Below are 115,343 nucleotides of genomic sequence, written 5' to 3' on the forward strand. Positions count from 1 at the left end.
GAGGTTCCCAGTAAAATGATTGGCAACCTGGTGATGGAACAGCTTAAAAAGCTCGATAAAGTCGCCTACGTCCGTTTCGCATCGGTCTATCGCAGCTTTGAGGATATCCGCGAATTTGGCGAAGAGATCGCCCGCTTACAGGATTAACCATGCAGGATGAAATCTACATGGCGCGAGCGCTAAAACTGGCGCAGCGCGGGCGTTTTACCACTCACCCTAACCCCAGCGTCGGCTGCGTTATCGTCAATCAGGGCGACATCGTCGGCGAAGGGTTTCACCTTCGCGCGGGCGAGCCTCATGCCGAAGTGCACGCGCTGCGTATGGCCGGGGAGCGGGCGCGCGGCGCAACGGCATACGTGACGCTGGAGCCATGCAGTCATCACGGCCGCACGCCGCCCTGCTGCGAAGCGCTGATTGCCGCAGGCGTCGCCCGGGTAGTCACGGCGATGCAGGACCCCAACCCGCAGGTGGCGGGCGCGGCCTCTACCGTTTGCAGCAGGAAGGGATAGCCGTCAGCCACGGGCTGATGATGGCGGAGGCCGAAGCGCTGAACAAAGGCTTCCTCAAGCGTATGCGCACCGGTTTTCCCTACGTACAGCTCAAGCTGGGGGCCTCGCTTGACGGGCGCACGGCGATGGCCAGCGGCGAAAGCCAGTGGATCACCTCCCCGCAGGCGCGGCGGGACGTGCAGCGTCTGCGTGCCCAAAGCCACGCTATTTTAACCAGCAGCGCCACCGTGCTGGCGGATAACCCGAAACTGACCGTGCGGCGCAGCGAATTGAACGACGACGTTAACGCCGTCTACCCCGAAGAGAACCTGCGCCAGCCGGTGCGTATCGTGGTGGACAGCCAGAATCGCGTCACGCCGACGCATGCGCTGGTACAGCAGCCCGGGGAGACCTGGTTTGCCCGTACCCGTGCCGACGAACGGCGCTGGCCTGAATCGGTGCGCGAGCTTATCGTGCCGGAGCACAAAGGGCGGGCCGATCTGGTCACGCTGATGATGCTGTTGGGCAAACAGCAGATTAACAGTATCTGGGTGGAAGCGGGCGCCAGCCTTGCGGGCGCGCTGCTGCAGGCCGGGCTGGTGGATGAGCTGGTCGTCTACCTGGCGCCGAAATTACTCGGCGCGGATGCCAGAGGGTTGTGCATTCTGCCGGGGCTTGAGGCGCTGGCCGATGCGCCCTCTTTTAAATTCAATGAGATACGGCAGGTTGGGCCGGATCTCTGTCTGCATCTTACCCACGCGTAGTCTCTGCTGTAAAAGGGAAGCAGCGCGTAGAATAATATGATAAAATCCGCCCCCCTGCGGGGGCCGAACTGAACCTGTGAAGGAATAGTATGAACATTATTGAAGCAAACGTTGCAGCCCCTGACGCTCGCGTCGCGATTACCATCGCCCGTTTCAACAACTTTATCAACGACAGCCTGCTTGATGGCGCAGTTGATGCCCTGAAACGTATCGGTCAGGTAAAAGACGACAACATCACCGTCGTCTGGGTGCCGGGCGCCTACGAACTGCCGCTGGCCGCTGGCGCGCTTGCCAAAACCGGCAAGTACGATGCTGTTGTCGCGCTGGGCACGGTTATCCGTGGCGGCACCGCGCATTTTGAATATGTTGCGGGCGGTGCCAGCAATGGCCTGGCGCACGTTGCCCAGGACAGTGAAATTCCGGTCGCTTTTGGTGTGCTGACTACCGAAAGCATCGAACAAGCCATCGAACGCGCTGGCACCAAAGCGGGTAACAAAGGTGCGGAAGCCGCACTGACCGCGCTTGAAATGATTAATGTATTGAAAGCCATTAAAGGCTGATTTTTGTAAGGGGAATTCCGTGAAACCTGCTGCTCGTCGCCGCGCCCGTGAGTGTGCCGTCCAGGCGCTTTACTCCTGGCAGTTGTCCCAGAACGACATCGCTGATGTTGAATACCAGTTCCTGGCGGAACAGGACGTCAAAGATGTCGACGTTCTGTACTTCCGTGAACTGCTGAGCGGGGTGGCGACTAACAGCGCGTATCTCGACGGCCTGATGAAGCCGTACCTGTCCCGTCAGCTTGAAGAGCTGGGCCAGGTCGAAAAAGCGGTGCTGCGTATTGCGCTGTTTGAACTGTCCAAACGTGATGATGTGCCTTACAAAGTTGCGATTAACGAAGCGATCGAACTGGCGAAAACCTTCGGCGCAGAAGACAGCCATAAATTTGTCAACGGCGTGCTTGATAAAGCCGCCCCCGCGATCCGCCCCCACAAAAAATGATCCGTAAGCCGGAGCCGGGCGCGTTTAGGACGCGCTCGATCCGGCTTTTTTCTTTTCTTTGCTGAGGCATAACGTATGGCATGCGGCGAATTCTCTCTGATTGCCCGTTATTTTGATCGGGTAACAAGTTCGCGTCGTGATGTGGAAACCGGCATCGGCGATGACTGCGCGCTACTCAATATTCCTGAAAAGCAGACGCTGGCTATCAGTACCGATACGCTGGTTTCGGGCATTCACTTTCTTCCTGATATCGATCCCGCCGATCTGGCGTACAAAGCGCTGGCGGTTAACGTGAGCGATCTGGCGGCGATGGGCGCCGATCCCGCGTGGCTGACGCTGGCGTTAACGCTGCCGGAAGTCGACGAAGACTGGCTTAAGGCATTCAGCGACAGCCTGTTTGAGCAGCTGGAATATTACGATATGCAGCTTATCGGCGGCGATACCACCCGTGGCCCGCTGTCGATGACGCTGGGTATTCATGGCTATGTACCGAACGGACGGGCGTTAAAGCGCAGCGGCGCGAAGCCGGGCGACTGGATCTATGTCACCGGTACGCCAGGCGACAGCGCCGCCGGGCTGGCTATTTTACAGCATCGACTGCGCGTGGCCGATCCGGCTGATGCCGGTTATCTGGTGAAGCGCCATGTACGCCCGACGCCGCGTATTTTGCATGGTCAGGCGCTCAGAAGCCTTGCCAGCGCTGCTATCGATCTTTCTGACGGGCTGATTTCCGATCTGGGGCATATTGTGAACGCCAGCGGCTGCGGCGCGCGTATCGATCTGGACCTGCTGCCGTACTCCGCTGAGATGGCGCGGCACGTGGAGCCGGAGCAGGCGCTGCGCTGGGCGCTTTCCGGCGGCGAGGATTATGAACTCTGTTTTACCGTACCGGAGCTGAACCGGGGGGCGCTGGATGTCGCTATCGCTCACCTGGGCGCGTCGGTGACCTGTATCGGCCAGATGAGCGCCGATGTGGACGGGCTTAGCTTTAGCCGCGACGGTAAACCGGTAGCTCTGGACTTAAAAGGATATGACCATTTTGCCGCGCTCTAAAGATATCGCCAAAAGCCGCCTGAAAATGAGCAACCCCTGGCATCTGCTGGCGACGGGGTTCGGCAGTGGCTTAAGCCCTGTCGTTCCCGGTACGATGGGTTCGCTGGCGTCGATTCCCTTCTGGTATGCGATGACCTTTTTACCCTGGCAGCTCTATTCGCTGGTGGTGATGCTGGGCATCAGCCTCGGGGTTTATCTCTGCCATCAGACGGCGAAAGATATGGGCGTGCACGACCACGGCAGTATCGTCTGGGATGAATTTATCGGCATGTGGATAACCCTGATGGCGCTGCCCACCAACGACTGGCAGTGGGTCGCCGCCGGGTTTGTGATTTTCCGTATCCTTGATATGTGGAAGCCGTGGCCTATCCGCTGGTTCGACCGTAACGTGCATGGCGGTATGGGGATTATGGTGGACGATATCGTCGCCGGAGTTATTTCAGCGGGCGTGCTCTATTTTATTGGTCATCACTGGCCGATAGGCATTATTTAATCCCGGATGCGCTGCGCTTCTCCGGACTGATAGTCATGGCAGCGCATCCGGTTACGTGCCTTATTTAAAGCCGACTACCGGGTGCGGCTTATAGGGCGTTTCCAGTTCGGCGAGCTGTTCCGGTTTGAGCGTCAGGTCTACCGCCTGTAACAACTCATCAAGCTGCTCTTCACGGGATGCGCCAATAATCGGCGCGGCAACGCCCGGTTTGCTCAGCAGCCAGGCCAGCGCCACCTGAGCGCGGGTGGCGTCAAGCTCTTCGGCGACGCCGCCTAACCGTTCTGCAATCTGCGCGTCGTTTTCGTCGCTGTCGTTATAGAGCTTTTTGCCCACTTCGTCCGAGACCAGCCGCGCGGTGGTTTCCCCCCACGGGCGGGTCAGGCGTCCGCGCGCCAGCGGGCTCCAGGGGATCACCGCCACGCCCTCTTTGTAACACAGCGGCAGCATCTCCTGCTCCTCTTCACGGTAGATGAGGTTGTAATGGTTTTGCATGGTGACGAAGGGGGCCCAGCCATTCTGTTCCTGTAGCGCCAGCGCCTGAGCAAACTGGTGCGCATGCATGGATGATGCGCCGATATAGCGCGCCTTACCGGCTTTCACCACGTCGTTCAGCGCCTCCAGCGTCTCTTCAATCGGCGTGTTGTAGTCCCAGCGGTGAATCTGCAACAAATCTACGTAGTCCATACCCAGACGTTGCAGGCTGTCATCAATAGAGCGCATGATCTGAGCGCGGGAGAGGCCCTCGGTCAACGTGCCGGAGGGATAGTAGACTTTGGTGGCAACAACAACATCTTCCCGGCGGGCAAAGTCACGGAGCGCGCGGCCGACAATCTCTTCACTGCTGCCGTCGGAATAGCTGTTGGCGGTGTCGAAGAAGTTAATGCCGCCGTTGAGCGCGTGCTGAATAAGCAGACGGCTGCTCTCTTCCGGCAGCGTCCATGCGTGGTTGCCCCGGTCAGGCTCGCCAAAGGTCATACAACCCAGGCAAAGGCGGGAAACTTTAAGGTCTGTTTTTCCTAACGTGTTGTATTGCATGGGTCCACTCCTGCTTATGATTAAAAACGTGACTCTTAATCATAGCAGGAGGGAAAGGGGAGGTTATGCGAGCCAGCCCCGGATCTTCGCCTCGATGCCGGTAGCATCAAACCCCAGATCGGCACGGGCTTCTTCCTGAGTCCCCTGCGGAATGAAGAAGTCAGGCAGGCCGAGGTTGAGCACCGGCACCGGCTTGCGACTGGCCATCAGCACCTCGTTAACGCCGCTGCCCGCGCCGCCGATAATCGCGTTCTCCTCCAGCGTGACCAGCGACGTATGCCGTGCCGCCAGGTCGAGGATCAGCGCCTCATCCAGCGGCTTAGCGAAGCGCATATCCACCAGCGTAGCATTGAGCGCTTCTGCCGCTTTGGCCGCTTCCGGTAGCAGGGTACCGAAGTTCAGGATCGCTACTTTTTCACCTTCGCGTTTCACCACCCCTTTGCCAATCGGCAGGGAGGCCAGCGGCTCAAGCGGTACGCCCAGCGCGTTGCCGCGCGGGTAACGCACCGCGCTCGGACCGTCCTGGTAGTGATAGCCGGTGTAGAGCATCTGGCGGCATTCATTCTCGTCGCTGGGGGTCATGATGACCATGCCCGGGATGCAGCGTAGATAGGAGATATCAAACGCCCCCTGATGGGTCTGACCATCCGCGCCGACGATCCCGGCGCGGTCGATAGCGAACAGCACCGGCAGCTTCTGAATCGCCACGTCATGGATCACCTGATCGTAGGCGCGCTGCAGGAAAGTCGAGTAGATTGCCACCACCGGCTTATAACCGCCAATCGCCAGCCCGGCGGCAAAGGTTACCGCGTGCTGTTCGGCAATCGCCACGTCAAAGTATTGATCGGGGTATTTTTTGGAAAACGCCACCATCCCGGAGCCTTCGCGCATCGCCGGGGTGATTGCCATCAGCTTGTTGTCGCTGGCGGCAGTTTCGCACAGCCAGTCGCCGAAAATTTTAGAGTAGCTGGGCATACCGCCGCTGCTTTTCGGCAGGCAGCCGCTGGTAGGATCGAATTTCGGCACCGCATGGAAAGTGATAGGGTCTTTTTCCGCAGGCTCGTAGCCGCGCCCTTTTTTGGTCATGATATGCAGGAACTGCGGGCCTTTCAGACCGCGCATATTCTTGAGGGTATGCACCAGCCCCAGCACGTCATGGCCGTCAACCGGGCCGATATAGTTAAAGCCCAGCTCTTCAAACAGCGTGCCCGGCACGACCATGCCTTTGATGTGCTCCTCGGTACGCTTGATAAGCTCTTTGATGGGCGGCACGTTGGAGAGGACTTTTTTGCCGCCTTCACGCAGGGTGGAGTAGAGCTTGCCGGAAAGCAGCTGCGCCAGGTGATTATTGAGCGCGCCGACGTTCTCGGAAATCGACATCTCATTATCGTTAAGCACCACCAGCATATCGGGGCGAATATCCCCGGCGTGGTTCATTGCTTCAAAGGCCATCCCGGCGGTGATCGCGCCGTCGCCAATCACGCAGACGGTGCGGCGCTGTTTGCCTTCTTTCGCCGCCGCTACCGCAACACCTATCCCGGCGCTGATGGAGGTCGAAGAGTGGCCCACGCTCAGCACGTCATATTCGCTTTCTCCGCGCCACGGGAACGGGTGCAGGCCATCCTTCTGCCGGATGGTATCTATCCGGTCGCGGCGACCGGTGAGAATTTTGTGCGGGTATGCCTGGTGGCCCACGTCCCAGATCAGCTGATCGAACGGGGTGTTGTAGACATAATGCAGCGCTACGGTCAGCTCCACCGTGCCAAGCCCGGAGGCGAAGTGGCCGCTGGAACGACTCACGCTGTCGAGCAGATAGCGGCGCAGTTCGTCACACAGCTTCGGCAGGTTTTCCCTGGGCAACAGGCGCAAATCCTGAGTGGAATCGACCAGCGCCAGCGTCGGGTATTTGGCTATATCAAAACTCATCAGAGACTCATCGTGCTTATCATAGTTTTTGCCGCAGAGGCTTTTCCACGCCTCTGCAAACCAAACTAATCAGCATCATTGTTAGTTTATTTATCACGCTGGATTATGTAGTTCGCCAGTGCTTCCAGTGCCGTCGTATCCAGTGATTGCGCAGCCAGTTGATCGAGTGAGTGACGTGCGTCGGCAATCAGATCGCGGGCTTTTGTTCGGGCTTGCTCAAGACCCAGCAAAGCAGGATAGGTACTTTTGCCGAGCTGCTGATCGGCCCCCTGACGTTTGCCAAGCGTTGCAGTATCGCCGACAACATCCAGTATGTCATCCTGTACCTGGAATGCTAGGCCAATACTTTGCGCATATCGGTCGAGTACCGGCAACCACTGGCGGCCAGCCTCGCCAGCGCTCAGCGCGCCCATTCTTACCGCTGCCAGAATCAGCGCGCCGGTCTTGTGGCGGTGGATGCGTTCAAGCGCCTGTAAATCCACCTGCTGACCTTCGGCGGCGAGATCAAGCGCCTGGCCGCCGCACATGCCTGCCGCGCCGCTGGCCATCGCCAGTTCGCGGATCATCGCGAGACGGTCTTCGGCGGCCACATCGGACATCGGCGCATCGCTAAGGATAGTAAACGCCAGCGTTTGCAGCGCGTCGCCCGCGAGAATTGCGTTCGCTTCGCCAAATTTAACGTGGCATGTCGGCAGGCCGCGACGCAGATCGTCATCGTCCATCGCCGGCAGGTCGTCATGAATAAGCGAATAAGCGTGAATGCACTCCACTGCCGCTGCGGGGGCGTCCAGCGTCTCCTGGCTTACGCCGAACATGCCGCCGGTGGCGTAGACCAGAAACGGGCGCAGACGTTTACCGCCTAATAGTGTGCCGTATTGCATCGCCTCGACCAGCGGAGTGTTCTGAAAGGGAAGGGGAGCGATAAAGCGCCGCAGGGCATCGTTGGCCTGTTCGACGCAGGCCTGTAGCTGTTGGTTGAAATCCATTTATTCGTTATCCGGCGTGAACGGCGTAAGCGGCGCCTCGTCATTGTCCGACAGCAAAATTTGTACGCGCTGCTCCGCCTGCTGGAGTTTCACCTGCCCCTGGCGCGCCAGCTGCACGCCGCGTTCGAACTCGTTGAGCGCCTCTTCAAGAGGCAGGTCGCCGCTTTCCAGGCGGGTAACAATCTTTTCCAGCTCGTTGAGCGATGTTTCGAAGCTGGCGGGTACGTCGTTTTTCTTTGGCATAGTGAATGTCTGACTCTTATTGAAACTGGCTACGTTATGGTAGCGAAGTCGCGGCGCTTAGCAAATAACGCGCAATGGTCATGCAAAGTGCACAGGAAATCCGCGATGGTGGTATACTTGCGCGCCTGGATGCAGCCGCGAAGCATGTTGAATGATTTTGTGACTATGGGCTGCAGTACTCTTTTCCATTATCAGCCCTCCCGGGCTCATCAACGAACCATTGCCGCCATGAAGTTTATCATTAAATTGTTCCCGGAAATCACCATCAAAAGCCAATCTGTGCGTTTGCGCTTTATTAAAATTCTTACCGGGAATATTCGCAACGTCCTCAAAAATCACGATGAGACGCTTGCCGTTGTCCGCCACTGGGACCATATCGAAGTCCGCGCGAAAGATGAGAATCAGCGCCTGGCCATTCGCGACGCCCTGACCCGCATTCCGGGGATTCACCATATTCTGGAAGTGGAAGATGTGCCTTTCACCTCCCTGCACGACATCTTCGAAAAAGCGCTGGCGCAGTACCGCGAGCAGATCGAGGGTAAAACGTTTTGCGTACGCGTTAAACGTCGCGGCAAACATGAGTTTAGTTCGATTGAAGTAGAACGCTACGTGGGCGGCGGCCTGAATCAGCATGTTGAATCGGCGCGCGTGAAGCTGACGCACCCGGACGTCACGGTCAATCTGGAGATTGAAGATGACCGTCTGCTGCTGGTGAAGGGACGTTACGAAGGTATCGGCGGCTTCCCTATCGGCACCCAGGAAGATGTGCTGTCGCTCATCTCCGGCGGTTTCGACTCCGGTGTCTCCAGCTATATGCTGATGCGTCGCGGCTGCCGCGTGCACTACTGCTTCTTTAACCTCGGTGGCGCGGCCCATGAAATCGGCGTGCGCCAGGTTGCGCACTATCTGTGGAACCGCTTTGGCAGCTCGCACCGTGTGCGTTTCGTCGCCATCAACTTTGAGCCGGTGGTAGGCGAAATCCTCGAAAAGGTGGACGACGGCCAGATGGGCGTGGTGCTTAAGCGCATGATGGTGCGCGCAGCGTCAAAAGTGGCTGAACGCTACGGCGTGCAGGCGCTGGTGACCGGCGAGGCGCTGGGCCAGGTCTCCAGCCAGACGCTGACCAACCTGCGTCTGATCGACAATGTCTCCGACACCCTGATTCTGCGCCCGCTTATCTCTCACGATAAAGAGCACATCATCAACCTGGCGCGTGAGATCGGCACCGAAGATTTTGCCCGCACGATGCCGGAATATTGCGGTGTGATTTCAAAAAGCCCAACGGTGAAAGCCGTGAAGGCCAGAATTGAAGCCGAAGAGGAAAACTTCGATTTCGCCATTCTCGACCGGGTGGTAGAAGAGGCGTCCAATATCGATATTCGTGATATCGCCGCCCAGACCAGTGAAACGGTCGTGGAAGTTGAAACGGTAAGCGGTTTTGGCCCCAACGATGTGATCCTGGATATTCGTTCTATCGACGAGCAGGACGACAAGCCGCTGGCGGTAGAGGGCATCGACGTGGTGTCGCTGCCGTTCTATAAGCTGAGCACTAAGTTTGGCGACCTCGACCAGAACAAAACCTGGCTGCTGTGGTGCGAGCGTGGGGTGATGAGCCGCCTGCAGGCGCTCTATCTGCGCGAACAGGGGTTCAGCAATGTGAAGGTGTACCGGCCTTAAATAAAACTCAACAAGGATGTTGTACACATGGAAAATGCAACTGCGCACGCACGTGAAGATAACGTGCGTTTTTCAATTAGCGTACCCGCGAACTCGCTCTCTTTTGCCGATTATTTACGGGGATCGCGTTTAACGCGGTCGGCAATGGCCGAACGCCGTCGCCTGGGCCGATTACCGCTGTTTATTATTACGGTATTCGTTGCGTGGCTGCTGCTTGCTTTGCTGGTGTCATTCTATAACGGCAAATATCAGCTGCGTATTATAGGGTGGGCGTCAGATGGTCAAAAAGATGACTACCTCTTTTTTCTCTACAATACCGAAGCCTTATCCCTGCTGGTAGCCTGCTATATTGCGGGGGCCGTAATGGTAAGAATATCAGCGACCCGGCATCTCAAACGCTGGGCACGCCTGTTGTATACAACAAATGACGCCATTCGACATGGGTATCTCCTTGAACTGACGGACCGCGGAATAAAATGCATTCATGCTGATAATTGCTCAACTCTATTTTTAGCATGGAGCAAAGTGACAGCCCTGCACAGTGGCGATAACCATGACTATATCATCATGGAAGCATCAGGATTCTTATGGATCCCGGTTACGTTACCGGACTACCCGCGAGAGGAAATTAGCGCGTTTATCAAACAACATCTGTAGAGATTATAGCGGCGGGCGCGATGCCCGCCGCATGGTTTAGCCTTCGTAATAGTTATAAATGCCCGCCGCCATCACCAGCTGCGAGGCGACTTCATGCGCTTTTTCCCGCCCGACCAGCAGGTCGATAATCTTCAAGCCGAAGTCGATGGCCGTGCCCGGCCCCTGGCTGGTCAGCAGGTTGACGCGGGGGTCCCAGACAACCCGTTTGTCCTGCCACTGTTCCGGCGGAATACCCTCTTTCAGCGCCGGGAAGCCGGTCATGTTGCCGATGGGAAACAGATCGTGCGGCACCAGCACGGTGGCCGCCGCCGCGCAGATGGCGGCTACGATGCGCCCGGAGAGGTGAAACTGGCGCACGGTCTCTACCAGCAGGGGGCTGTCGCGGAAACACTCCGCGCCTTTTACGCCGCCGGGCAGCACAATGACGTCATAATCGCCGTCGGCCACTTCCACCAGCGGCGCGTCCGCCAGCAGCCTGACGCCGCGCGAACAGGTTATCGTCAGATTGCCATCGCTGGCGACGCTGGCGGTGGTCACGTTGATACCGCCGCGCACCAGCAGGTCGATGGTGGTGACTGCTTCGGTCTCTTCGCTACCAGGGGCGAGACAAACCAGAGCCGAGACGCTCATACTCACTCTCCTTACGTTTTACTAAATCAAACAGACGGGCGTTTTCCGGCGCGGCGATGCCGTGGGCGCGGGCGCGCCGCAGCAGATAGCCGGTAATATAGTCACATTCGGTGTGACGCAGAGCGCGGATGTCCTGCAGCATAGAGGAGACATTATCCGCTGTGTTATCAATAACCTGATAAATGTAGTCCAGCAAATCTTCCACTGAAATATGGTAGCCTTCCCGTTCAATGACCGCCGCCACTTCCTGAGTGATTAACCTGATCTCCGCCGGAAAATCACGCAGTTCGCCGTTTTTACAGTTGTGCAGGGCGGTAAGGGGATTGATAACGCAGTTGACCGCCAGCTTGCGCCATAGCGCCGGGTGGATAGTGTTGTGCCAGGCGACATCCGGCAGCACTTCCTGCAGGCTGTCGGCAAGATAGCTGAAATCGCCGTCCTGCTGCCGCGCCGGGCCGATATGGGTTATCCCGCTGGCGACGTGAACAATCACGTTGCCATCGCGGCGGGCTGCGTGTGTCGTCGTGCCAATCAGCAAAGGCTGTGGCAGCGATTTAAGCTCATCAATGGTGCCCATGCCGTTATGGATAAGTAAAATCGGCGTAGAAGCGGGAAGCGTGGCGCAAAGCGTTTTGACGGCATCGGAAACCTGCCATGCTTTAAGCGTTACCAGCAGTAAATCACTGCTGGCCAGGAATTCAGGGTCGTTGGCCGTCAGCGATTCATTAAAAATGGAGCCATCTTCTTCAACAAGATTCACGCTGCAAAAGGGCTGCGCAATCCGCAGCCAGCCCTGTACCTCGTGGCCATGCTTGCACAGAGCGGTCAACCACAGTTGCCCCAGCGCGCCGCATCCGAGTACGGTAATTTTCATTATTCCTCCTCACCTGCAACTGCGCCAGGCGTGACTGGATTCAGTATAGCGCCGTTGGCGGCGCACCTGACCATTACAAGTTGAGTTATGCTTGGTTGCGGGTATTATGCATCGCAATACACAGTGAGGGAGAAGAAAAGATGCCATCTTTTGATATTGTTTCCGAGGTTGATCTGCAGGAAGTCCGCAACGCCGTTGAAAACGCAAGCCGTGAAGTGGAGTCCCGCTTCGATTTTCGCAACGTTGAAGCCACTTTTGAGCTCAACGAGCCGAATAAAACAATCAAAGTGCTCAGCGAGTCGGATTTTCAGGTCAATCAACTGTTGGATATTTTGCGCGCGAAGCTGTTAAAACGGGGTATCGAAGGCACGTCTATTGATGTTCCTGAGACATTCGTCCACAGCGGCAAAACCTGGTTTGTTGAAGCAAAACTTAAGCAGGGAATCGACGGGGCGATTGCGAAGAAAATCGTCAAGCTGATTAAAGACAGCAAGCTGAAGGTGCAGGCGCAGATTCAGGGGGAAGAGATTCGCGTAACGGGTAAATCCCGTGACGATCTGCAGTCGGTCATGGCGCTGGTGCGCGGCGGTAATCTTGGGCAGCCGTTCCAGTTCAAGAACTTCCGCGATTAACAGACGTCCCGGATAAGGCAGCGCCACATCCGGGAACTCTGGCGCTCTTTACGCCTCATTAATCACCTGTTCGACGGCGAAGCGGTTTGTCACTTTGCTGTCGATTTTCACATAGACGCTGCGCTCATCGGCAACGACCAGCGCTTCACTTACCCCTTCGGCTGCCAGCAGGCGCTGGCGCAGGGAGGCGTCCGGGGCCACATCTTCAGGCAAGGCGATGCGCAGGCTGCTGACGTAGGGCGGCTCCTGCATGGTGCTGGCGACCAGTAGCCAGACCATCGACAATAGCGCGCCTGCCAGAAAGACGGTTTGCGAATCAAAAAAGCCGTCGACCCAGCCGCCAAGCGAGCCGCCGATCGCCACGCCAAGAAACTGGCTGGTGGAGTAGATTCCCATCGCCGTGCCCTTATAGCCCGCCGGGGCCTCTTTACTGATAAGCGAGGGAAGCAGCGCCTCCATCAGGTTAAAGGCGAGGAAGAAAAGTTGTACCCCCAGCACCAGTTCCCAGAAGTGCGGCCCCGCGCCCCACAGGACGATCTCCGCAATTAACAGCAAGGCGACGCAGAAGAGGAAAACACGCTTCATGCGGCGTTTCACTTCGGCGTAAATAATAAACGGCACTACCGAAACAAACGACACCAGCATCGTAACCAGATAGATCTTCCAGTGGTCGGCGGCGGCGAAACCGGCGGCCTCAAGCTGGCCGGGCAGCGCGACAAAGGTCGACATCAGCAAAATGTGCAGGCACATAATGCCGAAGTTAAGTTTGAGCAGTTTGGGGCTGGCGAGTACCTTGCTAAAGCAGCCCTTCACCATGCCGGACTCGCGGTTCAGAACGTGATGAGGGCTATCAGGCACCACCCACAGCGTGAGGGCGATACCCGCCGTGGCCAGCGCGGCAATCATCCAGAACAGCGCATGCAGCCCCAGCTTATGGGTGATAATCGGCCCCAGTACCATCGCGATAGCAAAGGTAATGCCGAAGCTGACGCCGATAAAGGCCATCGCTTTGGTGCGGTTCTGCTCGCGGGTTAAATCAGAGAGAAGCGCCATTACCGCGGCGGCAATCGCCCCGGAACCCTGTAACGCACGGCCCAGAATGATGCCCCAGATCGAGTCGGAAAGGGCGGCGATAATGCTGCCCGCCACAAAGATAACCAGCCCGCCGACGATCAGCGGCTTACGCCCGACGCGGTCAGACAGCAGGCCAAACGGAATCTGAAAAATCGCCTGCGCCAGGCCGTAAATACCAATTGCCAGGCCAATCAGCGCCTCGCTGGCGCCCTGTAGCGCCATGCCGTACGTGGTCAGAACGGGCAGGACCATAAACATGCCGAGCATGCGCAAGGAGAAAACAGTCCCTAAACCCCAGGTTGCGCGCAACTCCCCTGGCGTCATTTTGTAATCGTTCATCACCACCTCAGTCATTATGCAGGCCATAGTTTAGGCGGGGTGATAAGCGGGGTAAACAGATGTTTGTTTAGGAGATATTACGAAGGTGTAAATTGTTATTGATTGTCCGCCAGCAAGGGGCGGATGCCGCCTTGCTGGCTGTGGGTTATGCTTCGACGCGCAGACCGTAGGTTTTGAATTTCTCCAGCACAATGGCGATCTCTTCATCAGAGAGAACCGGCACCGGGTCGACCACCGCGAGCGTGGTCAGATAGAGCTTCGCCAGCACCTCCACCTCTTGCGCCAGCCACAGCGCTTTTTCCAGCGTCGACTCGCAGGTAATCATACCGTGATGCTGCAGTAAAATCGCTTTCCGGTCGCGTATGGTCGCGGCAACATGTTCAGACAACGCCTTGCTGCCAAAGGTCGCATAGGGCGCGCAGGGGATAGAGTTGCCTCCGGCGGCGGCAATCATGTAGTGAATGGCGGGTATAGCGCGGTTAAGAATAGAGACCGCCGTCGCATGTACCGCGTGGTTATGTACCACCGCCCTGGCATCGGACCGGGCTTGATAGACCGCCTGGTGAAAGCGCCATTCGCTGGAGGGCAGCTTACCCTCCTCATGGCGGCCCTGCGCGTCGACAAACACAATCTGGCTTTCGGTGAGCTTTTCATAAGGCACGCCGGTGGGGGTTATCAACATGCCGTCCTGGTAACGGACGCTGATATTCCCGGCTGTGCCCTGGTTAAGCCCGAGGCGAGTCATCTCCAGACAGGTTTCGATGATCTCCTGGGCAATCTGCGATCGTTCCATTTTTTCTCCGGTTTCGTAGGGCAAAGGGGGGCGCTGAATCCTGCCGTGGATTCAGTCGCCTGGTATCTGTACTGGCTTTCTTTAAGGGCGGCTGCGCTTGATAAGCTTCATATCGACGCGAATGGTCTCCCTGACCGGCTGGCCGTCAATGGCGCTTTCCATCACCGCAAAGGCCTTTTCCGCCCAGCTGTTTTCGTCCTGCTGCATTGACCAGACATTGTTGGCGAGAAAGCCCAGCATCGGGTGTTCATCGAAGGTGCCAATGTTGACCTCAACCGGCACCACGCCCAGCCTGTCGCGGATGGCGCGAATCGCCCCTTCCAGCACCGGCAGCGAGGAGGCGATAAACGCCCTGGGCGTGTCGTGGGTCTCCATCAGCTGCGACATCAGCCGATGCCCCTCCTCTGGGGTGTTTTCCGGGCCTTCGCATACCCAGTCACGGTGGTGAATACCCGCCTGGCGCAGCGCGTTAAGATAACCCTGCAGACGATCGTTGATACTCGGCAGGGCGGTGTCGCCCAGCAGAAACCAGACTGGGGATTCCCCCGCCTCCAGCAGGCTGCGGGTCAGCGTCTCGCCCCCGTCGACGTTATTACTTTCAACCAGGGCGTTATCGGTGAAGCGAAAGTCGCGGTCCAGCAGCACCAGCGGCTTTTTTACCAGCCGCAGGTGGTGTTGCTGATTTTCCAGTGAAGAGGGGGCGATAAACAAGCCGTCAACGTTGCGCGCCATCAGCGCGTGGACCAGCTGGTTTTCATAATCCACATCGTTATAAGAGCAGCTGATCGCCAGCTGGTAGCCCGCCCGGCGACAGCGCAGCTCCAGCTTCTCCGCCAGCGTGGCGAAGAAGACGTTGGAGATATTCGGAACGATCAGGCCGAGCGTATCGGTCTTGTTAAGCTTAAGGCTGCGGGCGGAATGGTTCAGCGTATAACCATAGCGCTCAACATGCGCGTTAATGCGCGCCTGGGTTTTCACGCTGATTCGGTACTGATCCGCCTTGCCGCTTAGCACCAGACGTACCGTGGTCACGGATAAATTCAGCTCGTTGGCTATCTGTTCTACGGTTTTTGCCATCTTCCCGGCACCTCGCTCCCGTCCATTACCACACTATTAACGACTCAATTTGAAGGTGTAAGCGTACTCCAGGCCGCGATCGAACTGCCAGGGGACTGGGTGCACAATGAGATGTCCCTCTTCAATTTCGAACGGCACCGGCAGCTGCGTCTCTTTGCACAGCAGCGTACAGCTGACCGGCGCTGCGCCGTCCACCAGCCGCAGGCGCAGCGTTTCGGTCGGCCAGCGGGTCGTGATGAGATAATCGGTCTCCCCCACGCTGGTCAGGGCGCTCTGTTCATCCGCGCAGTGCAGGCGGGTGCAGACATCGCTACCATAAATCGCTTCGCCGTTTACCGCCATCCAGCGGCCAATATCGCGCAGACGCTCCTGTTGCAGAGTAGGGATACGTCCGTCTGCGGTCGGCCCGACATTGAGCAGGAAGTTACCGCCTTTGGAGACGATGCCAATAAGCTGGTTAATCAGCTCCTGAGAGGTACAGTAATCCTCCAGCTGCTCCGCGCGGTTAAAGCCGTAGGATTTACCAATGCCGCGGCTCTCTTCCCAGGGATGATGCTCGCCGAAGCCCTCTTTATCGTTATATTCGGTGCTGTAGTAATCGCCGTGTTCCCCCGGCATTCCTTTAAAGAAGCGGTCATTGACCACCACTTCGTCTTTATTGGGCGCTTCGTTATAGAGCCATGAGAGGAACGGTTTCGTCTGGCTGTACTCTTCGCTGAGATCCCACTCGCCGCCGTCGGAAAAAATCAGGCACGGCTGATAATTTTGCACCAGCTCTTTAAGCTGGGGGATAAGGATTTCGTCCGGATACGCTTTTTCGGGAATACCGAATTTTTCCCGGTCGCGCTGCGGCACAAAATAGCCCCCCTCCGCGCGATGGCTCCAGTTGGTTTCCCACTCAATGATGGAGTAGTAGATGCCCATTCGCAGGCCGTTGTCGCGTACCGCCCGGGTAATGTCGCCCAGCAGATCGCGGCGGGGGCCGGTATCGCCGCTGTTCCAGTTCTTTTTATGCCGGTTCTGCGTTGGCCACAGGCAAAAGCCATCGTGATGTTTGGTGGTCAGCACTACGTATTTGGCCCCCGACGCTTTAAACAGTTCAGCCCAGGCGTCGGGTTGAAAAAGCTCGGCTTTAAACTGCGGGGCAAAATCGCGGTACAGAAAATCCTTACCATAATGTTTCTCATGGAAATCATCATCGTTATTACGGTACTGCCCGTAAACGCTGGCGTAGTACCATTCGGCATACGATCCGAACAGGGAATTATCAATTTTGCGCCATGCCGGAACAGAAAAGACGCCCCAGTGAATAAAAATGCCGAACTTCGCGTCGTTATACCACTGCGGCATTTCCCGGCTATCCAGACTGCTCCACTCAGGTTGATAGGTTTTATTTTTCATTGACTAACTCTCCATTCGTTTCGTGAGCATCTGTTTTGGCAATGCATATTCCGGTGATAGCGTAGAACCCGGCAATAATCAGACCGGCATAACACTGCACGGCCCACAGCGCATAATCCAGGGTGGGAACGCCAAGGGTTGCCGCCATAAAGACACCGGCTGCCGTCCAGGGAATTAACGGCTCAATAACGGTGGCCGCATCTTCTACGGTGCGGGAGATGTTTTTACGGTGCAGGCCATTATTCTCGAACGCTTTACGGAATAACTCTGACGGTAGCAAACAGGCGATGTTGTTATTTCCGGTAGCGGCAATTAGCGCGACGCAGGCGGCAATGGTAGAGAAAATCAGCCCCGCCGCGCTTTTTACTATGCGGGTGAAATAATTGATGATGGTATCCAGCGCCTGAGTCAGCGAAAGGGGGCCGGCAAAGGAGAAGGCGCACAGGATGACCAGAATCAGCGGCATCATCGAAGCCACGCCGCCGCGCTCCAGCAGGTTGCGGATTGTCTCCGGCACCGCTTCCGGCTGTGCGGTGAGGGTACTGACGCTAAAACCGGACACCCAGATATTCAGATTTTCAATAATCCCGATACCCTGGGTGAAATAAGAAATAGCGATGGAAATAGCGGTTGCAAACAGCAGTACAGGAATAACCGGTTTTTTCATCAGCGCGCCGGCCAGTACGATAAAAATAGGTACCGCCAGAATCCAGTGAGTGTGATAAAGCTGATTAATTTGATTAACCGTCTGCTGAGCGGAATCAATACTGCCGGAGGTCGCGCCGGTATTAAGGCCAATCACGAAATAGACCGCCGCCGAGATAAGCCAGGCCGGAATAGTGGTCTTGCACAAGTGCTTGATATGTTCGTAAAGATCGAGGTTGTTGACGATAGCGGCAAAGTTTGAAGAGCCGCTCAGCGGAGAGATTTTATCGCCAAAATAGGCCCCGCCCACCACGGCCCCGGCAACCGCCGCAAGGTTAGCGTCAAGACCGTGCGCCACGCCCATTAACGCAACGCCAATGGTGCCTGCCGCCCCCCAGGAGGTGCCCGTACAGGTCGCAACAATGCTGGTGACCAGAAAAGTAATAACCACAATATACTGCGGGTTGATAATTTTCAGACCGATGGTGATTAAATAGGGAATCGTGCCGGAACTCATCCAGACGCCAATAACCCCGCCAACGCACATCACAATCATTAATGACGGTAGCGCCTGAGCAAATTTATGGACAATCTCGTCGATAATTTCCTGAAAGGTGTGGCCAAGCCACATGGCAACGAACGAGATAAACACCGCCGTAATACACAGCAGCGCCTCCAGCTTAATTTCTAATAGCGTATAGCCTAATATGATAAATACTAATGACGCGCCAAGAAGCAGAAAAGAAGAGGGTAAGCCCAACTGTTTCATGACCGGTTTCTGTATTGGTTCAGATGTGACTGACATAGAATCCTCGCTTGATTCCCCAATGGCCTTTTAATGTTTTTCGCTACTTGCCTTGTGCTTACCGCTATTTCTTCCCTGGTTATTGCCGGGTTATTTCGGGGCCGTTTTCGCCCCTCACCCTCAATCAATCATAATTTTTGCGAAAATGCTAACTCGAATTAGCTTTCATAGCTAAAAGCTATTTTAGCGCGGCCTTTTCGCCAATCGCTTTTTAACGAAAGTGTGAAGGCAAGCAGGGGCGATCGCGTAATGCATTGAGAAATAAAGATAAGAAAAAACGATGGCTAGAACATTTATTTGACGCCGATCGAATTTTAACCGTATGTCGTGAATGTCATCACACTCCGGAGGAAAAAATATTGTGGCATGAGTTCTTTGCTACTTATGCTAATTCGAGTTAGCAACATTCAGCGAGCTTTATCATCGCGCCGGGCAAAGCGGTTCGGCGGCAGCGGCAATGAAACATAAGGAGTGGCAATGAACTACAAAGCGGCATTACCGCGCATCGGTATTCGTCCGGCTATTGATGGCCGTCGGTTGGGCGTGCGTGAATCCCTGGAAGATCAGACCATGAATATGGCGCGCGCTACCGCGGCGCTACTGAGCGAAAACCTGCGCCATGCCTGCGGCGAGCCGGTGGAGTGTGTTATCGCCGACAGCTGCATCGCGGGCATGGTGGAAGCCGCCGCCTGCGATGAAAAATTTCGCACCCACCATGTCGGGCTCACCATCACCGTGACCCCATGCTGGTGTTATGGCAGCGAAACCATTGATATGGACCCCCTGCGTCCAAAGGCTATCTGGGGATTTAACGGCACGGAACGCCCCGGCGCGGTCTACCTGGCGGCGGCGCTGGCGGCGCATAACCAGAAGGGCATTCCCGCGTTTTCCATCTACGGCAACGACGTGCAGGATGCAGGGGACAGTGCTATCCCAGAAGACGTGGCGGAGAAATTGCTGCGCTTTGCCCGCGCCGGGCTCGCCGTTGCCAGCATGAAGGGCAGAAGCTACCTGTCGCTCGGCGGCGTGTCTATGGGGATTGCGGGGTCGATTGTCGATCACGATTTCTTTGAATCCTGGCTGGGGATGAAGGTGCAGTCGGTGGATATGACCGAGCTACGGCGACGGATGGACCAGCAGATCTACGACGAAGAGGAGCTGGCGCTGGCGCTGTCCTGGGCCGATGAGAAATTCCGCTACGGTGAAGATAAAAACGCGCCTCAGTACCAACGCAACGCCGGGCAAAGCCGTGAAATTCTGCGTGAAAGCCTGCTGATGGCGATATGTATCCGCGACATGATGCAGGGCAATCCCAAACTGGCCGGGAAAGAGCGGGTGGAGGAGTCGCTGGGGTATAACGCCATTGCCGCAGGTTTCCAGGGCCAGCGCCACTGGACCGATCACTACCCTAACGGCGACACCGCCGAAGCACTGCTCAACAGTTCGTTTGACTGGAACGGCATTCGCCAGCCGATGATTGTCGCCACCGAGAACGACAGCCTGAACGGCGTAGCGATGCTGTTCGGGCATCTGCTTACCGGAACCGCCCAGGTGTTTGCCGATGTGCGTACCTTCTGGTCTCCCGAGTCGGTTAAGCGGGTGAGCGGCCAGTCATTAAGCGGGCTGGCGGAACACGGCATCATCCATTTGATTAACTCCGGCTCTGCCGCCCTTGACGGCACGGCGCGCCAGCTGGATGCCGAAGGGCAACCGACCCTCAAGCCCCACTGGCAAATTAGCGAGCAGGAGGCGGAAGCGTGCCTGGCCGCGACGCGCTGGTGCCCGGCTATTCATGAGTACTTTCGCGGCGGCGGCTTCTCGTCGAGCTTCCTCACTCAGGGCGGGGTGCCGTTTACTCTCTCCCGGATAAACCTGATTAAAGGGCTTGGGCCGGTACTGCAGATTGCCGAAGGCTGGAGCGTTGAACTGCCGGAAGAGGTGCACAATATTCTTAACCAGCGTACCGACTCCACCTGGCCGACCACCTGGTTTGCGCCGCGTCTTACCGGCGAGGGCGCGTTCCGCGACGTCTGGTCGGTGATGGCGAACTGGGGATCGAACCACGGCGTGTTGACGGTGGGGCATGTAGGGGCCGATTTCATTACGCTTGCCGCGATGCTGCGTATCCCGGTCTGCATGCATAACGTCGAACCGGAACAGATCTATCGCCCTTCCGCCTGGTCGGCTCACGGGATGGATAGCGAAGGGCAGGATTATCGCGCCTGTCAGAACTACGGACCGTTGTATAAGCGCTAATAGTGTCGCCGGGCAGCCTGGTGCGCCCGGCATTTGAAGGAGCGGTTATGAAACCACCGTGTTTTATCGTGCTGGATTGCGGTGCCACCAATGTGCGGGCCATGGCGCTCACTCAACAGGGGCAGATAATTGCCCGCGCTTCGGTCGCTAACGCCAGTGAACCGGCGCAAGAAAACCCGCAGTGGCAGCAGTGGCCGTTTGAGCGGATCATGCAGCGCCTGGCCACCTGCTGCCGGGAGGTAGTCAGCGCGCTTGAGGGGCATGCTATCGCCGGGCTGACGGTGACGACCTTCGGCGTTGACGGCGCGCTGGTGGATGCCCGCGGCAAACTGCTTTACCCGGTTATCAGCTGGAAATGTCCGCGCACCCTTGCGGTGATGCAACGCCTGGAAGCGGTGATTTCGCAGCGGGAGCGGCAAACGCTAAGCGGTGTGGGAGCCTTTTCGTTTAATACTCTCTACAAGCTCTGCTGGCTGGCGCAACATCAGCCGCGGGTTTTTGAGCAGGCGCACGCGTGGCTTTTTATTTCGTCGCTTATCAACCAGCGCTTAACCGGCGCGTTTACTACCGACCTGACCATGGCGGGCACCGGTGAGCTGCTGGAGATCGCCCGCGGCGAGTTTAGCGAAGACATCCTTACCCGGTGCGCGCTGCCTGCGCACCTGTTCCCGCCCGTGGTCAGACCCGGTGAACGGGTGGGGCAACTGCAACCGCAGGTTGCGCAGGCGCTGGGGCTGCCGGCGGGGTTGCCGGTTATCGCTACCGGTCACGATACTCAGTTCGCCCTCTTTGGCTCCGGGGCAGGGCATAACCAGCCGGTGCTCTCCTCCGGAACCTGGGAGATCCTGATGGTAAGAAGCCAGCAGGTAGATACCGGGCTGCTGGCGTCAACGCCAGGATCAACCTGCGAACTGGATAGCGCGGCAGGGCTGTTTAACCCGGGGATGCAATATCTCGCTTCCGGGGTGCTGGAGTGGGTGAGGGGGCTTTTCTGGACGGCGCAAACGCCCTGGCCGGATATCATTGCCGAAGCGGGCGACGTGACGGCAGGCTGTGACGGTTTACGTATGGGCGGGCAACTGCTCAACGGCGCGGGGTGGCAGGGGGCGACCCTCAACACGACGCGCGGTCATTTTATGCGCGCGGCGCTGGAGCACCTGACCTCGACGCTTGCCGACAACCTCAGGCAGCTGGAGCGTATCGGCGGTTTTCACGCCCGCGAGCTGCTGCTGGTTGGCGGCGGTAGCCGCAATACGCTGTGGAACCAGATGAAGGCCGATGCGCTCGGTATACCCGTTAAGGTGCTGGATGACGCCGAAACGACGGTGCTCGGCGCCGCGCTATACGGCTGGTGGGGCACGGGCTATGCCGCCAGCGCCGAAGCGGCGCGCGAACAGGTGCAGTATCGCTACCGCACCTTTTCACCGCGCCGCTAAACGCGCCCTCACGAGCCGGAGTACCGCCAGGCGCGGCTTTTGACTTTTTCCGCCGCCACTTTTCCAGCGATAAACGCGTGATCGGAGTTGTAATACTCCCACTCGCTATAGCGTCCGGCGAGGGTGATATCCTGTTGCAGCAGCCACTTGCGTACTGTCTCAACGTTTTTCTTACGGTTGTGGTCGTAAATCACGTAGGCACAGGGGATATCTATCTGGTTGGCGACGAGCACCTCGTCTTCGGCGGTAATCAGCCCCACCTCAATGCACTCGCGGATGCAGCGGTCGATAAGCTGCTGCCCGTCTGCGGGCAGGGGTTTGTCCGGTGAATAGGTAATCTCACAGGTCAGGCCGCAGCCGCCGGGCGGATTGCACAGCGGGCTGGCGTTACCCTGCACAAATACCCGGTGAAAGACCGTTTTACCGGCGTAATAAATCCAGTGTTTATTGGTCAGGTTCGCCCGGCCTATCCCCAGGTTTACGCAGCGGACGGAGACATGACGCAGCCCGCGCGCGGCGGCCTGGATATCATAAGGGGCGTCATCGCCAATCAGGCGAATCAGGGCCGGTAGCGGCAGGGTACTTATCATATTTTCATAGCTGAACTGCCGCCCGTCGGCGAGGGTGACCAGGTGCTGATGGATATTGAGGTGCTTCACGTCGGCGCCGGTTTCCACCGTACCTTTAATATGGGGCAGAAAGCCGTTCATCAGCGCCTGAAACCCCCCTTCTAGCGGGTAGCCAAAGCGGGCATTCGGCCCCATCGGCTTGTCGGTGACGGAGAGCGCGCCTTCAATAATTTGCGAGAGGTCGGGCAGCGGCACGCGTCCCCCCAGCCAGGAGGTCTCCATCTCAGAGAGCGGAACCGTCCACAGCTTACGGTTGTAAGGAATGGCAAAGTGCCGGGCGATACCCGCTCCCCAGGTCTGGTAGATAAAGGATTCGAAACTCTCGCTTTTTTCCTGGTTCGCCGCCCCGGCGCTGGTGAAATCAGGCACCGCGCCGTCGGCGCAGCAGTCGGTATGGCAGACCCCGACACCCTCCTGCGGTTGGTCCGCGGCGTCCGCTTTGCCGTAGCGCGCCTCAACCGCGCCGAGAATACACTCTTTAATCACCTCTGGCGGCAGGCCGTACAGCGAGCCCTGGAAGGGGTAGCGAGTGTAAACGCCGTCGGTGTAGACCCACGCCTCGCGCATCTGCCAGTGCACATTATCCCCCAGCAGCAGATCGTAGAGATCAAGCACATAAGGATCGTTAGAGAACATAATGTGCCCGGCATAGTCGAAGGTGAAGCCTTTATCGGTTACGGATCGGCACAGGCCGCCGACGCTCTCGTTGCGCTCCAGCAGCGTTGCCCCTTCGCCGTAGTGATAGGCGGCGCTAAGCCCCGTTGGCCCGGCGCCGAGTATCAGGCAGCGCGCCGGGCTGGCAGCGACCTGCGGCGCGGTAAGGCGCAACACCGGCGTGTCAGAGGTTTCCAGGGCATCGGTAACGGGCATTATCGTCTGCTGGTCGTGCGAAAGGCGTGTTTTTTCGATCTCTTCATACATATGCTGCGCCGTCCGATCCCATGAGGTTTGCGCGACGATCGCTTTCATAATGGCCTGCTGTGCCTCCAGTTGCTGCGGCGTTAACGCCAGCGCCGTGTCGCAGGCGGCAATAAAACCGGCGGGATCGCGGGCGATGGCGACGACGTGGCCGTAGGGTTTTTCAACATCGGTAATGGCGGTGCTGACCACGGGTAGCTGCGCGGCCATGTACTCCAGCACTTTGGTCGGGCTGATAAAGCGGGTGGACTGATTGAGGGCAAACGGCATCAGGCAGACGTCCCAGCCGGCAAGAAACTGCGGCAGGGCCTGATAGGGTTGCATACCGAAATAGTGGATGTTGTCACGCCGGGGCAGGCTGTCCGGATCGATTTTCACCACCGGGCCGACCATAATAATCTGCCACTCGGGGCGCGCGTCCGCCACGGCGGCAATCAGCGCCAGGTCCATACGCTCATCAATGACGCCGTAGTATCCCAGCCGTGGATGCGGGATGTCGTCCATTAGCGGGTGGCGATTGGCGCGGTCCAGCGCCTGCTCGAAATGAACCGCGTCAACGCTGCTGGCGAAGCAGTGTACGTTGCGGTGCCGACCGGCTCGCGCTTCATACAGGCTTGGCCCGCCGGTAAAGACAATATCAGCGCGGGCCAGCAGCGCCGATTCGCGCTGTAAAAGCTGACGCGGCGCTTTATCAAAGGCCGCCAGCTCATCCATGCAGTCATATACCACGACGCTTGCAGGAAAGACCTTCAACAGCGGCAGCGCCATCGGGGTATAGAACCAGACAATCGGGGCGTCATCCTGCCGCTCCAGCTCTGCCAGCATCGGTTGCAGCCAGGCTATCTGCCCGTCGTGAAAACCGCCTGCCTCAACGGGGGTGTGGGGCTGGATCACCGTTATGTTGGGGGCGGGATGGGTTGCTTTAAGCCCCGGCTCGCCCGCCGAGAACAGCGGCTCTTCAATAAAAGTAATAGCGTAATGCTGCGCCAGGCGCGTCATCAAATGTTGAGGACGTTGAAAGACAAAGTCCCAGCGCAAATGACTAAAAACATAGATCTCTTTCATAACGTGTCGCTCTCCATTGATGGAAGAAGGTCGCTCTGACAACCTGAGGAAATGGGCCAGCATTTGCTGGGCGCGCCTGAGGGCATGGGCATAAACAACGTCGAGTTTTCGGCGAAAGGGGTCATCGGCATCCGGCGCGAGATCCCATAAGCCACATTGATTCCAGTGGGCGCTGTTATCCCAGTCGGGCCTGTCGATAATGGGATAGAGGCAGATCCCGGTAATCTCGACCCCCACCAGCCGCGCCTGCGCCACCTCTTGGGCGACATCGGTTATCCACGCGCCGCGCCCGCTGCCGACGTGGCTGGTTTCCGCCAGTAAAATAGGGCGGGCATAGCGTTGCTGTAGCTGCTCAAGCATGAGATGCAGGCGCGTTCGCCGCCGATCGCCCAGATGCCACCACAGCCGGGCATTGCTGCCGAACTCCCACTGGTTGTCGTGATAGTAGTTCGCGCCTATCACATCCAGATAGCGGGGCGCGCCGCCCAGCTCTGGCGCGATGCGGCCTGCCAGCATGTCCCACGCCTGAAACTGCGCTTCGTGCCAGCCTGCCGCCTGTTGCGCCAGTTCGGCGTCGTCTGCCGGGGCGATGAGGTGTATAAGCGGGTCGCAATGTAAAATGCGCGCCCTGGGATCGGCAGCCCAGATGGCGTCGCACGCCGCAAGGCTGGCGCGCACCAGCTGCCGCTTGCTGCGCTCGCCGGTGGGATCGTCGGCGGAGGCGGGAAAGAGCCCTACCGCGATGCCCCAGCTGGTAAAGGAGATCTCATTGACCGGCGAATAGACCGGGGCGTTCTCGTACCAGGGGCGTAAAAAGGCGGCCAGCGCGCCGCATAAACGAGCGAAGCGGAAGATAAACGCTTCGGAAAATATATCGATATCTGTCGGCCAGCCGTAATGACAAAAGGTCCAGCAGATTTGTATATTGGCTTTTTTTGCCGATGCCATTTTTTCCGCGACCGAAGAAAAATCAAACACACCATTTTTTTCAACGATACGCCAGCCGACGCTTTCACGAACGGTTGCAATATCAAATGCGCTGAGCGCCAGATAATCATCGTAATGCCGGGCGCTGTGTCCATTGCTGTCATTCATCGACAGCGCTTCGCCGTTTCGGTTTATATGATCCGCACCTTCATAACCCGCCTGCCAGAAAGAATTAAAAACAGCCATGGTTTCGCCTCCGCGCAGAGAGAATATCTCTACCGGTGTAATGGAGTGACTTGTTTTTTCATTAAAATTCAGTTGGTTAGTTAATTTGCCGTGCCGTAAAAAGCTCCTGATAAATAACGAGAAAAAAGGCCCGGCAGTGAAAATAACCACTGCGGAAGAAAATACCGGGCGCGCGGAAGCTCATTCAATATCAAGCAATATTGAAGTGATAACTGTTGCAATGACCGATTGCAGGCATCTGATATGTAGCAGGCGGGGATAGGGAATGAATTTTTAACTGTTTTTAACCGCATCCACAGTATGAGTATAGCCTGGGATTTTAACGCGACAGCATAATGCAGGGGGAATGACTGTTTATTTTTATAACGAAGCGCAAAATCATGCTTTCTTATTACTAAGCGCGGCGTACTAAAAAATAATATATTGTCAGGTTATCAGCCTGATAAAGCGTATCGGCAATTTATTGTTATCAGCCTCTTTTTTTACGCGGCGTTGCCTTATCGGCATAAAAAAAGGCCCGATCGGCGCAATAACGCGCGGATCGGGCCTTTTTACAGTTTGCTTTTACCAGACGTAAGCCACCAGGCTATGGGAGTCGGGGACCATAAAATCGACCGACATCATGACCGACAGGGCAGTGATAGCGATGATCGAAAAGCCGAACAGCTTACGCGCCCAGACTCTGTCATCTTCCACTTTGTAGCCCCGCAGCGCCATGCCCAGCCACCAGACGCTCACCGCCGCGGCGACGACCAGGTATTTATACCCGGCATAGCCGCCAAGAGAGAGCATCAGCGTGGCGACCGCAAACGCGATGATGTACAGCGTGATGTGGTTTTTCGCCACCGAGATGCCTTTCACCACCGGCAGAACCGGAATATTGGCCGCCTGATAATCCTTGAAGCGGAAAATAGCGATGGCATACGAGTGCGGCATCTGCCACAGGCTAAAGATAGCCAGCAGAATCAGCGCGCCGCTATCGAATTCACCCGTAACGGCGCAGTAGCCGATAACCGGCGGCGCAGCGCCGGAGAGCGAACCGATCAGCGTGCCGTAGACCGAGTGGCGTTTCATGTAGAGGCTATAAACCCCTACATAAACCACGAAGCCCATCACCCCCAGCCAGCAGGCGAGGGGATTTGCGCCAAACCACAACAGCATAAAGCCAGCAATACCCAACAAGGTGGCGTAAACCAGCGAGACCTTCGGCGAAATCAGTCCCTTGACCAGCACGCGGTTTTTTGTCCGCTCCATCTTTTTATCGATGTCACGGTCAATATAGTTGTTAAACACACAACCAGAGGCGACAACCAGCGATACGCCAAGCAGCGTCCACAGGAACAGCAGATAATCTATCTGGCCCTTGGAGGCCAGCAGGAATCCGCCGATCACCGAGATCAGATTGCCGAAAATGATGCCAGGTTTAGTGACTTGCAGGTATTGCTTCAACATACTCGCCGCTCTTAGTGAATCATCATGTTGTAGTTAAGGTTCCACATAATCCAGATGGAGCCGACTACAAGGATAGCGATGATAATCACGGTAAAGACAAAGGCCGTCATGTTCCAACCTTCGTCAGATTTGGTATTCATGTGCAGGAAGCAAACCAGATGCACCAGAATCTGCACAATCGCGGTAACCAGGACGGTACCCAGGATGGCGGCATGAGAAGCCGTGCCGCTCATCACCATCCAGAACGGGATAACCGTCAGGATGATCGACAGGATAAAGCCTGTCATGTAGGTTTTTACGCTACCGTGGGAAGCGCCGTGATCCGTTGAATGACTCATTACATCGCCCCCATCAGATAAACAACAGAGAACACACAGATCCACACAACGTCCAGGAAGTGCCAGAACAGGCTCAGGCACATGATACGCGTGCGGTTAGTGCTGGTCAGGCCGCGACGGGAGATCTGGAACATCAGAACCGCCATCCACACCAGACCAGAGGTTACGTGCAGGCCGTGGGTGCCAACCAGCGCGAAGAACGCTGACAGGAAGCCGCTACGGTCCGGGCCCATACCTTCTGCAATCAGATGGTGGAACTCGTAAATCTCCATCGCCACAAACCCGGCACCGAACAGGAAGGTCAGCGCCAGCCAGGAGATAACCTGGCTTTTGTTGTTTTTGTACATGGCGATAGCCGCCATGCCGTAGGTGATGGAGCTGAACAGCAGCAGGAAGGTCTCTACCAGCACGAACGGCAGCTCAAAAATGTCCTTGCCGGTCGGGCCGCCCGCAGTGCCGTTCACCAGAACGGCATAGGTGGCGAACAGGCATGAGAACAGGATGCAGTCGCTCATCAGGTAGATCCAGAATCCAAAGACCTTATTGGATCCTGCATCGTGGTGCCCATGATCGTGCGCATGGGCAGTGGTTTGATTAAGAGTACTCGTCGCCATTATTTCAGCCCTGCTTTAGTGATCTCATCGAAATGCTGTTTTTCCAGTTTTTCGATTTCTGCAACCGGTACGTAGTAATCCACGTCCTCGTCGAAGCTTTTCACAATCCAGGTAACAATCATGCCGCCGAAGCCGAGGATCGCCATCCACCAGATATGCCAGATCATGGCGAAACCAAACACCGTGGCGAAGGCGGCAATGATGATGCCGGCGCCGCTGTTTTTCGGCATATGAATTTCTTCATAATGGGTCGGCTGCTGGTAAGCTTCGCCTTTCTCTTTCATTTCCCAGAACGCGTCGCGCTCGTGGATTTCCGGTACAACGGCAAAGTTGTAGAACGGAGGCGGAGAAGAGGTTGCCCACTCCAGCGTACGGCCACCCCACGGGTCGCCGGTCAGGTCACGGTTCTGATCGCGGTCGCGAATAGAAACGTAGATCTGAATCAGCAGGCAGAGGATACCAATCGCGATCAGCGCCGCGCCCACCGCTGCAATCATCAGCATTGCGTGGAACTGCGGGTCAATCTGCTGGCTCAGGCGACGGGTCATACCCATAAAGCCCAGCACGTACAGCGGCATAAACGCCACGAAGAAGCCGATAATCCAGAACCAGAAGGAGCGTTTACCCCACTTCTCGTTCAGGGTGAAGCCAAAGGCTTTCGGCCACCAGTAGGTCAGGCCTGCGAAGCAACCAAACACCACGCCGCCGATGATTACGTTATGGAAGTGCGCAATCAGGAACAGGCTGTTGTGCAGTACGAAGTCCGCGCCCGGTACCGCCAGCAGTACGCCGGTCATACCACCTACAGAGAAGGTAACGATAAAGCCGATAGTCCACAGCATCGCAGAGTGGAACACGATACGGCCCTGGTACATGGTGAACAGCCAGTTGAAGATCTTCACCCCTGTTGGGATGGCGATAATCATCGTCGTAATACCAAAGAAGGCGTTAACGTTGGCGCCCGCACCCATGGTGAAGAAGTGGTGCAGCCAGACGATGAACGACAGGATGGTAATACAGATGGTTGCCCATACCAGCGAGGTGTAGCCAAACAGACGTTTACGCGAGAAGGTCGCCGCGATTTCCGAGAACACCCCGAACACCGGCAGAACCAGAATGTACACTTCCGGATGGCCCCAGGCCCAAATCAGGTTGATGTACATCATCATGTTGCCGCCCAAATCGTTGGTAAAGAAATGGGTGCCCAGATAGCGGTCCAGCGTCAGCAGCGCGATGGTTACCGTCAGAATCGGGAACGAGACGATAATCAGCACGTTGGCGCACAGTGAAGCCCAGGTAAATACCGGCATCTTAAACATGCCCATGCCTGGCGCACGCATGCGCAGAATGGTCACGAAGAAGTTAATACCGGTTAGCGTTGTACCGATACCGGAGAGCTGTAGCGCCCAAATCCAGTAATCGACCCCTACGCCGGGACTGTACTCTATTCCCGAAAGCGGCGGATAGGCCAGCCAACCGGTCTGCGCGAATTCACCGACGCCCAGAGAGATGTTGACCAGAATCACGCCAACAACCGTAAACCAGAAGCTCAGGTTGTTGAGGAACGGGAACGCCACGTCGCGCGCGCCGATCTGCAGCGGAACCACCAGGTTCATCAGACCGATAACGAACGGCATCGCCACGAAGAAGATCATGATCACGCCGTGGGCGGTGAAGATCTGGTCGTAGTGATGTGGCGGCAGGAAACCTGCCTCCCCGGCGGAGGCCAGCGCCTGCTGGCTACGCATCATAACGGCGTCAGCAAAACCACGCAGCAGCATCACTACCGCAACGAGGACATACATGATGCCAAGACGTTTGTGGTCAACGGAGGTCAACCATTCATTCCACAGCCATGCCCACTTTTTGAAATAGGTGAGCAGAGCCAGTACCGCCAGTCCCCCGACGATAATCGCAGCAATCGTAACCATGATAATGGGTTCATGGTACGGCACTGCTTCCAGTGTAAGTTTTCCGAACATCGTTTTCTTCCTCGACCCCTTTAGTGAGAGGTTTCCGCGTGGCTCATGTCCATGCCTTCCATCCCTTCGTGCGAGGCGTGCTCACCCTCAGGTTGGGTCATGTCCATGCTCTTGCCGTGGCCCATAAATTTGTTGATAACGTCTTTAAACAAATCGGGTTTCACGCTGGAGAAGTATTCAACCTTGTTGTATTCGCTCGGCGTGGCGAGTTTCTCATAGGCAGCCATGTCATTCATGGTGTTCTGAGACTGCTTCGCTTTAGCGACCCACTGGTCGAATGCTGCGCGGTCCGGCGTGGCGATAGCTTTAAACTTCATGCCGGAGAAGCCCGGACCGCTATAGCTGGCGGAGATACCGTCATACGTACCGGCTTCGTTGGCGATGAGATGCAGTTTGGTCTGCATACCTGCCATTGCGTAAATCTGGCTGCCCAGACGCGGGATAAAGAACGAGTTCATTACGGAGTTTGAGGTCACTTTGAATTCCACAGGCGTGTTAGCCGGGAAAGCGATCTCATTCACTGTAGCGATACCCTGTTCCGGGTAGATGAAGAACCATTTCCAGTCCATAGCGACCACTTCGATGGTGACAGGCTTTTCGTCATGCACCAGCGGCTTGCTCGGCTCAAGGGAGTGGGTGGTTTTCCAGGTGAGTACAGCGAGGAACAGGATGATCAGAATCGGCACCGTCCAGACCACAGCTTCCACTTTATTGGAGTGTGACCAGTTAGGGCTATACTTCGCATCTTTATTGCTCGCACGATACTTCCAGGCGAAACCAATGGCCATTAAGATGGCGGGAATAACGACAATCAACATCAGGCCAAAGGCCGTCAGTATCAGCGAACGTTGCTCCAGTCCAATCTGTCCTTTGGGGTCAAGAAGTGCAGAATCGCAGCCACTGAGTAAAACAGTACCTGCAATTAATGACAACCATCCCAAACTTTTATTGTATTTCCTGAGTCTCATTTAACGACCTCAATTCCACGGGGATCTGGTGGCGTTTAAAGTGTGCGGGCATTTTACGGGAAGGTTACATTACTGTAAACATGATTGGCACGGTGTCAGCAAGGTGTTACTGGGTTCTGCCGATAATGTCACACGAAATGCAACAATCTGTAAAATCGGGCATTCACGCCGCCTGCCATTAAGGTTATAACGAAATCGCTACATTACAATAAAAGGTGAGGTAAATTGGTATAACCAATCAATTTAATACACAATTGGTTAACAATATTTCAGCATTTATTGAACATTACTGGAAACCTGCAATTAATAACTATGCTGAATCGTTAAAGAATAACGTGTTATTTATACCGCACAAATCATTTAAAGAAAATTATTGGAGGGAATGGCTTTCTGACGGGAAAAAAAAGCGTGGCGTCTATTTAATGAACAAATTAATAACGTAAAGCAATTAATTTGCTGTGGTTATAATTTTAAGGCGTTGATTTTAATGTTTAAGATAATTAACCATTCCCTGGCGCACAGACAGGAAAATTTACGCCGCCAGGAGAGTCACTATTTTCAGCGCTGCTACAGCAGCCCCGTTTTGCGCAGCGCCAGCAGGTCCAGCAGGCCGCCGTACAGAATGCCGAAGAGCGCAAGCAGGGCACCTAACTCCAGCACCGCATTGCCATAGGTCGGATAAATCACGCCAGCGGCCTGCGCCACCAGAAGGCACAGCCAGCCGGCAAGCAGCAGGCAGCCAGCCGCGAGGATGGCCAGCGCCAGACGATAAGCGCCTGGGTACTCGGTGCGCGGCATAAAGCGCTCGCTACGCTGGGTGAAGGCCAGCGTTTTTTTACATAACAGCAGCAGCAGCAGGCCGGGCAGGGCAGCGACAATGGAGAAAAGATAGAACGTTGACCAGCCATGCGCTTCCACAAACCAGCCGGCCAGCGGCCCGACATACACACGCCCTACGGCGGACAGCGCCGAGAGCAGCGCGAACTGGGTCGCAGAAAACGATTTATTGCAGAGCGTCATTAACAGGGCGACGAACGCAGAGGTTCCCATTCCGCCGCAAAGGTTCTCAAAAAATACCGCAGTGGCCATGCCGATCATGTTTTTATCCATGACGGAGAGCACCCAGTAGCCCGCGTTAGAGGCGGCCTGCAGCAGGCCAAAAATCAGCAGCGCGCGAAACAGCGACAGTCGCTGCATCAGCACGCCGCCCCACAGCGCGCCGATAATGGTGGCGATAAGCCCCAGCGTTTTGTTCACCACCCCCACTTCGCCTGCGTCAAACCCGACGCCGCGTATAAGAAACGTGGTGGTGAGGCTCATGGCGAACGCATCGCCCAACTTATAAAGGACAATCAGCAGCAGAATCAGCCATGCATTGTTGCGGCCAAAAAAATCACGCAGCGGCTCGGCAACCGCCTGCTCCAGCGTGCGGGGGGAAGGAATGGCGTCCGTAGGCTCCGGAGCAAGAAGGGTGGCGATAATACAGGGGATAAGCAACGCCGCCATCAGCCAGTACATGCCCTGCCAGCCCAGGAAACGATCCGCCAGCCACAGCGCGAGGCCGCCGGAAACCAGCATCCCTAACCGGTAGCCGAGCACGCTTATCGCCGCGCCCGCGCCACGCTCTTCTGCCGCCAGCACATCGGTTTTCCAGGCGTCAAAAACAATATCCTGCGATGCCGAACAGAATGCGATGACCACCGCCAGCGCCGCCATCCAGCGCAGCTGAGTTCCCGGCTCCAGAAAACCCATCGCCGCAATGGAGAGCAGCAGGCCAAACTGGGTCAGCAGTAACCAGCCGCGCCGCCGCCCAAGAAAAGGCGGGGTATAGCGGTCCATCACCGGCGACCAGAGGAACTTAAACACATAGGCCTGTCCTACCAGCGAAAAGAAACCAATGGTTTTCAAATCGACGTTGGCCACGGTCATCCACGCCTGCAACGTGCCGGAGGTCAGGGCAAGCGGTAAACCGGAGGCGAAGCCGAGTATCAGCAGGATCGCTGATTTAGGTTGCTGGAAGATGCGTAAATAGTTGCTGGGCATGGTGATGTACTGGCCCGGCGAACCGGGCCAGCGAACAGAACTTAACGCGCGTTCTGTTTAATGAACTGATGAATGGTAGTGTCCTGAGACATATCGGCGATGGTATCGGTCAGCACGCTGTTAACAGCATTAGCGATCTTCTCATTAGACGCCTGCAGCGCACCTTCTACGTTGTAGCTGGCGCGGTAGTTTTTCGTCATCTTATTGCCGTTAGCTGCCGTCGCGATGATAGCGATATCCGCTTTGGTGGCGATGTTATAGCGCAGGTTGCCCTGGGAGACATCCGCGTAGAGCTGGTTAACAATAATCTGCAGGTTCACCGCGCCGTTCGGTCCAATCATGTAGCCGCGTGCGGTCATCTGTTTTTCCAGCACTTCCTGTAACAGGAAACGCAGATCGCGGGTGGCGGTTAAAGTCACCTGCTGGTTATCGCGCGTCACTTTCGCCAGCGCCTGGTCCGGACGCTGATCGGCGCCGTTGATGCTCACGGTCACGCCCATCAGGCTTGGGTCCTGCTGCGGCAGGGTGATTTTCGGCGATACGTCAATCGTGCTGGGAGGCGTAGCGCAGCCCGCCAGCATAAAGAGGGCGACGAGAGGGAAGAGAAGTTTTTTTAACATGTTCGGGTTCTCGGTATTGCAAACAGGAATTAGAAAAATTGCCGCCATCATAACATTGCCGTCAACAAGAGGAAGTCCTCAAAGCATGTAAATTCATCGTGTTGAGCTTTTTTTGACCGCGCGGCCACCAATAGCGGCCCTGGCCTGCATAAATAAGCGCAGCTTTTACCGCAGTTCATACCTTTGACTGAGAAAAGTAGATGAAAGCTAAATTTTTGTTGTTTTCCTGTTATGAACAGGATAAAAGCGGCTAACATTTAAAGGGATGGGTAGCATCGCAGCGTGGTTGGAGGAGGAATGTCATGATGATACGTGAGCAGATTGAAGAGAAGTTAAGGGCAGCGTTCGAACCCGTGTTCCTCGAAGTTGTTGATGAAAGCTATCGTCACAATGTACCGGCAGGTTCTGAAAGTCATTTTAAAGTCGTACTGGTTAGCGACCGCTTTACCGGCGAGCGTTTTCTGAATCGCCATCGTATGATTTACGGCACGCTGGCAACGGAACTGGCTTCTACCGTCCATGCGCTGGCGCTGCACACCTACACGATCAAAGAGTGGGCGGGGCTGCAGGATACTATTTTCGCCTCGCCGCCGTGCCGTGGAGCAGGCAGCATCGCGTAAAACGCATTTGCATCCGCCTGAGCTTTTCCAGTATGTTGCGTACAGATTATGTAAAAACGGCCTGCGGGCCGTTTTGTTTTGTCTGAAATTTGAGCGAGAAGGGTGTTTTTTAGCTCAAAATAACCGCGGAATTGTGAAAGTTGGCGCAACAATGCGGCATTCCCGTTCTCGACTCACTACAGTGATGCCGCTATAATGCCGCGTCTTATATATGAACGTCTTCGGGATGATTCTGGTGACAGGGAATGTATATCTGATTTGAGAGAGCATCCCGGTTCTGTGAAGTCTGTGACGGCTTCCAGAGTAGAGTTGACCGAGCACTGTGATTTTTTGAGGTAACAAGATGCAAGTTTCAGTTGAAACCACTCAGGGCCTTGGGCGCCGTGTAACGATTACTATCGCTGCTGACAGCATCGAGACCGCTGTGAAGAGCGAGCTGGTCAACGTAGCGAAAAAAGTCCGTATCGACGGCTTCCGTAAAGGTAAAGTACCGATGAACGTCGTTGCTCAGCGTTATGGCGCTTCCGTGCGTCAGGACGTGCTGGGCGAACTGATGAGCCGCAACTTCATTGACGCGATCATTCAGGAAAAAATCAATCCGGCTGGCGCACCGAACTACGTTCCGGGCGAATACAAACTGGGCGAAGACTTCACCTACTCCGTAGAGTTCGAAGTTTACCCGGAAGTTGAGCTGAAAGGTCTGGAAACGATCGAAGTTGAAAAACCGGTTGTTGAAGTGACCGACGCTGACGTCGACACCATGCTGGACACCCTGCGTAAGCAGCAGGCGACCTGGAAAGACAAAGACGGCGCAGCTGACGCGGAAGATCGCGTGACCGTTGACTTCACCGGCTCTGTTGACGGCGAAGAGTTTGAAGGCGGTAAAGCGACCGATTTCGTTCTGGCCATGGGCCAGGGTCGTATGATCCCGGGCTTCGAAGACGGTATCAAAGGTCACAAAGCCGGTGAAGAGTTCACCATCGATGTCACCTTCCCGGAAGATTACCACGCGGAAAACCTGAAAGGTAAAGCCGCGAAGTTCGCTATCAACCTCAAGAAAGTTGAAGAGCGCGAACTGCCTGAGCTGACCGAAGAGTTCATCAAACGTTTCGGCGTTGAAGATGGTTCTATCGACGGCCTGCGCGCAGAAGTGCGTAAAAACATGGAGCGCGAGCTGAAAGGCGCTGTCCGCAACCGCATCAAGTCTCAGGCTATCGAAGGCCTGGTGAAAGCGAACGAGATCGACATCCCGTCCGCACTGATCGACAGCGAAATCGACGTTCTGCGTCGTCAGGCTGCACAGCGTTTCGGCGGCAACGAAAAACAGGCGCTGGAACTGCCGCGCGAACTGTTTGAAGAGCAGGCGAAACGCCGCGTTATCGTTGGTCTGCTGCTGGGTGAAGTGATTCGCACTCACGAGCTGAAAGCTGACGAAGAGCGCGTTAAAGCGCTGATCGAAGAGATGGCTTCCGCTTACGAAGATCCGTCAGAAGTTATCGAGTTCTACAGCAAAAACAAAGAACTGACCGATAACATGCGCAATGTCGCGCTGGAAGAGCAGGCTGTTGAAGCGGTACTGGCGAAAGCGAAAGTGACCGAAAAAGCAACCAACTTCCAGGAACTGATGAACCAGCAGGCTTAATGCCCTCTTTTTGGTTCAAATAGTAAACAGTAAGCCCGTCACCTTCCGGTGACGGGCTTTTTTATCGCATTGACGCTATCGGATATGTGCTAAAAGGATGTTTCAGTGTTAGCGTAACAGCAAAAGGTTGTTATGCTTGAATTAAGGTGTGGCTATCCCCATTAAAGGGAGTAACAACTGTCAACACTCTGGCTGATAATCCGTCTGTGAGGAGGCGTAGTAAGACCTGACTCACTCCAGTACAATCAGTACAGCAGGTTATTTATTTTTAGATCCAGGAGACGGAAATGTCATACAGCGGCGAACGAGATTCCTTTGCACCCCATATGGCTCTGGTGCCAATGGTTATTGAGCAGACCTCACGCGGTGAGCGCTCCTTCGATATCTACTCCCGTCTTCTCAAGGAACGCGTTATCTTCATGACTGGTCAGGTGGAAGACCACATGGCTAACCTGATCGTGGCGCAGATGCTGTTCCTCGAAGCGGAAAACCCGGAAAAAGATATTTACCTGTACATCAACTCACCAGGCGGGGTGATCACCGCCGGGATGTCGATTTACGACACCATGCAATTTATCAAGCCTGACGTCAGCACCATCTGTATGGGCCAGGCGGCGTCAATGGGCGCATTTTTGCTGACCGCGGGGGCCAAGGGCAAACGTTTCTGCCTGCCGAACTCTCGTGTCATGATCCACCAGCCGCTGGGCGGTTATCAGGGTCAGGCGACGGACATCGAAATCCACGCCCGCGAAATCCTGAAAGTGAAAGGGCGCATGAATGAACTTATGGCGCACCACACGGGTCAATCATTAGAACAGATTGAACGCGATACCGAGCGCGACCGTTTCCTCTCTGCGAATGAAGCCGTCGAATATGGTCTGGTTGATTCAATCTTGACTCATCGTAATTAATGCTCAGGCCGGACGAGTGCCGCTATACTCTATGGAGCGGCACTACGCTCGCGTAGCGTCTTGCGCCTGGAATGGCATTTGCGTCGTCATCTGCGGCACAAAGAACAGAAAAGAGGTTTTGACTCATGACAGATAAACGCAAAGATGGTTCGGGCAAACTGTTGTACTGCTCTTTTTGCGGCAAAAGCCAGCATGAAGTGCGCAAGCTGATTGCCGGGCCGTCCGTGTATATCTGCGACGAATGTGTCGATCTGTGTAACGACATCATTCGCGAAGAGATTAAAGAAGTTGCGCCGCATCGCGAGCGCAGTGCGCTGCCGACGCCGCACGAAATTCGCCACCATCTGGACGATTACGTCATTGGTCAGGAGCAGGCGAAAAAAGTGCTGGCGGTTGCGGTTTACAACCACTACAAACGTCTGCGCAACGGCGACACCAGTAATGGCGTAGAGCTGGGCAAAAGTAACATTCTGCTGATCGGCCCGACCGGTTCCGGTAAAACGCTGCTGGCGGAAACCCTGGCGCGCCTGCTGGATGTGCCGTTTACCATGGCCGACGCCACCACGCTGACCGAAGCCGGCTACGTGGGTGAAGACGTTGAAAACATCATCCAGAAGCTGTTGCAGAAATGCGACTATGATGTGCAGAAGGCGCAGCGCGGCATCGTCTATATCGATGAAATCGATAAAATTTCGCGTAAATCGGATAATCCGTCTATTACCCGTGACGTTTCCGGCGAGGGCGTACAGCAGGCGCTGCTGAAACTGATCGAAGGCACCGTTGCCGCCGTTCCGCCGCAGGGCGGGCGTAAACATCCGCAGCAGGAGTTCTTGCAGGTTGATACCTCTAAGATCCTGTTTATTTGCGGCGGTGCATTCGCCGGGCTGGATAAAGTGATTTCCCACCGTGTCGAAACCGGCTCCGGCATCGGCTTTGGCGCGACGGTGAAAGGCAAATCCGAAAAAGCGAACGAAGGTGAACTGCTGGCGCAGGTTGAGCCGGAAGATCTGATCAAGTTTGGTCTGATCCCGGAATTTATTGGTCGTCTGCCGGTGGTCGCCACGCTGAATGAGCTGAGCGAAGAGGCGCTGATCCAGATCCTCAAAGAACCGAAAAACGCGCTGACCAAGCAGTATCAGGCGCTGTTCAATCTGGAAGGGGTGGATCTGGAGTTCCGTGACGAGGCGCTCAATGCGATTGCGAAGAAAGCCATGTCCCGTAAAACCGGTGCCCGCGGCCTGCGTTCAATCGTGGAAGCGGCCCTGCTTGATACCATGTATGACCTGCCTTCGCTGGAAGAGGTTGAAAAAGTGGTTATTGATGAGTCCGTCATCGCCGGACAAAGCAAACCGCTGCTGATTTACGGCAAACCTGAAGCCCAGCAGGCGTCTGGTGAATAATTCATCAATTCATACAGGCAGTTAACAAAAAAGGGGGGATTTTATCTCCCCTTTTATTTTTCCTGATTCCCGCCGTTGAATGTGTGGGAAACATCCCCATATACTGGATTACATGTTAAGGGTGCGTGTTGCACAGTCACGTCACCGGATTACCTGGCGGACATTAAACTAAGAGAGAGCTCTATGAATCCTGAGCGTTCTGAACGCATTGAAATCCCCGTATTGCCGTTGCGCGATGTGGTGGTTTATCCGCACATGGTCATACCCCTGTTTGTAGGGCGGGAAAAATCTATCCGTTGTCTGGAAGCGGCCATGGATCATGATAAAAAAATCATGCTGGTCGCGCAGAAGGAAGCGTCAACGGATGAGCCGGGTGTAAACGATCTTTTCACCGTCGGGACCGTGGCGTCTATTTTGCAGATGCTCAAACTGCCGGACGGCACCGTTAAAGTGCTGGTCGAAGGTTTGCAGCGCGCGCGTATCACCACGCTGTCTGACAACGGCGAGCATTTTAGCGCCAAGGCGGAGTACCTTGACTCACCGGCTATTGACGAGCGTGAACAGGAAGTGCTGGTGCGTACCGCCATCAGCCAGTTCGAAGGCTACATCAAGCTGAACAAGAAAATCCCGCCGGAAGTCCTGACGTCGCTTAATAGCATCGACGATCCGGCGCGCCTGGCGGACACTATCGCGGCCCATATGCCACTCAAACTCGCCGACAAGCAGTCGGTGCTGGAGATGTCAGACGTCAACGAACGTCTTGAATATCTGATGGCGATGATGGAGTCGGAAATCGATCTGTTGCAGGTTGAGAAGCGCATTCGTAACCGCGTTAAGAAACAGATGGAGAAATCCCAGCGCGAGTACTATCTGAACGAGCAGATGAAGGCCATTCAGAAAGAGCTCGGCGAGATGGACGACGCGCCGGACGAGAACGAAGCGCTCAAGCGTAAAATCGACGCCGCGAAGATGCCGAAAGAGGCAAAAGAGAAAGCCGAAGCGGAACTGCAGAAGCTGAAAATGATGTCCCCGATGTCCGCCGAAGCCACCGTTGTGCGCGGCTACATTGAGTGGATGATTCAGGTTCCGTGGCATGCGCGCAGCAAAGTCAAAAAAGATTTGCGCCAGGCGCAAGAGGTACTCGATACCGACCATTACGGCCTGGAGCGGGTGAAAGACCGCATCCTTGAGTATCTTGCGGTGCAGAGCCGTATGAACAAGCTGAAAGGGCCGATCCTGTGTCTGGTGGGGCCGCCGGGGGTAGGTAAAACTTCTCTGGGCCAGTCTATCGCCAAAGCCACAGGGCGTAAGTACATCCGTATGGCGCTGGGCGGCGTGCGTGATGAAGCGGAAATTCGTGGTCACCGCCGCACCTATATTGGCTCTATGCCGGGTAAACTGATCCAGAAAATGGCCAAAGTGGGAGTGAAAAACCCGCTGTTCCTGCTTGATGAGATCGACAAGATGTCTTCGGACATGCGTGGCGATCCGGCTTCCGCACTGCTGGAAGTACTGGACCCGGAACAGAACGTGGCCTTTAGCGATCACTACCTGGAAGTGGACTACGACCTCAGCGACGTGATGTTTGTGGCGACCTCCAACTCCATGAACATTCCGGCGCCGCTGCTGGACCGTATGGAAGTGATCCGTCTTTCTGGCTATACCGAAGATGAAAAGCTGAACATCGCCAAACGTCACCTGCTGCCAAAACAGGTTGAGCGTAACGCCCTTAAGCCGAGCGAGCTGACCGTAGACGACAGCGCCATCATTGGCATTATTCGTTACTACACCCGTGAAGCGGGCGTGCGTAGCCTTGAGCGTGAAATTTCGAAACTGTGCCGTAAGGCGGTGAAACAGCTGCTGCTGGATCCCTCCCTTAAGCACATCGAAATCAACGGCGATAATCTGCACGACTACCTGGGCGTTCAGCGCTTTGACTATGGTCGCGCGGACGATGAAAACCGTGTAGGACAGGTGACCGGCCTGGCGTGGACGGAAGTGGGCGGCGACCTGCTGACCATCGAAACCGCCTGCGTACCGGGTAAAGGTAAACTGACCTATACCGGTTCGCTGGGCGAAGTGATGCAGGAGTCTATCCAGGCGGCGCTGACCGTGGTGCGCGCGCGGGCGGAGAAACTGGGCATCAACGCCGATTTCTACGAAAAACGCGACATTCACGTTCACGTACCGGAAGGGGCGACGCCGAAAGACGGCCCGAGCGCAGGTATTGCAATGTGTACCGCGCTGGTCTCCTGCCTGACCGGCAACCCGGTTCGCGCCGATGTGGCGATGACCGGTGAGATCACCCTGCGTGGTCAGGTGCTGCCGATTGGCGGCCTGAAAGAAAAACTGCTGGCGGCGCATCGCGGCGGCATCAAAACCGTACTGATTCCGTTCGAGAACAAGCGTGACCTGGAGGAGATCCCGGAGAACGTCATCGCCGATCTGGATATTCATCCGGTTAAGCGCATTGATGAGGTTCTGACGCTGGCGTTGCAGAATGCGCCGTTTGGCATGCAGGTCGCGACCGCAAAATAGTGACCTTGCGCAAATAGCGTTGAGAAATACCGGGCTGGTAAGGCATTTCGTACTTGCCAGCCTTTTTTTGTATAGCTAATTTAGATTGCTGGCGGGTTATGCCATCATCAACTGCTGTTGTAAGGGCATGACAGGCCTGATATAACTGCTGCGCGGTCGCACTGTGAAGGATGCAGGTGCGATATAAATTATAAAGAGAGGAAGAGAAGAGTGAATAAATCTCAACTGATAGACAAGATTGCCGCAAATGCTGACATCTCTAAAGCGGCGGCCGGACGTGCGTTAGATGCTTTGATTGCTTCTGTTACTGAATCTCTGAAAGCTGGGGACGATGTAGCGCTGGTAGGTTTTGGTACTTTTGCTGTAAAAGAGCGTGCTGCCCGTACTGGCCGCAATCCTCAGACCGGCAAAGAAATCACCATTGCCGCAGCGAAAGTTCCTGGCTTCCGCGCGGGCAAGGCGCTGAAAGACGCGGTAAACTGATCGCTTCCCTGAGGAAGGTGGAAAGTGCAAGGGCGCATCGAGAGATGTGCCTTTTTTATTTTTAGCCACTCTTTCTCTGAGTTTCTGTATGTTGTGGGCTGACAATCGCCCCCTTTTCTTGTCAAAATACGACCTTATACGCAGCGTCGGGAAACTGAGTGACTGCGCGAGAATTACAGTCACCTACAGCGGAGTGTTGTTACACCATGATGGACAATTTACGCACGGCAGCTAACAGCATCGTGCTCAAGATCATTTTCGGCATCATTATCGTGTCGTTCATTTTGACCGGCGTCAGTAGCTATCTTATTGGCGGTAACGACAACTATGCCGCGAAGGTCAACGGCCAGGAGATTGGGCGCCCGCAGTTCGAAAACGCCGTGGCGAGGGAACGTAATCGCCAGCAGCAGCGTTGGGGCGATAAATTCTCTGAGATGGCGGCGAACGAAAATTACATGAATTCCATGCGTCGGGATGTGCTGAATCGTCTCATCGACGAGGCGCTGCTTGACCAGTATGCGAAGAGCCTTAACCTGGGCATCAGCGATGAACAGGTGAAAAAAGCCATCTTTGCAACCCAGGCGTTCCAGAGTAACGGCAAATTTGATAACGCCCGCTTCAACGCCATCGTCAATCAGATGGGCATGAGCGCCGATCAGTATGCTCAGGCGTTGCGCAATCAGATGACCTCCCAGCAGCTGATCAATGCCGTTGCCGGGACGGATTTCATGCTGAAAGGTGAAACCGATGAGCTGGTGGCGCTGGTCTCCCAGCAGCGTGTAGTACGCGAAGCGGTGATCGATGTTAACGCTCTGGCGGCCAAACAGACGGTAAGCGACGAAGAGATCAAGGCGTTCTACGACCAGAACAAAGGCCGCTTTGTCTCTCCTGAGCAGTTCCGCGTGAGCTATATCAAGCTGGATGCAGCCTCTATGCAGGACGCGGTAAGCGAGGCAGAAGTGCAGGCTTACTACGATCGGCATAAGGATGAGTTCACCCAGCCGCAGCGCACCCGTTACAGCGTGATCCAGACCAAAACGGAAAGCGATGCGAAAGCGGTGCTTGACGCGCTGGCGAAAGGTGAAGATTTCGCCACCCTTGCCAAAGAGAAATCCACTGACGTTATCTCTGCCCGCAACGGCGGCGATATGGGCTGGCTGGAAGCGACCACCACCCCGGATGAACTGAAAAACGCCGGTCTGAAAGAGAAAGGCCAGCTTTCCGGCGTGATTAAATCTTCCGTCGGCTTCCTGGTCGTGCGTCTGGATGATATCGAACCGGCAAAAGTCAAACCGCTGAGTGAAGCGCATGATGATATCGCTGCGAAAGTTAAGCACGAGAAGGCGCTTGATGCCTGGTTCGCGCTGCAGCAGAAAGTCAGCGCGGCGGCCAGCAATGAGAATGATTCTCTGGCGGGTGCTGAGCAGGCAGCCGGTGTGAAAGCAGTGGAAACGGGCTGGTTTGGTCGTGACAATCTGCCGGAAGAACTTAATTTCAAACCGGTCTCCGAGGCCATTTTCAACGGCAGCCTGGTAGGCGTTAACGGTACGCCGGGAAGCAACTCCGACATCATTACCGTCGAGGGCGATCGCGCCTTTGTGCTGCGCGTGAGCGAGCATAAAGCGGAAGCGATTAAGCCGCTGGCGGAGGTGAAGGATCAGGTCAGCGATATCGTGAAGCACAACAAGGCGCAGCAACAGGCGAAGCTTGATGCGGAAAAAGTTGTGGCTGAGCTGAAAGCAGGTAAAGGCGACGAAGCGCTGAAAGCCGCTGGCTTGAGTTTTAGCGCGCCGAAAACCCTGCCGCGTACCGCTCAGGATCCGGTAAGCCTGGCGGCCTTTGCTCTTCCTCTGCCTGCTAAAGACAAGCCGGGTTATGGCGTTGCCAACGATCTGCAGGGTAACGTTGTGGTTCTGGCACTGGATGAAGTGAAGGCGGGTACGCTGCCGGATGCGCAGAAAGCGCAGCTGGTGCAGGGCATCACGGAAAATAATGCCCAGATCGCCTTCGAGGCGCTGATGAGCAACCTGCGCAAAGAAGCCGAAATCAAAATTGGCAAAAGCATCGCGCAGGAAGAATAACGAGACGCCTCGCACATAAATTGCAACTTACTGCAACTCAAAAGGCCGCTTTCGCGGCCTTTTCCACATTTGTTATCTGCCGTTTGTGCCCGTTTCTTATCTTGTTTAACGTAGCCTCACTGTTAAAACACAAGGAGAAACAGCATGAAAAATGGAATCAAAGCGCTTTTAATCGGCCTCTCATTTGCCTGCGCGGGTATGAGCTATGGCGCGCTGGCGGCCCCCGCAGAGAGCGGGGTTAAAGCCACAGCAAGCCCGTCGAAAAGCGCGACGGCAACCTCAGAGCAGGCTAAAGCCGAGAAGGCTAAGAGCGTTGATGACGAAGAGGGCGCGAAAGTGAGCATCAACGCTGCCAGCGCCGAAGATTTGGCGCGGGTGATGAACGGTGTCGGCATAAAAAAAGCGCAGGCCATCGTCAGCTACCGGGAGGAGTACGGCCCGTTTAAAACGCTGGATGATTTAAAGCAGGTGCCGGGAATGGGAAGCGCGCTGGTGGAACGTAATCTGCGGAGCCTGACCCTGTAGCAGAAAGCGCTTGCGTAGTCGCAAATCTTTGCCAGACTAGAGAGGTCATACCAGTTATGACCTCTGTTCCTATAACAAAAGAAAAGGTTAATGCGCTATGCAGACTCAAATCAAAGTTCGTGGTTATCACCTCGATGTCTACCAGCACGTCAACAACGCCCGCTACCTGGAGTTTCTTGAAGAGGCGCGCTGGGACGGGCTGGAGAACAATGAAAGCTTTCAGTGGATGATGGCGAACAACATCGCGTTTGTGGTCGTTAATATTAATATCAACTATCGCCGCCCCGCCGTGCTGGGGGATCGCCTGACGGTGACCAGCCACGTAACGCAGATTAACGGCCGCAGCGGCGTATTAAGCCAGGTCGTTACGCTGGACCCGGAAGGCGAGGTGGTCGCTGACGCGCTGGTAACGTTCGTCTGTATCGATTTAAAAACGCAAAAGGCGCTGGCGCTGGAAGGCGAGCTCAGGGAAAAGCTGGAGCAAATGATCCGCGAAGAAGCGTAGTTAAGGTAAATAGCAAAACGGCAACATTGTTGCCGTTTTTTAGTGTTTGCACCCTCTCCTTGTGGGAGAGGGCCGGGGTGAGGGTATCAGGCCGCACGAGCGTCCCGGATCGGACCCGAAGCCGCACCCGGGAATCTGAAAGGGCAGCGTTACTGCAAACCGGTTTTCTTTTTCATTGCCGCCATCACCGCGGATTTATCCGCCAGATAATGGTTAAGGCCGTTGGCGCGCAGGTTGCAGGCCGCGCACTGCCCGCATCCGTCGCCGCGGATACCGTTGTAACAGGTCAGCGTCTCTGCCCGCACCATCGCAAGCTTGCCCCAGTAATCCGCCAGCGCCCAGGTCTCCGCTTTATCCAGCCACATCAGCGGCGTTTCGAAACGGATATCTTTCGCCATCCCGAGATTTACCGCATGGTTCAGCGCCTTCACAAACTCATCGCGGCAGTCCGGATAGCCGGAAAAATCGGTTTCGCACACCCCGGTAATCACCGCTTCCGCCTGCACCTGATACGCATAAATGGCGGTCAGGGTCAGAAAGAGAATATTGCGCCCTGGCACAAAGGTATTCGGAATGCCGCTGGCGTCCGGTTCATAATCCGGCACCGGAATGCTGTCGCGGGTCAGGCTGCTTACCGCCAGTTCATTAAGCAGCGTGACATCCAGCACTTTATGAGCACGCGCCCCGAGCTTTAAGGCCAGTTCACGGGCCACGTCAATCTCCGCGCGATGGCGCTGACCGTAATCGAAGGTAACGCAGTGTACTTCATCGTAATGATGTAGCGCCTGCACCAGGCAAGTCGTGGAGTCCTGTCCGCCACTGAATACCACAACGGCACGTTTCATAATCATTCCTGCTCTTTCTCGCTAAAAGGTTATGGTAGCGTCTGCGGATTGCCGCGACCAGCTTCTTCGCCGCGCGGAGGTGGAAGCCAGGCCTGCGTAAAGTCAAACCAGCCCCGGGTATTAAGACGAATACCCTCAACGCCGGGCGGCGCGCTGATACGGTAGTGGTAATTAAACAGCGGTGTCAGCACGGCTTCCTCCATGAGCTGACTGAAAAACGCCTGCAACGCATTGGCTCTTGCCGTTTCGCAGGCCAGGCTCTGCACGCTGTCGAGTGTGGTTTGCAAATGGGCGAAGTGCGGTGCGCTCAGAACGTTCGGCCAGACGGGATCGCAGCGTAGCCACTGCTCAAGGGTATATTCCGGGGCATCGCCAATCAGGCGATCCCCCATCACCAGATCCGCCTGCGCCAGCGCGCTGCAGCCTTCCCAGGTTTTTGCGTCATAAAACAGCACCGTTAACTCACAGCCAAGTTCGGCAAGACAGCTTTTTAGCTGCTGCGCCATGGTATGCAACTCTACCGGCAGATGATAAATCAGCGTCAGCTTAGCAGGCAGGGGGACATCCTCCTGCTGCGGCCAGCGTGGCATATCCCACCCCGGAATCAGCGCTTTACTCGGCTTAATGAGGTTTTCGTCCAGCGGCAGGGTGTCGAGCAGCGCGGTCTGATGAATAATCTGCACCAGTCGCCGGGCCTGCTGCCTGCTGAGGTTCGGGCCGGTACGCTGTGTAAGGTAACAAAAGCCGAGGCTGACGCTATCGCTTACCGGCTGTAGATGCACCAGTTCGTCCGGCTCGCCAATGGCGATCTGCACCGGATGACGGCAGCTGGTGCCAAGATCCTGTTCAAATAGCTGAGGGGTGATCCAGTACTCAACGGCTTTCAGCAGCGGGTGGCTCAGGTGATAGTGTTCATGGCTCTCCAGGCGCACCAGTTCCGGGCTGAACGCGACAAGACGAAACGGCCCGCAGCCAGTCTGGGGCAACTGCGGGTGGGCAAGCACGCTGCCATAGCTGGCAAGCCGGTGCGCCAGCCAGAAGTCCGGGCGGTGCAGCGTAAAGGTGAGGGTATGAGAGTGCGTCGCCTCGACAGATTTCACGCTGGCAAAAAGCGCGCACAGCATCGGCAGCGCCAGAAGCATCCGGAAACGGCTCTCCAGCTGGCTTGTCTCCACCGCGTCGCCGTTATGCCAGCGTAAGGTAGGGCGGAGATGAAAACGCCAGCACAGCGCATCATCGCTGATATCCCAGTGGTGAGCCATGTCCCCCAGCGGCAGGCGACAGTCGCTGACAAAGCGCGTCAGGCCGGCAAAGATCTGCCCGGCCAGGTGCTGTTCCGCCCGCCCCGGTAAAAAGCCCGGCTGCAGCGGTTCGAGCGGGCGATAGTAGGGAATGCGCAGGGTCGGGGTATCGTTTTGCCAGCGTCCGCCAAGAAAAGGGTTCAGCAACGCCCGTAAATCGTGGGGAGCAAGCTGTGCCAGCGCCAGCGCGCTCTGCGCACGTCCCTGCGCCAGCGCCTGCTCCATTAACTCCTGTCGCAGCGAATCAGGGGCGCGTAAAAATTGTAGCTGCGCTCGTTTTCCTCGCCCGGAATGGGGTTCCCACCGTAGCCAGCCCGCCTCCTGCATCTGGCGCAGCAGGGTGCGCATATGCCGTTCGCTGCAATAGCAGCGTTCGGCCAGTGTCGCCACGCTCACCTGCTGATCTTCTCCGGCCGTGACCTGCCACAGCCGCTGGTATTGATTGAGTCGATTGAGTAGTCGCATAAACCCGGAACAATTCCTTTTATCTTCTCACTATTACTTCCGTATATCTCAGGCGATACTTTTGCGCAACGCGAAAGACATTATTCTGGAGACAAACTTATGGCCCGGCTGGCTGCTTTTGATATGGATGGCACTTTGCTTATGCCCGACCACCGTCTGGGTGAAGAAACCCTGGCGGCGCTGCGCCGCATGCGCGAACGCGATATCACTCTGGCCTTCGCCACCGGTCGCCACGCGCTGGAGATGCGAAAAATCGTGCAGTCGATTGGCCTGGAGGCGTTTCTGATAACCGGCAACGGTACGCGGGTGCACTCTATGGAGGGCGAGCTGATTCACAGCCAGGATCTCGACCCGGCCGTCGCGGAGCTGGTGCTTCATAGCAAATGGGATACCGCCGCCAGCATCCATGTCTTTAACGACAGCGGCTGGATGACGGACAAAACCCTGCCGGATAGCCTGAATGCGCATCTCTACAGCGGCTTCTCATACCGGCTGACCGATCTGAAACGCCTGCCTGCCCATGAGGTGACGAAGGTCTGTTTCCTGGGCGATCACGACGATTTATGTCGGCTGCGTATTCAGCTTAACGAGGCGTTGGGCGCGCGGGCGCACCTCTGTTTTTCGGCGTTCGATTGCCTCGAAGTGCTGCCCGTCGGCTGCAATAAAGGGGCGGCGCTGGCCCGGCTCAGCGGTGTGCTGGGATTGAATCTGGAAGAGTGCATAGCCTTTGGCGATGCCATGAATGACAAAGAGATGCTGGCGAGCGTCGGGCGCGGCATGATCATGGGCAACGCTATGCCGCAGCTGCGCGCTGCGCTGCCCCACCTGCCGGTTATCGGCCACTGCCGCAACCAGGCGGTATCACATTTTTTAACGCATTGGCTGGATACACCACATCTTCCTTATTCCCCCGAATGATGAGATTTTTACCAGCAAGCCAGGCATCGCCTGGCTTTTTTTACTTTAACAGCGCGGCAATTGACTGCTGCCACGGCTGAATATCGCCGATGTTGTTCGCCACCCACTGCGGGTCATAATACGTCTCCAGATAGCGATCGCCGCTGTCGCACAGCAGCGTGACGATAGCGCCGCTGCGGCCAGCGTCGCGCATCCGCGCCGCCACCTGTAGCGCGCCCCACATATTGGTGCCGGTAGAGGCGCCGACCCGGCGGCCTAACTGCGTCTCCAGCCAGAGGGCGGTAGCGACGCTTGCCGCATCGGGCACTCTCAGCATCTCGTCCACGACATCAGGAATAAATGAGGGCTCTACGCGTGGCCGCCCGATACCTTCGATTTTGCTGCCAACGGTAGAACGTAACGCGGCATCGCGGTACTGCCAGTAATCCAGAAAGACGGAGTTCTCGGGATCAACGACCATCAATTGGGTGGCGTAGCCCTGGCAGCGAATATAACGCCCGATGGTTGCTGAGGTGCCGCCGGTGCCCGCGCTCATCACGATACAGTCCGGTACGGGCTGCGGTTCGTTTTTCATCTGCCGGAAGATGCTGTCGGCGATATTGTTATTGCCGCGCCAGTCGGTGGCGCGCTCGGCGAACGTGAACTGATCCATATAGTGACCGTTCAGTTCGCGCGCCAGCATTTCCGAGGCGGCATAAATCTCGCAGGCGCTCTCTACGAAATGGCAGCGTCCGCCATAAAATTCAATCTGTTCCACTTTACGACGAGCGGTGCAGTGGGGCATGACGGCGATAAAAGGCAGCCCGAGCAGGCGGGCAAAGTAGGCTTCCGACACCGCGGTTGAGCCGGAGGAGGCTTCAATAATGGTGGTGCCTTCTTTTATCCAGCCGTTACACAGGCCGTAAAGGAATAGCGAACGCGCGAGGCGGTGTTTCAGGCTGCCGGTGGGATGAGTGCTCTCATCTTTGAGATAGAGACGGATATCCGGGAACGCGGGCAGGGTCAGGCGAATAAGATGGGTGTCCGCCGAGCGCTGATAGTCGGCGTTAATTTCGTTGATGGCATGTTTTACCCAGGCGCTGTTCATTCGTCTTCCCCATTTGTCATTTTGTGCCCAGCATAAAGGAAAGCGCAGGAAAAATTGTCGCTATTTAAACTTTGAAATAGACTGTAAAGAGAAGATTTTTCTCTGGAGTCGGCTGATGCTAGATAAAATTGACCGGAAGCTGCTGTCGCTGCTGCAGCAGGACTGTACGCTCTCTTTGCAGGCGCTGGCCGATGCCGTTAACCTGACCAGTACGCCATGTTGGAAACGCCTTAAGCGGCTGGAGGAGGAGGGCATCCTTCTTGGGCGCGTGGCGATACTGGATGCCGAGAAACTCGGCCTTGGTCTGACGGCTTTTGTGCTGATTAAAACGCAGCACCACAGTAGCGACTGGTACTGCCGTTTTACGGCGGAGGTGTCGCAAATGCCGGAGGTGCTGGGGTTCTGGCGAATGGCAGGGGAGTATGACTACCTGCTGCGTGTTCAGGTGGCGGATATGAAACGCTATGATGACTTCTATAAAAAACTGGTCAACAGCGTGCCGGGATTATCGGACGTGACCTCCAGTTTCGCCATGGAACAGATAAAATACACCACGGCATTACCTATTGAATAACCCTCCCGGCTGCTGCCGGAAACATCACGTTCAGGATCTTACTCGTGCGATTATTTGCTCAGTTAAGCTGGTATTTTCGCCGGGAATGGCGACGCTATCTCGGTGCCGTAGCCCTGCTTATCATTATTGCCATTTTGCAGCTCGTCCCCCCGAAAGTGGTGGGGGTGATTGTCGATGGCGTTACCCGCCAGCACTATACCTCGTCTCAGATATTGATGTGGGTAGGCCTGCTGGTGGTCATCGCTATCATCACCTATCTGCTGCGCTATGTCTGGCGCGTCTGGCTGTTTGGCGCGTCCTATCAGCTGGCCGTTGAGCTACGGGAAGATTTTTACCGCCAGCTAAGCCGCCAGCACCCGGAGTTTTACCTGCGCCATCGCACCGGCGATCTGATGGCCCGCGCCACCAACGACGTTGACCGCGTGGTCTTCGCCGCCGGGGAAGGGGTGCTTACGCTGGTAGACTCGCTGGTGATGGGCTGCGTGGTGCTGGTTGTCATGTCCACCCAGATTAGCTGGCAGCTGACGCTGCTCTCTCTGCTGCCCATGCCGATTATGGCGCTGGTTATCAAACGTTACGGCGACCAGCTGCACCAGCGTTTCAAGCTGGCGCAGGCGGCATTTTCCTCCCTGAATGACCGTACCCAGGAGAGCATGACCAGCATCCGCATGATCAAAGCGTTTGGCCTGGAGGACAGGCAGTCTGCGCTCTTTGCCGCCGAAGCCGCTGACACCGGGGCGAAAAATATGCGCGTTGCCCGCGTCGATGCCCGCTTCGATCCGACCATCTATATTGCTATCGGCATGGCGAACCTGCTGGCTATCGGCGGCGGAAGCTGGATGGTCATGCAGGGCACGCTTACCCTGGGGCAGTTAACCAGCTTTATGATGTACCTGGGGCTGATGATTTGGCCGATGCTGGCGCTGGCGTGGATGTTTAATATCGTCGAGCGCGGCAGCGCCGCCTACAGCCGCATCCGCGATATGCTGGCGGAAGCGCCGGTGGTCACCGATGGCGCCGAAACGGCGCCGGAGGGGCGCGGGACGCTGCAGATAGCTATCCGCGCGTTCACCTATCCGCAAACCGAACAGCCGGTGCTCAATAACGTCAACGTGACGCTGCGCCCCGGCGAAATGCTCGGCATCTGCGGCCCTACGGGGGCGGGGAAAACCACGCTGCTTTCGCTTATCCAGCGACATTTCGACGTGGAAGAGGGCGATATCCGTTTTCACTCGCTGCCGCTGACGCAGCTTAAGCTTGATAGCTGGCGCAGCCGCCTGGCGGTGGTCAACCAGACGCCGTTTCTCTTCTCCGATACGGTCGCCAGCAATATCGCGCTGGGTAAACCGGGGGCGACTCAGGAAGAGATCGAGCATGTGGCAAAACTGGCCAGCGTGCATGACGATATTCTGCGCCTGCCGCAGGGGTACGAAACCGAAGTGGGCGAACGCGGGGTGATGCTCTCCGGCGGGCAGAAACAGCGTATCTCCATCGCCCGCGCCCTGTTGCTTAATGCAGAAATTTTGCTGCTGGATGACGCGCTATCGGCGGTGGATGGCCGCACTGAACACCAGATTTTGCACAATTTGCGCCAGTGGGGCGAAGGCAGAACGGTCATTATCAGCGCCCATCGGTTGTCGGCGCTGACTGAAGCGAGCGAAATCATTGTGATGCAGCACGGCCATATCGGCCAGCGCGGGCAGCATGAGGAGCTGGCGCGCCAGCCGGGCTGGTACCGCGATATGTATCGCTATCAGCAGCTGGAGGCGGCGCTGGATGACGCCCCGGAGGAAGAAAACGATGCGTAAATTCGCCCAACAGTGGCCCACGCTAAAACGCCTGCTGGGGTACGGTTCACCCTGGCGTAAACCGCTGGCGAAAGCGGTCATTATGCTTTGGGTTGCGGCGGCGGCGGAAGTCTCCGGCCCGGCGCTTATTAGCTACTTTATCGACAACATGGTGGCGAAAAGCTACCTGCCGCTCGGCCTGGTGACGGGCATGGTGGTGGTCTATATCGGTTTGCAACTGCTGGCGGCGTGGCTGCATTACGCCCAGGCGCTGCTCTTTAATCAGGCTGCGGTAGGGGTGGTGCAAAGGCTGCGAACCGATGTGATGGACGCCGCGCTGCGCCAGCCGCTGAGCGCCTTCGACACTCAGCCGGTGGGGCAGCTTATCTCCCGCGTGACGAACGACACCGAAGTGATCCGCGATCTTTACGTGACGGTAGTGGCAACGGTACTGCGCAGCGCGGCGCTGATCGGCGCGATGCTGGTGGCGATGTTCAGTCTTGACTGGCGGATGGCGCTGATTGCGCTGGGTATTTTTCCGGCGGTGATCATCGTGATGCTGATTTACCAGCGCTACAGCACGCCGATAGTTCGCCGGATGCGCGCCTACCTTGCGGATATTAATGACGGTTTCAACGAAGTGATTAACGGCATGAGCGTCATTCAGCAGTTTCGCCAGCAGGGGCGTTTTGGCGAACGGATGGGGGCGGCGAGCCGCTCGCATTATCTGGCCCGGATGCAGACGCTGCGTCTTGACGGTTTTTTGCTGCGCCCGTTGCTGAGCCTCTTTTCCGCGCTGGTACTGTGCGGCTTGCTGATGCTGTTCGGCTTTAGTTCTGTCGGCACCGTTGAGGTGGGGGTACTGTACGCGTTCATTAGCTATCTGGGCCGCCTGAACGAGCCGCTTATCGAACTGACCACCCAGCAGTCGATGCTGCAACAGGCGGTGGTCGCCGGGGAGCGCGTGTTCGAGCTGATGGATTGTCCGCGCCAGACCTATGGCTATGATGACGAACCCCTGAAAAGCGGGGCGATCGACATTGAAAATGTCTCTTTTGCCTATCGTGAAGACCGGCTGGTATTACAGGATATCAGCCTGAGCGTACCGCCGCGCAGCTTCGTGGCGCTGGTGGGGCATACCGGCAGCGGTAAAAGCACGCTGGCGAGCCTGTTAATGGGGTACTACCCGCTAACCAAAGGCGAAATCCGCCTTGATGGCCGGCCCATCTCGGCCCTGAGCCATTCCGCGCTGCGCAAAGGGGTGGCGATGGTACAGCAGGATCCGGTCGTGATGGCGGACACCTTCTTCGCCAACGTCACCCTGGGCAGGGATATTGACGAAGAGCGGGTCTGGCAGGCGCTGGAAATCGTGCAGCTGGCGTCGCTGGCGCGGAGTATGCCGGATGGCCTATACACCCGTCTGGGCGAGCAGGGTAACAACCTGTCGGTCGGTCAGAAGCAGCTGCTGGCGCTGGCAAGGGTGCTGGTGGAAACCCCGCAGATCCTCATTCTTGATGAGGCGACGGCGAATATCGACTCCGGCACCGAGCAGGCGATCCAGCAGGCGCTGGAGGCGGTGCGCCAGCACACCACGCTGGTGGTTATCGCCCATCGCCTGTCTACTATTGTCGATGCGCAAACCATCCTGGTCTTGCATCGCGGTCAGGCGGTGGAGCGGGGCACCCATCAACAGCTGCTGGAGGCGCAGGGGCGCTACTGGCAAATGTATCAGCTGCAGCTGGCCGGGGAGGAACTGGCCGCCAGCGCGCGGGAGGAGTCGCTCAGCGCCTGATGCACTAAAAACAGGCAGGCCGCCTGCGGGTGTTCCCGCTGGTGCAAAAATGTAACGCACTGCGCACTGTCGTGGTGCGTTTTTTCTTTCCAGGAACATTCTGAACCCGCGCCGTTTACAACCCGCCTTCTTTACCCCCTGTTCCCGCCTGAAATTTCCCTGTTTTTCATTCCTGGCACACGGCTTGCAATACCTGTTACGTAAAGCTGCGGCAATTATCGATTTTCGACTGGAGGGGGATCTATGAAGCTGGTTACGGTGGTGATTAAGCCATTCAAACTTGAAGACGTTCGCGAAGCGCTGTCTTCAATTGGGATTCAGGGATTGACGGTGACGGAAGTTAAAGGCTTCGGACGGCAGAAAGGGCATGCCGAGCTATACCGCGGCGCGGAATACAGCGTTAACTTTCTGCCAAAAGTGAAGATCGATGTGGCGATTGCTGACGATCAGCTTGATGAAGTGATCGACGTCATCAGCAAAGCGGCCTACACCGGAAAAATTGGCGACGGCAAAATTTTCGTTGCCGAGCTGCAACGCGTCATTCGCATTCGTACCGGCGAAGCCGACGAAGCGGCACTGTAAAACCTGGCACACAGTGATAGGGATGGGTAGAAAAATGAAAAAAGCATTCTTCAAAACGGGTTTAGCCTCGCTGGCGCTGCTGCCAGGCCTGGCGCTGGCCGCCCCGGCAGTCGCCGATAAAGCCGACAACGCCTTTATGATGATCTGCACCGCGCTGGTGCTGTTTATGACAATTCCGGGGATCGCCCTGTTTTACGGCGGCCTGATTCGCGGCAAGAACGTGCTCTCCATGCTGACGCAGGTCGCGGTCACTTTTGCGCTGGTGTGTGTGCTGTGGGTGCTTTACGGCTACTCGCTGGCCTTCGGCGAAGGCAACAGCTTCTTCGGCAGCTTTAACTGGGCGATGCTGAAAAATATCGAGCTGACCGCGGTAATGGGCAGCTTCTATCAGTATATTCATGTCGCTTTCCAGGGCTCATTCGCCTGTATCACCGTTGGCCTTATCGTTGGCGCGCTGGCCGAGCGTATTCGCTTCTCAGCGGTACTGATTTTTGTGGTGATCTGGCTGACGCTCTCTTACGTCCCGATTGCCCACATGGTATGGGGCGGCGGACTGCTGGCGTCTCATGGCGCGCTGGATTTCGCAGGTGGCACCGTTGTACATATTAACGCCGCGGTGGCGGGGCTGGTGGGGGCTTACCTTATCGGCAAACGCGTAGGCTTTGGCAAAGAGGCGTTCAAACCGCACAACCTGCCGATGGTCTTTATCGGTACCGCTATCCTCTATTTCGGCTGGTTTGGCTTTAACGCCGGTTCCGCAAGCGCGGCGAACGAGATTGCGGCGCTGGCGTTTGTTAACACGGTGGTGGCAACCGCTGGCGCGATTCTCGCCTGGGTATTTGGCGAATGGGCGCTGCGCGGCAAGCCTTCTCTGCTGGGCGCCTGCTCCGGCGCGATTGCCGGCCTCGTCGGCATCACCCCTGCCTGCGGCTTCGTTGGCGTTGGCGGCGCGCTGTTGATTGGTATCGTCGCGGGTCTGGCGGGTATCTGGGGCGTCACTTCCCTCAAGCGCCTGCTGCGTGTGGATGACCCTTGTGATGTGTTCGGTGTGCACGGCGTCTGCGGTATTGTGGGCTGCATCATGACCGGCATCTTTGCCGCCACCTCTCTGGGCGGGGTGGGTTATGCCGAAGGCGTGACCATGGGCCATCAGGTTCTGGTACAGCTGGAAAGTATCGCCATCACCATCGTCTGGTCCGGCGTGGTCGCCTTTATCGGCTACAAAGTGGCAGATATGACCGTAGGGCTGCGCGTGCCGGAAGATCAGGAGCGTGAAGGTCTGGACGTCAACAGCCACGGCGAGAATGCCTACAACGCCTGATTGTAACAGCCCGGGTCATACCCGGGCTTACCCGGATGCGGCAGCGCACCCGGGGGTTGCCGGGCCCTAATAGGTTAACTGATAGATTGTATCCAGGGCAGCAGGGACGTTGCCCACAGCCATGTCAGCGGCATGACGATAATCAAACCGGGGAGCAGGTTTGCAACGGGGAATGATTTAATTCCGCAAATGCGCAGGCCGGTGACAAACATAATGAAGCCGCCGAGACCCGAGAAATTGGCAATCATCTCCGGGCTGAGGATAGGCATAATCGATTGCCCGATGAACAGCAAAATCATCTGCACAATAAACTGCGGTACGGCTATCGTCGCAACGGAAAAGCCCAGCGCGGTGGCAAAGATTCCGGCAGTGAGAATATCAAGGAACGATTTGGTCAACAGGATAGAGATATCGCCGGTTATCCCTTCGCGCATCGCGCCAAAAATGCCGGTTCCTGAGGCGACAAACAGAACCAGAATACCGACAAACTTATCAAGATACTCCTCCTGAGACAGCGTGCTGCCCCCTTTTTGCGGCGCGACCTTATCGATAATAAATCGCAATTTTGACGCCCCGCGGCCAATATTTTTCTCCAGCGAAAAAATCTCCCCGATGATAGCGCCGAACAGCAGCGAGGCGACCACTACCGGCAAATCGTTGAGTTTGACAATGACCGTCATGCCCATGCCCATGGAGGCCGCGCCAAAGGTCAGCGGTAATTGTGTACGAAACTTCTCGCTTAAGCGATCGCCGATAAGGCCGCCGACGATGCCGCCAATCAGCGTGGAGGTTGAGTTAATTATGGGGCCAATCATCTGTTTTCCCTTATGTGATTTAACACAGGCGCGACGGGGTGGCCCCGCGCGCCTGCAAACAACCCGTTATTCCTGACGCAACCGTCAATACGGCACGTACAAAGGATTATTTTTTGCTAAAACCCGGAACAAAGCGGTTTACGTCCACTTCCATAAACTGGCTACGTTTGAAATTCGCTTTCAGATCCCAGGGCACAGTGCAGTCAAAGATGGTTTTACAGGCGATACCATGACCGCGCACGGAGGGGCTGAATGCCGGGTCAGATGACGGGTCGAGCGGATGGCAGCGGACGCCGGGGATAAACACGGTGCTAACGTCGCCCTGATAGCGGGTGGTCATTGCCCACATGACGTCATTGATATCAAAGACATCCACATCCTCATCGACCAGCATCACATGCTTGAGCTCTGAAAAGGCGGAAAACGCCAGCAGTGCCGCCTGGCGCTGCCTGCCTTCGTCAGCGGGTGAGCGTTTTTTCACCTGCAGCACCGCCAGATATTTACCGGTGCCCGGAGACGGGCAGTGCACGTTTTGCACGAAACCGGGCAGCGCTCTTTCAACCATCTGCAAAATACTGGCTTCGGTAGGAATACCGGCGAGATTGGTGTGTTCATCGCTTGGCCCGATGCAGGTTTGCAAAATCGGATGGCGGCGGTGGGTGATGGCCTTCACTTTAATGACCGGTACCTGGGGCTGGGCGCTACCCGTATAGCCAGGGAATTCCGGCATGGCTTTGCCGCTGTCGGTATTCTGGTCTTCACGAACGCGCACGCCGGGCAGCAGTTCGCCTTCAATCACAATTTCCGCATTGGCGATAGCGCGGGCTTTTACGCTAACGCAGTCGGTCAGTTCCACCGGCTGGTTGCGCAGGCTGCCTGCGATGGAGAGTTCATCAAAGCCTAACGGCGTGGTGGGCGGTTCGAAACAGGCCCCAATCTCAATGGCAGGATCGACGCCAATGCTGATAGAAATAGGCAGCGCTTGTCCTGCCGCCTCCGCTTTCTGGCGGAAGGTGTCCAGATGCCGCCCCGGCACGAAATACATGGAAATCTCGTCTTTGCTCTGCACGCACAGGCGGTGGATAGTGACATCGTGCTCACCCGTCTCCGGGTCGGCGGCGTAACACATCCCCATTGTGAAATAGGGGCCAGCGTCCTCTGGCGTGTTGGTGGGCGCAGGCAGGATTTTCAGAATATCGAAATCTGCGTCGCTCGCCAGATGCACCACCTCCTGGCATGCCGCCTGGCTTTGGGGAATCACAATAGGGGCGACGGGCGTGGCGACGGCGTCTTTTAACATAAACGCCAGTTTATCGGCAGTCGTACCGAACAGGCGGGCAACACGTTTGCGCGTGCAAAGCAGACCGATGAGCACGCGTACGTCATCATACCCTTTCACCTTATTGAAAATCATCGCCGGGCCCATTTGCGTTGGGCGCTGTACGGTGCCATGAGCGCCGATATAGCGGTAGACGCCCGCTAACTCAGCCATCGGATCGACCGGCTCATCAGTATAAATAAGTTCATCATCGCACCGGCTTAACAGTTCTATCGCGGAACGAAGATCGGTGACTTTTAATTGCTCTCCTGACATCGTATTCCCCTTTAATTATGGTATTCATTAATAAAATGAAGCCGCGGCGTCATATCTGCGGCAGTGTCCGTAAAGATGATTTTCAATAAATACAAATAAGAGTCCAATTACATTACTATGCTAATTAATAAGGACGCGTTATCAGAACTTGCGGGAGAGGGTTATGGATTACCGACAATTACATGCATTTGTGGTACTGGCGGAGGAGCTCCATTTTGGCCGCGCGGCGCACCGGCTCAATATCACTCAGCCAGCGCTGACCCAGCAGATTAAAAGCTTTGAAGAGCGGCTTAATCTGGCGCTGTTCATCCGCGACAGGCGGCACGTCTCCCTTACGGCGGAGGGACGTTTTCTGCTTGATGAAGCCCGATCTATACTCGGCCACTGCGCCGCCTTTTTTGACGATGCCGACAATTTACGCCAGGGGGGCAGGGGGCTGTTAAAAATAGGCTATGTGGGATCGGCTATTTTAGATCCCGCAATGATAATGTTAATAAAAAATTATAGAGCAAACAAACCGGAAACAACTTTAAAAATAGAGCAGCGCAATGTTAATGAGCTGTTGAATATGATGCTCGGCGAAACGCTGGATTTAGCCTTTGTCCGCTCGCCGGTGCCGCAATATGAAAGCATGGAATACCTGGATATTGCTACCCGTCCGCTTATTGCCGTTTTACCCCATCAGCATAAATTGAGCGGCGAGCGAAAAATATCTCTCGCTTCACTCTCATCGGAACCTTTTTTTATTCAGCAGGACCCCCACGGCGTCGGCCTCGGCTGGTCGTCCCTGTCGGCATGCCATCAGGCGGGATTTATACCAAAGAATATTCAGTTTACGCAGGATGTCGCGGCGGCGATTGGTCTCGTCTCTATGGCAATGGGGGTGACGCTGGTGCCTGAAACCCAAAGCTCCGTTCTGGTTTCGGATGTGAGCTATTGCGCGCTGGAAGAGCGTTTCGCCACCACCACGCTGACGCTCTGCTGGCGAAAAGAGATGAAGCATCGCCTGCTGCGTGATTTTATCGATGATGCCAGAGCGCTGACCTGCCGACAGTAGGATGACAGGCAGCGGGAACCGCCGCCTGCTTACGGGGTAATTAGCCGTTACGGTTACGCATAACCCCTTCCTGCACGCTTGACGCCACCAGCACGCCGTCGCGGGTGTAGAATTCACCGCGCACAAAACCGCGCGCGCTTGACGCCGACGTGCTTTCCACGCTGTAGAGCAGCCAGTCGTTCATATCGAACGGGCGGTGGAACCACATAGAGTGGTCGATAGTCGCTACCTGCATCCCTTTTTCCAGGAAGCCCACGCCGTGCGGCTGCAGCGCAACCGGCAGGAAGTTGAAGTCGGACGCATAGCCCAGCAGGTACTGGTGGACGCGCAGGTCAGGGGGCAACGTGCCGTTGGCCCGCATCCAGACCTGCCGGGTAGGTTCGGCGACATGGCCCTTCATCGGATTATGAAATTCGACCGGACGGATCTCCAGCGGCTTATCGCTTAAGAATTTATCTTTTACCTGCGGCGGTAAAAACTGCGAAAAGGCGCGGGCGATCTCCGTTTCGGATTTTAGATGGTCGGGGGCGGGTGCCGGGGGCATCGTTTTCTGATGCTCATAACCCGTTTCCGGCGCCTGGAAGGAGGCCGTCATGTAGAAAATAGGCTTGCCGTTCTGCACTGCGGCGACCCGGCGGGCGCTAAAGCTGTTGCCGTCGCGTAGTACTTCTACGTCATAAATGATGGGTTTCTGACTCTCGCCGGGGCGCAGGAAGTAGCTGTGGAAAGAGTGAACCAGCCGCTCTTCCGGCACCGTCTCTTTCGCCGCGTACAGCGCCTGCCCGACAACCTGACCGCCGAACACCTGACGCAGGCCCAGATCTTCACTCTGTCCACGAAACAGGCCTTCTTCAATTTTTTCCAGATTCAACAATGCCAGCAAATTTGTGAGCGCCTGACTCATAGGTGTCCTCAATAAAATAAAAGCCGTCGCGGCCAGTATACCTGAGAGTATAACCTGGAAATATAAGTGGTCCGATGGGTGCAATAATCTGAATAGATGGGGGTTTACAGGCAAAAATCAGTGACGTGTGCCACACTTGAAGACGTTACGATGGTTCAACCACACATTCTGGCAGGAAATAGCCCTGCTAGTGCATTGAAGATAAGGAGAACTCATGAAACTCGTGCACATGTTAAGTGGTTTAGCAGTCGCTGTTGCTCTTGCAGGCTGCGCACAGAAAGGCGCTGATATCCCCACCCCTGCGCCAAATCCGCAAGCCCCGTCGGCGACCAACACTGCGGCAATCACTCAGCCTAATGTCTCTGGTACGGTATGGATCCGTCAGAAAGTCGCGCTGCCGCCGGATGCGGTCTTAACCGTTACGGTTTCTGACGCCTCCATGTCGGATGCGCCTTCCAAAGTTATCGCCCAGAAGGCGGTACGTACCGAAGGCAAACAGCCGCCGTATAGCTTCGTGCTGCCGTTTAACCCGGCAGACATTCAGCCGAACGCGCGCCTTCTCCTGAGTGCGGCAATCAGTATCAACGACAGGGTCGTGTTTATTACCGACTCGGTGAAACCGATTATCAACCAGGGCGGTACCAAAGCTGACCTGACGCTTGTTCCGGTACAGCAGACCGCCGTGCCGTTGCAGACCGGCGGTGGCGCAACCACTACCGTGCCGTCAACGTCGCCGACCCAGGTTTCGCCGTCTGACGCAACCCCGGCACCCACTCAGATGTAAACGTCATCCACGTCTCCTCTTCCTCGCAAGAGGAGACGTTAATAGACCCAGCGATAGCGCTGCATATCTATCCGTCCGTCCCCCGATACCACTACGCCTTCCGCCAGCAATGCCTGTCGCTGACGCTGCAAATCCGGCCCGGTCAATGAAATGATGCCATGACGATTAACCACCCTATGCCAGGGGAGGCTGCTGCCCTCAGGCAGACGTTTGAGCACGCCGCCAACCTGACGCGCGGCACGCGGCGAACCTGCAAGCCTGGCGACATCGCCATAGGTGGTAACGTACCCTTCGGGGATAGCGGCGACAATCTGCCAGACGCGCTGGGGGAATGAATCGTGAGTATCCATAGACCTTCCTGAATGATGATTCGTCAGCATAATCAGCCAGCAGGCGGCTGTGAAGCGGCAATTGCGCAAGAAACCAGCATCCGTCAGGAGATGGCTTGCAATTGCCGACATGGACAGGGATAATGCGCCAGCGCGTTGGTTATCAACGCTCTCAATGGGGGCTCTGTTGGTTCTCCCGCAACGCTACTTTGTTTACCAGGTCAGGTCCGGAAGGAAGCAGCCAAGGCAAAGGACGTGTGTGCCGGGATGTAGCTGGCAGGGCCCCCACCCATTTGTGCTAAGTGCATGATATCCATCATGTAACCCTCTGTTTTCGTGCATTGAAACAGCGGTGATACAATTTTCGTGTATCACTTAGGACGCTAATCAATGTCGCATCTTATGCTTTCCCGTCACGGGATCTGGTACTACCGTAGGGTCTACCTGACACCTCGGAAACGCCGTGAAATTCGTATTTCTCTTCGCACACGTTCCAAACGTGAAGCCTTGCCCCGTGTGGAGAAATATCTCACCTCACAACCTTTCCACTGCGTTCCGCAGTCCATCCCGGCACACACTGCAACCCCGTCTGCTTCCTTCCAACAACCACAACAGAAAAAGCCTTTCATGAGCCTGAAGAGTGAGCTTGATAAGTACACCAGCTCTAAAACAGGAGAGGTTGGTGAACGGGAAATATTGACGATCAACAGGTGCGTAAATGCATATCTGAAGTCTACAAAAGAGCCTTTCAGCAAAAGAAGCGCGGCGGCGTTTGTTGATGGCCTTGAAGGTTCAGCATCCACCAGAAACCGTTACATCAAAAAGAACTCGGCGTTTTTCAAATGGCTTGCAACTCGCACGGATGATGAGATTCGAAACCCATTTGAGGGGATGGGGGTTAAGGAAACAACCGCACCAATGGATCGCCGTCCAGCATACACGCTCAACGATCTCAAACGATTGCACATTGCTTTACATGGCGTGAAGGATTGGAAGCGGTGGATCATTCTGATTGGTCGCTATTCGGGGATGAGACAGAATGAGATCTGCCAGCTTTACCACAATGACGTGATGAAAGTTGACGGAGTTTGGTGCTTCCGTGTTGATAACTTGAATCCGAATCAGACGCTTAAAACGGACAGTTTGCGCCGATTCGTTCCGATCAATTCGCAACTGCTGACACTTGGTCTACTTGATTTCATCAAAGAAAGAAAAGGACATCTGTTCCCTGAGCTAACGTTGCATCTTGGGAGCTATGGTCACTATTTCAGCCGTTGGTTTACGAGGTTCAGAGGCAAGCATAGCCTGCCTGAATATCATTCGCTGCGCCACTATGCCGCCACAACATTTAAACAGAATGGCTTCCCTGAACAGTTCGCTTCGCAGGTACTCGGACACTCGAACGCGACGATCACGTACAACCGATACGGGAAGGGGATTGCTGTTAGGATGCTAGTCGAGTTGATTGAGGTACTCTAAAAGTTATCTGGATAAGCAAATTAACGATGGTTCCGAAGGGGCCAAATATGCTTTGAAAATCTTGAGTGCAAATCATAAGCCCTTTAAATATAGAGGTTTTGTGATCCATGTTATTTTAGCGAAGTTTTCAAAAGTGATAGTCTGTTAATCATGCTAATTCACTGTTGATGGGGTAGGTTAATTATGCCAACTCGTAGAATCGCTTACGCATACTACGATCCTGATTGGATTAAAGGTGAGCATACGCTTCTCGCCCTCAAAAGGAATACTGTCGAGCCGCTTGCTTATTCACTGTCTATGAAAGGATATATTTTTTGTCCGTCTTGCTATGAACATATAACGCGAGTGCCTGCCGATCCTGACAAGGGCATGACTACAAATGAAGTTCCGGCCTATTACAAACACCTTAAAGATGATAATGCGCCTTTCTGTAGTTTGAGATGTGGTCCCATTCAGTACAAAAAATACGCATCTCAAGAGGATGCAAAAAAAAGCTGTTGAAGATGAAGAGCTTATAGTCATAAGCGGTTTTCTCGAGTCTCGTCCTGATAACAATCCAAGGCTCGATTCTGAGGGCAGTGAGGTACCTATCGATTCACATTTTGAGAGGAAAAATGGCAAAGAGGTTTCATTACCTATTTCCCGCCATCATGGTGAGTCTTTCAAGGTTCCGAGCCAGGTAACTAGTGTCCAGTCTTTATGCGTCAATTTCGATCATAATTATTATCGTGAGATTTACCTTGTTGGTGCTGATGGTAAAGCAAAGCGCTACAGATTTTGTGACTCACTAAAAGAAATCAATGACATAACTGAGGGCTCTTCTGATCCAGCATTCTTCTTTGGTACGTTTTGGAAAATTGAAAAGTTTACAGGCCATAGCAATGTCTGGTTAAAGATCAACCAAGGAACATCATTTAGGGATTTCAGAGTACGTATCACTAATGATACCGCTGAAGGGAGAGGATTTTTTAATGAAAAAAATCGTGGGCGGATAACTGTTTTTTATAGTCGAGTAGATGAGGTCGGCATGGGTTATATGACACCCCAGTTAGGGTGGGGGGAGGTTGCACTATTGCCTGCAAAATATGATGATTTTTTAATCAGTGATTATGTGTCATCTCGTAAGGACAATCATTAATTTTCGATTGGTTGTGATGAAGTCGACAATATTATAAGCCCTGCTGAAGCAGGGTTTTTTTATGTGTAAAGCTGACCGATAAGGCGGCTTCGTTCAACCATACGTCAGGCATCTGCGGCGCTGGGGTTGTCGTGTGTCGCAGACTGTATCCCATTTTGTATCGCAACAAAAGTCCTGAGACCCTACTCGCCGTCAGCCGTATCGAAGGTCCTGCTATAGGGGCAGTACTTTGACTTGGTGACGTAGGTGAAAGTGTAAATGCTGTTGGAATATATACACAAGGTTTGCCCGTTCGCCGTGGTTGTCTGCTCGGGGTTGCTTATAGTTATGCGTCCGGCGCTGGCGCTAAACGACGACAACCAACCGCAGAGTATCAGTACATAACCTTTCATTTTCTCGTCCTTTTCTGGAGTGAACTTCGCTCTTTTTTTCGTCATGCTGTTGGGTGCATAGCGGGCTACGTATGAATATTATTGATCTATAAAAACGATCAATAATATAATTTCGATCGATAAAATCTATTATTAATTTTAACTGTCAAGTCTGCATACAGGAAGAAGCATGAAAAAAATTATTGGGTTATCTCTGGCGTTATGCACTTTCTCCCCCGTATCTGGTGGTGCCACCTCAGGCGAAATCCAACCATACCCTGATTACCTTGGTGCTTATGTCAAAACGCTTGTTACTACCGGGTATGAACAGGCGCTGAAAGGCGGTTCTGAGGATGCACTGATAAAGCAGGCAACAAAAGGTATGAAGAAAGATACGCCTAGCTACTACGCTGTTTACAATTCTGTCGTTGAGGGCGTTGGTGCTGGTACTGCGCTTAAAGCTAAAGGGAGGTTAATAACGAAAGATAAGATCGCCATTGATAGCTGTGGTGGGGTCGCAGCCTATATCTCGATGCAAAAAGATTTTATGAAAATTGTAGTTGATGAGATGACAACATCAGAGCAATCTCAAGTTGGTGCCGTAAAACCAAAGGCGGCATCTTCTGACGAAAGCGTGTATCGGACTACGGCGAAAGACCTAGCAGAACTGTATAAAGCTAACGAAGTTGCAGCCGATGACAAAATTGGTGGTCGTAAGGTGGAAGTAACCGGAACTGTTCAGGGCATAACAAAAAATTTCGCGAATGATGTAGTTCTTAAACTTGAAAGCGGTAATCGCTTCATGCCTGTCAGCCTGAGTATGTCGGATTCAGGGAAAGCGCAGGCGTCGAAATTGAAAAAGGGCCAAAAGATCACCGCAACTTGCGAAAAGATGCAGTTTTTCATCGGTGCCCCGTCTGGCGGTGACTGCACCTTTAACTAATCTGTCATACGGTCTGCCGGGTAAAATTCCCGGCGACCTACCCGCCCCCCCGCGCGAAGATTTCAGAAGCATCCCCTCCCGAAATGTCACGCAGGCGAAAAATATCGGCGGTACGTGGGCCGCACGGCTTAACGGATTTCCTTAACATGCATGGTGAATGCTGAATCTTTGCAAAATATCCCATAGGTTAGAGAGTGCTCATCTTGGGTAAAAACATAATAAAATCAATTTTTTATGTTTTTAATGACTTCCAGCATTTATTATCATATTGTGCTGAAATGTGAGCCTTCTCCAATGGAGTTGTAAAAAGTCATGCTATACCATTACCAGAATGAACCCAGCAGCGTTACTACACGGGCCCCTTTAGTATTGTTACATGGTTAAGAAATGAGAGACATTGATGTAAGAAGAGCCGTACACAGCAAGATCCTCAAAGAGCATCATAAGGATCCCAGCACCCTCATTATTGATGAATTTACAATGAACTTGGGGGCAAGTCGTGCCGATATTGCTGTGATCAATGGGTTGATGCACGGCTATGAGTTAAAAAGTAAAAGTGACAATTTACTTAGACTCCCTAAGCAAATAGAACATTATTCCTCCATTATGGATAAAGTAACGTTAGTTGTCTCAGAATGTCATGCTGAGTCTGCGCTTGAAATGATACCCAGTTGGTGGGGTGTAAAAGTCGTCACTCAAGGGTTGCGAAACGGCATACATCTGCAAACAGTGCGTTCTGACAAACGCAATCCCAGCATAGACAAGTTATCTTTATCCATGCTTCTGTGGAAAGATGAGCTTTTGTCCATCCTAAAATCGGTGGGGCAAGAGCGCGGTTTAAAAAGTAAACCGCGTAAATTTTTATGGATGCTTCTAGCGGATACGCTTCAAGCGGATGAGCTAAGATCTATAGTCCGCGAAACCCTCAAAGCCCGTAAAGATTGGCGAGTTGATGTACGACCTTAGTTATATGGTGGTTTTGTCCAATCCTTCGCCATACCTCTGGGCTACCAAATTTATGTGAAGGTAACGGATTTAGCCGATATGCAGCATACACCTGAGCATAGTTTTCTATGTCTTGGTCTCCAGCACAGAAGTTAGCCCCTGGGTATTCTGGATGCGCAATAATCGCTTGGCTATGTGCTCCATACTGTTCATAGCCATAGCGGGTTGCAACTCTTCCCCTAAACACCCAAAAATCATTGTCACCAGTGTAGCGAACGCTTGCTGTAGCACTTGGAAAACGAGTGGCTAGGCGGGTGTATTCAGGATGCTGAACGCCATAATCGCTATAAATCATCTGTCTAACTAACTGACCATTTGTATGCAAATCTTGCCAAAGGGTCCATTCCAGCCTTTGCTGGGAGTAAATACCAACCGCGATACTACTTAAATCGATCGGGAAAGAACCGGATGCGAGAGCTACTGTTCGGAAAGTAGAAACATGTTGAAGATTGTTTATAAGCCCTAATGCCATGATTCTGATTGTCCCAGCATTAACACTCTCTTCCGTTAACATATCCCTTAAATCTATTACGACATCGATTTGTTGAGGGGGCAAACCAAGATGTTGAATGTATGTAGAAATCATCTGTGGATTCACAAGGTCAACCGTTGTGAGTCTTAAACAAACCTCACCTTGGAGAAGCGTGTCGATAGCGTTGCGATAATTCTGGGTTCTTGTTGGTGATGTAACCGGTATAACGCGTATTCCCGCTGCACGTACCTGATTCACCGCATTAACCATCGGGTATGTGTCATGAGCTGATATAAATTGCTCCTCAATCAGGATCCCATCCAGAAAAATTGATGACATAGCAGAACAGGCTCCAGCAACTTTCTGACCAAACCCATCAAGCATTTCATCATATGATTTATCAGGAATCTCCGTATCTGGATCGATAGGGACTGGCTCGATTTCAAGTAAAGGTGAAATTTTTTCCTTAACATGTGGTGCAAGCTGTGTGAGTGCAGAGAATTCCGCTCTTTTCGTTTTAAGTATTGGTATATATGAAATATTTGCCATGTTTCTCTCCCATTAATATGGCAACAAAGGAAATCCAATATCTCGCCATACGATAGGTATTACTATGAAATTGCTCACACTTCATGAGTCTTATGGGGGATAGAGATGAATGTTAGTTTTATGAACTCACATATTAAATCTGGCAAAAGATTGCTGGCCTTTACGCAAACGGACCTTTGAGACCTAACGTAGCAGTTATCTTTCGTAAGGAATACTCCAAGAATGTCTCAGCGTATCTTTTCGGTAGACACAATTGATACTTACTCTCCATGCTCAATGTTAGTATCTAAACACCGTTGTTATAACTCATATGATACTGTATCGTTTAAGCCATTAATAAGAGACTGGGCGGTGGACATGAAAACTTTCGGGTATGTGCGGGTAAGTAGCAAAGATCAGAATGAGGCGCGTCAAGTTGAAGTGCTGGCGACGAAGGCTGACGAAATTTTGATCGATAAAGCTAGCGGTAAGGATGCAGACAGGCCAGCTCTAAAAGAGCTAATGAGTAAAGTTCGCCCTGGCGACACAGTTCGAGTTAAAAGCGTTGACCGTCTGGCGCGTAATACCCGCGATCTGCTGGAAATTCTGGAGGAACTGACCACAAATGGTGTGAGAGTTGAGTTTATCGATAATCACATGGTGTTTGATGATTCGCCCATCAGCAAATTTATGATCACAATGCTCGGAGCCGTCGGTGAACTGGAGCGCTCTTTTATTCGTCAGCGCCAGAATGAAGGCATCAAGATCGCGCAGGCGAAAGGAGTATTCAAAGGGCGACAAAAAGACGACGAGACTCGCAGAAAGGTCGCTGAGTATTTGGCTAAGGGGACATACTCTAACGAAGAGATTTATAAGCTGGTGGGATGTGGGCGGGCTACGTTTTTCCGCATCAAAAAGGAACTAGCTGAAGCGCCGTTGTGATATTTTCTTCGACGAAAAACCGAACGCAGCATTGCTGCGTCGGTTGTATAATTGTCACATGGGGGCCAATTACTGATATCTGTTCCAGTTATCCACGAGCCATTGCCAGACATTCTTGTGACTACGCACGTCTCCGGGCAGATGGTTCTTGATCAGCCTTTCTGCTTTGAGTGCTGGCGATTTGGTATCCCACTTACTTGCATGAGCTAAGCGGTTAAGGAACGAAAGAACCTCATACCCTTCATGGCGGTTAAGCAATGTACTATCCGGTTTTCCCGTTATACGCGGGTCATCGGGAGATAAGGCTGACCATGCGTATTGAAATTGAAGGTCGCTTCTGTTTAAAAGTGCCATAAAACCTCCTGAGTAACAACTTCAAGTAGACGATATGTTCTTTTACGGGCTACTTCTTCGGATCGGAGTATACCCACCGACCCGATAGTATCTCCTTGCACCAAGTGAATGAATTTAATAAATCATGGTTTGTGATGCTTGCGGGAAAAGTTCTCTCAATATGTGAGAACGTGAGCTTCGCGATGTGCGGGGCTTTTATGTCTGCATTTCAGCTATTTGATCCGGGAAAATCGAAAACCAGCCTCAGAGGCCGTGGACTGAATGGATTGAATATTTTCTCGCAGAGATGAGAATGATACGCTATATTTAAAAGTTAAACTTTAAGTGTGAAGGTAAAGCCCTGTTAAACGCAATGAGCGCCATTGTGAGCGCGTTTTGTGGTGTCGATAATAATTATCTGCCTATTATTTTCGAGGGCGTAGAGAGTGTTATATGAAGGATTTTGCGATCATAGCTTTTGTAACGTTATCGTAAAGTTGGATGTACCCGACGGTATTTTTCCGGGGTAGCGTCTGCAATCTCCTTTGCTTTCTGAATGGCTCGCTTCAATGCATCTTCGTTGATGACGGTAACGGGGCTCTCTTGCCCCTTGGTCTGGCTGGATTGCGCTGTCATGCTTTCACCATACCGAGGGCAGCCCTCAACTGGTCACGCATTGCAGCTTCTTCGGCAGCTGCTTGCTGAACTGCTTTCTGTTGTGCGTCCTGTGCTGCTTCATGTATCAGTTCGTCAATCTCACGCTCCATCGCTTTAAAAAGTTGATCGTGGTAAGCGTTGGAGACTCTGGAGCGTAGCGTCTTCAACTCCTCTTCGATCAAGGCCTCCGGTTTCTGCAACTTAACAGAAATCATCGCAGCATTGGAAAGCACTGAAGAATTAGCTGAAGGGCAAAACCGCCAGCCGTCTAGGATCAGGCTCTGGAGTTTAACCACCAGCCGCGCTGGAATGTCAGAAAACTGTTGTGTTCGGCTGTAGCGAGCTTCCGCATTATCAATTTGACGCTTTAGGGCCCCCGGATCTGGTTTGTACTTCGCTGCGATGTTGTCGAGATAAGTTTTCAATTCCGGGGAAATCTGGGCCTGTGATTTCTTTTTGTAGTCATGTTGGAACTCCGTATCGGTAGTAAAGGGTCGTGGTTGCTCGCTGGCGCTGTTTGTATGCGTCAGTCTCAGCCGCTTTATGCGGTCATTTGGTTGTATCAGCGAGCGGCGTTGTAAGTCTGATTGCAAGTTGGGCAGAAGTTAGGGCGGTCTGCGAAAAGAAAATACCAACGACAGACGCTTGCTCGATCAAAAATGAAATCGACTAGTCCGCAGTCAGCGAACATCGAAAGATTCCTGTGTGTTGTTGATAGCGGGAGTTCTATCTGTTTTGACAAGTCTGAAGCCGTAAGCGGGATCTGGGTTTGCTTCATGTGGTGAAGAAGATGGATTCTTGAAGTTGTCAGCGTTAGCCCGAAATCATTCAGGGTTCTGACCAGCTCCTTACGTTCTTCTACCGATGGCAGAAAAAATGCTGGTGGTCTAAAGGCAAAGCACAAAATAATCTCTCTGTAAGTCATTCATCACATGAGTATTTTATCATATAAACGTAAAAAGATATACTAGTGGCATGTATTTTGCTTGACAATGATTTCAGAAGGTGGATAATGGCGGGTTGAAATTAGGAGTGGCTTGAGGGGCGTTCGCACACATCAGATAGCGAAGATGTGCCATAAAACGCCACAATATAGTATTCCTTCATTCCTTTTCGCCCATACTGGGTGATAGGAATAAAACGCCACAATAATATAAGAGACTTCGTTACTCTGTCTTTTCCTTCCTTCTCCAGGAATGAAAACTCACGTAACATCACCCATACGGGCTTCGGTCTCCTTGTATCTCGTTTCGACATTTATACACACTAACACTCATAATCTCGTCGAAACAAAAGCAAAAGAGTGAAAACCAACAGCAGGATGACTGGTGTCATCTGGATGGTTGTTTAGTTATTTACTTACGTCACTCCGTGACAACTCGGCTACGCCACTTTAGAAGATATAATGGTAATGGTCTGCCCAGACGTGAACAGACTTGTCTGTCCATACCATAACCTTCGTTTACCACTCTGTTACATCCCACAACATCAACAGCCTGATAGCCTGTCTCTGTGTGGTCTGTTCCAGTCGTGGACTCAGGTAACCTAGCTGATACCCCGCCATGTGTTTACATCATGGTACTGAGATTCCTTGCTGATGTTTACATCATTGGCTGTGCCAGCATGTGTGTGGAAAAGCGATTTAGATCGCTCTGTACGAGAATGGTGGTCAGCGCGACTGCAATCGTATGTTGGTCATTCTTATCGTATAAGCGTTAACGTCGTCTGGCGCACAGCGAGACATATCAAGCTACCGTAAACACGGTACTTTAAAACCAAATGCCATCCACAAAGGAAGGCCACATATCCTGATCGCTACCAGCGATAGCGGAGGATTACTTATGTCTATTTAAAAAGGAGAACAATATGGCGAAAACTAAGGGTGCTGTAGCAAAAGGGGTTGATAATACAGCTGTGCGCATTTTCTTACGAGGGTATGGCTCCTTGGGGGAGTTGCCACGCATTGTGGAAGATTGTATCTGCGGTGCATTGGGGCAGGAAGAAGAGACAAGAAGGTTCAAAGGAGAGCGAATTCTTGCAATCTTAGAACAACTGGATCATATCGATACGCCAACAGTACATCGGCAGATGTGGGATTATAATATTTCTCAAGGTAAAAATACTGAGCCATCCAAACGGAACACGGAACGCATGACAAGGGTTCTAAGATGTGCTTCCAGGGCACTGTATCATCATTTGAAATTGTGTAACGGATTGTCGCGTGAAGACGAGGTGGTCCAGATTTCCGCTCCCGATCTCACGGTAGATGAGATCGAACATGCCCGTCGTTTGGCTCTAGCAGGTAAAATTGAAGCGTTCACACAATTTGTGAACTCTTGCCGGAGCGTGATCAAAAACTATGAGCCGCCAGTGTTCAAGTATACAGGGGAAAATGTGGTCGCTTTATCTTCTTGTACGGAAGTATCTTTAAGGACTGCGGTTAGTCGTCCGTATTATGGTTATGTTAAAAAAGCCGTAAAAGATGAACAGCCAGAAGACCTATTTACAGTCAAAGGCAGTAATACGAACCTCCAACCACTGATTGATGAGGTTGGGCGATCCTACATTGTAGTGGAAAATGTAGCTTAGATGGAGTTTGGTCAAAAGCCATACAAAGCCGGGTCAGCCCCGGTTTTTTTGTGTCTGTCGCATGAGAAAACGGCTTGCCAGTGTATACTTTTGGTGATAAAAAATCATTGCCTCACCGCTTTTTAGTGCATTGAAATACATAGGTTTTGTTAGAAAAAGCTTAGCTGGCAGGGCCCCCACCCATTTGTGCCTCTCTACGCTTCCACACTACTCTTCTGTCGCGCTCAGCAGATGCGCAATTTATCCCTGCTAATAATCGGGTCTTTTGGTAATAAACAAGCTTTTGTCATATTGCTGAAATATTACTTTCATTTAACTGTCATACTTCACGTGCAAAATAAAAGTGGGAACTTTTAAGCTGTCATCATATTTAAATATATTTGTGGATCAGGTTATTAACTTCGTGTATTAATATTCACGCTCACTTATTCGGGAAGGGATAATCATGACCAGTGCGGTATTAAACGTCAAAATTGATGAAACGCTAAAAGAAAAGCTTCGTCACTATGCAGAAGAGAACAGTGAAAACCTGAGTACGGCAACCGAAAAACTGCTGCTGCTGGCTTTCCAGTCAGTGGAAGAGGGGGGAGTTTCGGAAGAGGATATTGATAACCAGCACCTTGAGGAAGAGAGTACTGCTCCGTTAACTCCTAAAGAGATCAAAGCATTACGTAAAATCCTGAAGAAGAAAAAATGAACCCACAACTGCACTCTACGGCCCGCAACTACGGCGAGGCCTGTAATCTGTTACGCTCTGGCTTCGTTAAGCATGTGCGCCTGAACTGGAATATCGAGAGCGATGAGTTCTTTCGCATCGCCTCCGACTGGTGTGACGCTGGCGCAAAAATAAAAAAGAAGGCGATAGTTTCGTTATTTCGCTCAAAGGCTTTCCTATTCCGCCGCAGAAATAATAAAACTGTCATGCAAGCATCATTGTAATTACACCTGATTTTGTGATGATAGCCACAAAATAATAATACCATCTCACACTCATCATGGATGATGTTTGCGACGGGCCGCGATGGCTCGTCGTTATTTATTTTATTCCTCTCTGCATCTCTCAGACGCTGTAACAGCGACCGGCATTATCGGGTACACTGAGCGCCACCACATCGCTACGTTGAAGGCCATGAAAAACATCACCCTCTACGATGTCGCCCGGCTTGCCGGCGTCTCTTACCAGACCGTGTCGCGCGTTATCAACCAGGGCGCGCATGTTTCGCCCCGCACCCGAGAAAAAGTGCTGGCGGCGATGGAAACGCTGCACTATGTCCCTAATCGCGGCGCGCAGCAGCTGGCGGGGAAGCGAACAAAATCCATTGGCCTGCTGACCGCGGACCTTGCGCTGCATGCTCCTTCCCAGATTGCCTCGGCGGTCAAATCCCGTGCCGGGCAGTCCGGCGCCAGCGTACTGATCGCCATGCCGGAACAGCAAGATCCGCAGGGCTGTACCCGCGCATTGCAGGAGCTGCTGGCCCAGCGGGTAGATGGCCTGTTGATTAATCTCCCGCTGGATGATGACCAGGCGCAGGCGCTGGCGGCACAGGCGCATCCGGTACCGGTGCTGTTCCTTGACGTCAGCGACAGCGCCGCCGTTAATAGCCTGGTGTTTGATGCCGCGCAGGGCGCGCGGCTGGGCGTTGAGCATTTACTGGCGCAGGGGCATACACAGATTGCCCTGCTGGGCGGGCCGCGCTCTTCGGTGTCGGCACGGGCGCGTATGGCGGGCTGGAAAGGGGCGCTGGAGCGGGCGGGGCTGACGCCCTGCGGCTGCGAGCAGGGTGACTGGAGCGCGGCTTCAGGCTATGAAAAAGGCCATCTGCTGCTGGGGGCGACGCCAGCGCCGCAGGCGATTCTGGTCGCCAACGACCAGATGGCGCTTGGGGTGCTGCGCGCCTGCGCGGAAAAAGGGCTGACCGTTCCCGATTTGGTGTCGGTGGTGGGTTACGATGATACCGCCGACAGCGCCTGGTTTTCGCCGCCGCTGACCACACTACGCCAGGCTTTTAAAGAGGCGGGGGAACGCAGCGTGGAGTGGCTACTTGCCCGCCAGCCGGGCGATGAGTCGATAGCGCAACTACAACTGCCGGTGACGCTGATTGAGCGTGCCTCAACGGCACCAGCGACGCAGGGCGGCATCAGCGGGGAAACGCTTGCCGGGCGGTTGAATGAACTGGCGCGTCTGGTGGCCCGCCTCGATCGTCGTTAACGCTTTTGTGATCGTTTTCGCTTTGCCGTAGCGCGGCGCTTTACGCAGGGATAATTAGCGTGCATTGTGGCTAAAATTGTGAGCGCTTCGCTAAGAGGGTGTTATGTCTGTTACCGCGTTAAATTCCATACTCAGCCGCCGCGACTGGGAAAACCCGGTCGTTACCCAGTGGCACCGCCTGCCTGCCCATGCGCCCCTGCACGGCTGGCGTGACGAGGGCGAAGCGCTGCGCGATTCGGCGTCCGCCTCGCGCCGTTCCCTGAATGGAGCGTGGCGATTCTCGTTTTTTAACGCGCCGGAAGCGGTGCCGGAGAGTTGGATCCAGCAAGACTGCGCCGATGCTGTCTCTATGCCGGTGCCGTCGAACTGGCAGATGCAGGGGTTTGATATCCCCGTCTATACCAATGTGACCTATCCCATTGCGGTAAATCCGCCCGTTGTTCCCCAAGAAAACCCCACCGGTTGTTATTCGCTCACATTTCATGTTGAGGCACAATGGCTGGAGAGCGGGCAGACGCGCATTATTTTCGATGGCGTTAACTCAGCTTTTTACCTGTGGTGCAATGGCCAGTGGATAGGGTATTCCCAGGATAGCCGTTTGCCCGCCGAGTTTGATTTAAGCGCGGCGTTGCGGCCCGGGGAGAATCGCCTGGCGGTAATGGTGCTGCGCTGGTGCGACGGCAGTTATCTGGAAGATCAGGATATGTGGCGGATGAGCGGCATCTTCCGTGACGTCACGCTGCTGCATAAGCCGCAGACGCACATCGCTGATTTTCATCTGGCGACGCACCTTAACGACGCGTTCAGCCAGGGGCGACTGGCCGTCGAAGCGGAGCTGGCCGGGGAATTTGATGATTGTAGCCTGACGCTGACGCTATGGCGCGGTGAGGAGGTCATCGCCCAGGCACATCAGACACCCGGCGGCGCGGTGGTCGATGAGCGCGGCGGCTGGGCGGAGCGGGTGAATGCAACGCTGGACATAGAGCGCCCGCTGCTGTGGAGCGCGGAAACGCCCTGGCTCTACCGGCTGACGCTTTCCCTGTATGACGGTGCGGGCCGTCTGCTGGATGTGGAGGGCTGCGATGTTGGCTTTCGCCAGGTGGACATCCACAACGGCCTGTTGCGGCTTAACGGCAAACCGCTGCTGATTCGCGGCGTTAATCGCCATGAACATCACCCTGAACATGGCCAGGCGGTGGATGAAGCGACTATGCGTCGTGATATTGAACTGATGAAGCAGCACAATTTTAATGCTGTACGCTGCTCCCACTATCCTAACCATCCGCTATGGTATCGCCTGTGCGATCGGTACGGCCTGTATGTGGTTGACGAGGCCAATATCGAGACGCACGGGATGGTGCCCATGAGCCGCCTTGCAGATTCGCCCCAGTGGTTTGCGGCGATGAGCGAGCGTGTGACCCGGATGGTGCTGCGCGATCGCAACCATCCGTCCATTATAATCTGGTCGCTGGGCAATGAATCGGGGCATGGCGCTACCCACGATGCGCTCTATCGCTGGGTAAAATCCACCGATCCTACGCGCCCGGTGCAGTATGAGGGCGGTGGCGCAAACACGGCGGCAACCGACATCGTCTGCCCGATGTATGCCCGCGTCGATCAGGATCAGCCTTTCCCGGCGGTGCCGAAATGGTCGATAAAAAAGTGGATCGGCATGCCTGATGAAACCCGCCCGCTGATCCTCTGCGAATACGCTCATGCGATGGGCAACAGTTTTGGCGGTTTCGCCCGCTACTGGCAGGCTTTCCGCGACTATCCTCGCCTGCAGGGCGGCTTTGTCTGGGACTGGGTTGACCAGGCGCTGACCAAAAGCGCCCCGGACGGCGAACGTTTCTGGGCCTACGGCGGTGATTTTGGCGACACCCCAAATGACCGGCAGTTTTGCCTTAACGGGCTGGTCTTTCCGGACCGCACGCCGCATCCGGCGCTGTATGAAGCGCAGCGCGCCCAGCAATTTTTCCAGTTTCAGCTTGTCAGCACCGCGCCGCTGGTGGTGGAGGTGACCAGCGAGTTTCTCTTCCGCGCGGCCGATAACGAAATGCTGGCCTGGTCGATTACGCTGGACGGCGAGCCGCTGGCGCAAGGGGAGGTAGCGCTGGCGCTACCGGCGCAGGGAACCGTGCAGATTGAACTGCCGTGCCCTGCATTTCCGCCGCGCGCAGGCGAAATCTGGCTGAACGTGGATGTTTACCAGCGCGCGGCCACCTGCTGGTCGCCTGCAAATCATCGCTGCGCCTGGGATCAATGGCGTCTGCCCGCGCCGCTTTTTGCCGCGCCGCTGAAAGAGGCGGGTCCGCGTCCGACGCTTGAGGCGAATGAACACGATTTCGTGATTGAACACAGCGGCCAGCGCTGGCAGTTTTGCCGCGTCAGCGGCCATCTGAGGCAGTGGTGGCGCAACGGCGAGCCAACCCTGCTATCACCGCTCTGCGACAGCTTTACCCGCGCGCCGCTGGATAATGACATTGGCGTCAGCGAAGCGACGCGCATCGATCCCAACGCCTGGGTGGAGCGCTGGAAAGCGGCCGGGATGTACAATCTCGTCGGCGAGCTGGTGAGCTGCGAGGCGCACGAGAATGCCCATGAGGTAGTGATTACCACCCGGCATCGCTGGCACGCTAACGGGCAGACGCTGTTTATCAGCGACAAATGCTGGCGAGCGGGCGGCGACGGTGTACTGAGGGGGGAGGTGAGCGTGCAGCGCTCGCTCAACGTGCCACCGCCGGCCCGTATCGGCCTGCAGTGTCAGCTGGCGGAGCTGGCCGAAAGCGTCAGCTGGCTGGGGCTGGGGCCGCACGAAAACTACCCGGATCGTCAGCTGGCGGCCCGTCAGGGGCGCTGGACACAGCCGCTTGCGCAGATGCATACGCCTTACATCTTCCCAACGGAGAACGGCCTGCGCTGCGATACGCGGGAGTTAAGCTATGGTCATCATCATCTGGCAGGCGAGTTCCACTTCTCCCTGAGCCGCTACAGCCAGCGGCAGCTTCATGAGACCACGCATCACCATCTGCTGCGGCAAGAGCAGGGCTGCTGGCTGCAGCTTGACGCGTTCCATATGGGGCTGGGGGGCGACGACTCGTGGAGTCCCAGCGTATCGCCCGCGTTTATTCTGCACCGGGAGACGGTACGCTACGCCTTTAGCTGGTCGCAGCGTTAACGACAGCCAACCGGCGCGGCAACTCGCCGCGCCCTGATTCAGCTGGCCTGCAGGTTTCTTTGCGTCCAGGCGATAAACTCATCTTTTGCCAGCGCTTTGCTGTAGTACCAGCCCTGGCCGAACTGGACGCCGTGCTCCTGCAGCCAGCGCAGCTGGCCTTCGGTTTCGATCCCTTCCGCCACCATCGCCAGGTTTAGCGCTTTCGCCATCTCGATAATGTGCGGCGTCACGTTCTTATACTCCACCGCGTCGACGAACGACTTATCGATTTTAAGGATGTCCACCTCCAGGTCTTGCAGATAGCTAAGACTTGAGTAGCCCGTCCCGAAATCATCAATGTAAATAGCGTGCCCCTCAGCGCGCAGTGCGGCGATTACCGGTACGCTCAATTTTGGATCGGCAAAGCCGCGTTCCGTAAGCTCCAGCGCAATTTGCGTAGGTGAAAGCTGCCACTGGTGAATATGCTGCCGGAGCAGTACGGGCAGGTTGCGGTTGAGCAAATCGGTGGGATCGATATTGATTGAAATGTGCATCTCCGGGTTCGCCTGCAGCCAGGCACCCATATCGCTAAAGACATTCTCGATAATTAACCGGGTCAACTGCGGCATCAACCCCGTCTGCTCCGCCAGCGGAATAAACACATCCGGCGCGAGCAGCGTACCGTCCGACTGCCGCCAGCGCGCCAGCGCCTCGGCACCGACCGCTTTGCCGCTGTTAAGCGCAACAATCGGCTGGTAGAAGACAATAATTTCCCGCGCGCGGATAGCATCGAGCATTCGTTGATGGGGCGATTGCAGGCGATGCAAGATACGCAGCAAAAAGAAGGCGATCAGCAGGCTGAACAGAAGGCCAAGGGGCAGCCAGATCATCAGCAGGCGGTGCCAGTTTTGCTGCAGCGGCGTTAACGCCGCCCATGTCACGATTGTCACGCTCAGCTCCGGCGCCGGTGAGACGTGCCAGGCGGCATCCCCGGCGTGAAACTGCTGCGTCTTGCTGTTAATAATTTCCTTGACCATCGCCGGTTCAAGCGGCTGGGTCGCGGCGATCACCTGGCCGGTATCGCGGCCAATCAGGGCAATATTGATAGGCCAGGGGCCAAACGAGAGCACATCAATAAATGAGAGCGGGTCCGTTATCACAACATGATGCTGGCTACCGAGGGCCACCATATTGCGTTTAAAGCCCGGTGTTTCGGCGTTGATTATCCACGCTTTGAAGCCTTCTGGTCCAATGGTTTGCGGGGCAGGAAAGGTAGAGGCGGTGCTGTCGCGCTCCATTGATGAACAGAGCGGGCGCGAATTATCAAGATAGAGCACTTCCTGTACATAGCGGTGGGAATAGGAAATCTGGCGCATCATCAGCAGATGATCCGAACTACAGGGCGTGCCTTTGAAGGTTTCAAGCTGCCGCAGCGCGGTTTTGCCCTGATTTACGACCCGTTCTACGCGCATTTTTACCAGTTGCGAAAAGGTATTCAGCTCGTTCATAAACGATTCTTCCGCCTGGCGATGGGCCAGCCAGATGCTTAGGACTACCGGCAATAACACGGCAAAAATCAGCACGCCTGTGACCAGGCTAATCAGTCGTCGGTTTGTCATGACCAAAAATCCCTGTTTGATACGGCGAAACGTGAGAATCTGCACCTGACAAATGTTATAACACGCGGCAATGCGGGAAAGCTTTCAGGAAATGAGAGATGAAGAAAAAAGAGTTTGTAACTCAGGATCTGCTTAGCAAAATCTATCAGGACAACGCGTCCGGCCCGCGCAAGCTTCCTCCTGAAAGACAACTGGCGCAGGAGTATGGCGTTTCGCGTTTTACCATACGCCAGGCGGTAGAAAAACTGGCGAGCATTGGCGTGGTGCGCATCGTCCAGGGATCGGGTATCTGGATTAACGAGCAGGCCCGCAACAATCCGCTGGTCTATAACTCCATTACCGAAAAGCGTTTCGACCAGATCCGCTTTCGGATGATTAGCCTGCATAAAAAACGCCCCGATCGCGATGAACAGCAAATTTTTGGTCTGACGGATGAGAGCTTTATCTGGCAGTTTTGTCGGCTGCGTTTTGTCGATGAAGAGGCGGTGCAGATTGAGATCTCCCGGATGCCTGCCGCCGACTTTCCTGATCTCAATCAGCAGGTTATTGAAAGCTCTCTGCAACAGTACGTACTGAGTAAGGGCTACCACATCTCCCATATGCTGACCACTTACCGGGCGGTAAGCGTCAGCCGCGAGCAGGCGGCGTTGCTGGGGTGTAAAAAAGGCAGTCCGGCCATGCACATCAGCAACCGCGGGATTCTGCAGGGCGGGCAGGTGTATGAAATCAGCGACATTATTGATATCAACTACACCTGCACGTACGTCATTCCTTATAACCGCGAAAATCTGGCGTTTCGCAAAGGGGAAAGCTGATTAAGGGGTATGGATGCTGCCGTCCGGCAGGCGGCTTTGCGTCCAGTCGTGGGGGCGATACACCACCGGATAGCGTAGCGCTTCCGCTTCATTAAAGGTCACGCCGATGCCCGGCGTTTGCGGCGGATAGATGAAGCCATCCTTGACTACCGGCGCGCCGGGGAAGACGGCGTCTGTCTGCGCTGAGCGCGGGATATACTCCTGAATCGCCGCGTTATGCAGGTGCACATTCAGGTGTGTATTCACCGCCACGCCTATCGGCGTCATATCGCCAGGACCATGCCAGGCGAGACGAATGCCAAAGGCCTGGCACAGCACCGCCAGCTTAAGGGCGGGGGTAATGCCGCCAATTTGCGAAACATGGCAGCGGATAAAATCGATCCGCCGGTTGACGATTAGGTCATGCCACTCCGCCGGGTTGTTAAACAGCTCCCCCATCGCCAGCGGCACGCTGCTGTGCTGGCGCACCTGATCCAGCCAGGCGCTCTGCTGCGGCGGCAGAATATCCTCAATAAAATAAGGCTGGTAAGGTTCAAGCTGCTTTGCCAGCTGTACCGCCTGCTGTGGGAAAAGCCGCTCATGCACGTCATGAAGGATATGCAGGGTATAACCGTATTTTTCCCGCAGCGCCCTGAACATGGCGACGGTGTTCTGCATATATTCCTGCTGATCAAAATAAGCGCCCGCTGTTGGGGCGTCCGGCGTATGCAGGGCCGCCGGGGTGCCGCCGTAAAAGCCTAACTGGCAGCGAATATGGCGGTAGCCCTGTTCACGCAGGCGGTCAACGCTCGCGAACAGTTCGTCAAGCGTCTCGCCGCTGGCGTGGCTGTAGGCGGCAATGGCGTTACGCGCCTGTCCGCCGAATAGCTGACAGAGCGGCATACCCGCCAGCTGGCCTTTAATATCCCACAGCGCCATGTCCACCCCGGAAATAGCGTTATTCATCACCGGGCCGTTTCGCCAGTAGGCGTTGACGTTCATCATCTGCCAGAGGTCTTCGATATGGTTGGCGTCGCGGCCAACAAGCAGCGGCCTGAGATATTCATCAACCATCGTCTTCACCGCCAGCGGGCGCTGCTGGAAGGTGGCGCAGCCGTGGCCGACTATGCCTTTATCGGTAAGAATGCGTACGGTCACCAGATTGTGTCTGTCCGGGCGGGTGATAAAGCAGTCGATACCTTGAATCAGGGTTGGCGTCACAGGAAAACTCCTTAGCGCAGGTTAAGTCAGAATGGTTATTATCTTCCCCTTAATTTTATCTACGGGTAAACCGTTTTTTTAAATTTTTTTGGTCAGTTATTTCATTATCTTTTAATTAAAAACCAGACCAATTTGCCTTCAATCGTGCTTTTGATTCCTTTGTATGGTTAAATTGTGACGGATTTCATATTTTATTGGTTTGTTTTACGTTTTCAGTTTCTCTACCCTTGGTGGCAGGTATTAAAACGACAATATTCCGGCGGGAGCAGGTATGGGGACGCAAGAAGCCATTGGCAAAATTATTCACCTGGTGGGTGGTAAAGAGAATATCAATAATGTCTGGCACTGTATGACGCGCCTGCGTTTCGATCTGGTGGACGACAATAAAGTGGATCAGGGCGCGATCAAAGCGCTGCCCGGCGTGCTGGGCGCACAGCTACAGAGCGATCAGTTCCAGATTGTCATCGGGCCGAAGGTGAATAGCTGGTATGAACAGATGCTGGCGATGCTGGGCACCGCTCCTCAGGCAGGGGAGCAGGCGGCGGGGCGCAAAGGGCTGGTATCGTTATTTATGGATACCGTCTCCGGCGTTTTTGGGCCCATTGTTCCGGCGATTGCCGGGGCCGGGATGATTAAAGGGTTGCTCGCCGGCCTGATCGCGCTAAACGTGGTCTCGGCGAAAAGCGATACCGTGATGATTATCGACCTTATTGCCAGCGGCGTGTTCTATTTCCTGCCGTTCTTCCTGGCCGTGTCGGCGGCGAAAATTTTTAAAACCAACGAGTACCTGGCGGCAGCGGTGGCGGCATGCCTGATGTATCCCTCGCTGATTGATGCGGCGAAGGCGCTGGCGGCGCATCAGGAGGGGGCGGTAAGCGCCTTCTGGTTGCTGGATGTGCTGCCGGTGTCGGTATTTAACTACTCCGCCAGCGTCATTCCGGTGATTTTCTCGATCCTGGCGCTGAGCTACATTCACCGCGGGGTGGATAAAATCATGCCCGACGTGTTGAAAACGGTCTTTACGCCAACCCTGACGCTGTTCCTTGCCGCCCTGGCCGCGCTGGTGGTCATTGGGCCGATTGGCATTTACCTGGGTAAAGCGCTGGCCTGGTTTATTGAGGGGCTGTTTGGTATTTCCGCCAGCTTCGCGGGGCTGGTGGTCGGCGCGATTCGTCCGGTGGCGATCCTCACCGGCATGCACCACGCTATGACGCCCATCGCGCTGCAAAACTTTAGCGAGCACGGCTACGACATGCTGATGCCGATGATGTTTATGGCTAACATGTCCATCGCCGGGGCAACGTTCGCCATCTGGCGCCTGAGCAAAAACCGCCAGGATAAAACCGTCACGCTGTCGGCGGCGGTCTCCGCGCTGCTGGGGATTACCGAGCCTGCGCTTTTTGGCGTACTGACGCGCTACAAAAAAGCCTTTATCTCCGCCACCATCGCCAGCGCGCTGGCCTCGGCATTTATCGCTTTCTTCGGCGTGCGGCTGTACGGCTATATCCTGTCGAGCATCTTTAGCCTGCCCGCCTATATCGGCCCGTACTTTACGTTTGCGCTGTCCGGGGTGGCCATCGCCCTGATCCTCTCGTTTGTGCTGACCACCATTCTGGTGAAAAAAGAGCAGCGGGCGTAATTCATCGTCGGTGCGCCAGACGGCGCACCAGCCGATCGCCCACCATCTGCACGGTCTGAACCAGTACCAGTAAAATCACTACCGTGCCGGCCATCACCTCATTATTGAAGCGCTGATAGCCATAGCGGATGGCCAGGTCACCGAGGCCGCCGCCGCCGATCACCCCGGCCATTGATGAAAAACCGATGAGCATTACCACGGTAAGCGTGATGCCAGCCAGAAGGGCCGGGAGCGCCTCCGGCAGCAGGGCTTTGGTAATGACGTGGCGGGTCGTGCCGCCCATAGAAAGAATGGCCTCGATACGCCCGTGATCTACCTCATCCAGCGCGTTTTCCGTCAGCCGGGCAAAAAAGGGAAAAGCGCCGATGGTGATTGGCACGATTGCCGCCGTACTGCCAAGCGTGGTGCCAATAAGCAGGCGGGTAAACGGAATGAGCGCAATCAATAACACCAGAAAAGGCAGCGAGCGGCCAAAGTTGATAACGGTACCCAGCAACGCATTGGCGCGTGGCATGGGCAACAGCCCGTTGGCGCGGGAAAGATAGAGTAAAACCCCTATTGGCAGGCCGATGAGTACGGTAAATATTGCCGCCAGCGCCACCATATAGAGGGTCTCCAGCGTGCCGTTGAGCAGCAACGGCCACAGATCGGCAAAATTCATGCTACTACGCATAGCGGCCTCCCGTTAAAGCCGTGACGGGCAAGGAAATCGCGCTCGGCCTGCGGGTCATGTAGCAACCCCTGACGTAGTTTCGACCAGGGAGCCACCAGCAGATCGGCGATCTTCCCGCTTTCGATAACTTCGCCATTTTCCAGCAGCGCGGCGTGATCGCACAGGGTTTTCACCACCTCAAGTTCGTGGGTGATAAGGACAATGGTCAGTTTTAGCTTCTGGTTGATATCCGCCAGCAGCGCCAGCACAGAGGCGGTAGTCTCAGGATCCAGCGCGCTGGTGGCTTCGTCGCACAGCAGCACATCCGGCTTTGCCGCCAGCGCTCTGGCGATGCCAACACGCTGTTTCTGCCCGCCGGAGAGCTGCGACGGAAATGCCTGCGCTTTTTCACTCAGCCCCACCAGCCAGAGTAGCTCCTCAACCCGCGCCTGGCGCGAGGCTTTCGGCAGACCGGCAATTTCCAGTGGGACGGCAACGTTATCCGCCACCGTGCGCGCGTGAAGCAAATTAAAGTGCTGGAAAATCATCCCGGTTCGCAGACGGTGCTCCCGTAACCCGGCCTTATCCAGCCGGGTAATATCGTTGCCGTTAACCACTATCCGGCCAGCGGTAGGCCGCTCAAGCAGATTGAGGCAGCGGATCAGGGTGCTTTTACCCGCGCCGCTGCGCCCGAGAATGCCGTACACCGCCCCTTTCGGTATGCTTAACGACACGTTATTCAGCGCCGGTCGGCCTGCTCCGGCATAGCGTTTACTCAGCCCTTCAATCTCAATCATGACTGCGGCGAGACCGGGATAACCGAACCGTTATAGGTTTTACGGATAAATTCCGCTACCTGCGGGGAGGTGAGATCTTTCGCCAGCGCTTTAATGCGCGGATCGTTGGCGAGATTTGGGTTGGTCACCAGAATATTGGCGTAGGGGTTATGGTCAGCGCTCTCCAGACCCAGCGCGTCTTTCGCCGGAGAGAGTCCGGCCTCCAGCGCGTAGTTGCCGTTGATCACGGCCAGATCGACATCATCCAGCGAACGCGGTATCTGCGGCGATTCAACTTCAAGAATTTTCAGCTGTTTCGGGTTTTCGGCGATATCTTTCGGCGTTGCCAGCGTGCTGGCCGGATCGGTGAATTGCGCACTCAGCTTTATCAGCCCCTGGCTTTGCAGCAGAAAAAGCGCGCGGCTCAGGTTGGTTGCGTTATTTGGCACCGCGACGGTGGCCTTTTCCGGCACATCTTTAAAATCTTTATATTTGCGTGAATAGATGCCGAGCGGCTCAATATGCACGGTTGCCGCCACGGCGAAAGTTTTACCCAGCGCTTTCTCCTGATCTTTTAAGTAAGGAACATGCTGGAAGTAGTTAGCGTCCACGTCGCCATTGGCCAGCAGTTCATTAGCATTGGCGCCGCTGGTCAGCTCCACAACGGTAATGTCCAGTTTCGGATCCAGCTTTTTCACGTAATTGAGGATTTCAGCATGCGGAACCGGGTCGGCCGCGATACGTAATGTGTTTGCCTGCGCGGAGCTCCAGGCCAGTGAAAGAGACAACGCAACCCCTGCCAGTTTAAATGCGGCATATTTCATGTGCTTATTCCTGTGTTGTTATGGTGTCAGACGATCAGTTGTTCCGTGCGTTCACGCAGCACATCGCGGTAGTAACGTTCAGCCACGTCCGGGTGCGAACGCAAACGGCCTTTCAGGTAGTTCCAGCCCACGTCCCGTAACAGGGGATTGTGCGGATCGCTTTCCGGCCCGAGCGCTTCGCGCGCCAGCGCTTCCGGCAGCGCATAGACGGGGACTACGGCATCAAGTTGGGCACCAAGGAAGAAGGCGATAGAGAGGCGATCTTCCCCGAGCGGGGGTGAAACCACGCGGTGTACCGTGGCGCGTAAATAGCCGTTGGTCGCCAGCTCAAGCAGCTCGCCAATATTCACCACAAAGCTGCCGGGCAGCGGGGCGGCATCGATCCAGCGATCGGGCGCGACTTCAACCTGCAGACCGCGCTGCTGATCCTGCAACAGGAAGCTCAGGAAACCGGAATCTTTATGCGCGCCGACCCCCTGAGCGCCATCCTGCTGGCCGGGGTAGCGGATCAGCTTGATATGTTCGTTAGGCATTTCGCCGTAGAGCGCGTCGAAAGCGTCAGCAGGCAGACGCAGCGCTTCGGCGAAGGCGCGCAGCAGCACAAGCGCCATTTCGGTCATCGATTTTTGCCACAGCAGCAGCGTCTCTTTTAGCGCGGGCTGCTGGTCAGGCCACTGGTTGGGTCCCTGTAACCGACGCCAGCGGGGATCGTCCTGCGCAAGCGACAGCTCCGGACGTTCCGCGCCGATATCGAACTGTTCGCGCCAGTCGGGTTTGCCGCGGGTAATTTCCGATGCCGCGCGGTTATAGCCGCGAAAATGGGGGGAGTGGATCATCGCGACCTGCTGCTTCTGGTCGTCGCTAAGGGCGAAGAAGCGGCGAGCTTCCTGCTGGACGGCACGTTGCAGGTTTTCTTCAATGCCGTGATTGATAAGGTAGAAAAAACCGATGTCGCGTGCAGAAACGCGCAGCTGTTGCAGAAAGTCATCCCGCTCAGCGGGGTTGAAGTAGCGGGCAAGATCGAGAATGGGTAGAGTCGTTGCGTTCATTATCTTCTCCGAATAAGGGGTTGCAGGCAGCGTTTTTATGTTTTCGGGATGGGGTGCAACAGCAGCAGCGCATCATCATGCTCTCCTTAAAAAGGAATGAACTCAGCTTGCCTGATGGCAGTGATTTCAACCAATAACCTTCTTTTCTAATTTATGTCCGGGCGGGATCATGTGCTTTTGCGAAAAATGCATAACGCGTGGTGGTTGCGGTAGCAGATAAAATTCGCTAGACTTTTGTTATGTTATAACAAAACATATGAGAGTAAGATGAAACCTGATATCCATCCGCACTATCGTACCGTGGTGTTTCATGACACCAGCGCGAACGAATATTTTAAAGTGGGTTCGACCATCAAAACCGAAAGAGAGATTGAGCTTGAGGGGGTGACTTATCCCTATGTCACCATTGATGTCTCGTCTGTTTCACACCCGTTTTATACCGGCAAACAGAAAGTGGTGGGCACTGAGGGCAGGGCTGCGCGTTTCCAGCAGCGCTTTGGCAATTTTCCCGGCACAAAGCGAGGTTAACCCATGCAGGTCCTTAACTCATTGCGTAGCGCGAAACAACGCCACCCTGACTGCCAGATAGTCAGACGCAAGGGGCGTTTATACATTATCTGTAAAACTAACCCGCGTTTTAAGGCGGTGCAGGGGCGTAAGAAAAAACGCTAGCTGCGCCAGCTTTCCAGAGCACGTAGCTGTTTGCCGTCGGCGGTAAAATTCCCGGCGGCAAGCCACTGTCGAAATGCCGCATCCAGCCCCGCCCATTCGCTGTCAATAATCGAAAACCAGTCGGTATCGCGGTTACGGCCTTTAACCACCAGCGCCTGACGAAACCTGCCTTCAAACTGAAAGCCGAGCCGTAGCGCAGCGCGCCGGGAGGGCTCATTCAGGCTGTTGCATTTCCACTCGTAACGCCGGTAGCCCAGGGTTTCCAGCACGTAACGCATGAGCAGCCACTGCGCTTCGGTGGAAGCCGCCGTTCTGCTTAACAACGGTGAAAAATGGACGTGGCCGACTTCCGCTACGCCGTTGGCGGCATCAATGCGCATCAGGGCGAAGGTGCCGACGGGGGACTGGGTGCGTAAATCAATCACCGCAAAATGTAGCGGGTCGTGCAGGGCGACCGCGTTTTCCACCCATGCTGTGTAGGCATCAATATCTTTTTCCGGCTCCCGCCCCAGCCATGTCCAGCCTCGTCCATCGTCCAGACGGTACGCCGCAAAAAGCGCGCCTGCATGGCTGACGCTCAACGGTTCAAGACGGCAATAGCGGCCTTCAAGCGTAACGCGTTGCGGAAAGGGGCGTGGCTGCCAGTGAGGAAGGGCGTCGCCAACAGGCTGCCCGTATTGATTCAGTTGCGTCATAGTAGCTCCTTGTCATCGTCCCTCTACATTAAAACGATGCGGGCGACAGAAGAAGTACTCATGATAAAAGCCGCACTCCGTTGCGGCAGAGGAGATTCAGGCAGCCTCTGAGCGAGTGAGGGTAAAGACGTCGTAGAACGACAGATCTCCCTTACGCTCTATCATCTGCTGGAGCTGGATTTTGCGTTTTTCTTCCACCGCAGGTGAAGTGAGAATAGCGGCAATCAGCTCCTGGGGAACAAAGCGCGTGTTATACCACTCGCCGTTGTAACAGACGCGAAAATCGAGCACGTCGATATCGTCGTAGTGGTAGCGTGGGTAGACATCAAAAAAGAAGAAGCCGTTCAGCAGTATGAACAGCACCACCAGCAGCCAGACTGAATCGGCCAGCGTCTCGGACAGCAGCATCACCGCGAGCGTGGCGAGAAAGGCAAGATACATACCGATAAACAGACCCGGATGCTTGCGAATAAAGCTGATGCTAAAGCGCGGACGGTTGTCACGCTTTTCCCGGTGGTTAATGTCGTCGATTGTTTCGTTGAGCAGCCGCTGGATCTCTGTCATCTGACGCCTTAGTGATAGGGGAAGAAAAGTTTAGCGCCTATTTTAAGTTGCCGGTTTGTGTTAAAAAAGTAACAGTTAGTCGACAAAAAAAGATAACAGTTGCTGGTTTTCCTGTGCAGTAAGGGGCTTGTCAGCGTGAAGTCGCTGAACGAACGCGCGGTGCGACGATAATCGTGCTGGTGACATCGCCCCGGTCGCGACAGGCGTCGCGATCCTGCTCTGGCCCGCATTTAAACGTAGTGCAACGTTTTTTCACACTGCGGGCAGGTGCCTGGCGTTGGATAAATAAGACAAAGCCACAACAATTCTTTGCGAGGAGATTAGCGGACAAATTTCCACACGGAAGGCGGGATTTTGTCGTAAAGCTTATTCATTGTCAGTTCGGCCAGGCGATGATCCGCCGCTGAATAAAACACCGTCAATTCGTCATCAGGCAGTTCGTATTTATTTTTCTCAATGACGCGCTCCAGAGTGTCAATTGTCTGGCAGCGTCGTAAACGCATCAAATAATCAATTTTAGTGAGTGGTTTGGTGGACATAGTCTTACCTTTAATCGTTATATTAACAGGAGTGGCTAACGGGATTAGCCTTGCTCACATTGGCGAAACAGTGGAACAGACGGTTTCCCGACTTGCGCCATTTCTGTAAGTCTTGTGTGGTGATACCGTAACTGCTAAACAGCATGAATGTATCATCAAGGTATTCGTCTATCTGGGCGACCAGATTATTATCTTCATTATACTTAATTTTATAATTCAGTGCGAAGGTAGCGATATGCTCAATCAGCTCATTGAGCTGCAAATTCACCGCCGACGTAGGATCGTTGACCCAACCGTGGTGGCTCTCCTGCAGATTTATCAGGCAATCCTGGTATAAGGTTTCGCAAAGAAATTTCAACTGCGCGATATCATGCCTTTTTGGCGAGTATTCGTCCATAACGCATCCCCTTTTGAGTCGCTTTTTTTTCTAACCGAACACTGCTCCGGGGTGGAAACGTCTTATCTGACCAGCGGTACTGCCTGCTTTCCTTCATCTATTTTAACTATAAGCTACTCTCTAAAAGATTTCATGGCGCTATTACGAAAAATTACAATTATTACGCTTTGGCAGTCGGCACAGCCATCCTGTCTCCGCCTGTTGCGATCTGAGCATGGGCGTCTGCATACAAGTACAATAGTAGGCCATTGATATCATAAAGTTAACGTTAAAAAGGTTTATTTTTTTATTCTAAATCTCATATTGTTTTTCTGCCAGGAATATTCCTGGTTAAACGCATACTATCGGGCAATTAAGAATTTTACCTAAAAATAAGAACAGGGCTAAGGCCGTATTTATTTTAAGCCTAATTTCTTAGGTAAAATAAATAATCTGAAGAGATCCTTATAGAAATTGCTACAGGCATAAAAAAGGCCGCTTACGCGGCCTTCGACGGATGATGATTAGTGATGCTCAACGCTGTGGCTGTGCTCAATATCATCATTTTTACGGCTAAAGCGCCTGCGTACAACCACAAAGAACACAGGTACGAAGAAGATAGCCAGAATGGTTGCGGTAATCATACCACCCATTACGCCGGTACCTACCGCGTTCTGCGCGCCGGAGCCTGCGCCAGAACTGACGACCAGCGGCAGTACCCCGAGGATGAACGCCAGCGAGGTCATCAGGATAGGGCGCAGACGCATACGAACCGCATCCAGCGTCGCCTCTATCAGACCTTTACCTTCTTTATCCATAAGATCTTTGGCGAATTCAACGATAAGTATCGCGTTCTTCGCCGACAGACCAATGGTTGTCAGCAGGCCCACCTGGAAGTAAACGTCGTTATTCAGGCCGCGGAACGTCGCTGCAAGCAGCGCCCCGATAACCCCGAGCGGTACCACCAGCATAACGGAGAACGGAATTGACCAGCTCTCATACAGTGCCGCCAGGCAGAGGAAGACGACAATCAGCGAGATGGCATACAGGGCAGGGGCCTGGTTGCCGGACAGACGTTCCTGATAGGACATACCCGTCCAGTCGTAGCCGATACCCGTAGGCAGCTTGCTCGCCAGTTCTTCCATCATTGCCATCGCCTCACCGGTACTTTTACCCGGCGCAGCCTGACCCTGGATCTCCATTGACGGCAGACCGTTGTAACGTTCCAGACGCGGTGAACCGTATTCCCAATGGGACGTAGCGAAGGAGGAGAAAGGAACCATCTGCCCGTTGGCGCCACGCACGTACCAGTTGTTGATATCGCTTGGCAGCATACGGTATTTAGCTTCGGACATCAGATACACTTTCTTCACGCGACCGCGGTCGATGAAGTCGTTGACGTAGCTACCACCCCATGCTGCGCCGAGCGTGGTATTGATGTCGCTCAGCGAGACGCCCAGCGCCTGCGCTTTTTCCTGATCGATATCGATTTTGAACTGCGGCGTATCTTCCAGGCCGTTGGGGCGAACGCCAACCAGCAGGTCCGGATGTTTCGCCACTTCGCCAAACAGCTGGTTACGTGCCTGGGTTAGCTTGTCATGCCCCAGGTTCGCCTGGTCAATCAGCTCAAAGTCAAAGCCGGTTGCCGTACCCAGTTCCACAATCGCAGGCAGGTTGAAGGCGTAGACCATCGCATCTTTAATCGCGGCAAAATGGGCGCTGGCGCGGCCGGCAATCGCCGGAACCTTGTTCTCTTCGCCCGGGCGATCGCCCCAGTCTTTCAGCGAAACGAATGCCAGGCCGGTGTTCTGACCACGACCCGAGAAGCCGAAGCCGTTAACGGTAAACACGGAGTTTACGTTAGCTTTTTCGTTTTCCAGGTAGTATTTGGACACTTCATCCAGCACCTTCTGCGTACGCTCCTGCGTGGCGCCTGCCGGAAGCTGCGCCATGGTCAGGAACACGCCCTGGTCTTCATCAGGCAGGAAGGAACTTGGCAGGCGGACGAACAGGTAAGCCATGCCGACCACGATCAGAATATAGAGCACCAGGTAACGACCGGTACTGCGCAGAATATTACCTACGCTGTCGGTGTAGTGGTGAGTACTCTTATCAAAGACGCGGTTGAACCAGCCGAAAAAGCCTTTTTTACCTTCACCATGATCGCCTTTAGCGACCGGTTTCAGCATGGTCGAGCACAGGGCGGGGGTGAGGATCAACGCGACCAGCACCGACAGCGCCATTGCCGACACGATGGTGATGGAGAACTGACGATAAATCGCACCGGTAGAGCCGCCGAAGAAGGCCATCGGGATAAATACCGCCGACAGTACCATGGCAATACCCACCAGCGCGCCCTGAATCTGGCCCATGGATTTACGGGTTGCTTCCTTCGGCGGTAGTCCCTCTTCGGACATGACGCGCTCGACGTTTTCCACCACCACGATGGCGTCATCCACGAGCAGGCCTATCGCCAGCACCATACCAAACATCGTGAGGGTGTTTATCGAGTAGCCAAATATCGCAAGGATGGCGAATGTACCCAGCAGAACGACCGGCACCGCGATAGTAGGAATCAGGGTTGCGCGGAAGTTTTGCAGGAACAGGTACATTACCAGGAACACCAGTACGATAGCTTCTACCAGCGTTTTCACCACTTCGTTAATGGAGATCTTAACGAACGGGGTGGTATCGTACGGGTACACCACTTTCAGACCATGCGGGAAGTAGGGCTGCAGCTTATCAATGGTGGCGCGCACCGCGTTAGCGGTATCCAGCGCGTTAGCGCCGGTGGCAAGTTTAATCCCCAGACCGGATGCCGGCTGGCCGTTATAGCGGGCGATAACGTCATAGTTTTCGCCGCCAAGTTCCACTTCCGCCACGTCGCGCAGACGAACCTGCGAACCGTCCTGATTGACTTTCAGCAGAATTTTACCGAACTCATCCGCCGAGGTCAGACGGGTTTGCGCGATGATAGAGGCGTTCAGCTGCTGGCCTTTAACCGGCGGCGTACCGCCCAACTGACCGGCTGCGACCTGGGCGTTTTGCGCTTTGATAGCCGCAATCACGTCCACCGGCGTCAGCTGGAAGTTGTTCAGTTTGGTGGGGTCCATCCAGATACGCATCGCATACTGCGCACCGAACAGCTGCACGTCACCCACACCGTTAGTACGGCTGATAGGATCTTTTACCGTAGCGCCAATGTAGTCGGCGATATCTTCCTGCGTCATGGAGCCATCGGTGCTAATCATACCGACGACCATCAGGAAGCTGCTCGACGACTTCTCAACGCTCACGCCCTGCTGCTGTACTTCCTGCGGCAGAAGCGGCATCGCCAGCTGCAGTTTGTTCTGTACCTGTACCTGGGCGATATCCGCATCAGTACCGGAATCAAAGGTAATGGTGATCTGCACCGTACCGGAAGAGTCACTGGTTGAGGACATGTAAAGCAGGCCATCGATACCGTTCATGTTCTGTTCGATAACCTGCGTCACGGTGTCCTGCACCGTTTTGGCATCCGCTCCGGGGTAAGTCGCGCTGATCTGAATTGCCGGTGGCGCAATCGTTGGATATTGCGCAACAGGCAGCTTCAGGATCGCCAGTCCCCCCGCAAGCATGATGATGATCGCGATTACCCAGGCAAATATGGGGCGATCAATAAAGAAATTTGGCATGTCTTAACGGCTCCTGTGTAAGTTAAGACTTAGACTGCTGTGACTGCGCGCCGCCCTGGGCTTGCTCTTTATTCTCAGCGGTCACTTCCTGTGCTTTTACCTGCGCACCGGGTCTTACTTTCTGTAGGCCTGTCACAATCACGCGATCGCCCGCTTTCAGCCCATCGGTCACCAGCCATTTATCGCCAATAGCCTGCGTGGCGTTAATCTGGCGGACTTCGACTTTATCGCCTTCACCCACGACCATCGCCGTCGCGTCGCCGCGCGGAGTACGGGTTACCCCTTGCTGCGGTACCAGAATCGCATTCGGGTTGGTCCCTTCTTCGAGCTTCGCCCGCACGAACAGCCCTGGCAGCAGGGTCATATCCGGGTTGGGGAAAATCGCGCGCAGAGTGATGGAGCCGGTGGTCTGATCGACAGTGACGTCAGAAAATTCCAGCGTGCCGGTCTGCGGGAATTTCGTGCCGTCGTTGCTTACCAGTTCCACTTTCGCTTTGCCGTTCTCTTGCTTGAGCGTGCCGTTAGCCAGCTCCTGCTTGAGGCGCATAAAGTCGTTGCTGGACTGGGTCACGTCAACGTAGATAGGATCGAGTTGCTGAACGGTTGCCAGCGCGTTGGTCTGGCCGGTCTGCACCAGCGCGCCTTCCGTTACGGATGATTTACCGATGCGGCCGCTGATAGGGGAGGTCACTTTGGTATAGGCAAGGTTAATACGCGCGGTTTCAACAGCGGCTTTTGCTGCCACTACCGCTGCGTCAGCCTGCTGTGCGTCTGCCTGTGCGGAGTCGTAATCCTGTTGGCTGATATACTTCGTGCCCAACAGTTTTTTATAACGCTGCAATGTGGTACGCGCAATGCTGGCTGCCGCCTGCGCTTTCGCCAGGTCGCCTTTCGCGCTTTCGTAGGAGGCCTGATAGGTTGCCGGATCAATTTGATAAAGTGAGACACCTGCCTCAACATCACTGCCTTCGGTGAAGTTACGCTTTAAAATGATGCCACTCACCTGAGGGCGAACTTCTGCAACGCGATAGGCGCTGGTTCTTCCCGGAAGCTCGGTTGTGATCTGCAATGGTTCCGATTTAAGTGTGACGACGCCAACTTCCGGCGCTTGCCCTGCGGCTCCCTGCTGTTGAGCAGGTTTGTCGTCACATCCTGTAAGCGCTAAGCTGCCTGAAAGCATCAGAACGACCGCCAGAGGCGTTAACCCTCTGTTTTTGTTCATATGTAAACCTCAAGTGTCCGATTTCAAATTGATCAATGGATCAATGTCCAAAAACCCATTGCTGCGTTTATATTATCGTCGTGCTATGGTACAAACATTCATAAATGTATGTAAATCTGACTCCTGTCAATTCACCAACATATGGCACGAAAAACCAAACAGCAGGCACAGGAAACGCGCCAACACATTCTTGATGTGGCCATGCGCTTGTTTTCTCAGCAGGGTGTCTCGTCAACCTCGCTGGCGGATATCGCGCAAGCTGCGGGCGTGACCCGCGGGGCGATTTACTGGCACTTCAAAAACAAGTCGGATTTATTCAGCGAAATCTGGGAGCTGTCAGAGTCCAGCATCAGCGATCTCGAGACTGAGTATCGGGCAAAATTCCCTGACGATCCACTGTCAGTTTTACAAGAAATACTGGTTTATATCCTCGAAGCAACCGTTGTCGAAGAGCGTCGCCGCCTGATGATGGAGATAATCTTTCACAAATGTGAATTCGTTGGCGAAATGGCGGTGGTGCAAGAGGCGCAACGTAATTTATGCCTTGAGAGCTACGACCGCATCGAGCAAACGCTCAAAGAGTGCATCCAGGCCCGCTTACTCCCCGCCACGCTGCTTACCCGCCGGGCGGCTGTGTTAATGCGCGCCTATATATCCGGCATTATGGAAAACTGGTTGTTCGCGCCCGAGACGTTTGATTTGCACAAAGAGGCGCGAGATTATGTAGCGATACTACTGGAGATGTGCAGGCTCTGTCCAACACTGCATGAAGCGCCAGCAAGCCTGTCCGCCTGAGTAAGAATAAGGTGACTAGGTTGTAAAAGCCTGTCGTGCTATGCTTCGCGCGTGGCTAGTTTCGGCCATTTTCCCGTATACAGATTAATCACGCAAATGATGCCGCAATCCATACGTTCGCGAAGCATAGTGCAGGGCCTCTGCGCCGTGCTGTTCCTTATTTATATCGCTTTTTCCGCCACTGCCTTTGGGGCGTCGATAAACAACGACCTGCCCACCAGAGCCGACGTTCAGAATCAGCTTGATGTGCTGAATAAGCAGAAAGATCACACTGCCACGGACAAGCTGGTTATTGAGGATTTGACCGAGACGCTGGAGACCCTCGATAAAATCGATCGGGTCAAACAGGAGACGGTGTTGCTCAAACAGAAGGTGGCGCAGGCGCCGGAGAAACTGCGCCAGGCGACTGAAGCGCTCAACGCCCTGAGTGACAAAGACAATGACGATGAGACGCGCAAAACGCTGGCCACGCTCTCGCTGCGCCAGTTAGAGCTGCGTGTTGCCTCGCTACTTGACGATTTGCAAACGTCGCAGAATGACCTGTCGAGCTATAACAGCCAGCTGGTATCGCTGCAAACCCAGCCTGAACGGGTACAAAACAGCATGTACGCCGCGTCGCAGCAGCTGCAGCAAATCCGTAACCGTCTCAACGGCACCGCCGCGGGCGAAGGCGCGCTGCGCCCCACGCAGCAGACGCTGCTGCTGGCGCAACAGGCGTTGCTTAATGCGCAAATCGAGCAGCTGCGTAAAAGCCTTGAGGGCAACACCACCTTGCAGGACACCCTGCAAAAGCAGCGTGATTATGTCACCGCCAACAGCAACCGCCTTGAACATCAACTGCAGCTCTTGCAGGAAGCCGTTAACAATAAGCGCCTGACCCTGACCGAAAAAACCGCCCAGGAGGCTATCACGCCTGACGAGACCGCGCGTATTCAGGCGGTGCCGCTGGTGAAGCAGGAACTGGACGTTAACCATCAGCTCAGCCAGAAACTGATCGCCGCCACTGAGAACGGCAACTCGCTGGTTCAGCAGAATATTCGGGTTAAGAACTGGCTCGATCGCGCGTTACAGTCCGAGCGCAATATTAAAGAGCAGATTGCCGTGCTGAAAGGCAGCCTGCTGCTGTCGCGTATCCTCTACCAGCAGCAGCAGACGCTCCCCTCTGCCGATGAGCTGGAGGACATGACCAACCGCATCGCCGACCTGCGCCTTGAGCAATTTGAAATCAACCAGCAACGCGACGCGCTATTCCAGAGCGATGCCTTTGTGGGCAGGCTTGAAGAGGGGCACCAGAGCGAAGTGAATGCAGAGGTGCATGATGCGCTGCTGCAAATCGTGGATATGCGCCGTGAACTGCTTGACCAGCTCAACAAACAGCTGGGTAACCAGCTGATGATGGCTATTAACCTGCAGGTAAACCAGCAGCAGTTAATGAGCGTGTCGAAAAGCTTGCAGGAGATCCTTACCCAGCAGATTTTCTGGGTAAACAGCAATAAACCCATGGACTGGGACTGGCTTAAATCATTCCCGCAGGCGCTGAAAGACCAGATCGGCAAGATGAAAATCACCGTTAACTGGGAGAAGGCCTGGCCTGCGGTCGCTATCGCCCTGCTGGCAGGCCTGCCGCTGCTGCTCATCGCCGGGCTGATTCGCTGGCGGTTGGGCTGGCTGCGTAGCTATCAGGCGCGCCTCGCGGCACAGGTTGGCCAGCTGCGAAACGATAGCCAGCTCCATACGCCAAAAGCGATTCTTATTGACCTGATTCGCGCGCTGCCGGTCTGTCTGCTGATCCTTGCCATCGGCCTGATCCTGCTGACCATGCAGCTCAATTTTAGCGAGCTGCTCTGGGCGTTCAGTAAAAAGCTGGCGCTCTTCTGGCTGGTTTTTGGCCTGTGCTGGAAAGTGCTGGAAAAAGACGGCGTCGCGGTCAACCACTTCAATATGCCGGAGCAGCTGACCAGCCACTGGCGGCGGCAAATTGTGCGCGTCAGCCTTGCACTGCTGCCGCTGCACTTCTGGTCGGTGGTGTCTGAACTCTCGCCGCTGCATCTGATGGACGATGTGCTGGGGCAGATGGTTATCCTGCTCAACCTGCTGGTGATTACCGCGCTGGTCTGGCCGATGTTCCGCGAAAGCTGGCGCGATAAAGAGTCCCACGGCATTCGGCTGGTGACCCTGACCGTGCTGGCGATTGTGCCGGTGGCGCTAATGGTGCTGACCGCGACAGGGTATTTCTATACCACGCTGCGTCTGGCGGGGCGTTGGATTGAAACCGTCTATCTGGTTATCCTGTGGAATCTGCTTTATCAGACCGTCCTGCGCGGTCTGAGCGTCGCCGCCCGGCGCATCGCTTACCGTCGCGCGCTCTCTCGCCGCCAGCATCTGGTTAAAGAGGGCGCGGAAGGGGCCGAGCCGCAGGAGGAGCCGACCATCGCCCTTGAACAGGTTAACCAGCAGACGCTGCGTATCACCATGCTGCTGATGATCGCCCTGTTTGGCCTGGCGTTCTGGGCCATTTGGTCCGATCTGATCACCGTTTTTGCCTACCTCGACAGCGTGGTGCTGTGGCATTACAACGGCACCGAAGCGGGGGCGGCGGTGGTGAAAAATGTCACCATGGGCAGCATGCTGTTTGCGCTGATCGCCTTTGTCGTCGCCTGGGCATTGATTCGCAACCTGCCTGGGTTGCTGGAGGTGCTGGTGCTGTCGCGGCTCAATATGCGCCAGGGCGCGTCTTATGCCATCACCACCATCCTCAATTACATTATTATTGCCGCCGGTGCGATGACGATTTTCGGCTCGTTGGGGGTATCGTGGGACAAACTGCAGTGGCTGGCTGCGGCGCTGTCGGTCGGTCTTGGTTTCGGCTTACAGGAAATCTTCGGTAACTTTGTTTCCGGCCTGATTATTCTGTTTGAGCGTCCGGTGCGTATTGGCGATACCGTCACCATCGGCACCTATTCTGGTTCGGTTAGCAAGATCCGCATTCGCGCCACGACGATCACCGATTTTGACCGCAAAGAGGTGATTATCCCCAACAAGGCGTTTGTCACCGAGCGGCTGATTAACTGGTCGCTCTCGGACACCATCACCCGCGTGGTGATCCGCCTGGGCGTAGCTTATGGTTCAGATCTGGACAAAGTGAAAGAGGTGCTGCTCAAAGCCGCATTAGAGCACCCGAAAGTAATGCACGACCCGGAACCGGCGGTCTTCTTTACCACTTTTGGGGCCAGCACCCTTGATCATGAGCTGCGCCTGTACGTGCGTGAGCTGCGCGATCGCAGCTATACGGTGGATGAGTTAAACCGCACAATCGACAAGCTGTGCCGCGAAAATGACATCAATATCGCCTTCAACCAGCTTGAGGTGCATTTGCGTAACGCCAATGGCGACGAGCATACGGAAGTGAAGCGTGAGTTAAAAGGTGATGACCCGACGCCTGCGCAGTAAACCGGGCCTGGTAACGCCGCATCCCCGGATGCGGCGTTGCCTTATCCAGGCTACGAATCGATCCCCCGGCTCTCTCTTACTTTTCTGGCAAAATCCCGCTGGACGATCTCCAGCGCCTTAATGACCGTCTGCGGGGCGATTTCGTGCTGCTCCAGCAGCATAATCAGATCCACGGCCAGCTTGACCTCATCCGGGGCGTTTTCCAGCGACATAGCGACTCCTTCGGTTAACGGGTCAGGCGCGCCAGCACCTGTTCGATATTGTCCAGCGCCTCACGACAGCGGCGTAACCGGCCGTCGAGGGCGGTAATTTCTTTGTGCAACTGTTGCTGCTGCGCGAAGGTCTCCACACGGGTTAGCCGCGCTTCCCGTTCCTGCCTCATAGCGGCCAGCCGCTTTTCGAATTCCTGGTGCTCCAGCCGCTTACGCTGCCATTTCGCCACCGCGGGCGCAGGACTATCCCAGGCGCGCAAGCGCCATGTCGCCGCCTCCCGGCTCAGCGCGCTAATCTGGTCAATCAGCTTTTCGGCAAGCCAGGCCACCTGCGGCGACTGCCCGGCAGCGGCGGCGTCACGCAGGGCGTTAAGGTTGCTTCGCGCCTCCTCCAGATACGCCTGCATCTGGGTGCTGCGGGTGCGAAAAAGCTGCCTGTCAAAACGCGGGCTGATGGTGGCATGCCTGCCGTGCGGCAACACCTGCGCCGCCAGCGCATCGATCTTTTGCGCCAGCGTCTCTAAAAGCAACGCGCTTTTCACTGATACTCTCCCGTGTAATTGCCGGTGACTGTGCTACATTAGCCCCTCGTCCTGATAACGATTCGCATTATGCAACGAACTATTTTAATCATCATTGGCTGGCTGGCGGTAGTGCTGGGTACGCTTGGGGTGGTGTTGCCATTACTGCCGACCACACCCTTCATTCTGCTTGCCGCGTGGTGTTTTGCCCGCTCGTCGCCGCGTTTTCACCGCTGGCTGCTCTACCGCTCGTGGTTTGGCGGCTACCTGCGGCACTGGCAAACGTATCGGGCGATGCCGCCGGGGGCGAAGCCACGCGCTATTGCGGTGATACTGGTGACCTTCGCTGTCTCTTTATGGCTGGTCAAGGTTATCTGGGTACGGTGGCTGCTGCTGGCGATCCTCGCCTGCCTGCTCATTTTTATGTGGCGCATCCCGGTGGTTGACGCAAAGCAACAAAAACCATAAAGCGCTGCGATGGAAGTTGCAATTGTCGCGTTCTGCCAGTAAATTCGAGCGTTTTCGAGTACAGACGCAGCTGGTTAAATGTTAACCGCAGGTTACATGCGAACCCCCAGTTTGCGCTGTGAGTAATACCGTTTCTATCAGGCAAAAACCCATGACAGCGACTGCGCAGCAGCTTGAATTTCTCAAAAACAGCATCAAAAGTATTCCGGATTATCCAAAACCAGGGATTCTGTTCCGTGATGTCACCAGTTTGCTGGAAGACCCGAAAGCGTACGCGCTCAGCATTGAACTGCTGGTAGCGCGTTATAAAGACGCGGGAATCACTAAGGTAGTGGGCACCGAAGCGCGCGGCTTCCTGTTTGGCGCGCCGGTGGCGCTTGAGCTTGGCGTCGGGTTTGTCCCGGTACGCAAGCCGCGTAAACTGCCCCGCGAAACCATCGCGGAAAGCTACGAGCTGGAGTATGGCACCGATCAGCTGGAGATCCATATCGATGCGATTAAGCCAGGTGATAAAGTACTGGTCGTTGATGATTTACTGGCGACTGGCGGCACCATTGAAGCCACGGTGAAGCTGATTCGCCGCCTGGGCGGTGAAGTGCAGGATGCAGCCTTTATCATCAACCTGGTTGACGTCGGCGGCGAACAACGCCTCGAAAAACAGGGGATTCACTGCTATAGCCTGGTGCCGTTCCCGGGCCACTGATCCTCCTTTCCGCAGCCTCGCCCAAAGGGTGAGGTTGTGGTAGCATTCCCTCCTATTAATCCACCTTCCAGCGTTTCAGAGCCTGCCAATGAGTTATCAGGTCTTAGCCCGAAAATGGCGACCACAAACTTTTGCTGACGTCGTCGGCCAGGAGCATGTGCTGACCGCACTGGCGAACGGCCTTACCTCAGGACGCGTCCATCACGCCTACCTGTTTTCAGGTACGCGCGGCGTCGGTAAGACGTCTATCGCCCGACTGCTGGCGAAGGGATTAAACTGCGAAACCGGCGTTACGGCCACCCCTTGCGGCGTGTGCGACAGCTGCCGGGAGATTGAACAGGGGCGCTTTGTCGATTTAATCGAAATCGACGCCGCCTCGCGCACCAAAGTTGAAGATACCCGCGATCTGCTGGATAACGTCCAGTACGCGCCTGCTCGCGGTCGGTTTAAAGTTTATCTGATCGATGAAGTCCATATGCTCTCGCGCCACAGCTTTAACGCGCTGCTAAAGACGCTTGAAGAGCCGCCGGAGCACGTGAAATTTCTGCTGGCGACAACCGATCCGCAAAAATTACCGGTGACCATTCTCTCCCGCTGCCTGCAATTCCATCTTAAGGCGCTGGATGTCGACCAGATTCGCCAGCAGCTGGAACATATTCTGGATGCGGAAAATATCCCCCACGAGCCACGGGCGCTACAGCTACTGGCGCGTGCGGCGGATGGCAGCCTGCGCGACGCGCTGAGCCTTACCGATCAGGCTATCGCCAGCGGCGACGGCAACCTGACGGCGCCGGTGGTGAGCGCCATGCTCGGGACGCTCAATGATGACCAGGCGCTGGCGCTGATCGAGGCGATAGTCGCCGCAGACGGCGAACGGGCGATGGCGCTGGTTCATGACGCGGCCTCCCGTGGCGTTGAGTGGGATGCGCTGCTGGTCGAGATGCAGACGCTGGTGCACCGTATCGCCATGATTCAGCTCAGCCCGGCCGCGCTTGGCAGCGATATGGCGAGCGTTGAACAGCGGATGCGCGAACTGGCGCGGGTGGTGCCCCCCGCCGATGTTCAGCTCTATTACCAGACGCTGCTGGTTGGCCGTAAAGAGCTGCCCTATGCCCCCGACAGACGAATGGGCATGGAGATGACGCTATTGCGCGCGCTGGCGTTTCATCCCCGCGAGCCTTTAACCGTACCGGATGCGCCGCAGCACACGTTTGCCCCTGTCGCCCCTGCCGCCGTGCTGGCGCCGGAGCAGCAGGTCGTCATGCAGACCCCGCAACCGCAGCCACAACCGCAGCAGGAAACGCCGTTGCCCAACGCCACCAGCCAGGTGCTGGCCGCGCGTCGTCAGCTGCAGCGCGCGCAGGGAGCGGACAAAGCAAAAAAGAGTGAACCGGCAGCCGCCTCCCGCGTGCGGCCGGTGAATAACAGCGCGCTGGAAAGACTGGCCTCCGTCACCGAGCGCGTACAGTCACGCCCGGCGGCAAAAGCGGCGGACGACGTCAACGTCAAAAAAGAGGCCTACCGCTGGAAAGCAACGACTACCGTTGTCGAGCAGGTCAAAGAGGTTGTCGCTACGCCGAAGGCGCTAAAAAAAGCGCTGGAGCATGAGAAAACGCCGGAGCTGGCAAAAAAACTGGCGGAAGAGTCGCTCACCCGGGACGCCTGGGCCGCGGATGTCAGCAAGCTTACTCTGCCGAAGCTGGTGGAGCAGGTGGCGCTTAACGCCTGGAAAGAGCAGGAGGGCAGCCGTATCTGCCTGCACCTGCGTCCTGCCCAGCGCCATCTTAACTCTCCCGCCGCGCAGGCGACGCTTGCCCAGGCGCTGGAAGGCTTATATGGCATGCCGGTTGAATTGACTATCATTGAAGATGATAATCCGGCGGTGCGCACGCCGCTGGAGTGGCGGCAGGCCATCTATGAAGAGAAACTCGCGCAGGCGCGCGAGGCGATTATCGCGGATAACAATATCCAGACGCTGCAACGCTTTTTTGATGCGGATCTGGATGAAGAGAGTATCCGCCCCATTTGACGGGAAGCGCAGGCTCCCTGTCTTCAACCCTGAATGTGACTTATCACTCTGGTCAGTCACCACTCAATAAAGAGAGAAGCTTATGTTTGGTGGAAAAGGCGGTCTGGGCAACCTGATGAAACAGGCCCAGCAGATGCAGGAAAAAATGCAGCAGATGCAGGAAGAGATCGCGAAGCTGGAAGTGACCGGCGAATCCGGCGCGGGTCTGGTGAAAGTGACCATCAACGGCGCGCATAACTGCCGTCGCGTGGAGATCGACCCAAGCCTGCTGGAAGACGATAAAGAAATGCTGGAAGATCTGGTCGCCGCCGCATTTAACGATGCCGCGCGCCGTATCGAAGAGACGCAGAAAGAGAAAATGGCTTCTGTCTCTTCCGGCATGCAGCTGCCGCCTGGCTTTAAGATGCCGTTCTGATGCAGACCAGCCCGCTGCTAACGCAGCTTATGGAAGCCCTGCGCTGCCTGCCGGGCGTTGGCCCGAAGTCGGCGCAGCGCATGGCCTTTACGCTCTTGCAGCGTGACCGCAGCGGCGGAATGCGGCTGGCGCAGTCGCTGACCCGCGCCATGTCGGAGATCGGCCACTGCGCCGATTGCCGCACCTTCACTGAGCAGGAGGTGTGCAATATTTGCAGCAACGCGCGGCGTCAGGAAAACGGGCAAATTTGCGTGGTAGAAAGCCCGGCGGATATCTACGCCATTGAACAGACCGGCCAGTTTTCCGGCCGCTATTTTGTTCTGATGGGTCATCTGTCGCCCCTCGACGGGATCGGCCCGGACGACATCGGTCTCGACAGGCTTGAACAGCGCCTCTCCGCTGAATCGCTAAAAGAGGTGATTCTCGCTACCAACCCAACGGTGGAAGGGGAGGCGACGGCTAACTATATCGCCGAGCTGTGCGCGCAGTATGGCGTAGAAGCCAGCCGTATCGCCCACGGCGTTCCCGTCGGCGGCGAACTGGAAATGGTAGACGGCACGACGCTCTCTCACTCTCTCGCCGGTCGTCACAAGATTAAATTCTGAACAAACGGGGGCTGCGCGTGCGGCCTCCGCTTGAAAACGTTCACCCTTATCCCCATCTCTCCCTCAACGTTTTTTTTCACCTTATTAAATGGCATTGTTGAGGTCGAACTAGATGAAAGGACAAGAAACTCGCGGTTTCCAGTCAGAGGTAAAACAGCTTCTGCACCTGATGATCCATTCCCTGTATTCCAATAAAGAAATCTTCCTGCGTGAACTGATTTCCAACGCGTCCGATGCGGCGGACAAACTGCGTTTTCGTGCGCTGTCCAAACCGGAACTGTATGAAGGAGATGGCGATCTGCGCGTGCGCGTCTCCTTTAATAAAGATGACCGTACGCTGACCATTGCCGACAACGGTATCGGGATGAGCCGCGACGAGGTGATTGAAAACCTGGGCACTATCGCCAAGTCCGGCACCAAAGCGTTCCTTGAATCCATGGGCTCCGATCAGGCGAAAGACAGCCAGTTAATCGGCCAGTTCGGCGTCGGTTTTTACTCCGCCTTTATCGTGGCCGATAAAGTCACCGTGCGTACCCGCGCGGCGGGCGAGAGCGCGGACAACGGCGTCTTCTGGGAGTCCGCTGGCGAAGGCGACTATACCGTTGCTGACATCACCAAAGCCGATCGCGGCACCGAAATTACCCTCCATCTGCGTGAAGGGGAGGACGATTTCCTCAACGACTGGCGCGTGCGCTCGATTATCAGCAAATACTCCGACCATATCGCGCTGCCGGTAGAGATCGAGAAACAGGAAGAGAAAGACGGCGAGACCGTTGTCTCCTGGGAGAAGATCAACAAGGCGCAGGCGCTGTGGACGCGCAATAAAGCCGAGATCAAAGAGGACGAGTACAAAGAGTTCTATAAGCATATCGCTCACGATTTTACCGACCCGCTGACCTGGAGCCACAACCGTGTGGAAGGGAAGCAGGAGTACACCAGCCTGCTGTTCATCCCGTCGCAGGCGCCGTGGGATATGTGGAACCGCGACCATAAACATGGCCTGAAACTGTACGTCCAGCGCGTATTTATCATGGACGATGCCGAGCAGTTTATGCCGAATTACCTGCGCTTTGTGCGCGGGCTGATTGATTCTAACGACCTGCCGCTGAACGTCTCCCGCGAGATCCTGCAGGACAGCACCGTCACCCGCAACCTGCGTAACGCGCTGACCAAGCGCGCCCTGCAGATGCTCGACAAGCTGGCGAAGGACGACGCTGAGAAATACCAGACCTTCTGGAAACAGTTCGGCCTGGTGCTGAAAGAGGGGCCGGCGGAAGATCCGTCTAACGTGGAAACCATCGCCAGACTGCTGCGTTTCGCCTCTACTCACACCGACTCCTCTGAGCAGACCGTCGCGCTGGCAGATTATGTCTCGCGCATGAAAGAAGGGCAGGAGAAGATCTATTTCATCACCGCCGACAGCTACGCCGCGGCGAAAAGCAGCCCGCATCTGGAGCTGCTGCGTAAGAAAGGTATCGAGGTGCTGCTGCTCTCCGATCGTATCGACGAATGGATGATGAGCTACCTGACCGAGTTCGACGGCAAGCCGTTCCAGTCGGTGTCAAAAGCGGACGAGTCGCTGGATAAACTGGCTGACGAAGTGGACGAAACGACCAAAGAGGCCGAGAAGGCGCTGGAGCCGTTTGTTGAGCGCGTTAAGACGCTGCTGGGCGAGCGCGTGAAAGAGGTGCGTCTGACCCACCGTCTGACCGATACGCCTGCGATTGTCACGACCGACGCCGATGAAATGAGTACCCAGATGGCGAAGCTGTTCGCCGCCGCAGGCCAGACCGTGCCGGAAGTGAAGTATATTTTCGAGCTTAACCCGGACCACGCGCTGGTGAAACGCGCCTCTGACACCCAGGACGAAGGGCAGTTTAAAGAGTGGGTTGAGCTGCTGCTCGATCAGGCGCTCTTTGCCGAACGCGGTACGCTGGAAGATCCGAACCAATTCATCCGTCGTATGAACCAGCTGCTGGTGTCATAAATCTTACCCCTAACCCTCTCCCTAAAAGGGAGAGGGGACTGCCCTGCGTTGGTTTTCTCCCTCTCCCTGTGGGAGAGGGCCGGGGTGAGGGCATCAGGCCGCACCCTTCCAAATAATCTCCCCATTAACCGTTTCAGCCCCGCCGCCTTTCTTGAGCCACATCCGTTCTGGTGGTATTGTTTAGCGCTTTTTTGAAAAATTGAACCAACTTTTGAGGGGATTTTCGCAATGCGTATTATTCTGCTTGGCGCTCCGGGCGCGGGTAAAGGAACTCAGGCTCAGTTCATCATGGAGAAATACGGTATTCCGCAAATCTCCACTGGCGATATGCTGCGCGCTGCCGTTAAATCCGGCTCCGAGCTTGGCAAACAGGCGAAAGATATTATGGACGCCGGCAAGCTGGTCACCGACGAGCTGGTTATCGCGCTGGTGAAAGAGCGTATTGCGCAGGAAGACTGCCGCAACGGGTTCCTGCTGGATGGCTTCCCGCGTACTATCCCCCAGGCGGATGCCATGAAAGAAGCCGGTATCAGCGTTGATTACGTTCTCGAATTCGACGTGCCGGACGAACTGATCGTTGACCGTATCGTTGGCCGTCGCGTACACGCCGCTTCCGGTCGCGTTTACCACATCAAATTTAATCCGCCGAAAGTCGAAGGCAAAGACGACGTGACCGGCGAAGAGCTGACCACCCGTAAAGACGATCAGGAAGAGACCGTACGTAAACGTCTGGTCGAATACCATGAGATGACCGCGCCGCTGATCGGCTACTACTCCAAAGAAGCGCAGGCGGGCAACACTAAATACGCCAAAGTCGACGGTACTAAGCCTGTCGCCGAAGTGCGTGCCGAACTGGAAAAAATCCTCGGTTAATCCCAGGTTTCTCACCCGGCCTGCCGGGTGAGAAAAATTCTCATTATACCTTTTGCTGCGATTGGTTTCGTTTACGCGCTTTTCAGTTACAATCATTAACCAGTTCAATGGTTAAGAGGCGCGAATGAGTCAGGCGAAAACCGGCATCCTGCTTGCCAATCTTGGCACCCCCGATGCACCCACTCCCGAGGCCGTCAAGCGCTACTTACGGCAGTTTCTGAGCGACCGTCGCGTCGTTGATACCACGCGTCTGCTGTGGTGGCCGCTGCTGCGCGGCGTGATCCTGCCCGTACGCTCTCCCCGCGTGGCGAAGCTGTATCAATCCGTCTGGATGGAAGAGGGCTCGCCGCTGATGGTTTACAGCCGCAGGCAGCAGCGGGCGCTGGCTGCGCGTCTCCCTGACGTTCCCGTTGCGCTTGGCATGAGCTACGGTTCGCCATCGCTGGCGAGCGCGGTGGAAGATCTGCTGGCGCAGGGCGTCGAGCATATTGTTGTCCTTCCCCTCTACCCGCAGTACTCCTGCTCCACCGTGGCGGCGGTATGGGATGAGCTGGCGCGGATTATGGCCAGCAAACGCCATGTTCCCGGCATGTCATTTATCCGCGATTACGCCGATGATCCGGCCTATATCAATGCGCTGGCCAGCAGCGTTCGTGCCTCGTTCGCCCGCTACGGCGAGCCGGATCTCCTGCTGCTCTCCTATCACGGTATTCCCCAGCGCTATGCGGACGAAGGCGACGATTACCCCCAGCGCTGCCGCGATACCACGCGCGAGCTGGTCTCCGCGCTGGAGCTTCCGCCGGAAAAAGTGATGATGACTTTCCAGTCTCGCTTTGGCCGTGAACCGTGGCTTACTCCCTATACCGATGAGACCATGAAGCTGCTCGGTGAAAAAGGGGTAAAACATATCCAGGTGATGAGCCCGGGCTTTGCCGCCGACTGCCTGGAGACGCTGGAAGAAGTGGCGGTGCAGAACCGCGAGTTTTTCCTCGAAGCGGGGGGCGAAAAGTATGAATACATTCCGGCATTGAATGATTCGCCGGAGCATATTGAGATGATGGTCAGCCTGACGGAGAAATATCGCTAATCGCATCGCGGGCGGGGAGTGTGCTACCATTTCCGGCCCAATTCCTTTCCGTAATCACGACCATGAAATTTCCCGGTAAACGCAAATCCAAGCACTATTTCCCTGTTAACGCCCGCGATCCGTTATTACAGCAGATCCAGCCGGAGAGCGAGATCAGCGCCTCCTGGGTGGTGGGCATCGACCAGACGCTGGTAGATATCGAAGCGAAAGTGGATGACGCGTTTATCGCCCGCTATGGCCTGAGCGCCGGGCACTCGCTGGTTATCAGCGATGAGGTGGCCGAAGCGCTGTATCAGGAGCTGGTGCGGGAAAAGTTAATTACCCACCAGTTTGCGGGCGGCACCATCGGCAATACCATGCACAACTACTCGGTACTGGCAGACGATCGCTCCGTACTGCTTGGCGTGATGTGCAACAATATTGAAATCGGCAGCTACGCTTACCGCTACCTGTGTAATACCTCCAGTCGCACCGACCTGAACTATCTGCAGGGCGTGGATGGCGCGATTGGCCGCTGCTTTACCCTGATCAGCGAATCGGGCGAGCGGACCTTCGCCATCAGCCCCGGCCATATGAACCAGCTGCGCCCGGAGAACATCCCCGAAGCGGTGATCGCCGGCGCGTCAGCTCTGGTGCTCACTTCCTATCTCGTGCGCTGTAACCCCGGCGAGCCGATGCCGGAGGCGACCATGCAGGCGGTGGCCTATGCCAATAAGCACAATGTTCCGGTTGTACTGACCCTCGGCACCAAATACGTGATTGCCGATAACCCGCAGTGGTGGCGCGATTTTCTGAAAGAGCACGTCTCTATTCTGGCGATGAACGAAGAGGAAGCGCTGGCCCTGACGGGTGAGAGCGACCCGCTGGTAGCGGCGGATAAAGCGCTGGACTGGGTCGATCTGGTGCTCTGTACCGCCGGACCTGTCGGGCTTTATATGGCAGGCTTTACCGAAGAGACAGCGAAGCGTAAAACGCAGCATCCGCTGTTGCCGGGGGCGATTGCCGAGTTTAACCAGTACGAGTTCAGCCGCGCGATGCGCTATAAAGACTGCCAGCAGCCTTTGCGTATCTATTCCCACATCGCCCCTTATATGGGCGGGCCGGAAAAAATCATGAATACCAACGGGGCGGGCGATGGCGCGCTGGCGGCGCTGCTGCATGATATTACGGCCAACGCGTACCATAAAACCAGCGTGCCCAACTCCAGCAAGCACCAGTACAACTGGCTGACTTACTCGTCGCTGGCGCAGGTATGTAAGTATGCGAACCGCGTAAGTTATCAGGTGCTGAACCAGCACTCCCCGCGCTTAACCCGCGGCCTGCCGGAAAGGGAAGATAGCCTCGAAGAGGCGTACTGGGAGCGTTAAAAGATCCACCCCTCGCCCCGGCCCTCTTCCCAAAGGGGCGAGGGGGAAAAGACGGCTCCGTGCAGTCTCTCCACTCCGTAGAGGAGAGGGTTAGGGTGAGGGGAAAAGCCCCTCCACACCGGCCTTACCCCGGCACCGCCTCATTCAGCGGCGGTTTCTCCAGCAGCGTCAGCATGGTATTGGCAATTTCACGTTCGCCCATCACCACCTGATTAGCGCCGCGCTCGATAATGTAATTCACTTCGTCGTCATAGTGGGCGCGGGCGATAATTTCGATATCCGGGCACCGCTCACGGGCGGAGGCGACGATTTCTCCCGCCTCGTAACCATTCGGGATGGTCAGCAGCAGCCAGCGCGCGCAGTCGAGATGCGCCAGATTCATGATCTCCTCGTTGGCGGCGTTGCCCAGCACGGCGCGAATACCGCGTGCGCGTAGCTCATCCACGCGCGTGCGGGACGTTTCAATTACCACCAGCGGGATGCCCTGCGCTATCAGCTTTTCGCCCAACAGGCTGCCGACGCGGCCAAACCCTACCAGCAGGGCGTGGTTACAGATATCCACCGGGATCTGCTTCTCTTCCTCTGTGGCCTCTTCCAGCGTCTGCTCCTCAAGCGTTTCGGTTTTATCGAGGTATTTTTCCAGCAGAGCGAAAAGAACAGGGTTGAGCATAATCGACAGAATGGCCCCGGCCAGTACCAGGTTCTGGCCCGCCTGCGGCAGGAGATCCAGCGCCATACCCAGCCCGGCGAGAATAAACGCGAACTCGCCAATTTGCGCAAGGCTGGCGGCAATGGTCAGCGCGGTGCGCTGCGAGTGGCCAAACATGCGCACCAGCAAAAAAGGCCGCCAGTGATTTACCGAAAATAATAATCGCCAGCGTGCCCAGCACCGCCAGCGGTTGTTCAATCAGTACCATCGGGTCAAACAGCATGCCGACAGAGACAAAGAACAGCACCGCGAACGCATCGCGCAGCGGCAGGGTATCGTGCGCGGCGCGATGGCTTAACTCTGACTCATTCAGTACCATGCCGGCAAAGAACGCGCCCAGCGCAAACGAGACATCAAACAGCTCTACCGCGCCAAAGGCGATACCCAGCGCCAGCGCCAGCACCGAGAGGGTAAACAGCTCGCGGGAGCCGGTCGCGGCGCTACGCGCCATAATCCACGGCACCAGACGACGGCCAACCAGCATCATAATGGCGATAAACGCCACGACCTTACCGATGGTAATGCCCATGTCCAACGCCAGCGTCGCAAGGCCGACATTGCCTTTTTCGACCATCGCGGCGACGGCAGGCAGCAGCACCAGCGTCAGCACCATCACCAGATCTTCAACAATCAGCCAGCCGATGGCGATTTGCCCGCGCTGACTGTCAATAAGCTGCCGCTCCTCCAGCGCCCGTAACAGCACTACGGTACTGGCGGTAGACAAACACAGGCCGAATACGATACCGGTCATCAGCGACCAGCCTAATGCTGCGGAAAGCGCCATTCCCAGGAGCGTGGCGACGGCTATCTGCGCTATCGCTCCGGGTATGGCGATCGACTTTACCGCCATCAAATCCTTTAACGAGAAATGCAGGCCCACGCCGAACATCAATAAAATCACGCCCAGTTCAGCCAGTTCCGGCGCGAGTTTGGTATCCGCCACGAACCCCGGCGTAAATGGCCCGGCCAGCACACCCGCTAACAGATAACCCACCAGTGGAGAAATACGCAGTTTGTTGGCAATCATGCCGAGGATAAAAGCGAGGACAAGCCCGCCGACAATGGTGGTGATAAGCGGTGTGGCGTGATGCATTCCGTCTCCTTTCGTTATTGCGTGGCTCCATTTTGGCCAGTTAGCCAAAACTCTGGTAACAGTTTATGACAATTTTCATTATTCTGTTTGTGAATAATTGTTGAATTGTGCAGAAAATGGCGCGTTGAGACAAAAAAAAGAGGATCACCGTTCTCGTGAACAGTGATCCCCTGTAAGGCGAATAAATGCGAGCTAAGCGAATAGCCAGAACCTGAATTTAGTTGAGGTTAATTCATTCTTTATGTCGGTTATCGGGCAGAAATATGGTTAAGATCCCCAGCAGCGGCAGATAAGCACAGATTTTATAAACCAGGTCGATACTGGTATGGTCGGCAACCAGCCCCAGAACCGCTGCACCAAGGCCGCCCATCCCGAAGGCAAAACCAAAAAAGAGGCCGGAAACCATACCGATACGCCCCGGAAGCAGCTCCTGAGCGTAAACCAGAATGGCGGAAAAAGCCGAGGCCAGCACAAAACCAATTATCACCGTTAAAACCCCGGTCCAGAACAGCGTGGCGTAGGGTAAAAGCAGCGTAAAGGGCGCAACACCAAGGATAGAGCCCCAAATAACATATTTTCTGCCGATCTTGTCCCCAAGCGGCCCGCCAATTACCGTTCCCGCCGCGACGGCAAACAGGAAGATAAATAAGTGCATCTGCGCGCTTTGCACCGAAAGGCTGAACTTACTCATCAGATAGAAGGTGAAATAGCTGCTGATGCTCGCCATATAGAAATATTTCGAAAAAATCAGCACCAGCAGGATGCAGACCGCCAGCACTACCTTTTTACGGGGCAGGGGATTTATCACCGGGGCAAATGTTTTACCTTTATTCACCCGATGCTGGGCCGCATACCAGCGGCTGACCTGCGCCAACACCACGATGGCGAGCAGCGCCGCCAGCACGAACCAGGCGACATTGCCTTTGCCGTACGGAGCAATAATGACCGCTGCCAGCAACGGCCCTAATGAACTGCCGAAGTTTCCCCCCACCTGAAATATGGACTGCGCCAGCCCGTGGCGGCCGCCGGAGGCCATACGCGCCACGCGGGACGATTCGGGGTGAAAGACCGACGAGCCGGTTCCGACGAGGGCGGCGGCGACCAGCACGGTGGCAAAACTGCCCGCCATCGCCAGCAGCACGAGGCCGCTTAAGGTAAAGCACATGCCGATGGGCAGCGACCAGGGCATCGGGTGCTTATCCGTCCAGTAGCCAACCACCGGCTGTAGCAAGGACGATGCCAACTGAAAGGTCAGCGTAATCAAGCCGATTTGCATAAAAGTGAGGGAAAACTCATTTTGCAATAGCGGGTAGATCGCCAGAATCAGCGACTGGATCATGTCGTTAAGCAGATGCGATACGCTGATCGCCCCCAGAATGCCAAACGACGTGCGTGCTTTTGAGGCCGAAGAGCGACTCAACGGTGGAGGGGTTTCACTGATTGCCATAAATACTCTGTGATTAATGATGAAGAATGGTCATACGCGCAATAATTATCTGGCTAACATACCTGCGGATAAGGTTTGAGGAAAGTCGCATTTATGAAAACAAAGTTGTCTATTCTTGATTAGCGAAGTACTTTTGCCTTTATTCCATATCAGGGAGCGAACCATGAACGTGCTAAAAAAGAGCGTGGCGCTGGCGCTGCTGGCGGCGCTTGGCCTTGCCTGCGGGCAGGCTCAGGCTTATGAGCAGGACAAAACGTATAACATCACCATTCTGCATACCAACGATCACCACGGCCATTTCTGGCGCAGCGATTATGGCGAATACGGTTTATCGGCCCAGAAAACGCTGGTAGACGGCATTCGCAAAGAGGTCGCGGCGAAGGGCGGGAGCGTTCTGCTGCTTTCCGGCGGCGATATTAACACCGGCGTGCCGGAGTCCGACCTGCAGGATGCGGAGCCCGATTTTCGCGGCATGAATCTGATTGGCTACGATGCGATGGCGGTGGGCAATCACGAGTTCGATAACCCCATGAGCGTGCTGCGCCAGCAGGAAAAATGGGCGAAGTTTCCCTTCCTCTCCGCCAATATATACCAGAAAAGCACCGGCGAGCGGCTGTTCAAACCCTGGATGATCTTTGACCGCCAGGGGCTGAAAATCGCGGTCATCGGCTTAACCACAGACGATACGGCAAAAATCGGCAATCCCGAGTTCTTTACCGACATTGAGTTTCGCAAACCCGCCGAAGAGGCGAAGCTGGTTATTCAGGAGCTCCAGCAGAACCAGAAGCCGGACCTGATTATCGCCGCTACGCATATGGGCCACTACGACAACGGCGAGCATGGCTCCAATGCGCCGGGGGATGTGGAAATGGCCCGAAGCCTGCCCGCTGGCGCGCTGGCGATGATTGTGGGCGGTCACTCACAGGACCCGGTCTGCATGGCCTCGGAAAATAAAAACAGGTGGATTATGTGCCTGGCACCCCCTGCGCGCCCGATCGGCAAAACGGCATCTGGATTGTGCAGGCCCACGAGTGGGGGAAATACGTGGGGCGGGCGGATTTTGAATTCCGCAATGGTGAGATGAAACTGGTGCATTACCAGTTGATCCCGGTAAACCTTAAGAAGAAGGTCACTTACGACAACGGTAAAAGTGAGCGCGTACTTTACACTCCTGAGATTCAGGAAAACCAGCAGATGCTCTCGCTGCTGAGCCCGTTCCAGAACAAAGGCAAAGCGCAGCTGGGGGTTAAAATCGGCAATGTGAATGGTCATCTTGAAGGGGATCGGAGCAAAGTCCGCTTTGTGCAAACGAACCTCGCGCGGCTGATCCTCACGGCGCAAATGGCGCGCACCGGCGCGGACCTGGCGGTGATGAGCGGCGGCGGCGTGCGTGATTCCATCGAAGCAGGGGATATCACCTATAAAGACGTTCTGAAAGTTCAGCCGTTTGGCAATACGGTGGTGTATGCGGATATTAACGGTAAAGCGCTGAGCGATTATCTTACCGCCGTGGCGAAGATGAAGCCGGACTCCGGCGCCTATCCGCAGTTTGCCAACGTGAGCTTCGTGGCGAAAGATGGCGTACTCAGCGAGCTGAAAATCAAAGGGGAAGCGATCGATCCGGCTAAGACCTACCGTCTGGCGACGCTAAGCTTTAACGCCACCGGCGGCGATGGCTATCCGCGTCTGGATGATAAACCGGGCTATGTGAATACCGGCTTTATTGATGCCGAGGTGCTGAAACAGTTTATCGAGCAAAGTTCGCCGCTTGATGTGAGCGCTTATGAGCCAAAAGGCGAAGTGAGCTGGCAGTAATACGTGTTCCCCTCACCCTGACCCTCTCCGCATAGGGGAGAGGGGATTGACTCGTAGCCCGGATAAGCGAAGCGCATCCGGGAAAAGACCGCGCTTCAGTCCCGCCGGGCGATATCGGCAAACTTCGCATCCAGCATTTTTGCCAGATCGCCTGCCGCCAGTTCGATATCCAGCCCGCGCTTGCCGCCAGAGACATAAATGGTTTCAAAGCCCTGGGCCGGCGCATCGATTAACGTCGGCAGACGCTTTTTTTGCCCCAGCGGGCTGATACCGCCAACCAGATAGCCGGTGGTGCGCTGGGCCACCATCGGATCGGCCATATCCACCTTCTTCGCCCCCAGCGCCTTAGCGACTTTTTTCAAATCCAGCTGCCCGGCAACCGGCGTCACCGCAACGGCAAGCTGTTTCATATCGCCGTTCACGGCCACCAGCAGTGTTTTATAAACCCGGTCGCCATCCAGCCCCAGCTTGCGCACCACTTCATCGCCGAAATTGGTTTCGTTGGGATCGTGATCGTAAGTGTGTATCTGAAAAGGGATCTTATTTTTTTCGAGTAATTTTACGGCGGGAGTCATAGTCATCCTTTCTGCTACGAAGAATTATTGACGCCAGCATACGCCTGCGGCACTCCGCAAAAATAGTACAATCTTGCGCAATAATATTGCCAGTGACGGAAAATTTGAGCGACAATCATCCAACCCGGAGCGTAAGCTCCGGCATAACAATAATACTGAAATTCCTCTTTGACGGGCCAATATCACTATTGGCCATTTTTTTGCCCAACAGCGCGGGCAAATTCCCCTCGCCATAGAGATGCAGCGCGCCTGCGGCCACGACATATTGCCCCGGCGGCAGCGCCATCAGCCGTTCACACCATGCGCGATTACGCTGGTGCATCAACACCTCATGCAGCGGCTGGCTGAACGTAGAAGGCAGCGCCAGCGACTCGCCGACCGGAGGCGATTCAAGCCACCAGCTCATCATCACCTGCAGCAGGCGGGCGTTCTCGCGCCAGTGAACCAGCGTGTCCTGTAACAGCTCCACACCGCCATCTTCTAACTGGCTCAGAATGGCGAGCTGATTCTCAGTGCCTTCCAGTTCGATAATGGGGATAGCCGCATCGCGCGCCGCCCTGAGCAACTGGTAATCGATGCCGTAATCAGGGCGAAGACCAAGTCGCTGCGCCTGCGTGGCCTGCAGTACCAGCGCAACATGCCAGGCGGGGCGGTCATCAAACTCTTCGCGTATTAATCCCAGACTCTCCAGGATCTCGTCAAGCATCGCCAGCACGTCAGGCGTCAGGCGCTCCGCCAGAGGGGGGCAGGTGGGCAGGTCGGCAAAGGGAGAACCGCCGCTGGCAACATCCGCCTCGACAATCAGCGCATCGGCCTTGTGCAGCTTTTGTAGCAGCGGCGCAGGCAGGGGAGACATGCCCTGGGTGCCCATATGAATGCTGCCGACCAGATGCAAATGCCGGTTATCCGGCAGGGTGACATCCACGGCAGGCCAGGCGTAACGGCGCGCGCCTAACCTCTTTTTTAACCAGCGAAACAGACCCATACGCGCACCCTGAAAGCAAAACGCCATGCTAGCGCGTCGTGCCCTCAGGTGCAAACGGCCCCGCCCGCCGCCTTACTCTTTCGGGGTGAAACGCAGCAGGCGGTTGGCGTTGCTGACCACAGTAATAGATGAAAGGGCCATTGCCGCGCCGGCGACCACCGGGTTAAGCAGGGTGCCGGTGAGTGGCCATAAAATGCCCGCTGCGACCGGAATCCCCAGCGAATTGTAGATAAACGCCCCAAGCAGGTTTTGCTTCATATTACGCAGCGTCGCTCTGGAGATAGCCAGCGCGTCCGCCACGCCCGTCAGGCTATGGCGCATCAGCGTAATGGCGGCGGTCTCAATTGCCACATCGCTGCCGCCGCCCATTGCAATACCCACCTCCGCCTGCGCCAGCGCCGGGGCGTCGTTAATGCCGTCGCCAACCATCGCGACCCGGCGGCCTTCGCCCTGCAATTTTTTAATCGCATCGGCCTTGCCGTCCGGCAGTACGCCAGCAATGACTTCATCGATCCCGGCTTCACGGGCAATCGCGTTGGCGGTCACCGGGTTATCCCCGGTCAGCATCACCAGCCGGTATCCGGCGCGGTGCAGACGCTGCAGCGCCGCCACGCTGTCTTCGCGCAGCGGGTCGCGGATAGCCAGCAGGGCGACCGCCTTGCCATCTACCGCCAGCAGCACCGGGGTCGCCCCCTGGGCGGCCTGGGCGCTGAGCGCCTCCTCAAGCCCGTTGAGCGGCACCTGCTGTTGGGTCAGCAGCGCCTGGTTGCCCAGCAACAGCGTGCTGCCTTCGGCTTCGCCGCTGACGCCAAGGCCGCGCAGGGTACGGAAGTTTTGCACGGCAGGCAGCGGCGTATCGCCGGCTTTTTCCAGTATCGCTCGCGCCAGCGGGTGGCTTGAGCCCTGCTCCAGAGCGGCGGCGAGACGCAGCGCGCGGTCGGCGTCACCCCCCTCTGCGGTAATGATGGCGACCACCTGTGGTTTACCCGCCGTCAGGGTGCCGGTTTTATCGAACACCAGCGTGTCGAGAGTGCTGGCGCGCTGCAGCGCGTCAGCATCGCGCACCAGCACGCCGAACTCGGCGGCGCGGCCCACGCCGGAAATAATCGACATCGGCGTTGCC

At 55.3% G+C, this 115,343-nt stretch carries 99 protein-coding genes, 1 other RNA gene, 5 pseudogenes and 1 other annotated feature (1 of these 106 cut by a window edge); of the genes and pseudogenes, 55 read left to right on the forward strand and 50 right to left on the reverse strand.

The window, feature by feature from the left end:
• The 6 genes and pseudogenes from ENTHG_RS20990 to pgpA all read left to right on the forward strand — a co-directional run.
• The coding region (locus ENTHG_RS20990; protein WP_044184554.1) for an ATP cone domain-containing protein at window positions 1–147 on the forward strand (147 nt) is incomplete at its 5' end.
• Between the two features lie 2 nt (window positions 148–149).
• Window positions 150–1,252 (forward strand): annotated as a pseudogene (ribD, locus tag ENTHG_RS20995) (bifunctional diaminohydroxyphosphoribosylaminopyrimidine deaminase/5-amino-6-(5-phosphoribosylamino)uracil reductase RibD).
• A gap of 89 nt (window positions 1,253–1,341) precedes the next feature.
• On the forward strand, window positions 1,342–1,812 hold the full coding sequence (ribH, locus tag ENTHG_RS21000; protein ID WP_044184557.1) for a 6,7-dimethyl-8-ribityllumazine synthase: 471 nt from the start codon (window positions 1,342–1,344) through the stop codon (window positions 1,810–1,812).
• 19 nt (window positions 1,813–1,831) lie between these two features.
• A complete protein-coding gene (nusB, locus tag ENTHG_RS21005; protein ID WP_044184560.1) occupies window positions 1,832–2,251 on the forward strand; it encodes a transcription antitermination factor NusB in 420 nt (139 codons plus the stop codon).
• Window positions 2,252–2,326: 75 nt separating this feature from the next.
• Complete coding sequence (gene thiL / locus ENTHG_RS21010; RefSeq protein ID WP_044184563.1) at window positions 2,327–3,304, forward strand: thiamine-phosphate kinase; 978 nt, start codon at window positions 2,327–2,329, stop codon at window positions 3,302–3,304.
• The gene (pgpA, locus tag ENTHG_RS21015; protein WP_044184566.1) at window positions 3,282–3,797 is read left to right on the forward strand and encodes a phosphatidylglycerophosphatase A; all 516 of its coding nucleotides are present in this window, start codon (window positions 3,282–3,284) and stop codon (window positions 3,795–3,797) included. The genes thiL and pgpA overlap by 23 nt, the downstream gene beginning before the upstream one ends.
• Before the next feature lie 60 nt (window positions 3,798–3,857).
• Here pgpA and ENTHG_RS21020 read toward each other — a convergent pair whose 3' ends face one another.
• From ENTHG_RS21020 to xseB, 4 genes are all read right to left on the reverse strand, one after another.
• Entirely contained in the window at window positions 3,858–4,832 is a 975-nt protein-coding gene (locus ENTHG_RS21020) for an aldo/keto reductase (protein WP_044184568.1), read from the reverse strand.
• Between the two features lie 63 nt (window positions 4,833–4,895).
• Window positions 4,896–6,758: a 1-deoxy-D-xylulose-5-phosphate synthase gene (gene dxs / locus ENTHG_RS21025; RefSeq protein WP_044184573.1), complete on the reverse strand. Its 1,863-nt coding sequence runs from the start codon at window positions 6,756–6,758 to the stop codon at window positions 4,896–4,898.
• 86 nt (window positions 6,759–6,844) lie between these two features.
• Entirely contained in the window at window positions 6,845–7,744 is a 900-nt protein-coding gene (ispA, locus tag ENTHG_RS21030; RefSeq protein WP_044184576.1) for a (2E,6E)-farnesyl diphosphate synthase, read from the reverse strand.
• A complete protein-coding gene (gene xseB, locus ENTHG_RS21035) occupies window positions 7,745–7,987 on the reverse strand; it encodes an exodeoxyribonuclease VII small subunit (protein ID WP_044184578.1) in 243 nt (80 codons plus the stop codon).
• A 228-nt stretch (window positions 7,988–8,215) separates the two neighbouring features.
• Between xseB and thiI the strand changes: the two genes are divergently transcribed.
• Both thiI and ENTHG_RS21045 read left to right on the forward strand, forming a co-directional pair.
• The gene (gene thiI, locus ENTHG_RS21040; protein WP_044185160.1) at window positions 8,216–9,664 is read left to right on the forward strand and encodes a tRNA uracil 4-sulfurtransferase ThiI; all 1,449 of its coding nucleotides are present in this window, start codon (window positions 8,216–8,218) and stop codon (window positions 9,662–9,664) included.
• A 27-nt stretch (window positions 9,665–9,691) separates the two neighbouring features.
• Window positions 9,692–10,321, forward strand: coding sequence for a hypothetical protein (locus ENTHG_RS21045; protein WP_044184582.1), 630 nt, complete (start codon window positions 9,692–9,694; stop codon window positions 10,319–10,321).
• 36 nt (window positions 10,322–10,357) lie between these two features.
• Here the strand turns inward: ENTHG_RS21045 and yajL are convergent, their stop codons facing one another.
• Complete coding sequence (gene yajL, locus ENTHG_RS21050) at window positions 10,358–10,951, reverse strand: protein deglycase YajL (protein WP_044184585.1); 594 nt, start codon at window positions 10,949–10,951, stop codon at window positions 10,358–10,360.
• Window positions 10,914–11,825 (reverse strand): 2-dehydropantoate 2-reductase, encoded by a 912-nt coding sequence (gene panE, locus ENTHG_RS21055; RefSeq protein WP_044184588.1) that lies wholly within the window; start codon window positions 11,823–11,825, stop codon window positions 10,914–10,916. The genes yajL and panE overlap by 38 nt, the downstream gene beginning before the upstream one ends.
• Before the next feature lie 140 nt (window positions 11,826–11,965).
• Here panE and ENTHG_RS21060 point away from each other — a divergent pair, with 140 nt between their 5' ends.
• A complete protein-coding gene (locus ENTHG_RS21060) occupies window positions 11,966–12,457 on the forward strand; it encodes a YajQ family cyclic di-GMP-binding protein (protein ID WP_044184591.1) in 492 nt (163 codons plus the stop codon).
• Window positions 12,458–12,505: 48 nt separating this feature from the next.
• Here the strand turns inward: ENTHG_RS21060 and ENTHG_RS21065 are convergent, their stop codons facing one another.
• The 5 genes from ENTHG_RS21065 to nhaC form a co-directional block, all read right to left on the reverse strand.
• Complete coding sequence (locus ENTHG_RS21065) at window positions 12,506–13,870, reverse strand: MFS transporter (RefSeq protein WP_044185163.1); 1,365 nt, start codon at window positions 13,868–13,870, stop codon at window positions 12,506–12,508.
• Window positions 13,871–14,015: 145 nt separating this feature from the next.
• Window positions 14,016–14,663 carry an L-fuculose-phosphate aldolase gene (locus tag ENTHG_RS21070; RefSeq protein ID WP_044184594.1) on the reverse strand — a complete coding sequence of 216 codons (648 nt, stop codon included), beginning with the start codon at window positions 14,661–14,663 and terminating at the stop codon, window positions 14,016–14,018.
• An 81-nt stretch (window positions 14,664–14,744) separates the two neighbouring features.
• Window positions 14,745–15,740, reverse strand: a complete 996-nt coding sequence (locus ENTHG_RS21075) for a LacI family DNA-binding transcriptional regulator (RefSeq protein ID WP_044184597.1) — start codon at window positions 15,738–15,740, stop codon at window positions 14,745–14,747.
• Window positions 15,741–15,776: 36 nt separating this feature from the next.
• Complete coding sequence (locus tag ENTHG_RS21080; RefSeq protein WP_052332753.1) at window positions 15,777–17,141, reverse strand: alpha-L-fucosidase; 1,365 nt, start codon at window positions 17,139–17,141, stop codon at window positions 15,777–15,779.
• Window positions 17,131–18,555, reverse strand: a complete 1,425-nt coding sequence (gene nhaC / locus ENTHG_RS21085) for a Na+/H+ antiporter NhaC (RefSeq protein ID WP_044184600.1) — start codon at window positions 18,553–18,555, stop codon at window positions 17,131–17,133. Before nhaC ends, ENTHG_RS21080 begins: the two co-directional genes overlap by 11 nt.
• A gap of 513 nt (window positions 18,556–19,068) precedes the next feature.
• Between nhaC and fucI the strand changes: the two genes are divergently transcribed.
• Both fucI and fucK read left to right on the forward strand, forming a co-directional pair.
• Entirely contained in the window at window positions 19,069–20,847 is a 1,779-nt protein-coding gene (gene fucI / locus ENTHG_RS21090) for an L-fucose isomerase (protein WP_044184601.1), read from the forward strand.
• 47 nt (window positions 20,848–20,894) lie between these two features.
• Window positions 20,895–22,283 carry an L-fuculokinase gene (gene fucK / locus ENTHG_RS21095; RefSeq protein ID WP_044184604.1) on the forward strand — a complete coding sequence of 463 codons (1,389 nt, stop codon included), beginning with the start codon at window positions 20,895–20,897 and terminating at the stop codon, window positions 22,281–22,283.
• Window positions 22,284–22,291: 8 nt separating this feature from the next.
• Here the strand turns inward: fucK and ENTHG_RS21100 are convergent, their stop codons facing one another.
• The 8 genes from ENTHG_RS21100 to ENTHG_RS21135 form a co-directional block, all read right to left on the reverse strand.
• Window positions 22,292–26,068: an NAD(P)-binding protein gene (locus tag ENTHG_RS21100; protein ID WP_044184607.1), complete on the reverse strand. Its 3,777-nt coding sequence runs from the start codon at window positions 26,066–26,068 to the stop codon at window positions 22,292–22,294.
• A gap of 564 nt (window positions 26,069–26,632) precedes the next feature.
• On the reverse strand, window positions 26,633–27,520 hold the full coding sequence (gene cyoE / locus ENTHG_RS21105; RefSeq protein ID WP_044184610.1) for a heme o synthase: 888 nt from the start codon (window positions 27,518–27,520) through the stop codon (window positions 26,633–26,635).
• An 11-nt stretch (window positions 27,521–27,531) separates the two neighbouring features.
• Window positions 27,532–27,858, reverse strand: coding sequence for a cytochrome o ubiquinol oxidase subunit IV (locus ENTHG_RS21110; RefSeq protein ID WP_044184612.1), 327 nt, complete (start codon window positions 27,856–27,858; stop codon window positions 27,532–27,534).
• Entirely contained in the window at window positions 27,858–28,472 is a 615-nt protein-coding gene (locus ENTHG_RS21115; RefSeq protein ID WP_044184615.1) for a cytochrome o ubiquinol oxidase subunit III, read from the reverse strand. Before ENTHG_RS21115 ends, ENTHG_RS21110 begins: the two co-directional genes overlap by 1 nt.
• The gene (gene cyoB / locus ENTHG_RS21120) at window positions 28,472–30,454 is read right to left on the reverse strand and encodes a cytochrome o ubiquinol oxidase subunit I (RefSeq protein WP_044184618.1); all 1,983 of its coding nucleotides are present in this window, start codon (window positions 30,452–30,454) and stop codon (window positions 28,472–28,474) included. Before cyoB ends, ENTHG_RS21115 begins: the two co-directional genes overlap by 1 nt.
• Before the next feature lie 20 nt (window positions 30,455–30,474).
• The gene (gene cyoA, locus ENTHG_RS21125; RefSeq protein WP_044184622.1) at window positions 30,475–31,422 is read right to left on the reverse strand and encodes a cytochrome o ubiquinol oxidase subunit II; all 948 of its coding nucleotides are present in this window, start codon (window positions 31,420–31,422) and stop codon (window positions 30,475–30,477) included.
• Between the two features lie 567 nt (window positions 31,423–31,989).
• Window positions 31,990–33,465 (reverse strand): muropeptide MFS transporter AmpG, encoded by a 1,476-nt coding sequence (gene ampG, locus ENTHG_RS21130; RefSeq protein WP_044184625.1) that lies wholly within the window; start codon window positions 33,463–33,465, stop codon window positions 31,990–31,992.
• 41 nt (window positions 33,466–33,506) lie between these two features.
• Window positions 33,507–34,085 carry a lipoprotein gene (locus tag ENTHG_RS21135; protein WP_044185169.1) on the reverse strand — a complete coding sequence of 193 codons (579 nt, stop codon included), beginning with the start codon at window positions 34,083–34,085 and terminating at the stop codon, window positions 33,507–33,509.
• Window positions 34,086–34,387: 302 nt separating this feature from the next.
• Here ENTHG_RS21135 and bolA point away from each other — a divergent pair, with 302 nt between their 5' ends.
• The 9 genes from bolA to ENTHG_RS21180 all read left to right on the forward strand — a co-directional run bounded on the left by bolA (window position 34,388) and on the right by ENTHG_RS21180 (window position 44,790).
• The gene (gene bolA, locus ENTHG_RS21140) at window positions 34,388–34,705 is read left to right on the forward strand and encodes a transcriptional regulator BolA (protein ID WP_044184628.1); all 318 of its coding nucleotides are present in this window, start codon (window positions 34,388–34,390) and stop codon (window positions 34,703–34,705) included.
• A 343-nt stretch (window positions 34,706–35,048) separates the two neighbouring features.
• Window positions 35,049–36,347, forward strand: a complete 1,299-nt coding sequence (gene tig / locus ENTHG_RS21145; RefSeq protein WP_044184630.1) for a trigger factor — start codon at window positions 35,049–35,051, stop codon at window positions 36,345–36,347.
• A 287-nt stretch (window positions 36,348–36,634) separates the two neighbouring features.
• Complete coding sequence (clpP, locus tag ENTHG_RS21150; RefSeq protein ID WP_044184633.1) at window positions 36,635–37,258, forward strand: ATP-dependent Clp endopeptidase proteolytic subunit ClpP; 624 nt, start codon at window positions 36,635–36,637, stop codon at window positions 37,256–37,258.
• Window positions 37,259–37,383: 125 nt separating this feature from the next.
• Entirely contained in the window at window positions 37,384–38,658 is a 1,275-nt protein-coding gene (gene clpX, locus ENTHG_RS21155; protein ID WP_044184635.1) for an ATP-dependent protease ATP-binding subunit ClpX, read from the forward strand.
• Between the two features lie 183 nt (window positions 38,659–38,841).
• Window positions 38,842–41,196 (forward strand): endopeptidase La, encoded by a 2,355-nt coding sequence (gene lon, locus ENTHG_RS21160; RefSeq protein WP_044184638.1) that lies wholly within the window; start codon window positions 38,842–38,844, stop codon window positions 41,194–41,196.
• A gap of 210 nt (window positions 41,197–41,406) precedes the next feature.
• Window positions 41,407–41,679, forward strand: a complete 273-nt coding sequence (hupB, locus tag ENTHG_RS21165) for a nucleoid-associated protein HU-beta (RefSeq protein WP_044184641.1) — start codon at window positions 41,407–41,409, stop codon at window positions 41,677–41,679.
• A gap of 206 nt (window positions 41,680–41,885) precedes the next feature.
• The gene (gene ppiD / locus ENTHG_RS21170; RefSeq protein WP_044184644.1) at window positions 41,886–43,760 is read left to right on the forward strand and encodes a peptidylprolyl isomerase; all 1,875 of its coding nucleotides are present in this window, start codon (window positions 41,886–41,888) and stop codon (window positions 43,758–43,760) included.
• 144 nt (window positions 43,761–43,904) lie between these two features.
• Window positions 43,905–44,285 carry a helix-hairpin-helix domain-containing protein gene (locus ENTHG_RS21175; RefSeq protein ID WP_044184647.1) on the forward strand — a complete coding sequence of 127 codons (381 nt, stop codon included), beginning with the start codon at window positions 43,905–43,907 and terminating at the stop codon, window positions 44,283–44,285.
• Between the two features lie 97 nt (window positions 44,286–44,382).
• Complete coding sequence (locus ENTHG_RS21180) at window positions 44,383–44,790, forward strand: YbgC/FadM family acyl-CoA thioesterase (RefSeq protein WP_044184649.1); 408 nt, start codon at window positions 44,383–44,385, stop codon at window positions 44,788–44,790.
• Window positions 44,791–44,939: 149 nt separating this feature from the next.
• Here ENTHG_RS21180 and queC read toward each other — a convergent pair whose 3' ends face one another.
• Window positions 44,940–45,635, reverse strand: a complete 696-nt coding sequence (gene queC / locus ENTHG_RS21185) for a 7-cyano-7-deazaguanine synthase QueC (RefSeq protein ID WP_044184652.1) — start codon at window positions 45,633–45,635, stop codon at window positions 44,940–44,942.
• A gap of 29 nt (window positions 45,636–45,664) precedes the next feature.
• Window positions 45,665–47,401 carry an SgrR family transcriptional regulator gene (locus tag ENTHG_RS21190; RefSeq protein WP_044184655.1) on the reverse strand — a complete coding sequence of 579 codons (1,737 nt, stop codon included), beginning with the start codon at window positions 47,399–47,401 and terminating at the stop codon, window positions 45,665–45,667.
• A gap of 99 nt (window positions 47,402–47,500) precedes the next feature.
• On the opposite strand from ENTHG_RS21190, the gene cof reads away from it, so the two are divergent.
• Window positions 47,501–48,319: an HMP-PP phosphatase gene (gene cof, locus ENTHG_RS21195; RefSeq protein ID WP_044184658.1), complete on the forward strand. Its 819-nt coding sequence runs from the start codon at window positions 47,501–47,503 to the stop codon at window positions 48,317–48,319.
• Between the two features lie 40 nt (window positions 48,320–48,359).
• Here the strand turns inward: cof and ENTHG_RS21200 are convergent, their stop codons facing one another.
• Entirely contained in the window at window positions 48,360–49,406 is a 1,047-nt protein-coding gene (locus ENTHG_RS21200; protein WP_044184661.1) for a PLP-dependent cysteine synthase family protein, read from the reverse strand.
• 115 nt (window positions 49,407–49,521) lie between these two features.
• Between ENTHG_RS21200 and ENTHG_RS21205 the strand changes: the two genes are divergently transcribed.
• The 5 genes from ENTHG_RS21205 to amtB all read left to right on the forward strand — a co-directional run bounded on the left by ENTHG_RS21205 (window position 49,522) and on the right by amtB (window position 55,462).
• Window positions 49,522–49,980 carry an Lrp/AsnC family transcriptional regulator gene (locus tag ENTHG_RS21205; protein ID WP_044184663.1) on the forward strand — a complete coding sequence of 153 codons (459 nt, stop codon included), beginning with the start codon at window positions 49,522–49,524 and terminating at the stop codon, window positions 49,978–49,980.
• Window positions 49,981–50,024: 44 nt separating this feature from the next.
• A complete protein-coding gene (locus ENTHG_RS21210) occupies window positions 50,025–51,788 on the forward strand; it encodes a SmdA family multidrug ABC transporter permease/ATP-binding protein (protein WP_044184666.1) in 1,764 nt (587 codons plus the stop codon).
• Window positions 51,781–53,559, forward strand: a complete 1,779-nt coding sequence (locus ENTHG_RS21215) for a SmdB family multidrug efflux ABC transporter permease/ATP-binding protein (RefSeq protein WP_044184669.1) — start codon at window positions 51,781–51,783, stop codon at window positions 53,557–53,559. Before ENTHG_RS21210 ends, ENTHG_RS21215 begins: the two co-directional genes overlap by 8 nt.
• Before the next feature lie 243 nt (window positions 53,560–53,802).
• Entirely contained in the window at window positions 53,803–54,141 is a 339-nt protein-coding gene (gene glnK, locus ENTHG_RS21220) for a P-II family nitrogen regulator (protein WP_002891893.1), read from the forward strand.
• A 34-nt stretch (window positions 54,142–54,175) separates the two neighbouring features.
• Window positions 54,176–55,462 carry an ammonium transporter AmtB gene (gene amtB / locus ENTHG_RS21225; RefSeq protein WP_044184673.1) on the forward strand — a complete coding sequence of 429 codons (1,287 nt, stop codon included), beginning with the start codon at window positions 54,176–54,178 and terminating at the stop codon, window positions 55,460–55,462.
• A 74-nt stretch (window positions 55,463–55,536) separates the two neighbouring features.
• Here the strand turns inward: amtB and ENTHG_RS21230 are convergent, their stop codons facing one another.
• The gene (locus ENTHG_RS21230) at window positions 55,537–56,277 is read right to left on the reverse strand and encodes a DUF554 domain-containing protein (protein WP_044184676.1); all 741 of its coding nucleotides are present in this window, start codon (window positions 56,275–56,277) and stop codon (window positions 55,537–55,539) included.
• 106 nt (window positions 56,278–56,383) lie between these two features.
• Window positions 56,384–57,871 carry a UbiD family decarboxylase gene (locus ENTHG_RS21235; protein WP_044184679.1) on the reverse strand — a complete coding sequence of 496 codons (1,488 nt, stop codon included), beginning with the start codon at window positions 57,869–57,871 and terminating at the stop codon, window positions 56,384–56,386.
• Between the two features lie 163 nt (window positions 57,872–58,034).
• Here ENTHG_RS21235 and ENTHG_RS21240 point away from each other — a divergent pair, with 163 nt between their 5' ends.
• Window positions 58,035–58,928: a LysR family transcriptional regulator gene (locus ENTHG_RS21240; RefSeq protein WP_044184682.1), complete on the forward strand. Its 894-nt coding sequence runs from the start codon at window positions 58,035–58,037 to the stop codon at window positions 58,926–58,928.
• A 40-nt stretch (window positions 58,929–58,968) separates the two neighbouring features.
• Here ENTHG_RS21240 and tesB read toward each other — a convergent pair whose 3' ends face one another.
• Window positions 58,969–59,832, reverse strand: a complete 864-nt coding sequence (gene tesB, locus ENTHG_RS21245) for an acyl-CoA thioesterase II (protein ID WP_044184685.1) — start codon at window positions 59,830–59,832, stop codon at window positions 58,969–58,971.
• Between the two features lie 214 nt (window positions 59,833–60,046).
• On the opposite strand from tesB, the gene ENTHG_RS21250 reads away from it, so the two are divergent.
• Entirely contained in the window at window positions 60,047–60,616 is a 570-nt protein-coding gene (locus ENTHG_RS21250) for a YbaY family lipoprotein (protein ID WP_044184688.1), read from the forward strand.
• Between the two features lie 38 nt (window positions 60,617–60,654).
• Here ENTHG_RS21250 and ENTHG_RS21255 read toward each other — a convergent pair whose 3' ends face one another.
• Complete coding sequence (locus tag ENTHG_RS21255; RefSeq protein WP_044184691.1) at window positions 60,655–60,966, reverse strand: MGMT family protein; 312 nt, start codon at window positions 60,964–60,966, stop codon at window positions 60,655–60,657.
• A 164-nt stretch (window positions 60,967–61,130) separates the two neighbouring features.
• Between ENTHG_RS21255 and ffs the strand changes: the two genes are divergently transcribed.
• From ffs to ENTHG_RS21265, 3 genes are all read left to right on the forward strand, one after another.
• Window positions 61,131–61,227: signal recognition particle sRNA small type (gene ffs, locus ENTHG_RS24515), an RNA gene on the forward strand.
• A 108-nt stretch (window positions 61,228–61,335) separates the two neighbouring features.
• Entirely contained in the window at window positions 61,336–62,424 is a 1,089-nt protein-coding gene (locus ENTHG_RS21260; protein ID WP_044184693.1) for a site-specific integrase, read from the forward strand.
• 481 nt (window positions 62,425–62,905) lie between these two features.
• Window positions 62,906–63,562 carry a hypothetical protein gene (locus ENTHG_RS21265; RefSeq protein WP_237567514.1) on the forward strand — a complete coding sequence of 219 codons (657 nt, stop codon included), beginning with the start codon at window positions 62,906–62,908 and terminating at the stop codon, window positions 63,560–63,562.
• A gap of 182 nt (window positions 63,563–63,744) precedes the next feature.
• On the opposite strand, the gene ENTHG_RS26150 is transcribed toward ENTHG_RS21265, so the two are convergent.
• Window positions 63,745–63,954 (reverse strand): hypothetical protein, encoded by a 210-nt coding sequence (locus tag ENTHG_RS26150; protein ID WP_044185173.1) that lies wholly within the window; start codon window positions 63,952–63,954, stop codon window positions 63,745–63,747.
• Window positions 63,955–64,123: 169 nt separating this feature from the next.
• Between ENTHG_RS26150 and ENTHG_RS21275 the strand changes: the two genes are divergently transcribed.
• Together ENTHG_RS21275 and ENTHG_RS21280 are read left to right on the forward strand one after the other, a co-directional pair.
• Window positions 64,124–64,876, forward strand: coding sequence for an OB-fold protein (locus ENTHG_RS21275; protein WP_044184696.1), 753 nt, complete (start codon window positions 64,124–64,126; stop codon window positions 64,874–64,876).
• A gap of 387 nt (window positions 64,877–65,263) precedes the next feature.
• Window positions 65,264–65,842, forward strand: coding sequence for a sce7726 family protein (locus ENTHG_RS21280; RefSeq protein ID WP_016245121.1), 579 nt, complete (start codon window positions 65,264–65,266; stop codon window positions 65,840–65,842).
• Here the strand turns inward: ENTHG_RS21280 and ENTHG_RS21285 are convergent.
• A complete protein-coding gene (locus ENTHG_RS21285; RefSeq protein WP_044184703.1) occupies window positions 65,802–66,902 on the reverse strand; it encodes a beta family protein in 1,101 nt (366 codons plus the stop codon). The genes ENTHG_RS21280 and ENTHG_RS21285 overlap by 41 nt on opposite strands.
• 357 nt (window positions 66,903–67,259) lie before the next feature.
• Here ENTHG_RS21285 and ENTHG_RS21290 point away from each other — a divergent pair, with 357 nt between their 5' ends.
• Window positions 67,260–67,823: a recombinase family protein gene (locus ENTHG_RS21290; protein WP_044184705.1), complete on the forward strand. Its 564-nt coding sequence runs from the start codon at window positions 67,260–67,262 to the stop codon at window positions 67,821–67,823.
• Window positions 67,824–67,892: 69 nt separating this feature from the next.
• On the opposite strand, the gene ENTHG_RS21295 is transcribed toward ENTHG_RS21290, so the two are convergent.
• The 3 genes from ENTHG_RS21295 to ENTHG_RS26475 all read right to left on the reverse strand — a co-directional run bounded on the left by ENTHG_RS21295 (window position 67,893) and on the right by ENTHG_RS26475 (window position 69,738).
• Window positions 67,893–68,177 (reverse strand): hypothetical protein, encoded by a 285-nt coding sequence (locus tag ENTHG_RS21295; protein ID WP_003847548.1) that lies wholly within the window; start codon window positions 68,175–68,177, stop codon window positions 67,893–67,895.
• Window positions 68,178–68,788: 611 nt separating this feature from the next.
• Window positions 68,789–69,406: a hypothetical protein gene (locus tag ENTHG_RS21300; protein ID WP_237567515.1), complete on the reverse strand. Its 618-nt coding sequence runs from the start codon at window positions 69,404–69,406 to the stop codon at window positions 68,789–68,791.
• Window positions 69,376–69,738, reverse strand: a complete 363-nt coding sequence (locus ENTHG_RS26475) for a helix-turn-helix domain-containing protein (protein WP_071825918.1) — start codon at window positions 69,736–69,738, stop codon at window positions 69,376–69,378. The genes ENTHG_RS21300 and ENTHG_RS26475 overlap by 31 nt, the downstream gene beginning before the upstream one ends.
• A 941-nt stretch (window positions 69,739–70,679) precedes the next feature.
• Between ENTHG_RS26475 and ENTHG_RS21305 the strand changes: the two genes are divergently transcribed.
• The 5 genes and pseudogenes from ENTHG_RS21305 (at window position 70,680) to ENTHG_RS21325 (ending at window position 76,789) form a co-directional block, all read left to right on the forward strand.
• On the forward strand, window positions 70,680–71,402 hold the full coding sequence (locus tag ENTHG_RS21305; RefSeq protein WP_044184710.1) for a hypothetical protein: 723 nt from the start codon (window positions 70,680–70,682) through the stop codon (window positions 71,400–71,402).
• A 445-nt stretch (window positions 71,403–71,847) separates the two neighbouring features.
• Window positions 71,848–72,099 (forward strand): hypothetical protein, encoded by a 252-nt coding sequence (locus tag ENTHG_RS21310; protein ID WP_044184713.1) that lies wholly within the window; start codon window positions 71,848–71,850, stop codon window positions 72,097–72,099.
• Window positions 72,096–72,313 (forward strand): annotated as a pseudogene (locus ENTHG_RS21315) (hypothetical protein). The gene ENTHG_RS21310 and the pseudogene ENTHG_RS21315 overlap by 4 nt, the downstream one beginning before the upstream one ends.
• Before the next feature lie 218 nt (window positions 72,314–72,531).
• Window positions 72,532–73,611, forward strand: coding sequence for a LacI family DNA-binding transcriptional regulator (locus ENTHG_RS21320; RefSeq protein WP_044184717.1), 1,080 nt, complete (start codon window positions 72,532–72,534; stop codon window positions 73,609–73,611).
• Between the two features lie 103 nt (window positions 73,612–73,714).
• The gene (locus ENTHG_RS21325; RefSeq protein ID WP_044184721.1) at window positions 73,715–76,789 is read left to right on the forward strand and encodes a beta-galactosidase; all 3,075 of its coding nucleotides are present in this window, start codon (window positions 73,715–73,717) and stop codon (window positions 76,787–76,789) included.
• Between the two features lie 38 nt (window positions 76,790–76,827).
• On the opposite strand, the gene ENTHG_RS21330 is transcribed toward ENTHG_RS21325, so the two are convergent.
• Window positions 76,828–78,387 (reverse strand): EAL domain-containing protein, encoded by a 1,560-nt coding sequence (locus tag ENTHG_RS21330; RefSeq protein WP_044184723.1) that lies wholly within the window; start codon window positions 78,385–78,387, stop codon window positions 76,828–76,830.
• Between the two features lie 98 nt (window positions 78,388–78,485).
• Between ENTHG_RS21330 and ENTHG_RS21335 the strand changes: the two genes are divergently transcribed.
• Complete coding sequence (locus ENTHG_RS21335; RefSeq protein ID WP_044184726.1) at window positions 78,486–79,202, forward strand: GntR family transcriptional regulator; 717 nt, start codon at window positions 78,486–78,488, stop codon at window positions 79,200–79,202.
• Here the strand turns inward: ENTHG_RS21335 and ENTHG_RS21340 are convergent, their stop codons facing one another.
• Window positions 79,203–80,402: an enolase C-terminal domain-like protein gene (locus ENTHG_RS21340; RefSeq protein ID WP_044184728.1), complete on the reverse strand. Its 1,200-nt coding sequence runs from the start codon at window positions 80,400–80,402 to the stop codon at window positions 79,203–79,205. It abuts the gene before it with no gap.
• A gap of 271 nt (window positions 80,403–80,673) precedes the next feature.
• Between ENTHG_RS21340 and ENTHG_RS21345 the strand changes: the two genes are divergently transcribed.
• Window positions 80,674–82,041, forward strand: a complete 1,368-nt coding sequence (locus ENTHG_RS21345) for a PTS transporter subunit EIIC (RefSeq protein ID WP_044184731.1) — start codon at window positions 80,674–80,676, stop codon at window positions 82,039–82,041.
• A 1-nt stretch (window position 82,042) separates the two neighbouring features.
• On the opposite strand, the gene ENTHG_RS21350 is transcribed toward ENTHG_RS21345, so the two are convergent.
• From ENTHG_RS21350 to ENTHG_RS21365, 4 genes are read right to left on the reverse strand one after another with little or no spacing between them, the layout of a single operon-like run.
• On the reverse strand, window positions 82,043–82,702 hold the full coding sequence (locus tag ENTHG_RS21350; protein WP_161624535.1) for a methionine ABC transporter permease: 660 nt from the start codon (window positions 82,700–82,702) through the stop codon (window positions 82,043–82,045).
• Window positions 82,699–83,490, reverse strand: coding sequence for a methionine ABC transporter ATP-binding protein (locus ENTHG_RS21355; RefSeq protein WP_081653656.1), 792 nt, complete (start codon window positions 83,488–83,490; stop codon window positions 82,699–82,701). The genes ENTHG_RS21350 and ENTHG_RS21355 overlap by 4 nt, the downstream gene beginning before the upstream one ends.
• Window positions 83,487–84,293 carry a MetQ/NlpA family ABC transporter substrate-binding protein gene (locus ENTHG_RS21360; protein ID WP_044184737.1) on the reverse strand — a complete coding sequence of 269 codons (807 nt, stop codon included), beginning with the start codon at window positions 84,291–84,293 and terminating at the stop codon, window positions 83,487–83,489. The genes ENTHG_RS21355 and ENTHG_RS21360 overlap by 4 nt, the downstream gene beginning before the upstream one ends.
• Window positions 84,294–84,319: 26 nt before the next feature.
• On the reverse strand, window positions 84,320–85,342 hold the full coding sequence (locus ENTHG_RS21365; protein ID WP_044184740.1) for an isopenicillin N synthase family dioxygenase: 1,023 nt from the start codon (window positions 85,340–85,342) through the stop codon (window positions 84,320–84,322).
• Window positions 85,343–85,609: 267 nt separating this feature from the next.
• Here ENTHG_RS21365 and ENTHG_RS21370 point away from each other — a divergent pair, with 267 nt between their 5' ends.
• Both ENTHG_RS21370 and ykgO read left to right on the forward strand, forming a co-directional pair.
• A complete protein-coding gene (locus tag ENTHG_RS21370; RefSeq protein WP_044184744.1) occupies window positions 85,610–85,870 on the forward strand; it encodes a type B 50S ribosomal protein L31 in 261 nt (86 codons plus the stop codon).
• Between the two features lie 3 nt (window positions 85,871–85,873).
• Entirely contained in the window at window positions 85,874–86,014 is a 141-nt protein-coding gene (ykgO, locus tag ENTHG_RS21375) for a type B 50S ribosomal protein L36 (protein ID WP_044184747.1), read from the forward strand.
• On the opposite strand, the gene ENTHG_RS21380 is transcribed toward ykgO, so the two are convergent.
• The 6 genes from ENTHG_RS21380 to acrA all read right to left on the reverse strand — a co-directional run bounded on the left by ENTHG_RS21380 (window position 86,011) and on the right by acrA (window position 93,084).
• Window positions 86,011–86,709, reverse strand: a complete 699-nt coding sequence (locus tag ENTHG_RS21380; protein ID WP_044184751.1) for a GNAT family N-acetyltransferase — start codon at window positions 86,707–86,709, stop codon at window positions 86,011–86,013. The genes ykgO and ENTHG_RS21380 overlap by 4 nt on opposite strands.
• Window positions 86,710–86,805: 96 nt before the next feature.
• Window positions 86,806–87,273: a YlaC family protein gene (locus ENTHG_RS21385; RefSeq protein WP_044184754.1), complete on the reverse strand. Its 468-nt coding sequence runs from the start codon at window positions 87,271–87,273 to the stop codon at window positions 86,806–86,808.
• A gap of 320 nt (window positions 87,274–87,593) precedes the next feature.
• Window positions 87,594–87,812, reverse strand: a complete 219-nt coding sequence (hha, locus tag ENTHG_RS21390) for a hemolysin expression-modulating protein Hha (RefSeq protein WP_044184757.1) — start codon at window positions 87,810–87,812, stop codon at window positions 87,594–87,596.
• A 22-nt stretch (window positions 87,813–87,834) separates the two neighbouring features.
• Window positions 87,835–88,209, reverse strand: coding sequence for an Hha toxicity modulator TomB (tomB, locus tag ENTHG_RS21395; protein ID WP_044184760.1), 375 nt, complete (start codon window positions 88,207–88,209; stop codon window positions 87,835–87,837).
• Window positions 88,210–88,712: 503 nt separating this feature from the next.
• Window positions 88,713–91,862, reverse strand: a complete 3,150-nt coding sequence (acrB, locus tag ENTHG_RS21400; protein ID WP_044184762.1) for a multidrug efflux RND transporter permease subunit AcrB — start codon at window positions 91,860–91,862, stop codon at window positions 88,713–88,715.
• Window positions 91,863–91,884: 22 nt separating this feature from the next.
• The gene (gene acrA / locus ENTHG_RS21405) at window positions 91,885–93,084 is read right to left on the reverse strand and encodes a multidrug efflux RND transporter periplasmic adaptor subunit AcrA (protein ID WP_044184766.1); all 1,200 of its coding nucleotides are present in this window, start codon (window positions 93,082–93,084) and stop codon (window positions 91,885–91,887) included.
• Between the two features lie 141 nt (window positions 93,085–93,225).
• Here acrA and acrR point away from each other — a divergent pair, with 141 nt between their 5' ends.
• Window positions 93,226–93,879: a multidrug efflux transporter transcriptional repressor AcrR gene (acrR, locus tag ENTHG_RS21410; RefSeq protein ID WP_044184770.1), complete on the forward strand. Its 654-nt coding sequence runs from the start codon at window positions 93,226–93,228 to the stop codon at window positions 93,877–93,879.
• A 147-nt stretch (window positions 93,880–94,026) separates the two neighbouring features.
• Window positions 94,027–97,329 (forward strand): mechanosensitive channel MscK, encoded by a 3,303-nt coding sequence (mscK, locus tag ENTHG_RS21415; RefSeq protein ID WP_044185181.1) that lies wholly within the window; start codon window positions 94,027–94,029, stop codon window positions 97,327–97,329.
• A gap of 50 nt (window positions 97,330–97,379) precedes the next feature.
• Here the strand turns inward: mscK and rsmS are convergent, their stop codons facing one another.
• Entirely contained in the window at window positions 97,380–97,541 is a 162-nt protein-coding gene (gene rsmS, locus ENTHG_RS21420; RefSeq protein WP_044184773.1) for a pleiotropic regulatory protein RsmS, read from the reverse strand.
• A 14-nt stretch (window positions 97,542–97,555) separates the two neighbouring features.
• A complete protein-coding gene (gene priC, locus ENTHG_RS21425) occupies window positions 97,556–98,083 on the reverse strand; it encodes a primosomal replication protein PriC (protein ID WP_044184776.1) in 528 nt (175 codons plus the stop codon).
• A 69-nt stretch (window positions 98,084–98,152) separates the two neighbouring features.
• Between priC and ENTHG_RS21430 the strand changes: the two genes are divergently transcribed.
• From ENTHG_RS21430 to ENTHG_RS21470, 9 genes are all read left to right on the forward strand, one after another.
• On the forward strand, window positions 98,153–98,530 hold the full coding sequence (locus tag ENTHG_RS21430) for a DUF454 family protein (RefSeq protein WP_044184779.1): 378 nt from the start codon (window positions 98,153–98,155) through the stop codon (window positions 98,528–98,530).
• A 151-nt stretch (window positions 98,531–98,681) separates the two neighbouring features.
• On the forward strand, window positions 98,682–99,233 hold the full coding sequence (apt, locus tag ENTHG_RS21435; protein WP_044184782.1) for an adenine phosphoribosyltransferase: 552 nt from the start codon (window positions 98,682–98,684) through the stop codon (window positions 99,231–99,233).
• An 88-nt stretch (window positions 99,234–99,321) separates the two neighbouring features.
• Window positions 99,322–101,262 carry a DNA polymerase III subunit gamma/tau gene (gene dnaX, locus ENTHG_RS21440; RefSeq protein ID WP_044184785.1) on the forward strand — a complete coding sequence of 647 codons (1,941 nt, stop codon included), beginning with the start codon at window positions 99,322–99,324 and terminating at the stop codon, window positions 101,260–101,262.
• Window positions 100,592–100,656, forward strand: a sequence feature (DnaX frameshifting element). Its footprint overlaps the gene before it by 65 nt.
• A gap of 82 nt (window positions 101,263–101,344) precedes the next feature.
• Window positions 101,345–101,677: a YbaB/EbfC family nucleoid-associated protein gene (locus ENTHG_RS21445; protein WP_044184788.1), complete on the forward strand. Its 333-nt coding sequence runs from the start codon at window positions 101,345–101,347 to the stop codon at window positions 101,675–101,677.
• The gene (recR, locus tag ENTHG_RS21450) at window positions 101,677–102,282 is read left to right on the forward strand and encodes a recombination mediator RecR (RefSeq protein WP_044184791.1); all 606 of its coding nucleotides are present in this window, start codon (window positions 101,677–101,679) and stop codon (window positions 102,280–102,282) included. The genes ENTHG_RS21445 and recR overlap by 1 nt, the downstream gene beginning before the upstream one ends.
• A 112-nt stretch (window positions 102,283–102,394) precedes the next feature.
• Window positions 102,395–104,269: a molecular chaperone HtpG gene (htpG, locus tag ENTHG_RS21455; protein ID WP_044184795.1), complete on the forward strand. Its 1,875-nt coding sequence runs from the start codon at window positions 102,395–102,397 to the stop codon at window positions 104,267–104,269.
• 228 nt (window positions 104,270–104,497) lie between these two features.
• A complete protein-coding gene (gene adk / locus ENTHG_RS21460; RefSeq protein WP_044184797.1) occupies window positions 104,498–105,142 on the forward strand; it encodes an adenylate kinase in 645 nt (214 codons plus the stop codon).
• Between the two features lie 124 nt (window positions 105,143–105,266).
• Window positions 105,267–106,229, forward strand: a complete 963-nt coding sequence (hemH, locus tag ENTHG_RS21465) for a ferrochelatase (protein WP_044184800.1) — start codon at window positions 105,267–105,269, stop codon at window positions 106,227–106,229.
• Between the two features lie 62 nt (window positions 106,230–106,291).
• Window positions 106,292–107,596 carry an inosine/guanosine kinase gene (locus tag ENTHG_RS21470; RefSeq protein WP_044184803.1) on the forward strand — a complete coding sequence of 435 codons (1,305 nt, stop codon included), beginning with the start codon at window positions 106,292–106,294 and terminating at the stop codon, window positions 107,594–107,596.
• A gap of 124 nt (window positions 107,597–107,720) precedes the next feature.
• Here the strand turns inward: ENTHG_RS21470 and ybaL are convergent.
• Window positions 107,721–109,398, reverse strand: a pseudogene (ybaL, locus tag ENTHG_RS21475) (YbaL family putative K(+) efflux transporter).
• Between the two features lie 232 nt (window positions 109,399–109,630).
• A complete protein-coding gene (locus ENTHG_RS21480; RefSeq protein WP_044184806.1) occupies window positions 109,631–110,845 on the reverse strand; it encodes an MFS transporter in 1,215 nt (404 codons plus the stop codon).
• A 163-nt stretch (window positions 110,846–111,008) separates the two neighbouring features.
• Here ENTHG_RS21480 and ushA point away from each other — a divergent pair.
• A pseudogene (ushA, locus tag ENTHG_RS21485) lies at window positions 111,009–112,660 on the forward strand (bifunctional UDP-sugar hydrolase/5'-nucleotidase UshA).
• A gap of 95 nt (window positions 112,661–112,755) precedes the next feature.
• Here ushA and ybaK read toward each other — a convergent pair.
• The 3 genes and pseudogenes from ybaK to copA form a co-directional block, all read right to left on the reverse strand.
• Entirely contained in the window at window positions 112,756–113,235 is a 480-nt protein-coding gene (gene ybaK, locus ENTHG_RS21490; protein WP_044184809.1) for a Cys-tRNA(Pro)/Cys-tRNA(Cys) deacylase YbaK, read from the reverse strand.
• Between the two features lie 205 nt (window positions 113,236–113,440).
• Window positions 113,441–114,220, reverse strand: a pseudogene (locus ENTHG_RS21495) (TraB/GumN family protein); the annotation flags it as partial.
• A gap of 72 nt (window positions 114,221–114,292) precedes the next feature.
• Window positions 114,293–115,343 carry the final stretch of a copper-exporting P-type ATPase CopA gene (copA, locus tag ENTHG_RS21500; protein WP_044184812.1) on the reverse strand. Its footprint extends 1,451 nt past the window's final position, so 1,051 of the gene's 2,502 nt are visible here — the last part of the coding sequence; its start codon lies beyond the right edge, outside the window; the stop codon is at window positions 114,293–114,295.

The sequence above is a fragment of the Phytobacter massiliensis JC163 genome (assembly GCF_000321045.1).
Taxonomy (GTDB): Bacteria; Pseudomonadota; Gammaproteobacteria; order Enterobacterales; family Enterobacteriaceae; genus Phytobacter_A; species Phytobacter_A massiliensis.

Excerpts from the sequence above, each read along its gene's own strand:
- cyoB (WP_044184618.1), bottom strand. The coding sequence starts at position 30,454 with ATGTTCGGAAAACTTACACTGGAAGCAGTGCCGTACCATGAACCCATT.
- ENTHG_RS21135 (WP_044185169.1), bottom strand. The coding sequence starts at position 34,085 with ATGTTAAAAAAACTTCTCTTCCCTCTCGTCGCCCTCTTTATGCTGGCG.
- ENTHG_RS21180 (WP_044184649.1), top strand. The coding sequence starts at position 44,383 with ATGCAGACTCAAATCAAAGTTCGTGGTTATCACCTCGATGTCTACCAG.
- ENTHG_RS26150 (WP_044185173.1), bottom strand. The coding sequence starts at position 63,954 with ATGAAAGGTTATGTACTGATACTCTGCGGTTGGTTGTCGTCGTTTAGC.
- ENTHG_RS21255 (WP_044184691.1), bottom strand. The coding sequence starts at position 60,966 with ATGGATACTCACGATTCATTCCCCCAGCGCGTCTGGCAGATTGTCGCC.
- ENTHG_RS21080 (WP_052332753.1), bottom strand. The coding sequence starts at position 17,141 with ATGAAAAATAAAACCTATCAACCTGAGTGGAGCAGTCTGGATAGCCGG.
- ENTHG_RS21470 (WP_044184803.1), top strand. The coding sequence starts at position 106,292 with ATGAAATTTCCCGGTAAACGCAAATCCAAGCACTATTTCCCTGTTAAC.
- ENTHG_RS21075 (WP_044184597.1), bottom strand. The coding sequence starts at position 15,740 with ATGGCAAAAACCGTAGAACAGATAGCCAACGAGCTGAATTTATCCGTG.
- tesB (WP_044184685.1), bottom strand. The coding sequence starts at position 59,832 with ATGAGTCAGGCGCTCACAAATTTGCTGGCATTGTTGAATCTGGAAAAA.
- tomB (WP_044184760.1), bottom strand. The coding sequence starts at position 88,209 with ATGGACGAATACTCGCCAAAAAGGCATGATATCGCGCAGTTGAAATTT.
- ENTHG_RS26475 (WP_071825918.1), bottom strand. The coding sequence starts at position 69,738 with ATGACTTACAGAGAGATTATTTTGTGCTTTGCCTTTAGACCACCAGCA.
- nhaC (WP_044184600.1), bottom strand. The coding sequence starts at position 18,555 with ATGAAACAGTTGGGCTTACCCTCTTCTTTTCTGCTTCTTGGCGCGTCA.
- ENTHG_RS21325 (WP_044184721.1), top strand. The coding sequence starts at position 73,715 with ATGTCTGTTACCGCGTTAAATTCCATACTCAGCCGCCGCGACTGGGAA.
- ENTHG_RS21370 (WP_044184744.1), top strand. The coding sequence starts at position 85,610 with ATGAAACCTGATATCCATCCGCACTATCGTACCGTGGTGTTTCATGAC.
- fucK (WP_044184604.1), top strand. The coding sequence starts at position 20,895 with ATGAAACCACCGTGTTTTATCGTGCTGGATTGCGGTGCCACCAATGTG.
- ENTHG_RS21280 (WP_016245121.1), top strand. The coding sequence starts at position 65,264 with ATGAGAGACATTGATGTAAGAAGAGCCGTACACAGCAAGATCCTCAAA.
- cyoE (WP_044184610.1), bottom strand. The coding sequence starts at position 27,520 with ATGTTGAAGCAATACCTGCAAGTCACTAAACCTGGCATCATTTTCGGC.
- ENTHG_RS21285 (WP_044184703.1), bottom strand. The coding sequence starts at position 66,902 with ATGGCAAATATTTCATATATACCAATACTTAAAACGAAAAGAGCGGAA.
- ispA (WP_044184576.1), bottom strand. The coding sequence starts at position 7,744 with ATGGATTTCAACCAACAGCTACAGGCCTGCGTCGAACAGGCCAACGAT.
- hha (WP_044184757.1), bottom strand. The coding sequence starts at position 87,812 with ATGTCCACCAAACCACTCACTAAAATTGATTATTTGATGCGTTTACGA.
- ENTHG_RS21110 (WP_044184612.1), bottom strand. The coding sequence starts at position 27,858 with ATGAGTCATTCAACGGATCACGGCGCTTCCCACGGTAGCGTAAAAACC.
- ENTHG_RS21205 (WP_044184663.1), top strand. The coding sequence starts at position 49,522 with ATGCTAGATAAAATTGACCGGAAGCTGCTGTCGCTGCTGCAGCAGGAC.
- dnaX (WP_044184785.1), top strand. The coding sequence starts at position 99,322 with ATGAGTTATCAGGTCTTAGCCCGAAAATGGCGACCACAAACTTTTGCT.
- cyoA (WP_044184622.1), bottom strand. The coding sequence starts at position 31,422 with ATGAGACTCAGGAAATACAATAAAAGTTTGGGATGGTTGTCATTAATT.
- acrA (WP_044184766.1), bottom strand. The coding sequence starts at position 93,084 with ATGAACAAAAACAGAGGGTTAACGCCTCTGGCGGTCGTTCTGATGCTT.
- panE (WP_044184588.1), bottom strand. The coding sequence starts at position 11,825 with ATGAAAATTACCGTACTCGGATGCGGCGCGCTGGGGCAACTGTGGTTG.
- ppiD (WP_044184644.1), top strand. The coding sequence starts at position 41,886 with ATGATGGACAATTTACGCACGGCAGCTAACAGCATCGTGCTCAAGATC.
- rsmS (WP_044184773.1), bottom strand. The coding sequence starts at position 97,541 with ATGTCGCTGGAAAACGCCCCGGATGAGGTCAAGCTGGCCGTGGATCTG.
- recR (WP_044184791.1), top strand. The coding sequence starts at position 101,677 with ATGCAGACCAGCCCGCTGCTAACGCAGCTTATGGAAGCCCTGCGCTGC.
- clpX (WP_044184635.1), top strand. The coding sequence starts at position 37,384 with ATGACAGATAAACGCAAAGATGGTTCGGGCAAACTGTTGTACTGCTCT.
- ENTHG_RS21310 (WP_044184713.1), top strand. The coding sequence starts at position 71,848 with ATGACCAGTGCGGTATTAAACGTCAAAATTGATGAAACGCTAAAAGAA.
- ENTHG_RS21215 (WP_044184669.1), top strand. The coding sequence starts at position 51,781 with ATGCGTAAATTCGCCCAACAGTGGCCCACGCTAAAACGCCTGCTGGGG.
- ENTHG_RS21355 (WP_081653656.1), bottom strand. The coding sequence starts at position 83,490 with ATGATTGAGATTGAAGGGCTGAGTAAACGCTATGCCGGAGCAGGCCGA.
- ENTHG_RS21385 (WP_044184754.1), bottom strand. The coding sequence starts at position 87,273 with ATGACAGAGATCCAGCGGCTGCTCAACGAAACAATCGACGACATTAAC.
- queC (WP_044184652.1), bottom strand. The coding sequence starts at position 45,635 with ATGAAACGTGCCGTTGTGGTATTCAGTGGCGGACAGGACTCCACGACT.
- clpP (WP_044184633.1), top strand. The coding sequence starts at position 36,635 with ATGTCATACAGCGGCGAACGAGATTCCTTTGCACCCCATATGGCTCTG.
- ENTHG_RS21200 (WP_044184661.1), bottom strand. The coding sequence starts at position 49,406 with ATGAACAGCGCCTGGGTAAAACATGCCATCAACGAAATTAACGCCGAC.
- ybaK (WP_044184809.1), bottom strand. The coding sequence starts at position 113,235 with ATGACTCCCGCCGTAAAATTACTCGAAAAAAATAAGATCCCTTTTCAG.
- amtB (WP_044184673.1), top strand. The coding sequence starts at position 54,176 with ATGAAAAAAGCATTCTTCAAAACGGGTTTAGCCTCGCTGGCGCTGCTG.
- xseB (WP_044184578.1), bottom strand. The coding sequence starts at position 7,987 with ATGCCAAAGAAAAACGACGTACCCGCCAGCTTCGAAACATCGCTCAAC.
- ENTHG_RS21235 (WP_044184679.1), bottom strand. The coding sequence starts at position 57,871 with ATGTCAGGAGAGCAATTAAAAGTCACCGATCTTCGTTCCGCGATAGAA.
- ENTHG_RS21045 (WP_044184582.1), top strand. The coding sequence starts at position 9,692 with ATGGAAAATGCAACTGCGCACGCACGTGAAGATAACGTGCGTTTTTCA.
- hemH (WP_044184800.1), top strand. The coding sequence starts at position 105,267 with ATGAGTCAGGCGAAAACCGGCATCCTGCTTGCCAATCTTGGCACCCCC.
- ENTHG_RS21365 (WP_044184740.1), bottom strand. The coding sequence starts at position 85,342 with ATGAACGCAACGACTCTACCCATTCTCGATCTTGCCCGCTACTTCAAC.
- ENTHG_RS21190 (WP_044184655.1), bottom strand. The coding sequence starts at position 47,401 with ATGCGACTACTCAATCGACTCAATCAATACCAGCGGCTGTGGCAGGTC.
- ENTHG_RS21350 (WP_161624535.1), bottom strand. The coding sequence starts at position 82,702 with ATGAATTTTGCCGATCTGTGGCCGTTGCTGCTCAACGGCACGCTGGAG.
- ENTHG_RS21020 (WP_044184568.1), bottom strand. The coding sequence starts at position 4,832 with ATGCAATACAACACGTTAGGAAAAACAGACCTTAAAGTTTCCCGCCTT.
- ENTHG_RS21240 (WP_044184682.1), top strand. The coding sequence starts at position 58,035 with ATGGATTACCGACAATTACATGCATTTGTGGTACTGGCGGAGGAGCTC.
- acrR (WP_044184770.1), top strand. The coding sequence starts at position 93,226 with ATGGCACGAAAAACCAAACAGCAGGCACAGGAAACGCGCCAACACATT.
- yajL (WP_044184585.1), bottom strand. The coding sequence starts at position 10,951 with ATGAGCGTCTCGGCTCTGGTTTGTCTCGCCCCTGGTAGCGAAGAGACC.
- ENTHG_RS21335 (WP_044184726.1), top strand. The coding sequence starts at position 78,486 with ATGAAGAAAAAAGAGTTTGTAACTCAGGATCTGCTTAGCAAAATCTAT.
- apt (WP_044184782.1), top strand. The coding sequence starts at position 98,682 with ATGACAGCGACTGCGCAGCAGCTTGAATTTCTCAAAAACAGCATCAAA.
- ENTHG_RS21260 (WP_044184693.1), top strand. The coding sequence starts at position 61,336 with ATGTCGCATCTTATGCTTTCCCGTCACGGGATCTGGTACTACCGTAGG.
- ENTHG_RS21100 (WP_044184607.1), bottom strand. The coding sequence starts at position 26,068 with ATGGCTGTTTTTAATTCTTTCTGGCAGGCGGGTTATGAAGGTGCGGAT.
- ENTHG_RS21175 (WP_044184647.1), top strand. The coding sequence starts at position 43,905 with ATGAAAAATGGAATCAAAGCGCTTTTAATCGGCCTCTCATTTGCCTGC.
- dxs (WP_044184573.1), bottom strand. The coding sequence starts at position 6,758 with ATGAGTTTTGATATAGCCAAATACCCGACGCTGGCGCTGGTCGATTCC.
- ENTHG_RS21345 (WP_044184731.1), top strand. The coding sequence starts at position 80,674 with ATGGGGACGCAAGAAGCCATTGGCAAAATTATTCACCTGGTGGGTGGT.
- ykgO (WP_044184747.1), top strand. The coding sequence starts at position 85,874 with ATGCAGGTCCTTAACTCATTGCGTAGCGCGAAACAACGCCACCCTGAC.
- ENTHG_RS21065 (WP_044185163.1), bottom strand. The coding sequence starts at position 13,870 with ATGAACGATTACAAAATGACGCCAGGGGAGTTGCGCGCAACCTGGGGT.
- ENTHG_RS21480 (WP_044184806.1), bottom strand. The coding sequence starts at position 110,845 with ATGGCAATCAGTGAAACCCCTCCACCGTTGAGTCGCTCTTCGGCCTCA.
- ENTHG_RS21330 (WP_044184723.1), bottom strand. The coding sequence starts at position 78,387 with ATGACAAACCGACGACTGATTAGCCTGGTCACAGGCGTGCTGATTTTT.
- ENTHG_RS21360 (WP_044184737.1), bottom strand. The coding sequence starts at position 84,293 with ATGAAATATGCCGCATTTAAACTGGCAGGGGTTGCGTTGTCTCTTTCA.
- ampG (WP_044184625.1), bottom strand. The coding sequence starts at position 33,465 with ATGCCCAGCAACTATTTACGCATCTTCCAGCAACCTAAATCAGCGATC.
- adk (WP_044184797.1), top strand. The coding sequence starts at position 104,498 with ATGCGTATTATTCTGCTTGGCGCTCCGGGCGCGGGTAAAGGAACTCAG.
- ENTHG_RS21320 (WP_044184717.1), top strand. The coding sequence starts at position 72,532 with ATGAAAAACATCACCCTCTACGATGTCGCCCGGCTTGCCGGCGTCTCT.
- ENTHG_RS21115 (WP_044184615.1), bottom strand. The coding sequence starts at position 28,472 with ATGGCGACGAGTACTCTTAATCAAACCACTGCCCATGCGCACGATCAT.
- bolA (WP_044184628.1), top strand. The coding sequence starts at position 34,388 with ATGATGATACGTGAGCAGATTGAAGAGAAGTTAAGGGCAGCGTTCGAA.
- ENTHG_RS21295 (WP_003847548.1), bottom strand. The coding sequence starts at position 68,177 with ATGGCACTTTTAAACAGAAGCGACCTTCAATTTCAATACGCATGGTCA.
- ENTHG_RS21060 (WP_044184591.1), top strand. The coding sequence starts at position 11,966 with ATGCCATCTTTTGATATTGTTTCCGAGGTTGATCTGCAGGAAGTCCGC.
- ENTHG_RS21070 (WP_044184594.1), bottom strand. The coding sequence starts at position 14,663 with ATGGAACGATCGCAGATTGCCCAGGAGATCATCGAAACCTGTCTGGAG.
- pgpA (WP_044184566.1), top strand. The coding sequence starts at position 3,282 with ATGACCATTTTGCCGCGCTCTAAAGATATCGCCAAAAGCCGCCTGAAA.
- ENTHG_RS21380 (WP_044184751.1), bottom strand. The coding sequence starts at position 86,709 with ATGACGCAACTGAATCAATACGGGCAGCCTGTTGGCGACGCCCTTCCT.
- glnK (WP_002891893.1), top strand. The coding sequence starts at position 53,803 with ATGAAGCTGGTTACGGTGGTGATTAAGCCATTCAAACTTGAAGACGTT.
- thiI (WP_044185160.1), top strand. The coding sequence starts at position 8,216 with ATGAAGTTTATCATTAAATTGTTCCCGGAAATCACCATCAAAAGCCAA.
- ENTHG_RS21290 (WP_044184705.1), top strand. The coding sequence starts at position 67,260 with ATGAAAACTTTCGGGTATGTGCGGGTAAGTAGCAAAGATCAGAATGAG.
- tig (WP_044184630.1), top strand. The coding sequence starts at position 35,049 with ATGCAAGTTTCAGTTGAAACCACTCAGGGCCTTGGGCGCCGTGTAACG.
- ENTHG_RS21230 (WP_044184676.1), bottom strand. The coding sequence starts at position 56,277 with ATGATTGGCCCCATAATTAACTCAACCTCCACGCTGATTGGCGGCATC.
- ENTHG_RS21275 (WP_044184696.1), top strand. The coding sequence starts at position 64,124 with ATGAAAAAAATTATTGGGTTATCTCTGGCGTTATGCACTTTCTCCCCC.
- htpG (WP_044184795.1), top strand. The coding sequence starts at position 102,395 with ATGAAAGGACAAGAAACTCGCGGTTTCCAGTCAGAGGTAAAACAGCTT.
- ENTHG_RS21445 (WP_044184788.1), top strand. The coding sequence starts at position 101,345 with ATGTTTGGTGGAAAAGGCGGTCTGGGCAACCTGATGAAACAGGCCCAG.
- acrB (WP_044184762.1), bottom strand. The coding sequence starts at position 91,862 with ATGCCAAATTTCTTTATTGATCGCCCCATATTTGCCTGGGTAATCGCG.
- fucI (WP_044184601.1), top strand. The coding sequence starts at position 19,069 with ATGAACTACAAAGCGGCATTACCGCGCATCGGTATTCGTCCGGCTATT.
- ribH (WP_044184557.1), top strand. The coding sequence starts at position 1,342 with ATGAACATTATTGAAGCAAACGTTGCAGCCCCTGACGCTCGCGTCGCG.
- lon (WP_044184638.1), top strand. The coding sequence starts at position 38,842 with ATGAATCCTGAGCGTTCTGAACGCATTGAAATCCCCGTATTGCCGTTG.
- ENTHG_RS21250 (WP_044184688.1), top strand. The coding sequence starts at position 60,047 with ATGAAACTCGTGCACATGTTAAGTGGTTTAGCAGTCGCTGTTGCTCTT.
- ENTHG_RS21265 (WP_237567514.1), top strand. The coding sequence starts at position 62,906 with ATGCAAAAAAAAGCTGTTGAAGATGAAGAGCTTATAGTCATAAGCGGT.
- ENTHG_RS21430 (WP_044184779.1), top strand. The coding sequence starts at position 98,153 with ATGCAACGAACTATTTTAATCATCATTGGCTGGCTGGCGGTAGTGCTG.
- cof (WP_044184658.1), top strand. The coding sequence starts at position 47,501 with ATGGCCCGGCTGGCTGCTTTTGATATGGATGGCACTTTGCTTATGCCC.
- ENTHG_RS21305 (WP_044184710.1), top strand. The coding sequence starts at position 70,680 with ATGGCGAAAACTAAGGGTGCTGTAGCAAAAGGGGTTGATAATACAGCT.
- thiL (WP_044184563.1), top strand. The coding sequence starts at position 2,327 with ATGGCATGCGGCGAATTCTCTCTGATTGCCCGTTATTTTGATCGGGTA.